This window comes from Bradyrhizobium sediminis, assembly GCF_018736105.1.
Classification (GTDB): domain Bacteria; phylum Pseudomonadota; class Alphaproteobacteria; order Rhizobiales; family Xanthobacteraceae; genus Bradyrhizobium.
Genome location: NZ_CP076135.1, coordinates 2523350 through 2634633, shown reverse-complemented (window position 1 = coordinate 2634633; position 111284 = coordinate 2523350). Strand labels below are relative to the sequence as shown.

General features: G+C 64.1%; 113 protein-coding genes (2 of these 113 running past the window's edge). 57 read left to right on the top strand and 56 right to left on the bottom strand.

Annotation, left to right across the window (positions count from 1 at the left end; genetic code table 11):
* Positions 1–904, top strand: the 3' portion of a protein-coding gene (locus KMZ68_RS12545) for an MFS transporter (protein WP_215616053.1). The gene continues 758 nt to the left of window position 1, outside the view; 904 of the gene's 1662 nt are visible here — the last part of the coding sequence; its start codon lies off the left edge, out of view; it ends in the stop codon at positions 902–904.
* Positions 905–959: 55 nt separating this feature from the next.
* Here the strand turns inward: KMZ68_RS12545 and KMZ68_RS12540 are convergent, their stop codons facing one another.
* Entirely contained in the window at positions 960–2147 is a 1188-nt protein-coding gene (locus tag KMZ68_RS12540) for a pyridoxal phosphate-dependent aminotransferase (protein ID WP_215616052.1), read from the bottom strand.
* Positions 2148–2263: 116 nt separating this feature from the next.
* Here KMZ68_RS12540 and KMZ68_RS12535 point away from each other — a divergent pair, with 116 nt between their 5' ends.
* The 7 genes from KMZ68_RS12535 (at position 2264) to aat (ending at position 8869) form a co-directional block, all read left to right on the top strand.
* Positions 2264–3667, top strand: a complete 1404-nt coding sequence (locus KMZ68_RS12535) for a M48 family metalloprotease (RefSeq protein WP_215616051.1) — start codon at positions 2264–2266, stop codon at positions 3665–3667.
* A gap of 81 nt (positions 3668–3748) precedes the next feature.
* Entirely contained in the window at positions 3749–4516 is a 768-nt protein-coding gene (locus tag KMZ68_RS12530) for a DsbA family protein (RefSeq protein WP_215616050.1), read from the top strand.
* 202 nt (positions 4517–4718) lie between these two features.
* Positions 4719–5435, top strand: coding sequence for a DUF1236 domain-containing protein (locus tag KMZ68_RS12525; protein WP_215616049.1), 717 nt, complete (start codon positions 4719–4721; stop codon positions 5433–5435).
* A gap of 256 nt (positions 5436–5691) precedes the next feature.
* Positions 5692–6159, top strand: coding sequence for a type II 3-dehydroquinate dehydratase (gene aroQ / locus KMZ68_RS12520; RefSeq protein ID WP_215616048.1), 468 nt, complete (start codon positions 5692–5694; stop codon positions 6157–6159).
* 56 nt (positions 6160–6215) lie between these two features.
* Positions 6216–6695 (top strand): acetyl-CoA carboxylase biotin carboxyl carrier protein, encoded by a 480-nt coding sequence (gene accB, locus KMZ68_RS12515; protein WP_215616047.1) that lies wholly within the window; start codon positions 6216–6218, stop codon positions 6693–6695.
* An 86-nt stretch (positions 6696–6781) separates the two neighbouring features.
* A complete protein-coding gene (gene accC, locus KMZ68_RS12510; protein WP_215616046.1) occupies positions 6782–8119 on the top strand; it encodes an acetyl-CoA carboxylase biotin carboxylase subunit in 1338 nt (445 codons plus the stop codon).
* A 69-nt stretch (positions 8120–8188) separates the two neighbouring features.
* Positions 8189–8869 (top strand): leucyl/phenylalanyl-tRNA--protein transferase, encoded by a 681-nt coding sequence (aat, locus tag KMZ68_RS12505; protein ID WP_215616045.1) that lies wholly within the window; start codon positions 8189–8191, stop codon positions 8867–8869.
* A 216-nt stretch (positions 8870–9085) separates the two neighbouring features.
* On the opposite strand, the gene KMZ68_RS12500 is transcribed toward aat, so the two are convergent.
* Entirely contained in the window at positions 9086–10048 is a 963-nt protein-coding gene (locus KMZ68_RS12500; RefSeq protein WP_215616044.1) for a DUF2155 domain-containing protein, read from the bottom strand.
* A gap of 237 nt (positions 10049–10285) precedes the next feature.
* Between KMZ68_RS12500 and KMZ68_RS12495 the strand changes: the two genes are divergently transcribed.
* The 3 genes from KMZ68_RS12495 (at position 10286) to KMZ68_RS12485 (ending at position 13365) form a co-directional block, all read left to right on the top strand.
* Entirely contained in the window at positions 10286–11065 is a 780-nt protein-coding gene (locus tag KMZ68_RS12495) for an SDR family NAD(P)-dependent oxidoreductase (RefSeq protein ID WP_215616043.1), read from the top strand.
* A 76-nt stretch (positions 11066–11141) separates the two neighbouring features.
* On the top strand, positions 11142–12089 hold the full coding sequence (locus KMZ68_RS12490) for an alpha/beta hydrolase (RefSeq protein ID WP_215616042.1): 948 nt from the start codon (positions 11142–11144) through the stop codon (positions 12087–12089).
* Positions 12090–12141: 52 nt separating this feature from the next.
* Positions 12142–13365 (top strand): SLC13 family permease, encoded by a 1224-nt coding sequence (locus KMZ68_RS12485; protein ID WP_215616041.1) that lies wholly within the window; start codon positions 12142–12144, stop codon positions 13363–13365.
* Between the two features lie 21 nt (positions 13366–13386).
* Here the strand turns inward: KMZ68_RS12485 and KMZ68_RS12480 are convergent, their stop codons facing one another.
* Positions 13387–14325, bottom strand: coding sequence for a GlxA family transcriptional regulator (locus tag KMZ68_RS12480; protein ID WP_215616040.1), 939 nt, complete (start codon positions 14323–14325; stop codon positions 13387–13389).
* Positions 14326–14561: 236 nt separating this feature from the next.
* Between KMZ68_RS12480 and KMZ68_RS12475 the strand changes: the two genes are divergently transcribed.
* A complete protein-coding gene (locus tag KMZ68_RS12475) occupies positions 14562–15248 on the top strand; it encodes a DJ-1/PfpI family protein (protein WP_215616039.1) in 687 nt (228 codons plus the stop codon).
* Positions 15249–15598: 350 nt separating this feature from the next.
* Here KMZ68_RS12475 and KMZ68_RS12470 read toward each other — a convergent pair whose 3' ends face one another.
* The 3 genes from KMZ68_RS12470 to KMZ68_RS12460 form a co-directional block, all read right to left on the bottom strand.
* On the bottom strand, positions 15599–16297 hold the full coding sequence (locus tag KMZ68_RS12470; RefSeq protein ID WP_215616038.1) for a hypothetical protein: 699 nt from the start codon (positions 16295–16297) through the stop codon (positions 15599–15601).
* A 75-nt stretch (positions 16298–16372) separates the two neighbouring features.
* Positions 16373–16816 (bottom strand): MarR family winged helix-turn-helix transcriptional regulator, encoded by a 444-nt coding sequence (locus tag KMZ68_RS12465; RefSeq protein ID WP_215616037.1) that lies wholly within the window; start codon positions 16814–16816, stop codon positions 16373–16375.
* Positions 16817–16890: 74 nt separating this feature from the next.
* Complete coding sequence (locus KMZ68_RS12460; RefSeq protein WP_215616036.1) at positions 16891–17301, bottom strand: NADH:ubiquinone oxidoreductase subunit NDUFA12; 411 nt, start codon at positions 17299–17301, stop codon at positions 16891–16893.
* Positions 17302–17562: 261 nt separating this feature from the next.
* Between KMZ68_RS12460 and KMZ68_RS12455 the strand changes: the two genes are divergently transcribed.
* Positions 17563–18120, top strand: a complete 558-nt coding sequence (locus tag KMZ68_RS12455; RefSeq protein WP_215616035.1) for a BA14K family protein — start codon at positions 17563–17565, stop codon at positions 18118–18120.
* Between the two features lie 60 nt (positions 18121–18180).
* On the opposite strand, the gene KMZ68_RS12450 is transcribed toward KMZ68_RS12455, so the two are convergent.
* On the bottom strand, positions 18181–19080 hold the full coding sequence (locus KMZ68_RS12450) for a DMT family transporter (RefSeq protein ID WP_215616034.1): 900 nt from the start codon (positions 19078–19080) through the stop codon (positions 18181–18183).
* Positions 19077–19976, bottom strand: coding sequence for a DMT family transporter (locus KMZ68_RS12445; RefSeq protein ID WP_215616033.1), 900 nt, complete (start codon positions 19974–19976; stop codon positions 19077–19079). Before KMZ68_RS12445 ends, KMZ68_RS12450 begins: the two co-directional genes overlap by 4 nt.
* Positions 19977–20687: 711 nt before the next feature.
* Between KMZ68_RS12445 and KMZ68_RS12440 the strand changes: the two genes are divergently transcribed.
* Both KMZ68_RS12440 and KMZ68_RS12435 read left to right on the top strand, forming a co-directional pair.
* Positions 20688–24434, top strand: a complete 3747-nt coding sequence (locus KMZ68_RS12440; RefSeq protein WP_215616032.1) for a vitamin B12-dependent ribonucleotide reductase — start codon at positions 20688–20690, stop codon at positions 24432–24434.
* Between the two features lie 70 nt (positions 24435–24504).
* Complete coding sequence (locus tag KMZ68_RS12435; protein ID WP_215616031.1) at positions 24505–25986, top strand: AAA family ATPase; 1482 nt, start codon at positions 24505–24507, stop codon at positions 25984–25986.
* 119 nt (positions 25987–26105) lie between these two features.
* Here KMZ68_RS12435 and KMZ68_RS12430 read toward each other — a convergent pair whose 3' ends face one another.
* Complete coding sequence (locus KMZ68_RS12430) at positions 26106–27305, bottom strand: hypothetical protein (RefSeq protein WP_249779604.1); 1200 nt, start codon at positions 27303–27305, stop codon at positions 26106–26108.
* A gap of 687 nt (positions 27306–27992) precedes the next feature.
* Between KMZ68_RS12430 and KMZ68_RS12425 the strand changes: the two genes are divergently transcribed.
* Positions 27993–28232: a hypothetical protein gene (locus tag KMZ68_RS12425; protein WP_215616030.1), complete on the top strand. Its 240-nt coding sequence runs from the start codon at positions 27993–27995 to the stop codon at positions 28230–28232.
* Positions 28233–28256: 24 nt separating this feature from the next.
* On the opposite strand, the gene KMZ68_RS12420 is transcribed toward KMZ68_RS12425, so the two are convergent.
* Positions 28257–29270, bottom strand: a complete 1014-nt coding sequence (locus KMZ68_RS12420) for a ribonuclease Z (RefSeq protein ID WP_215616029.1) — start codon at positions 29268–29270, stop codon at positions 28257–28259.
* Between the two features lie 207 nt (positions 29271–29477).
* Here KMZ68_RS12420 and KMZ68_RS12415 point away from each other — a divergent pair, with 207 nt between their 5' ends.
* On the top strand, positions 29478–29711 hold the full coding sequence (locus KMZ68_RS12415) for a DUF6894 family protein (RefSeq protein ID WP_215616028.1): 234 nt from the start codon (positions 29478–29480) through the stop codon (positions 29709–29711).
* A gap of 17 nt (positions 29712–29728) precedes the next feature.
* Here KMZ68_RS12415 and KMZ68_RS12410 read toward each other — a convergent pair whose 3' ends face one another.
* Entirely contained in the window at positions 29729–29914 is a 186-nt protein-coding gene (locus KMZ68_RS12410) for a hypothetical protein (protein ID WP_215616027.1), read from the bottom strand.
* Positions 29915–30197: 283 nt separating this feature from the next.
* Between KMZ68_RS12410 and KMZ68_RS12405 the strand changes: the two genes are divergently transcribed.
* Positions 30198–31094 (top strand): hypothetical protein, encoded by an 897-nt coding sequence (locus tag KMZ68_RS12405; protein ID WP_215616026.1) that lies wholly within the window; start codon positions 30198–30200, stop codon positions 31092–31094.
* Positions 31095–31252: 158 nt separating this feature from the next.
* On the opposite strand, the gene KMZ68_RS12400 is transcribed toward KMZ68_RS12405, so the two are convergent.
* The 6 genes from KMZ68_RS12400 to KMZ68_RS12375 form a co-directional block, all read right to left on the bottom strand.
* Positions 31253–31711: a septal ring lytic transglycosylase RlpA family protein gene (locus KMZ68_RS12400; RefSeq protein WP_249779603.1), complete on the bottom strand. Its 459-nt coding sequence runs from the start codon at positions 31709–31711 to the stop codon at positions 31253–31255.
* A 262-nt stretch (positions 31712–31973) separates the two neighbouring features.
* Positions 31974–32810 carry a metal-dependent phosphohydrolase gene (locus tag KMZ68_RS12395; RefSeq protein WP_215616024.1) on the bottom strand — a complete coding sequence of 279 codons (837 nt, stop codon included), beginning with the start codon at positions 32808–32810 and terminating at the stop codon, positions 31974–31976.
* Between the two features lie 165 nt (positions 32811–32975).
* Positions 32976–33764 carry an SDR family NAD(P)-dependent oxidoreductase gene (locus tag KMZ68_RS12390; RefSeq protein WP_215616023.1) on the bottom strand — a complete coding sequence of 263 codons (789 nt, stop codon included), beginning with the start codon at positions 33762–33764 and terminating at the stop codon, positions 32976–32978.
* Positions 33765–33855: 91 nt separating this feature from the next.
* Positions 33856–34053 (bottom strand): DUF2783 domain-containing protein, encoded by a 198-nt coding sequence (locus KMZ68_RS12385; protein ID WP_215616022.1) that lies wholly within the window; start codon positions 34051–34053, stop codon positions 33856–33858.
* 14 nt (positions 34054–34067) lie between these two features.
* Positions 34068–35678: an FAD-dependent oxidoreductase gene (locus KMZ68_RS12380; protein WP_371741453.1), complete on the bottom strand. Its 1611-nt coding sequence runs from the start codon at positions 35676–35678 to the stop codon at positions 34068–34070.
* Between the two features lie 83 nt (positions 35679–35761).
* Positions 35762–36301 (bottom strand): VOC family protein, encoded by a 540-nt coding sequence (locus tag KMZ68_RS12375; protein WP_215602195.1) that lies wholly within the window; start codon positions 36299–36301, stop codon positions 35762–35764.
* 236 nt (positions 36302–36537) lie between these two features.
* Here KMZ68_RS12375 and KMZ68_RS12370 point away from each other — a divergent pair, with 236 nt between their 5' ends.
* From KMZ68_RS12370 to KMZ68_RS12355, 4 genes are all read left to right on the top strand, one after another.
* Entirely contained in the window at positions 36538–37026 is a 489-nt protein-coding gene (locus KMZ68_RS12370; RefSeq protein ID WP_215616021.1) for a MarR family winged helix-turn-helix transcriptional regulator, read from the top strand.
* A gap of 54 nt (positions 37027–37080) precedes the next feature.
* Positions 37081–37449 carry a hypothetical protein gene (locus KMZ68_RS12365; protein ID WP_215616020.1) on the top strand — a complete coding sequence of 123 codons (369 nt, stop codon included), beginning with the start codon at positions 37081–37083 and terminating at the stop codon, positions 37447–37449.
* A gap of 135 nt (positions 37450–37584) precedes the next feature.
* Entirely contained in the window at positions 37585–37899 is a 315-nt protein-coding gene (locus KMZ68_RS12360) for a hypothetical protein (protein ID WP_215616019.1), read from the top strand.
* Between the two features lie 201 nt (positions 37900–38100).
* The gene (locus tag KMZ68_RS12355; protein WP_215616018.1) at positions 38101–40185 is read left to right on the top strand and encodes a methyl-accepting chemotaxis protein; all 2085 of its coding nucleotides are present in this window, start codon (positions 38101–38103) and stop codon (positions 40183–40185) included.
* A gap of 15 nt (positions 40186–40200) precedes the next feature.
* Here the strand turns inward: KMZ68_RS12355 and KMZ68_RS12350 are convergent, their stop codons facing one another.
* The 3 genes from KMZ68_RS12350 to KMZ68_RS12340 all read right to left on the bottom strand — a co-directional run bounded on the left by KMZ68_RS12350 (position 40201) and on the right by KMZ68_RS12340 (position 41696).
* Entirely contained in the window at positions 40201–40908 is a 708-nt protein-coding gene (locus KMZ68_RS12350) for a hypothetical protein (RefSeq protein WP_215616017.1), read from the bottom strand.
* A 103-nt stretch (positions 40909–41011) separates the two neighbouring features.
* The gene (locus KMZ68_RS12345) at positions 41012–41161 is read right to left on the bottom strand and encodes a hypothetical protein (protein ID WP_215602199.1); all 150 of its coding nucleotides are present in this window, start codon (positions 41159–41161) and stop codon (positions 41012–41014) included.
* Between the two features lie 61 nt (positions 41162–41222).
* On the bottom strand, positions 41223–41696 hold the full coding sequence (locus tag KMZ68_RS12340; protein WP_215616016.1) for a hypothetical protein: 474 nt from the start codon (positions 41694–41696) through the stop codon (positions 41223–41225).
* Between the two features lie 107 nt (positions 41697–41803).
* Here KMZ68_RS12340 and KMZ68_RS12335 point away from each other — a divergent pair, with 107 nt between their 5' ends.
* A complete protein-coding gene (locus tag KMZ68_RS12335) occupies positions 41804–42247 on the top strand; it encodes a DMT family transporter (protein WP_215616015.1) in 444 nt (147 codons plus the stop codon).
* Positions 42248–42249: 2 nt separating this feature from the next.
* Here the strand turns inward: KMZ68_RS12335 and KMZ68_RS12330 are convergent, their stop codons facing one another.
* The 4 genes from KMZ68_RS12330 to KMZ68_RS12315 form a co-directional block, all read right to left on the bottom strand.
* Positions 42250–43092: a tetratricopeptide repeat protein gene (locus tag KMZ68_RS12330; RefSeq protein WP_215616308.1), complete on the bottom strand. Its 843-nt coding sequence runs from the start codon at positions 43090–43092 to the stop codon at positions 42250–42252.
* Positions 43093–43126: 34 nt separating this feature from the next.
* Entirely contained in the window at positions 43127–43810 is a 684-nt protein-coding gene (locus tag KMZ68_RS12325) for a substrate-binding domain-containing protein (protein WP_215616014.1), read from the bottom strand.
* Between the two features lie 4 nt (positions 43811–43814).
* Complete coding sequence (locus KMZ68_RS12320; RefSeq protein WP_215616013.1) at positions 43815–44519, bottom strand: GrlR family regulatory protein; 705 nt, start codon at positions 44517–44519, stop codon at positions 43815–43817.
* Positions 44520–44692: 173 nt separating this feature from the next.
* Complete coding sequence (locus tag KMZ68_RS12315) at positions 44693–45730, bottom strand: glutamine synthetase beta-grasp domain-containing protein (RefSeq protein ID WP_215616012.1); 1038 nt, start codon at positions 45728–45730, stop codon at positions 44693–44695.
* Positions 45731–46287: 557 nt separating this feature from the next.
* On the opposite strand from KMZ68_RS12315, the gene KMZ68_RS12310 reads away from it, so the two are divergent.
* Complete coding sequence (locus tag KMZ68_RS12310) at positions 46288–46488, top strand: DUF2735 domain-containing protein (protein ID WP_215616011.1); 201 nt, start codon at positions 46288–46290, stop codon at positions 46486–46488.
* Positions 46489–46581: 93 nt separating this feature from the next.
* Here the strand turns inward: KMZ68_RS12310 and KMZ68_RS12305 are convergent, their stop codons facing one another.
* A complete protein-coding gene (locus KMZ68_RS12305; RefSeq protein WP_215616010.1) occupies positions 46582–46896 on the bottom strand; it encodes an MliC family protein in 315 nt (104 codons plus the stop codon).
* A gap of 99 nt (positions 46897–46995) precedes the next feature.
* Here KMZ68_RS12305 and KMZ68_RS12300 point away from each other — a divergent pair, with 99 nt between their 5' ends.
* Positions 46996–47742, top strand: coding sequence for a tyrosine-protein phosphatase (locus KMZ68_RS12300; protein WP_215616009.1), 747 nt, complete (start codon positions 46996–46998; stop codon positions 47740–47742).
* A 34-nt stretch (positions 47743–47776) separates the two neighbouring features.
* Here KMZ68_RS12300 and KMZ68_RS12295 read toward each other — a convergent pair whose 3' ends face one another.
* A complete protein-coding gene (locus tag KMZ68_RS12295) occupies positions 47777–47974 on the bottom strand; it encodes a hypothetical protein (protein ID WP_215602208.1) in 198 nt (65 codons plus the stop codon).
* Positions 47975–48197: 223 nt separating this feature from the next.
* On the opposite strand from KMZ68_RS12295, the gene fabG reads away from it, so the two are divergent.
* The gene (gene fabG, locus KMZ68_RS12290; protein WP_215616008.1) at positions 48198–48878 is read left to right on the top strand and encodes a 3-oxoacyl-ACP reductase FabG; all 681 of its coding nucleotides are present in this window, start codon (positions 48198–48200) and stop codon (positions 48876–48878) included.
* 4 nt (positions 48879–48882) lie between these two features.
* On the opposite strand, the gene KMZ68_RS12285 is transcribed toward fabG, so the two are convergent.
* Complete coding sequence (locus KMZ68_RS12285) at positions 48883–49590, bottom strand: hypothetical protein (RefSeq protein WP_215616007.1); 708 nt, start codon at positions 49588–49590, stop codon at positions 48883–48885.
* A 225-nt stretch (positions 49591–49815) separates the two neighbouring features.
* Here KMZ68_RS12285 and KMZ68_RS12280 point away from each other — a divergent pair, with 225 nt between their 5' ends.
* The 3 genes from KMZ68_RS12280 to KMZ68_RS12270 all read left to right on the top strand — a co-directional run bounded on the left by KMZ68_RS12280 (position 49816) and on the right by KMZ68_RS12270 (position 51221).
* A complete protein-coding gene (locus KMZ68_RS12280) occupies positions 49816–50502 on the top strand; it encodes a DUF2161 domain-containing phosphodiesterase (protein WP_215616006.1) in 687 nt (228 codons plus the stop codon).
* Positions 50503–50530: 28 nt separating this feature from the next.
* Positions 50531–50830: a putative quinol monooxygenase gene (locus tag KMZ68_RS12275; protein WP_215616005.1), complete on the top strand. Its 300-nt coding sequence runs from the start codon at positions 50531–50533 to the stop codon at positions 50828–50830.
* Between the two features lie 85 nt (positions 50831–50915).
* Positions 50916–51221, top strand: coding sequence for a hypothetical protein (locus KMZ68_RS12270; RefSeq protein WP_215616004.1), 306 nt, complete (start codon positions 50916–50918; stop codon positions 51219–51221).
* Positions 51222–51297: 76 nt separating this feature from the next.
* On the opposite strand, the gene KMZ68_RS12265 is transcribed toward KMZ68_RS12270, so the two are convergent.
* Positions 51298–51921: a GNAT family N-acetyltransferase gene (locus KMZ68_RS12265; RefSeq protein ID WP_215616003.1), complete on the bottom strand. Its 624-nt coding sequence runs from the start codon at positions 51919–51921 to the stop codon at positions 51298–51300.
* 156 nt (positions 51922–52077) lie between these two features.
* A complete protein-coding gene (locus KMZ68_RS12260; RefSeq protein ID WP_215602215.1) occupies positions 52078–52476 on the bottom strand; it encodes a PaaI family thioesterase in 399 nt (132 codons plus the stop codon).
* A gap of 208 nt (positions 52477–52684) precedes the next feature.
* Between KMZ68_RS12260 and KMZ68_RS12255 the strand changes: the two genes are divergently transcribed.
* Together KMZ68_RS12255 and KMZ68_RS12250 are read left to right on the top strand one after the other, a co-directional pair.
* Positions 52685–53479 carry a cobalamin-binding protein gene (locus KMZ68_RS12255; protein WP_215616002.1) on the top strand — a complete coding sequence of 265 codons (795 nt, stop codon included), beginning with the start codon at positions 52685–52687 and terminating at the stop codon, positions 53477–53479.
* 962 nt (positions 53480–54441) lie between these two features.
* On the top strand, positions 54442–55602 hold the full coding sequence (locus KMZ68_RS12250) for a mannosyltransferase family protein (RefSeq protein WP_215616001.1): 1161 nt from the start codon (positions 54442–54444) through the stop codon (positions 55600–55602).
* 87 nt (positions 55603–55689) lie between these two features.
* Here KMZ68_RS12250 and KMZ68_RS12245 read toward each other — a convergent pair whose 3' ends face one another.
* From KMZ68_RS12245 to KMZ68_RS12235, 3 genes are all read right to left on the bottom strand, one after another.
* Entirely contained in the window at positions 55690–56862 is a 1173-nt protein-coding gene (locus KMZ68_RS12245; RefSeq protein ID WP_215616000.1) for an acyltransferase family protein, read from the bottom strand.
* A gap of 243 nt (positions 56863–57105) precedes the next feature.
* Positions 57106–58107, bottom strand: a complete 1002-nt coding sequence (locus tag KMZ68_RS12240) for a PIG-L family deacetylase (protein WP_215615999.1) — start codon at positions 58105–58107, stop codon at positions 57106–57108.
* Between the two features lie 453 nt (positions 58108–58560).
* Entirely contained in the window at positions 58561–59841 is a 1281-nt protein-coding gene (locus KMZ68_RS12235; RefSeq protein WP_215615998.1) for an ArgE/DapE family deacylase, read from the bottom strand.
* Between the two features lie 87 nt (positions 59842–59928).
* On the opposite strand from KMZ68_RS12235, the gene KMZ68_RS12230 reads away from it, so the two are divergent.
* Together KMZ68_RS12230 and KMZ68_RS12225 are read left to right on the top strand one after the other, a co-directional pair.
* A complete protein-coding gene (locus KMZ68_RS12230) occupies positions 59929–60081 on the top strand; it encodes a hypothetical protein (RefSeq protein WP_215615997.1) in 153 nt (50 codons plus the stop codon).
* Between the two features lie 20 nt (positions 60082–60101).
* Positions 60102–60362, top strand: a complete 261-nt coding sequence (locus KMZ68_RS12225; protein WP_371741452.1) for a DUF6719 family protein — start codon at positions 60102–60104, stop codon at positions 60360–60362.
* A gap of 45 nt (positions 60363–60407) precedes the next feature.
* On the opposite strand, the gene KMZ68_RS12220 is transcribed toward KMZ68_RS12225, so the two are convergent.
* The 3 genes from KMZ68_RS12220 to KMZ68_RS12210 all read right to left on the bottom strand — a co-directional run bounded on the left by KMZ68_RS12220 (position 60408) and on the right by KMZ68_RS12210 (position 62384).
* Positions 60408–61634, bottom strand: a complete 1227-nt coding sequence (locus KMZ68_RS12220) for a serine hydrolase domain-containing protein (RefSeq protein ID WP_215615996.1) — start codon at positions 61632–61634, stop codon at positions 60408–60410.
* Positions 61635–61767: 133 nt separating this feature from the next.
* A complete protein-coding gene (locus tag KMZ68_RS12215) occupies positions 61768–62178 on the bottom strand; it encodes a hypothetical protein (RefSeq protein WP_249779602.1) in 411 nt (136 codons plus the stop codon).
* A 44-nt stretch (positions 62179–62222) separates the two neighbouring features.
* Entirely contained in the window at positions 62223–62384 is a 162-nt protein-coding gene (locus KMZ68_RS12210; RefSeq protein WP_215615995.1) for a hypothetical protein, read from the bottom strand.
* Between the two features lie 447 nt (positions 62385–62831).
* Here KMZ68_RS12210 and KMZ68_RS12205 point away from each other — a divergent pair, with 447 nt between their 5' ends.
* The gene (locus tag KMZ68_RS12205; RefSeq protein WP_249779601.1) at positions 62832–63053 is read left to right on the top strand and encodes a hypothetical protein; all 222 of its coding nucleotides are present in this window, start codon (positions 62832–62834) and stop codon (positions 63051–63053) included.
* 13 nt (positions 63054–63066) lie between these two features.
* Here the strand turns inward: KMZ68_RS12205 and KMZ68_RS12200 are convergent, their stop codons facing one another.
* Positions 63067–63615 carry a CreA family protein gene (locus KMZ68_RS12200; RefSeq protein WP_215615994.1) on the bottom strand — a complete coding sequence of 183 codons (549 nt, stop codon included), beginning with the start codon at positions 63613–63615 and terminating at the stop codon, positions 63067–63069.
* A 270-nt stretch (positions 63616–63885) separates the two neighbouring features.
* Here KMZ68_RS12200 and KMZ68_RS12195 point away from each other — a divergent pair, with 270 nt between their 5' ends.
* The 5 genes from KMZ68_RS12195 to KMZ68_RS12175 all read left to right on the top strand — a co-directional run bounded on the left by KMZ68_RS12195 (position 63886) and on the right by KMZ68_RS12175 (position 69647).
* Positions 63886–65595 carry a L,D-transpeptidase gene (locus tag KMZ68_RS12195; RefSeq protein ID WP_249779634.1) on the top strand — a complete coding sequence of 570 codons (1710 nt, stop codon included), beginning with the start codon at positions 63886–63888 and terminating at the stop codon, positions 65593–65595.
* A gap of 36 nt (positions 65596–65631) precedes the next feature.
* Complete coding sequence (locus KMZ68_RS12190) at positions 65632–67275, top strand: hypothetical protein (protein WP_215615992.1); 1644 nt, start codon at positions 65632–65634, stop codon at positions 67273–67275.
* Between the two features lie 76 nt (positions 67276–67351).
* The gene (locus KMZ68_RS12185; RefSeq protein WP_215616305.1) at positions 67352–67927 is read left to right on the top strand and encodes a glutathione peroxidase; all 576 of its coding nucleotides are present in this window, start codon (positions 67352–67354) and stop codon (positions 67925–67927) included.
* Positions 67928–68095: 168 nt separating this feature from the next.
* The gene (locus KMZ68_RS12180; RefSeq protein WP_215615991.1) at positions 68096–69055 is read left to right on the top strand and encodes a polysaccharide deacetylase family protein; all 960 of its coding nucleotides are present in this window, start codon (positions 68096–68098) and stop codon (positions 69053–69055) included.
* A gap of 22 nt (positions 69056–69077) precedes the next feature.
* A complete protein-coding gene (locus KMZ68_RS12175; protein WP_215615990.1) occupies positions 69078–69647 on the top strand; it encodes a dihydrofolate reductase in 570 nt (189 codons plus the stop codon).
* On the opposite strand, the gene KMZ68_RS12170 is transcribed toward KMZ68_RS12175, so the two are convergent.
* The 3 genes from KMZ68_RS12170 to aspS all read right to left on the bottom strand — a co-directional run bounded on the left by KMZ68_RS12170 (position 69632) and on the right by aspS (position 74352).
* Positions 69632–70084 (bottom strand): DoxX family protein, encoded by a 453-nt coding sequence (locus KMZ68_RS12170; RefSeq protein ID WP_215615989.1) that lies wholly within the window; start codon positions 70082–70084, stop codon positions 69632–69634. The two genes, KMZ68_RS12175 and KMZ68_RS12170, sit on opposite strands and share 16 nt — an antisense overlap.
* 132 nt (positions 70085–70216) lie before the next feature.
* The gene (locus KMZ68_RS12165) at positions 70217–72526 is read right to left on the bottom strand and encodes an NADP-dependent malic enzyme (protein ID WP_215615988.1); all 2310 of its coding nucleotides are present in this window, start codon (positions 72524–72526) and stop codon (positions 70217–70219) included.
* A gap of 53 nt (positions 72527–72579) precedes the next feature.
* The gene (gene aspS / locus KMZ68_RS12160; RefSeq protein WP_215615987.1) at positions 72580–74352 is read right to left on the bottom strand and encodes an aspartate--tRNA ligase; all 1773 of its coding nucleotides are present in this window, start codon (positions 74350–74352) and stop codon (positions 72580–72582) included.
* Positions 74353–74577: 225 nt separating this feature from the next.
* Between aspS and KMZ68_RS12155 the strand changes: the two genes are divergently transcribed.
* Together KMZ68_RS12155 and rnd are read left to right on the top strand one after the other, a co-directional pair.
* Positions 74578–76056: a protein adenylyltransferase SelO gene (locus KMZ68_RS12155; RefSeq protein WP_215615986.1), complete on the top strand. Its 1479-nt coding sequence runs from the start codon at positions 74578–74580 to the stop codon at positions 76054–76056.
* 411 nt (positions 76057–76467) lie between these two features.
* Positions 76468–77616 carry a ribonuclease D gene (gene rnd / locus KMZ68_RS12150; protein ID WP_215615985.1) on the top strand — a complete coding sequence of 383 codons (1149 nt, stop codon included), beginning with the start codon at positions 76468–76470 and terminating at the stop codon, positions 77614–77616.
* A gap of 43 nt (positions 77617–77659) precedes the next feature.
* Here rnd and KMZ68_RS12145 read toward each other — a convergent pair whose 3' ends face one another.
* The 3 genes from KMZ68_RS12145 to KMZ68_RS12135 are packed head-to-tail and all read right to left on the bottom strand — an operon-like array spanning position 77660 to position 79471.
* Complete coding sequence (locus KMZ68_RS12145) at positions 77660–78223, bottom strand: isochorismatase family protein (protein WP_215616304.1); 564 nt, start codon at positions 78221–78223, stop codon at positions 77660–77662.
* Positions 78224–78252: 29 nt separating this feature from the next.
* Complete coding sequence (locus KMZ68_RS12140) at positions 78253–78861, bottom strand: GNAT family N-acetyltransferase (RefSeq protein WP_215615984.1); 609 nt, start codon at positions 78859–78861, stop codon at positions 78253–78255.
* The gene (locus KMZ68_RS12135) at positions 78848–79471 is read right to left on the bottom strand and encodes a hypothetical protein (RefSeq protein ID WP_249779600.1); all 624 of its coding nucleotides are present in this window, start codon (positions 79469–79471) and stop codon (positions 78848–78850) included. The genes KMZ68_RS12140 and KMZ68_RS12135 overlap by 14 nt, the downstream gene beginning before the upstream one ends.
* A gap of 53 nt (positions 79472–79524) precedes the next feature.
* On the opposite strand from KMZ68_RS12135, the gene KMZ68_RS12130 reads away from it, so the two are divergent.
* On the top strand, positions 79525–80562 hold the full coding sequence (locus KMZ68_RS12130; protein WP_215615983.1) for a LysR family transcriptional regulator: 1038 nt from the start codon (positions 79525–79527) through the stop codon (positions 80560–80562).
* A 13-nt stretch (positions 80563–80575) separates the two neighbouring features.
* On the opposite strand, the gene KMZ68_RS12125 is transcribed toward KMZ68_RS12130, so the two are convergent.
* Entirely contained in the window at positions 80576–81724 is a 1149-nt protein-coding gene (locus KMZ68_RS12125; RefSeq protein WP_215615982.1) for an autotransporter outer membrane beta-barrel domain-containing protein, read from the bottom strand.
* Between the two features lie 368 nt (positions 81725–82092).
* On the opposite strand from KMZ68_RS12125, the gene KMZ68_RS12120 reads away from it, so the two are divergent.
* Positions 82093–82296 (top strand): cold-shock protein, encoded by a 204-nt coding sequence (locus KMZ68_RS12120; RefSeq protein WP_079569050.1) that lies wholly within the window; start codon positions 82093–82095, stop codon positions 82294–82296.
* An 82-nt stretch (positions 82297–82378) separates the two neighbouring features.
* Here the strand turns inward: KMZ68_RS12120 and KMZ68_RS12115 are convergent, their stop codons facing one another.
* The 4 genes from KMZ68_RS12115 to purM form a co-directional block, all read right to left on the bottom strand.
* Entirely contained in the window at positions 82379–83311 is a 933-nt protein-coding gene (locus KMZ68_RS12115; protein ID WP_215615981.1) for a ketopantoate reductase family protein, read from the bottom strand.
* Between the two features lie 81 nt (positions 83312–83392).
* The gene (locus KMZ68_RS12110) at positions 83393–84124 is read right to left on the bottom strand and encodes a glutathione S-transferase family protein (protein ID WP_215616302.1); all 732 of its coding nucleotides are present in this window, start codon (positions 84122–84124) and stop codon (positions 83393–83395) included.
* Positions 84125–84187: 63 nt separating this feature from the next.
* Positions 84188–84841, bottom strand: coding sequence for a phosphoribosylglycinamide formyltransferase (gene purN, locus KMZ68_RS12105; protein ID WP_215616301.1), 654 nt, complete (start codon positions 84839–84841; stop codon positions 84188–84190).
* Between the two features lie 24 nt (positions 84842–84865).
* On the bottom strand, positions 84866–85939 hold the full coding sequence (gene purM / locus KMZ68_RS12100; protein WP_215615980.1) for a phosphoribosylformylglycinamidine cyclo-ligase: 1074 nt from the start codon (positions 85937–85939) through the stop codon (positions 84866–84868).
* Positions 85940–86096: 157 nt separating this feature from the next.
* Here purM and KMZ68_RS12095 point away from each other — a divergent pair, with 157 nt between their 5' ends.
* The 4 genes from KMZ68_RS12095 (at position 86097) to ppx (ending at position 91275) form a co-directional block, all read left to right on the top strand.
* Positions 86097–86639, top strand: a complete 543-nt coding sequence (locus KMZ68_RS12095; RefSeq protein WP_215615979.1) for a CDP-alcohol phosphatidyltransferase family protein — start codon at positions 86097–86099, stop codon at positions 86637–86639.
* Positions 86640–86741: 102 nt separating this feature from the next.
* On the top strand, positions 86742–87419 hold the full coding sequence (locus KMZ68_RS12090) for a DnaA ATPase domain-containing protein (RefSeq protein WP_215616300.1): 678 nt from the start codon (positions 86742–86744) through the stop codon (positions 87417–87419).
* A gap of 142 nt (positions 87420–87561) precedes the next feature.
* Positions 87562–89760 (top strand): RNA degradosome polyphosphate kinase, encoded by a 2199-nt coding sequence (locus tag KMZ68_RS12085; RefSeq protein ID WP_215615978.1) that lies wholly within the window; start codon positions 87562–87564, stop codon positions 89758–89760.
* A gap of 12 nt (positions 89761–89772) precedes the next feature.
* Complete coding sequence (ppx, locus tag KMZ68_RS12080; RefSeq protein WP_215615977.1) at positions 89773–91275, top strand: exopolyphosphatase; 1503 nt, start codon at positions 89773–89775, stop codon at positions 91273–91275.
* Between the two features lie 22 nt (positions 91276–91297).
* Here the strand turns inward: ppx and KMZ68_RS12075 are convergent, their stop codons facing one another.
* On the bottom strand, positions 91298–92170 hold the full coding sequence (locus tag KMZ68_RS12075) for a TerC family protein (RefSeq protein WP_215615976.1): 873 nt from the start codon (positions 92168–92170) through the stop codon (positions 91298–91300).
* Positions 92171–92232: 62 nt separating this feature from the next.
* Entirely contained in the window at positions 92233–92655 is a 423-nt protein-coding gene (ndk, locus tag KMZ68_RS12070) for a nucleoside-diphosphate kinase (protein WP_215615975.1), read from the bottom strand.
* Positions 92656–92962: 307 nt separating this feature from the next.
* Between ndk and KMZ68_RS12065 the strand changes: the two genes are divergently transcribed.
* Together KMZ68_RS12065 and KMZ68_RS12060 are read left to right on the top strand one after the other, a co-directional pair.
* Positions 92963–93214: a sulfur globule protein precursor gene (locus KMZ68_RS12065; protein WP_215615974.1), complete on the top strand. Its 252-nt coding sequence runs from the start codon at positions 92963–92965 to the stop codon at positions 93212–93214.
* A 252-nt stretch (positions 93215–93466) separates the two neighbouring features.
* The gene (locus KMZ68_RS12060; protein WP_215615973.1) at positions 93467–95344 is read left to right on the top strand and encodes an ABC-F family ATP-binding cassette domain-containing protein; all 1878 of its coding nucleotides are present in this window, start codon (positions 93467–93469) and stop codon (positions 95342–95344) included.
* Positions 95345–95385: 41 nt separating this feature from the next.
* Here KMZ68_RS12060 and KMZ68_RS12055 read toward each other — a convergent pair whose 3' ends face one another.
* From KMZ68_RS12055 to KMZ68_RS12045, 3 genes are all read right to left on the bottom strand, one after another.
* The gene (locus KMZ68_RS12055) at positions 95386–95895 is read right to left on the bottom strand and encodes a hypothetical protein (protein ID WP_249779633.1); all 510 of its coding nucleotides are present in this window, start codon (positions 95893–95895) and stop codon (positions 95386–95388) included.
* A gap of 180 nt (positions 95896–96075) precedes the next feature.
* Positions 96076–96528, bottom strand: coding sequence for a DNA polymerase III subunit chi (locus KMZ68_RS12050; protein WP_215615972.1), 453 nt, complete (start codon positions 96526–96528; stop codon positions 96076–96078).
* A gap of 23 nt (positions 96529–96551) precedes the next feature.
* Positions 96552–98054: a leucyl aminopeptidase gene (locus KMZ68_RS12045; protein WP_215615971.1), complete on the bottom strand. Its 1503-nt coding sequence runs from the start codon at positions 98052–98054 to the stop codon at positions 96552–96554.
* Positions 98055–98403: 349 nt separating this feature from the next.
* Here KMZ68_RS12045 and lptF point away from each other — a divergent pair, with 349 nt between their 5' ends.
* The 8 genes from lptF (at position 98404) to KMZ68_RS12005 (ending at position 108214) form a co-directional block, all read left to right on the top strand.
* The gene (lptF, locus tag KMZ68_RS12040; RefSeq protein WP_215615970.1) at positions 98404–99570 is read left to right on the top strand and encodes an LPS export ABC transporter permease LptF; all 1167 of its coding nucleotides are present in this window, start codon (positions 98404–98406) and stop codon (positions 99568–99570) included.
* Entirely contained in the window at positions 99567–100664 is a 1098-nt protein-coding gene (gene lptG, locus KMZ68_RS12035) for an LPS export ABC transporter permease LptG (RefSeq protein WP_215616298.1), read from the top strand. Before lptF ends, lptG begins: the two co-directional genes overlap by 4 nt.
* Positions 100665–100735: 71 nt before the next feature.
* Positions 100736–103159 (top strand): LPS-assembly protein LptD, encoded by a 2424-nt coding sequence (locus KMZ68_RS12030; protein ID WP_371741472.1) that lies wholly within the window; start codon positions 100736–100738, stop codon positions 103157–103159.
* A gap of 79 nt (positions 103160–103238) precedes the next feature.
* On the top strand, positions 103239–104177 hold the full coding sequence (locus KMZ68_RS12025) for a SurA N-terminal domain-containing protein (protein ID WP_249779597.1): 939 nt from the start codon (positions 103239–103241) through the stop codon (positions 104175–104177).
* A 3-nt stretch (positions 104178–104180) separates the two neighbouring features.
* Positions 104181–105185, top strand: coding sequence for a 4-hydroxythreonine-4-phosphate dehydrogenase PdxA (gene pdxA, locus KMZ68_RS12020; RefSeq protein ID WP_215615967.1), 1005 nt, complete (start codon positions 104181–104183; stop codon positions 105183–105185).
* Positions 105182–106042, top strand: a complete 861-nt coding sequence (rsmA, locus tag KMZ68_RS12015; protein ID WP_215615966.1) for a 16S rRNA (adenine(1518)-N(6)/adenine(1519)-N(6))-dimethyltransferase RsmA — start codon at positions 105182–105184, stop codon at positions 106040–106042. The genes pdxA and rsmA overlap by 4 nt, the downstream gene beginning before the upstream one ends.
* A 14-nt stretch (positions 106043–106056) precedes the next feature.
* On the top strand, positions 106057–107115 hold the full coding sequence (locus KMZ68_RS12010) for an alcohol dehydrogenase (protein WP_215615965.1): 1059 nt from the start codon (positions 106057–106059) through the stop codon (positions 107113–107115).
* A gap of 163 nt (positions 107116–107278) precedes the next feature.
* Positions 107279–108214, top strand: a complete 936-nt coding sequence (locus tag KMZ68_RS12005; RefSeq protein WP_215615964.1) for a hypothetical protein — start codon at positions 107279–107281, stop codon at positions 108212–108214.
* 6 nt (positions 108215–108220) lie between these two features.
* Here KMZ68_RS12005 and gmk read toward each other — a convergent pair whose 3' ends face one another.
* The 4 genes from gmk to fabF all read right to left on the bottom strand — a co-directional run.
* Positions 108221–108880 carry a guanylate kinase gene (gene gmk, locus KMZ68_RS12000; RefSeq protein ID WP_215615963.1) on the bottom strand — a complete coding sequence of 220 codons (660 nt, stop codon included), beginning with the start codon at positions 108878–108880 and terminating at the stop codon, positions 108221–108223.
* 3 nt (positions 108881–108883) lie between these two features.
* Entirely contained in the window at positions 108884–109771 is an 888-nt protein-coding gene (locus tag KMZ68_RS11995) for a YicC/YloC family endoribonuclease (RefSeq protein WP_215615962.1), read from the bottom strand.
* Positions 109772–109874: 103 nt separating this feature from the next.
* Positions 109875–111149: an endolytic transglycosylase MltG gene (mltG, locus tag KMZ68_RS11990; protein ID WP_215615961.1), complete on the bottom strand. Its 1275-nt coding sequence runs from the start codon at positions 111147–111149 to the stop codon at positions 109875–109877.
* Between the two features lie 126 nt (positions 111150–111275).
* Positions 111276–111284, bottom strand: partial view of a beta-ketoacyl-ACP synthase II gene (gene fabF, locus KMZ68_RS11985; protein ID WP_215615960.1) — the end only. 1257 nt of this gene lie beyond the right edge of the window; 9 of the gene's 1266 nt are visible here — the last part of the coding sequence; its start codon lies off the right edge, out of view — the gene reads right to left on this strand; the stop codon is at positions 111276–111278.

The following is a 111284-nucleotide window of genomic DNA, read 5'->3' as shown; positions in this document are numbered from 1 at the left end:
CATCGGCGCCACCGCCGGTCAAGGCGTGGTCTGGTACACGGGTCAGTTCTATGCCTTGTTCTTCCTGCTCATCACGCTCAAGGTCGACTTCATCACGACCTACGCCCTGATTGCGCTTTCGCTCGTGATCGGTACGCCGTTCTTCATCGTGTTCGGCTGGCTGTCGGATCGCATCGGGCGGCTCAAGATCATCCTGGCGGGCTGTGCGATCGCGGCCATCACCTACTTCCCGCTGTTTGCCGGTCTGACGCACTACGCCAATCCGGACCTTGAGGCGTTCCAAGCGAAGAATCCGATCACGGTCACGGCCGATCAAAAGACCTGCAACTTCCACATCTTTGTGGGTCCGTGGTCGAACTTTACGCAATGCGACCGCGCTCAGGACTTCCTGACCAAATCGGGACTGTCGTTCAAGATCGTCAGTGCGCCCGATTCAAAGACGGTCGACCTGGACGTTGGCGGCGCCAAGGTGCAGGGCTGGGATAGCGCCAAGTGGACGGCGGCGCTGGCGTCAAAGGGTTATCCGAAGTCGGCCGACCCGGCGAAGATCAACTACTTCATGGTTGAGCTGCTGCTCGTCATCATGGTGATCTACGTCACGATGGTGTACGGACCGATCGCGGCGTTTCTGGTCGAGATGTTCCCGACCAATATCCGATACACATCGATGTCGCTGCCCTATCACATCGGCAATGGCTGGTTCGGCGGCATGCTGCCGCTGCTGGCGACCGCGGTGGTGGCAACGACCGGCGATATCTATGCCGGGCTCTGGTATCCGATCGGCGTGGCGGTGATGACTCTCGTGGTCGGGCTGTTGTTCCTGCGCGATACCAAGGGCGTCGATATCTCGACCGGATCGGGCGTCGCGATCCAGAGCGGATCGGCCGTCACGCGCCAGAGTTGAACGCATCGTGGCCGGCGGGCCGCAAACGCCCGCCGCCCACTGTCCCGGCCCGGCCCTACCGCAGCCATTGCGAGATGCGCGCGACGGCCTCGCGCATCTCGTCGGCCGAACGCGCGTAGGAAAAGCGGATGAACTGGCGGCCGTGGATCGGGTCGAAGTCGACCCCGGGGGTCGCCGCGACGCGGGCCTTTTCCAGCATTTCGCCGGCAAATTTGAAGCTGTCGGAGGTGAATTTGGAAACGTCGGCATAGAGGTAAAACGCGCCGTCGGCGGGGAGGAATTTATCGAGGCCGGCCTTGGGCAGGCCTTCGATCAGGATGCGGCGGTTCTCCTGATAACCGTGCTTGATCTCTTCCATCTCGGCGCGCCCCTCGAAGGCCGCCTCGGCGGCAATCTGCGACAGCGTCGGCACCGAGATCGCCAGGTTCTGCTGCAGCCGCTCGATCGGCCGCACCAGCGGCTCCGGCACCACCATCCAGCCGACCCGCCACCCGGTCATGCAGAAGTATTTCGAGAACGAATTGATCACCAGCGCATCCGGCGACAGCTCCGCCGCCGTCACCGCCGGAAAGGCATAGTCGAGGCCGTGATAGATTTCGTCGGAGATGAAACGGATGCCCGCGCTTTCCGCCGCCGCCATCAGGCCGGTGAGCGCCTCGCGCGACATCATCGTTCCCGTGGGATTGGCGGGGCTTCCGACCAGGACGCCCTTCAGCGGCGTCTTGCGATGGGCGGCGAGCAGCGCCTCGCCGGTCAGCGCGTGACGGGTTTCGCTCGATGTCTCGATCAAGACCGGCTCGCAGCCGAGCGCGGTGAGGATGTGGCGGTACGGCGGATAGCCGGGAACCGTGACCGCGACGCGGTCGCCGGGCTCGAACAAAGCGAGAAAGGCCAGGATGAACCCGCCCGACGACCCCGTGGATATCACGACCCGCTCGGCGTCCACCGCGCAGCCGTAGGTCTCGCGGTAATGCCGCGCGATCCGTTCGCGCAGCGAGGGAAGGCCGAGCGCGGAGGTGTAGTCGATCCGCCCGACGTCGAGGGCGGCGTGGGCGGCCAGAATCGCGGGCCTCGGCGCCGACGCCGCCGGCTGCCCCACTTCCATGTGAATGACATGGCCGCCGGCCGCCTCGATGCGCGCCGCCGCCGCCATCACGTCCATCACCATGAACGGCGGAACATTGCTTCGTCCGGACGCCGTCAGCAGGCTTTTGGCGCGGTCTCTCGGTGTCGCTTCAAGCATCGATATCTGCTATTTGAGCTCGGAAAACGGGGCCCTGGTGCCCCAGACAAGCCGCATTCGGCGGCTTGTTAGGGCATATATCGTATCCAGGCCGCCGCCAATCCCTGAAGACCGCCATGTTGCTTCGCCTCGCCCTGCGCCGGAAGATGTCGAGACTGACCGCCGCCACGACGGCGGTCGCGCTCGCCCTTGCGCCGGTGCCTGCGCTGGCGCAAGGCCGGGGTCCGCCGATCATCCGCGACACCGAGGCCGAGCAGTTGCTGCGCGAATATACTCGCCCGATCCTGCGCGCGGCGGGGCTGGAAAAGCAGAACATCCAGATGGTCATCATCAACGAGAGCGTTTTCAACGCCTTCGTCGCCGACGGCCGGCGGATCTTCGTGAACTACGGCGCCATGATGCAGTCCGATACCCCGAACCAGATCATCGGGGTGCTGGCGCACGAAACCGGCCACCTCGCCGGCGGCCATCTCTCCAAGCTGCGCGAACAGCTGGCGGCGGCGCAGACCCAGATGATCATCGCCATGCTGCTCGGCGCCGGCGCGCTGGTCGCCGGGGCACGCGGCGGCAATGCCAATAGCGGGCTCGCCAATGCCGGCGCCGCGGCGATGTCCGCGCCGCAGGAAGTGGTCCGCCGCTCCCTGCTCTCCTATGTGCGCCAGCAGGAGGAAAACGCCGACCGCGCCGGGGTGAAATTCCTCACCGCCACCGGCCAGTCCGCCCGGGGCATGTACGAGACCTTCAAGCGGTTCACCAATGAGAGCCTGTTCGCCGCGCGCGGGTCCGATCCCTACGCCATGTCGCACCCGATGCCCGCCGAGCGCGTCGCGGCGCTGCAGGAAATGGCGCGAACCAGTCCCTATTGGGACAAGAAGGACGATCCGGCGCTGCAACTGCGCCACGACATGGCGCGCGCCAAGATCTCGGCCTTCATGGAACGGGCGGACACCGTCCACCGGCGCTATCCGCTGTCGAACGACAGCCTGCCCGCGCGCTATGCCCGCGCCATCGCGACCTACCGGCACGGCGATCTGCGCAGCGCGATCGCCCAGATCGACGCCCTGATCCAGGTGCAGCCCAATAACCCCTATTTCTATGAATTGCGCGGCCAGGCGCTGCTGGAAGGCGGCAAGCCGGCGGAGGCCATCGCGCCCCTGCGCAAGGCGGTTCAACTATCGAATAACGCGCCGCTCATCGAGATGTTACTTGGGCAGGCGCTCGTGGCGACTAATAGTAATGCCCACACCGACGAAGCGATTGCGATTCTGCGCGCGGCGGTGGCACGAGAAACCGAGGCGCCGCTCGGCTATACCCAGCTCGCGATGGCCTATGGCCGAAAAGGAGATTACGCGCAGGCCGACCTTGCTTCCGCCCAGGCGGCCTTCTTGCGCGGCGACAACAAGACCGCGCGCGATCTGGCATCGCGGGCCAAGACCCGGTTCGCGATCGGCACGCCGGGCTGGGTCAAGGCCGACGATATCGTCTCCGCCAAGCCGATGCCCGGCCAGAAGAGCAACTAGAAACAGACGGAGCCGGCGTAAGAGGTTTCGCAACGCCGGCTTCCGCTGCAACCCAATCAATTGATCCAAGAGGATTTGCCAATGCCTTCGTTCCGCCTGCTCGCCGCCACCCTGTTCGCGCTCGCGCTCTGCGGGGCGCCGCCGGCAGCCACCGCGCAGAGCTTTTCCGACACCCAGCGCGGGGACATAGAAGTCATCGTCCGCAACTATCTGCTCACCCATCCCGAAGTGCTGGAAGAGGCGATGACGGAGCTCAGCAAGCGCCAGAGCGCGGCCGAGGCCGAGAAGCACCAGGCGGGCGTTACCAAGAACGCGGAGGCGATTTTCAATTCGCCGCGCGACGTCACCGTCGGCAACAAGGCCGGCGACGTCACCATGGTCGAATTCTTCGACTACAATTGCCCGTACTGCAAACGCGCCATGACCGACATGATGGAGCTGATAAAATCCGATCCCAAGCTGAAGGTGGTGCTGAAGGAATTCCCGGTGCTCGGCCCCTCTTCCGTCGAAGCCGCCCAGGTCGCGGTCGCCGTGCACATGCAGGATGCCAGCGGCAAGAAGTATCTCGATTTTCACCAGAAGCTGCTGAACGGCAGGGGCCAGGTTGACAAAGCGCGGGCGATGGCGGCCGCCAAGGAGGTGGGCGTCGACATGGCCAGGCTCGAAAAGGATCTCGCAAGTCCGGAAGTACGCGCCACGCTCGAGCAGAATTTCAAGCTCGCCGAGGCGATGGGCATGAACGGCACGCCGAGCTACGTGATCGGCAAGCAGGTGGTGATCGGCGCGGTCGGCGTCGAAAACCTGAAGGAGAAGATCGGCATCGCGCGTTGCGGCAAGGCGACCTGCTGAGGGCGTCTGCAACGATCCGATGCTGCATCGATGAATTGAAAGGCCGGCCATCGCGCCGGCCTTTTGTTTGCGCCGTCTTCGCGGCGATGCGGTTCATCGCGCGTTCACAAAACAAACCCGATGGAACCGGCGATCCCGCGGAACATCGCCCCTCATTTGTCGTTGTCGGCGCGGGCAATACAGACACGTGAGGAGATATTCGATGACTAATCGCTTCTTGATCTCGGTCGCGGCGGCAGCGCTGATCGCCGGAACCGGTTTCGCCAATGCGCAGGGAACCGGCATGAGCCGTGAGGGCGGCGTCACCACCCAGCAAAGCGCGCCTTCTTCCGAACGCGACTCGCCTTCGGCAGTTCCGATGAACCGCGATGCCGGGGAGTCCAAGCACATGAAAGGTGCGCAGTCGAACGAGAAGATGGCGCCGGGAGGCAACAAGAACCAGCGCGCCCAGGACAACATGCCGGGGCAGAAGCCGAAGGGCATGGCTTCGGAACAGGACCGCACCAAGGATGGCATCAAGGGCGGCAAGGACATGAAGGCCGAGAGCCGTGAAGGCCGCAGCGGCAGCATGAATGCGGACAGCAAGTCCCATACCACGACCCAGTCGCAGACCGCACCGAGCGGCCCGTCCACGACCACCACGGGCCAGGCCGGCGCCGGCGCCAAGCTCTCGACCGAGCAGCGCACCCAGATCACCAGCGTGATCAGGGAACAGCGCGTTGCGCCGGTCACCAAGGTCAACTTCTCGATCGTGGTCGGCACCAAGGTGCCGCGCAGCGGCGTGACCTTCCATCCGCTGCCGGCGCGAGTGGTGACGATCTATCCGCAATGGCGCGGATATGAGTTCATCCTCGTCAACGAGCAGATCGTGGTCATCAACCCGCGAACGCTCGAGATCGTAGCTATCCTCGAAGCCTGATAGCGCGCATTTCGCAGGGATCGGGGGCGGGCAGAAATGCCCGCCCCTTTTTGCGTGGCCCCGTGCCGGGGTCCGCGAATGGGCGACCGCGCCCTATTCCCTAACATTGGTTAACGAGTGATTTCAGTAGGTTCTGCGCGGCTTTTTATGAACAAGATGAGGCATTTGAAGGGGGACAGGACGGCCTAAAGGCTTCCCCTTGGGCCTGATGTTACCTATAACCCCGCCACCTACCGCAAGCATTGCCGGGAATTGGATGGCCGAAAGACCTGCCGAGACGATTTACGTGCTCAACGGCCCGAACCTCAATCTGTTGGGGACCCGCGAGCCCGAGACCTACGGTCATGCCAGGCTCGCCGATGTCGAGGCACTCTGCGCGCAGACCGCTGCGCAATTCGGCATGAAGGCCGATTGCCGGCAATCCAACCGCGAAGGCGAGCTGATCGATTTCATCCACGAGGCGCATGCGAAAAAGGCGGCGGGCATCGTCATCAATGCCGGCGGCTATTCGCACACCTCGATCGCGCTGCATGACGCCCTGATGGCGGTGAAGATTCCGACCGTCGAGGTGCACATCAGCAATATCTACGCCCGCGAGAGTTTTCGTCACCACTCCTTCACCGCCAGGGCCGCATTCGCAACGCTGTGCGGCTTCGGCATCGACGGTTACCGATTGGCGATCAACGGCCTTGCCGCCAGGATCGGCGCGAAGCCCAAAGCCTGAAGCAAAAGCCTGACGCCCTCCGCCCGTCACCATTCAGAAAGTTCCGGATCAAGATCATGGCGCGCCAGCCTGACGATAAGAAGACCGCAAAAATCACCAGCGACGACAGCGGGCTGATCCGCGAACTCGCGCTGCTGCTCGACGAGACCAGTCTCACCGAGATCGAGATCGAACGCGCCGGCCTGCGGGTGCGGGTCGCGCGCAACATCAGCATCGCCGCATCGATGCCGTCGCATTTCCAGGCCCCCGCTGCCGCCCCGGGCGCGGCGGCCCCGGCGGCCGTCGCCGACATCGCCAAACACCCGGGCGTCGTGCCCTCGCCGATGGTCGGCACCGCCTATTGGGCGTCCGAGCCCGGCGCCAAGCCGTTCATCGAAGTCGGCACCAAGGTATCGGTCGGGCAGACGCTCCTGATCATCGAGGCGATGAAGACGATGAACCAGATTCCGTCGCCGCGCGCCGGCACGGTGACGCAGATCCTCGTCGAGGACGGCCAGCCGGTCGAATTCGGCGAACCGCTGGTGATTATTGAGTAGAGGCGAGTAGCGAAAGGCGAATAGCGAATGGTTTTCCGATCGACCATTCGCCACTCGCTATTCGCCGTTCGCCCCTTAGGAACCCCATGTTCGACAAAATTCTCATAGCCAACCGCGGCGAGATCGCACTGCGCATCCTGCGCGCGTGCAAGGAACTCGGCATCTCCACCGTCGCGGTGCATTCGACCGCCGACGCCGACGCCATGCATGTGCGGCTCGCCGACGAGAGCGTCTGCATCGGCCCGCCGCCGTCAAAGGACAGCTACCTCAACGTACCGGCGCTGCTGGCCGCCTGCGAAATCACCGGCGCGGACGCGGTGCATCCCGGTTACGGCTTTCTGTCGGAAAACGCCCGCTTCGCCGAAATCCTCGCCGAACACAATCTGCATTTCATCGGACCGAAGGCCGAGCACATCCGCCTGATGGGCGACAAGATCGAGGCCAAGAAGACCGCCAAGCGGCTCGGCATCCCCGTGGTGCCGGGCTCCGACGGCGGCGTCGGCCCCGACGACGACGCCATGGCGATCGCGCAACAGATCGGCTTTCCGGTGCTGGTCAAGGCGGCAGCCGGCGGCGGCGGCCGCGGCATGAAGGTCGCGCACTCGGCCGAAGACCTGATGCTGGCGCTGTCGACCGCTTCCAACGAGGCCAAGTCGGCGTTCGGCGATGCCTCGGTCTATCTCGAAAAATACCTGCAGAAGCCGCGCCACATCGAAATCCAGATTCTCGGCGACGGCCGCGGCGGCGCCATCCATCTCGGCGAGCGCGACTGCTCGCTGCAGCGGCGCCACCAGAAGGTCTGGGAGGAAGGTCCCTCGCCGGTGCTGGCGGCGGCGGCGCGCGCCAAGATCGGCGCCACCTGCGCCAAGGCGATGCAGGATATGAAATATCTCGGCGTCGGCACCATCGAATTCCTGTACGAGGACGGCGAGTTCTATTTCATCGAAATGAACACCCGCATCCAGGTCGAACATCCCGTCACCGAGATGATCACCGACATCGACCTCGTGCTGGAGCAGATCCGCATCGCCGCCGGCGGCGAACTGCCGGCGACGCAGGACGAAATCCAGATCATCGGCCATGCCATCGAGTGCCGGATCAACGCGGAAAATCCGCAGACCTTCCGGCCCTCGCCGGGCAAGATCATGCAATATCATCCGCCCGGCGGCCTCGGGGTGAGAATCGATTCCGCGGTCTATCAGGGCTACGTCATCCCGCCCTATTACGACTCGCTGGTCGGCAAGCTGATCGTCCATGGCAAGACCCGCGGCGAATGCCTGATGCGGCTGCGCCGCGCGCTGGACGAAATGGTGGTGGAAGGCATCGAGACCACGCTGCCGCTGTTCCGCGCCCTGGTGCGGGAACCCGACATCATCGACGGCGATTACCATATCCACTGGCTCGAACAGTATCTGGCCGGCTAGCCGGGCGGCTGCCCCCGGCGGAGGCTGCAAGCTAGCCTCGCCCGCCTTCGCCCTGCTATCCTGCAGCGCATGACGTCACGCGACTCCGCCTCTTCCGACATCACGCCCGAAGTGCTGCTGCGCGCCTATGCCTGCGGCATCTTCCCGATGGCCGAGAGCGCCGACGATCCGACCCTGTTCTGGGTCGAGCCGGAAATGCGCGGCGTGATCCCGCTCGACGGCTTTCGCGTCTCTTCGCGACTCAAGCGCACCGTGCGCTCCGACGCCTTCACCGTCACCGTCAACACCGCCTTCAAGGCGGTGATCTCAGGCTGCGCCGCGCCGCAAGCAGGCCGCGACGACACCTGGATCAACAAGCGCATCCGCGATCTCTATGTCGGCCTGCACGCAATCGGGCATGCCCACAGCGTGGAGGCCTGGCAGGACGGCGACCTGGTCGGCGGACTGTACGGCGTCAGCCTCGGCCGCGCCTTCTTCGGCGAGAGCATGTTTCATACCGCCCGCGACGCCTCCAAGGTGGCGCTGGTGCATCTGGTAGCGCGGCTGATCGAAGGCGGCTTCGAACTGCTCGACACCCAATATGTCACCGAGCACTTGCGCAGTTTCGGCGCGGTCGAGATCTCGCGGCGGCGCTATACCACGCTGCTCGACAAGGCGATCAAGGGCGGCAACGCCGATTTCCTGAAGCTGAGGGTTGATCGTCCGGTCAGCGGCGCAGAAGCGCTGGAGATCATAGCCGCGCGCAGTTAGCGCATTTTCCCGTTCGGTGGCTTCATGCTTCGAGACGCGGCCAACTGGCCGCTCCTCCAGCGATGAGCGCACTTGCGCTCACGCGGGGATGAGGTTCTTAGACCCTCACGGTGAGGAGCGCGGCAACGCCGCGCGTCTCGAACCGCGAGGCCACGGCATACGAAGTGACTATCCCCGCAACTGGCACAAGCGCCAGCGGTCTCGCGCCGGGATTTGCTAATTCCCGAACAGTCCGCCGAACAGTCCGCCGGGCCGCTGCTGCGGAGGGGGCGGCGGCGGGGGCTGCTGCTGGAATTGCGGCTGCGGCGGCGGCGATGAACGCTGGACCTGCTGCTTCGGCGGGGCACGCTTCTGCGGCGGCGGCGGTGGCGGCGGTTTCACCACCTCGGGCGCCGCGGTCACGATGGTGGTTTCCGGACCTTTGCAGTCGGTCAGCCAGATATCGTAGATCGGATGCTCGACGCCGTGCAGGCCGGGGCTCGCGGCATACATCCAACCGGAGAAAATCCGCTTCACCTCGCCCTGCAGCGTGATCTCGTCGACCTCGACGAAGGCGTCGGTGTTGGCGGCCTCGGTGGCGGGGCGCGTGTAGCAGGCGTCGGTTTTGACCCGCAGCGCGCCGAACTGGACGGTCTCGCCGATATCCTCGTCGAAATTGATGATGCGCCCGGTGATCTTGTCGAGCCCGGAGAAGCTCGCCTTCTTGTTGACGATCTTCTGCGCCGGCGGCTCGGTGACCACCTCGTCGCCGGGCTGTAGCGAGGCCGGAGACTGCGGCACGCCCTTCGGCTGGCGCTGTCCCGGCGGCAATCCCGGCAGCGGAGCGGCGCCGGGCTGCGGCGGCGCCACCGCAATGCCGGGCTGGGTGTTCTGGGGGATGACGGTGGTGCCGGGCGGCGGCGCCAGCGGCTGCGACTGCACCGATCCGGGAGGCGGCGCGCCCTGCCCCGGCGGCGGCCGGTTGGGGGTCGGCAGCAGCCGGCCCCGCGGTAGCTCCGGCACTTCCTCGTCGTCGTCGGGCTGCTGTTGCGGCTGACCGCCCCGCGGAATGGCGCCGGGCGGCCGCGGCGCGGGATCGGAAAAGATATTGCCGATCTGCGCGCGCGCCGGCGGCGCAAGCGAGATCGTCGTGGCGGCCACCAGGGCCGCAAGACCGGTCAGGGCAATGGTTCGAAACATCTCGCAGCTTTAACAGGCGAATCGGGCCAGCGACACCCTACAGGACCTATCGCCGCTCGCAGGGGCTCCGGTTAACACGGCGAATACGGCGGGGAAAGGGCGGTTTGCCTTTCCTCCGCCCCACTGGTCAGCCCCTGCCACAAATGAAATAGTCGCGCCCGGCGATCGTTTGCGCGGGCCACCGCGCCGAACCAGCAGAAATCCGGGACAACCGGAGCAGAAGGGGAAACACCAGACATGACCGATCGAATTCGCCTGGACGGCAGGGTCGCCGTTGTCACGGGGGCGGCCGGCGTCATTGGAACCGCGACCATGCGGCTCCTGGCCGAACGCGGCGCCCGCCTGGTCGCGGTCGACCGCAGGGAGCAGGACCTCAAGGCCGCGGTCAAGGACCTGCCCGCCTCGGCGCAGACGCTGACTGTCACCGCCGACGTCACCGATGAGGATGAGGTTGCAGGCTATGTCCGCGCCGCGATCGAAAAATTCGGCGCCATCGACGCCTTCTACAACAACGCCGGCATCGAGGGCGACATCAAGCCGATCACCGAATATTCGCTGGAGAGCTTTCGCCGCGTGCTCGACGTCAACGTGGTCGGGGTGTTCTTGGGCATGAAGCACGTACTGCCTGTGATGCTGAAGCAGAACAAGGGCAGCATCATCAACACCGCCTCGATCGCCGGCCTGATGGGATCGCCCCACATCGCGGTCTACAGCGCCAGCAAGCATGCGGTGATCGGGCTCACCAAGACCGCTTCGTGGGAATGCACCGGCACCGGCGTGCGCGTCAATTGCGTCTGCCCGGGCCTGATCGACAGCCGGATGCTGAGCACCATCCTGCAGGGCCGCAGCCCCGGCAATGCGCCTCCCCCCAACGACAAGATCGTCGAACGGATTCCGGCTCGGAGACTGGGACAGGCCTCCGAGGTCGCTTCCATCGTGGCCTTCCTGGCGTCCGACGAAGCAAGCTATGTTTCCGGCTCGGCCTATACCGTCGATGGCGGACGCACCGCCGCGTAAAGCGTCATTCCGGGGCCCGCTGAAAGCGCGAACCCGGAATGACAACAATGCAATTCGCAACTGAGGTCTTCCCGCCATGCCCGCCATTCTCGATCCCGATGCCGCCGCCGTGTTCAAGGCTTTCCAGGAAGCCGACCGCCCGCCTTACGAAACGCTGTCGCCGGCGGAAGCCCGCGAGTTCTATCTGGCCGGCCGCGTCGTCTCCAACCCGGAGCCGCCCGAGCTTGAATCGGTCGAGCCGCTTTCGATCCCCGCCCCGCACGGCTCGATCCCCGCCCGCGTCTACACGCCGAAGCATCCGCGCAAGGCCGACGGCCTGGCGCCGGTGCTGGTGTTCTTTCACGGCGGCGGCTGGGTGATCGGCGATCTCGATTCCCACGACGTGGTGTGCCGCAAGCTCGCCGACGAAGGCCGGATGATCGTGATCTCGGTCGACTACCGGCTCGCGCCCGAACATAAATTCCCCGCCGCGGTCGATGACTCCATCGCCGCGACCAAGTGGATTGCCGAAAACGCAAAGCAGCTCGGCATCGATGCATCGCGGCTGAGCGTCGGCGGCGACAGCGCCGGCGGCAACCTCGCCGCGGTGGTGGCAATCGCCGCCCGCGACGGCAACGGGCCCGCCATCGCAGGCCAGGTGCTGATCTATCCGGCCACCGATTTTGCCATGACGCATCCCTCGCACCGCGAGCCGGAGACCAGCATCCTGCTGACGCATTCGGTGATCCGCTGGTTCAGCGATCATTATCTGAACGGCGCCGCCGACGTGCACGACTGGCGGGCCTCGCCGGCGCGCGCCAAGACCCTGATCGGCCTGCCGCCGGCCTATGTGCTGACCGCCGGCGCCGATCCCTTGCGCGACGAAGGCGACGACTATGCGCGGCAACTGAAGGAAGCCGGCGTGCCGGTGACCTACCGGCACTTTCCCGGCCAGTTCCACGGCTTCTTCACCATGGGCAAATTGCTGCAGCAGGCCAACGTCGCGGCGACCGAGATCGGCGTCTGGCTGAAGGCGCTCAACTAGGGCTTGGACAGCGTTTCCTGAATTTCCTTCCTGCAACCATATCGAGGCCGTCGTGATCGAACCGATCCTGGTGTTTGGAATACCCGTCGATTTCATCCTGTTCGCGCTGACTCTGCTCGGCGTCGCGCTGTTCCATCACCACACCCTGCCGGTCGCGTTGACGGGGCTCGGCGCCGTCATCGTCTACAAGCTGATCTTCACCGGCTTCAAATATGGCGTCGGCCTCGGCGGTCTCGGCCACCATATGGCGCATGAATGGGTCACGCTGGCCAACCTGTTCCTGCTGCTGATGGGATTTGCGCTATTGTCCCGGCATTTCGAGGAGAGCCGGATTCCAGATGAAATGCCGGCGCTGCTGCCTGACGACTGGAAGGGCGGCGTGGTGTTGCTGGTGCTGGTGTTCGTATTGTCGAGCTTTCTCGACAATATCGCAGCCGCCCTGATCGGCGGCACGGTGGCGCGGCACGTCTTCCAGGGCAAGGTTCATATCGGCTATCTCGCCGCCATCGTCGCAGCCTCGAACGCCGGCGGCTCCGGTAGCGTGGTCGGCGACACCACCACCACCATGATGTGGATCGCGGGCGTCAGCCCGCTCAGCGTGGTCGAAGCCTATGTCGCGGCCATCGTCGCGATGCTGGTGTTCGCCGTGCCGGCGTCGATCCAGCAGCATCGGTACTCTCCGATTCAAAAGGATCCGCCGAAGGGATTGAAGATCGACCCGGCACGGGTGTTCATCGTCGCGGCCATCCTGGTCGCGGCGCTGGCGGCCAACATCACGGCGAACCTGAAATTCCCTGCGCTTCTGGATACACTCCCCGTCCTCGGGCTTGCGGTCTGGGCCGTCATCCTGCTGACCGCAGGCTTGCGCTCTCCGGACTGGAAGGTCATGCCGGAGACTTTCAAGGGCACCATCTTCCTGCTGGCGCTGGTCACCTCGGCCTCGATGATGCCGGTCGAAAAACTCCCCACCGCATCGTGGCAGACGGCGCTGGGTCTCGGCTTCGTCTCGGCGGTATTCGACAACATCCCGCTCACCGCGCTGGCGCTGAAGCAAGGCGGCTACGACTGGGGCTACCTCGCCTACGCCGTCGGATTCGGCGGCTCGATGATCTGGTTCGGCTCTTCCGCCGGCGTGGCGCTGTCCAACATGTATCCGGAAGCGAAGTCGGTCGGGCGCTGGATCACCCAGGGCTGGTTCGTCACCGTCGCCTATGTGATCGGTTTCTTCGTGATGCTTGCGGTGCTCGGCTGGCACGCCGACGTGCCGCTGAAGTAATGGTTTAGCTCGACGCGATGGCTACCCCGCACGCGCTGCGCGGCGCAGCGATTGCGGCGGCTGGCCGAAGGCGCGGATGAAGGCGCGGCGCATCCGCTCGGGATCGCGAAAGCCGGTGGTTTCAGCGACGCGCTCGATCGCCTCAGAGGAAGACTGCACGCGCTGCCGCGCTACCTCGATGCGCAGCCGCTCCACCGCCTTTGATGGCGTGGTGCCGGTCTCGGCAATGAAGGCACGCGCAAAGTGCCGCGAACTCATGCCGGCCTGCTCGGCCATGTCCTCGACCGTCAGCGGCGCGTCGAGATGCTCGCGCGCCCAGGCCAATAGCGGCCCGAACCGCCCCGACGGCGCCTTCAATTCCAGCAGCGAGGAGAATTGCGACTGGCCGCCGCTGCGGCGGTGGTAGAGCACGAGCTGGCGCGCTGCCTGCTGCGCGATCTCTTCGCCGTAATCTTCCGCGACCATCGCCAGCGCCAGATCGATGCCGGCGCTGATCCCGGCCGAACTCCAGATATTGCCGTCGCGGACGAAGATCCGGTCGGGCTCCAGCTTCACCCGCGGATAGGCCTTGAGGAAGTGCCGGGTGCGCTGCCAGTGCGTGGTGGCGCGGCGGCCGTCGAGCACGCCGGCCTCGGCCAGGATGTAGGCGCCGGAGCAGACGCTGGCGACGCGGATACCGCGCTTGGCCAATCTCCGCACGAAGCCGAGCGTCTTCGCGCAGGTCGCAGCTTCCCGCACCCCCTCCCCGCCGGCCACGATCAGGGTCGTGATCGCGGCTGACGGCTGCAGACCGCGCGCCAGCATCTCGACGCCCGAGGAACTGCGAACCGGGCCCGGCTTCACCGCCAGCACCTTGATCGACGGCGGCTGGCGCGCGAAGCGGGCTCCGACCTCGAACGCCGAAATCGGCCCGGCGGCATCCAGCAATTGGAAATCGGGAAATATCAGCACGCCGATCATGACGTTGGCTATGTCCTTAAATGAGGGAAATATGGCATTTCGGACATGAGACGACCATGGCATCATCCACATGTCAAGCGTTGACGCGCCGCATTCCACGTCATCGCCGGGCTTGACCCGGCAATCCATCCGCTTCGCGAGAACTCTTTCGAAGTGGATGGATGCCCGGATCAAGTCCGGGCATGACGACTGAATTTGCGGCGGCGATTCCTGAAAAACTTCGAAAGGATCTCATCATGTCGGCGCCGCTTCAGATCGGTATCGTGTTGTTTCCACGGGTGACGCAACTCGACTTCACCGGGCCGCTGCAGGTGTTCTCCAGCGTGCCCGGCGCGCAGGTGCATCTGATCTGGAAGCGGATCGAACCGGTCACCAGCGACTCGGTGCTGACGATCACGCCGACCGTCAGCTTCGCCGATTGCCCGCAGCTCGACGTGATCTGCGTGCCGGGCGGGCTCGGCACCGATGACATGGTCAATGACGAGGAGATGCTGGCTTTCCTGCGCAAGCAGGCCAGCGGCGCCAAATACATCACCTCGGTGTGCACGGGATCGCTGGTGCTGGGCGCGGCCGGCCTGCTGAAAGGTTATCGCGCGACCACGCACTGGACCGCGATCGATTATCTCGGCGAGTTCGGCGCGACGCCAACCAGGACAAGGGTCTGCGTCGATCGCAACCGCATCACCGGCGGCGGCGTTACTGCAGGGATCGATTTCGCGCTGACGCTGGTGTCGATCCTGGTCGACCGGCGCACCGCGGAGGCGATTCAGCTCAGGCTCGAATACAACCCGGCGCCGCCGTTCAATGCCGGTTCGCCGGACACCGCGCCGCCGGAAATCCTCGCCTTCATGAAAGACCGGATCGCAGCCTCGCAGGCGCGCCGCGGCGAGATGATCCATCGCGCCGCGGCAAGGCTGGCCTAGCCGTTCGATCCGCCGATCAGAATCGGCTTTGAAGAAAAAGGCCGCCTGGTTTCCCAGACGGCCTTTCCTGTCCTACGGCAGCTGCACATTGACGGGCGATTTCAGAACCTCAGCGCCAGGGGCCTATCTCCCAGCCACATCCTGATCGGCAGCCGCTGCATTCCGGGGCAGTCGCGAACTGTTGCCCGAACCGTCGCGATGGTCTCCCATCTCCGTAAGATGACCCATTGAGCCACCAATGCGTCCGGCGCTCAATAACGCCGTCGCAGATGTCCCCGTTGTTCCCGCTGTTCACAGGCCGCTCCAATCGCGGCACGGCCTCAGCGCAACTGCAGCATCGGCGGAACCGGCTAGACCGCAGCCACCTGGCTGGCCCGCCGCAGTTTGGCGAAGATGATGCCGTGGGTCAGCAGGTAGAACGGCACCAGCAGGGTAGGAATGTTCGACCATGGCAGCATCACGACGGCGGAGGACCCGATGGTTTCGCCGAAGATCTGCAGCGGCGAGCCCGGCGCGGACATGATCCCAAGCGTCACCGCGGCAATCAGGTCGAGCGCGCCGAACAGGTTCCATGCGAACAATGCGCCGCGGTTGCCCTGGGGATGGCGGACGATCGCCATCGTCAGCGGGATCGCGGTCAGGCCGACGATGATGTCGCCCCACCCTGCCGACTGCGGGAACGGTCCGCTCAACCTGTCCTGCGCGGCCAGCAGCAGGAAGAAACCGCCGAACACCCGCATCGCGTTGAGCCCCACCAGCAGGGGCAGCGGCAGCGCCAGCAGGGTCTCGCGCACGCTCGCCAGCGACAGCGCCGCGATGGTGGCCGCCACCAGCGGCAATCCGGCCATCACGCCGATCGCCGGCACCGGCGTCGAGGTGACGGCGTAAACCCCGGCACTCGCCAGCGCGACGGCGAGCCCGATCCACAGCCCGGCGATCGCGACCGTGGTCAGCTTTTGCGCCGACGACAGCGGCATCATGGTGATGGCGGCATTCAGGTTCACCGCAATCGCAGCGGTGAGGACGGTGGTACCAATCAGATCGAGCATGTCAGCCTCCTCGTTATATATATGTAATTACACCTATCGAACCGAATGAATGCCCGGCGCCACGCCGGCTGCGTTTCACCCCAGGCTGCGGGAAGCCAGAATTTTCAGCGCGGCCTCGCCGTCGGCGCCCAGCAATCTGGCGACGTGGGCCTGCGCTTCGGACCAGAACGGAAAGCCGCGGCGGACGGCGCCCCGCCCCTGCGCGGTGATGGCAATCATGCGCGCGCGCGGATCGTCGCCGGCCTTGATCGAAATCCATTTCCTGGCTTCGAGCGGCGTCAGATTCCGCGTCAGCGTGGTGCGCTCCATCCCCAGCAGCCCCGCGAGCTTGCCGATCGGCATTTCGCCGCGCAGCATCAGCTGCGACAGGATCGTGAACTGGGTGATGCGGATCCCCGATTTCTGCATGTAGCCGTCATAGAGACGGGTGATCTTGCGCGCCGCCTGCCGCGACGCCAGGCAGAAGCAGCCGGCGCAGGCCATGTATTCCGCAAGATCGGGGTCGTTCGGTCGTTTCATGACATGAGTGTAAATACACTTATGTCAATCCGCAAGAGGCCGGAGCCGTCGCCCCTGGCTGATTTATCGGAAGCTCAGTTGCCGGGGGTCCAGGGCTGGTAGTCGCCGGTGGCCTTGGGACGGCGGCCGCTCGCCAGCGTCGAGCCGGACGGGCGGTAGGCCGAAGGCGTCCCGGTCATGTTGGGGACGTGCGGCTTTTCCCATTCGCGCGGGGTGTAGCTCTCTTCGGTCGGGGCTGTGTCGACGGTGTGATGCAGCCAGCCGTGCCAGGACGGCGGCACGCGGGTGGCCTCGGCATAGCCGTTATAGACCACCCAGCGCCGCTCGAAGCCGAGCGTGGGATCGATCTTGCGCCCCTTGGTGCGGTAATAGCGGTTGCCCTGCTCGTCGGTGCCGACCAGCTCGCCGAACCGCCAGGTCCACAATTGCGTGCCGAAAGTCTGGCCATTCCACCATGTGAAGAGCTTGAGCAGAAACAGTTTCATAAGCGCGGCCGGTTCGAGAACAGTTGGGGGTCCTGATGCCATCGGCAGGCCCGATTGTCCAGTTTCGTCCGGCCTCGCCCGGACCGGCCGGGGCCGCAGCCAACACCTTTAAGTGACCGGATGTCGCGGAAAGGGCTTAATTTGTTCATTCAGGATACAGTTCCCATTGGGCAGTCTGGAGGCCGCGCACGATGGGTGCCGGGCCCGGGAACGTCCGCCCTCCCCGAGGGTTTAAACGAAGTCCGGTGGATGGAGCCGAGAATGATCGATCTGAAGGTTTTGAGTATCGCCGCAGCGATGGCCCTGGTGTTGCCGCTGGCAGCACCTGGCGAGAGCTTCGCGCAAGATAAGGGCGGTGGCGGCGTTGCCGTTGGCGGCGGTGGCGGTGGCGGTGGCGGTGGTTTTCGCGGCGGCGGCCCGGCCATCGGCGGTGGCGGCGGCATGAAATTCGGTGGCGGCGGCGGCGGATACGTCGGCGGCGCTCCGGGACCGCGCTTTAGCGGCGGCGGCGGAAACTGGCACGGCGGCGGTTACGCCGGCGGCTATCGGCGCCACCACTACCATGGTGGCGGCGGCTTCATCCCCGGCGCGGTGATCGGCGGCGTCATCGGCGGCGCGCTGGCGTCGCAGAGCTACGGCTATTATGGCGCAGCACCGTACGGCTATTACGACGACGGATACTATGACGACGGCGCGGTCGCGGTGGCGCCTCCGGTCGGCGACGACGCGGTGGCCTACTGCATGCAGACCTATCGCTCCTACGATCCGCGATCGGGCACCTATCTCGGCTATGACGGCTTGCGGCACCCCTGCCCGTAAACAGCATCCGGGCGTTCCGGACTTCAAGGACGGTGCATCGCCGATGCGCCGTCCTTTTTCTCAGGACCGCAGCGCCATGGTGACGCCGCCGAGCGTCACCACCAATGCCGTGATTTCGCGAAATCCCAGCGGCTCGTGCAGCATGGCGCCGGCCGACAGCACGCCGATCACAGGCACCAGCAGGGTGCCGATCGATGCGGTCGCCGCCGGCAATCGCTCCAGTGCGGCGAACCAGCAGACGTAACACAGGCAGAACTGGATCAGCGTCATATAGGCCATCGACGCCCAGCCGACGCTGGACAGCGCCGCCAGATGCGGCTGCTCGACGATCAGCCCGACGATCGCGATCGGCAGGCAGCCGATGCCGATCTGCCAGGCCGCCAGCGACAGCGGCGGCATCGCCAGCGGGAAATGCTTGGTCAGGACGGTCCCGAGCGCGACGCTGATCGCGCCCGCCAGCACGCACAGGAATCCCGGCAGCTTTTCCAGGCTGGCGTCGATACCGTTGCCGCCGATCAGCACGGCGATGCCGGCGAGCGCGACGGCGAGCGAAATCGCCCGCAGCAGCGACAGCCGCTCGCCCAGCACCGGCCACGCCAATAGCGCCACCCACACCGGTATCGAAATCGCGAGCACCGCCGCCTCGCTGGCATTGAGCCACAACAGCGCCAGCCCCATGAAGGCGACCCAGCCGCCGATCGTCAGCACCGATACCAGGACCAGCCGCGACCACATCGGCCGCGGCGCGGCCAGGCTCTCCCGCCGCGCCACCGCGAACAGCGCCAGCGCCGCAGCGCCGATCAGGCCGCTCAGCCCGCGCGACGACAGCGGCGGCCACTCCGAGAGCAGGTTCTTCATGATCGGGAAATTCAGCCCCCAGCCGACCGAGGTGACGGCGAGGAACAGAAGACCGAGCGGCGAGATCCGGTGCGCCGCGCGCGTGCTGGGCGAAGCCGTCATGACCGCGTCGCCAGTACCACGCCCGCGAGCGTGAAGATCAATGCCGCGATCTGGCCGGGGCCGAGCGGCTCGTGCAGCGCCACCGCCGAGGCCACCACGCCGATCACAGGCACCGCCATGGTGCCGATCGCCGCCACCGACGCCGGCAGCCGCGCCAGCGCCGCGAACCACGCCACATAGGCGATGCAGAACTGGATCACGGTGGAATAGAACAACAGCCACCAGCCGAGCGGCGTGATCGCGGCGACATGGCTGGTCTCGATCAGGAGGCCGACGATCGCGATCGGAAAACAGCCCAGCCCGATCTGCCAGGCTGCCGCCGGGATCGGCGCCATCTGCAGCGGATACTTCTTGGCGAGCACGGTGCCGAGCGCGAATCCGATCGCGCCGCCGAGCGCCATGACGATACCCGGCAGCTTCGCAGCGCTCGCGGTGATGCCGTTGCCGCCCATGATGGCGGCGAGCCCCGCAAACGCCATCACCAGCGCGATGGTGCGCAGCACCGTCGGCCGCTCGCCGAGCACCGGCCAGGCCAGCATGGAGGCCCACACCGGCATGGTGTAGGCGATCAGCGCCGCCTCGCTGGCGGGCAGCCAGAGCAGCGCCAGCCCCATCAGCACCATCCAGCCGGTGACATTGAGCAGCGCCGCCAGCATCAGCCGCGGCCACAGCGCGCGATCCACCGTCAGGCTCTGCCGGCGCAACAGCGCCAGCGCCGCCAGCAGGCAGGCGCCGATCACGCCGGTGACCCCGCGCAGCGTCAGCGGCGGCAGTTCGCTCAACAGGTATTTGGTGACCGGCCAGTTGAAGCCCCAGCCCACCGAGGTGATGGCGAGGAACAGGAGGCCCGCGGGCGTGATGGGTGCACGCGCCGCCGTCGGATTTTGCAGCTTCATGGGGTGAGTCGACCGGTGGAATCGGAGGCACCATGCCGCTTATCCGGGCTCCCGACCATCGGCCGGCGGACATGCCTGCCCGGACATCTCCGTAGCGTCACGTGAGTCTCGAAGGAGCAACCCCCGAGGGGCCCTCGAGGCGCAAAATATAGTTGCCCTGTGAACAGCGGGGTGAAGCCGGAACCGGTTCACCAAAACAGATTTTTTTAACTTGGGAATCCCTGAGGACTCACTGATACTTGCAGGCATCAGCGGGCCTCGGCGCCCCCTGTTTTCCCCCGCTTTGCACCATATTTAGTATTTGATTCAGAAACTCGTACTAATCCTTGACGGGCGCGAGCGAGTTGTCCTAGCTTTCATCCTGTTCGGCGCGAGTGTGTTTGGGTCCCGCCGGTCGCTCCCAGATGGGTTCCTGAATTGACCACTTCGCCGGCCGGTTGAGGCAGCGGGGCTGGGCTTTTTTGTCCCGGAATTTGGAGACCTTGGGGCGCCAAGAACGGGCCGGAATTCGGCCCAGGTAGACGAGTTGGATTGACGAGTTGGGGCGTTGAAAGCGTGACCTGAACCGGAGCCGGCGCTCCCGCCAGGACGTGCGTAGAGAAACAGGGCCGGATCCACCGGTAGAGCTTGCGGGTCCCTCGGACAAAGTTGCCTGCAACTTTGGTCCGGGAGGTTCGCTCAAGGAAAACACAAGAACGGGGCACGACCAATATGCGAATCGAGCGGCGCAACACCACGGCAGGCCAGTCACCCTACGCTGGCATTGATTTCAGAATGACGACATCGGAGATCCGCAACCCCGATGGCTCGGTGGTGTTCCGGCTGGAGAACGTCGAGGTTCCGGAATTCTGGTCGCAGGTCGCCTCCGACGTGCTGGCGCAGAAGTATTTCCGCAAGGCCGGCGTCGCCGCACGCCTGAAGAAGGTCGAGGAAGAGACCGTGCCGTCCTTTCTGTGGCGCTCGGTGCCCGACAGCGACGCGCTCGCCACCCTGCCCGAGAACGAGCGCTATGTCAGCGAGCTCTCGGCCAAGCAGGTGTTCGATCGGCTGGCCGGCTGCTGGACCTATTGGGGCTGGAAGGGCGGCTACTTCGGCGCTTCCGAACAAGACGCGCAGGCCTTCTATGACGAGCTGCGCTTCATGCTGGCCAAGCAGATGGTCGCGCCGAACTCGCCGCAATGGTTCAACACCGGGCTGCACTGGGCCTACGGCGTCGACGGCCCCGGCCAGGGCCATTATTACGTCGATCCCTTCACCGGCAAATTGACCAAATCGAAATCGTCCTACGAGCACCCGCAGCCGCACGCCTGCTTCATCCAGGGCGTCAATGACGACCTCGTCAACGAGGGTGGCATCATGGACCTCTGGGTGCGCGAGGCGCGCCTGTTCAAATACGGCTCCGGCACCGGCTCCAACTTCTCCCGGCTGCGCGGCGAAGGCGAACGCCTGTCCGGCGGCGGCCGCTCGAGCGGCCTGATGAGCTTCCTCAAGATCGGCGACCGCGCCGCGGGCGCGATCAAGTCCGGCGGCACCACCCGCCGCGCCGCCAAGATGGTGGTGGTCGACGCCGACCACCCCGACATCGAGACCTATATCGACTGGAAGGTGAAGGAGGAGCAGAAGGTCGCCGCCCTCGTCACCGGCTCCAAGCTGAACCAGAAGCACCTCAAGGCGGTGCTGAAGGCCTGCGTCAACTGCGAAGGCTCGGGCGACGACTGCTTCGATCCCGAAAAGAACCCGGCGCTGCGCCGCGAGATCAAGCTCGCCCGCCGCGCCATGGTCACCGACCCCATGATCAAGCGCGTCATCCAGTTTGCGAAGCAAGGCTACAAGGAGATCGATTTCCCGGTCTACGACACCGACTGGGATTCGGAGGCCTACCTCACCGTCTCCGGCCAGAACTCCAACAACTCGGTCTCGCTGAAGGACGACTTCCTGCGCGCGGTGGAGACCGACGGCGACTGGAACCTGATCGGCCGCACCAGCAAGAAGGTGACGAAGACGCTGAAGGCGCGCGACCTCTGGGAAAAAATCGGCCACGCCGCCTGGGCGAGCGCCGATCCCGGCCTGCACTTCAACACCACCATGAACGACTGGCACACCTGCAAGGCGTCCGGCGAGATCCGCGCCTCCAATCCGTGCTCGGAATACATGTTCCTGGACGACACCGCCTGCAACCTGGCGTCGGCCAACCTCATCACCTTCTACAACACCTCGACCAAGCACTTCGACGTCGACTCCTACGAGCACCTCTGCCGCTTGTGGACCATCGTGCTCGAAATCTCCGTGATGATGGCCCAGTTCCCGTCGAAGGCGATCGCGGAGCTGTCCTACGAGTTCCGCACCCTCGGCCTCGGCTTCGCCAATATCGGCGGGTTGTTGATGACCATGGGCCTGTCCTACGACTCGAAGGAAGGCCGCGCGCTGTGCGGCGCGCTCAGTGCGATCATGACCGGCGTGGCCTATGCGACCTCGGCCGAGATGGCCAAGGAGCTCGGCCCCTTCCCCGGCTACAAGAAGAACGCCGCGCACATGCTGCGGGTGATCCGCAACCACCGCCGCGCCGCGCACGGTGAAAGCCGGGGCTACGAGGCGCTGGCGGTCTCGCCGGTGCCGCTCGATCACGCCTCCTGCAGGCAGGCCGACCTCGTCGAGCACGCCAGGGCCGCCTGGGACAAGGCGCTCGAACTGGGCGAAATCAACGGCTACCGCAACGCCCAAACCACCGTGGTGGCGCCGACCGGCACCATCGGCCTCGTGATGGATTGCGACACCACCGGCATCGAGCCCGACTTCGCGCTGGTGAAATTCAAGAAGCTCGCCGGCGGCGGCTACTGGAAGATCATCAACCGCGCCGTGCCGGAAGCGCTGCGCGCGCTCGGCTATCGCGAGAGCGACATCGCCGAGATCGAGGCCTACGCGGTCGGCCACGGCTCGCTCTCCAACGCGCCTGCCATCAACGTTTCCACCTTGAAAGCCAAGGGCTTCACCGACGAAGCTCTCGCAAAGGTGGAAGCCGCCCTGCCCACCGCCTTCGACATCAAGTTCGCCTTCAACAAGTGGACCTTCGGCGAGGATTTCCTGCGCGACACGCTGAAGCTCGAGCCGGAAGCCATCGCCGCGCCGAATTTCGACCTGCTCGGCGCGATCGGGTTCACCAGGCGCGAGATCGAGGCCGCCAACGTGCACATCTGCGGCGCGATGACGGTGGAAGGCGCGCCGCACCTGAAGGCCGAGCACTACAGCGTGTTCGACTGCGCCAATCCCTGCGGCAAGATCGGCAAGCGCTATCTGTCGGTCGAGAGCCACATCCGCATGATGGCCGCGTCGCAGCCGTTCATCTCGGGCGCGATCTCGAAAACCATCAACATGCCGAACGACGCCACGGTGGAGGACTGCAAGGAAGCCTATCTCCTGTCCTGGAAGCTGGCGCTGAAGGCCAACGCGCTCTACCGCGACGGCTCGAAGCTGTCGCAACCCCTCAACTCGCAGCTGATCAGCGACGACGACGAGGAAGACGACGCGATCGATAGCTTCATGGAGAAGCCGATGGCCGCGCGCACCGCCGCGTTTTCGGAAAAGGTGGTGGAGCGGCTGGTCGAGCGCATCGTCGTGATGCGCGAACGCGAGCGCATGCCGGATCGCCGCAAGGGCTACACCCAGAAGGCCGTGGTCGGCGGGCACAAGGTCTATTTGCGCACCGGCGAATATGACGACGGCAGGTTAGGTGAGATCTTCATCGACATGCACAAGGAAGGCGCGGCGCTTCGCTCCATCATCAACAACTTCGCGATCGCGGTCTCGCTCGGCCTGCAATACGGCGTGCCGCTCGAGGAGTATGTCGACGCCTTCACCTTCACCCGCTTCGAGCCGAACGGCCCGGTGCAGGGCAACGACTCGATCAAATACGCGACCTCGATCATCGACTACGTGTTCCGCGAACTCGCGGTCAGCTACATGAGCCGGTTCGACCTCGCCCATGTCGACCCCACCGAGTCCAACTTCGACGCCATCGGCAAGGGCGTCGACGAAGGTCGGCAGCCGGAGCAGCCCAACAACAAGTACCTGTCGAAGGGCCTGACCCGCTCGCGCACCGACAATCTCGTCGTCATGCGCAGCGGCAGCGAGCCCGCGGCCGATGCGCGGACTTCCGGCAACGTGACTTCGATCGGGTCCGCCGGCCCGACCGCCCGCGCCGCCGACGCGGTCGAAGGCGCCGTCGCGCTGAAGCAGGAAGCCCAGCACGAGCTGTCGCCGACCGAGAAGCTGGAAGCGCTGCAGTGGAGCAAGTCGGGTGCTGCGCAACAGGCGGCCCCGTCCAAGGCCGAACGCCGGGCGGAAGCGAAGGCCAAAGGCTACGAAGGCGAGATGTGCGGCGAGTGCGGGAATTTCACGCTGGTGCGGAATGGGACCTGCATGAAGTGCGATACGTGTGGAAGTACGACGGGGTGTAGCTGAGGTCGAACACACCGGCTATGATGATAAGCAAGAGCGGCCCTTGGGCCGCTCTTGCTGTATGGAGATCGCTATGGACCTCGAAATAGCAGGAAGACAATTTACCAACCTGGCAAAGATCAATGTTCTTCTTGGAAAGAACGGAAGCGGCAAAAGCACTATCCTTCGACTGCTTGAACAGAACAAGGAAAGCTTACCACGGATTGGAAGCGCCAATTACATCACGCCAGAGCGCGGCGGAGAGCTAACTTACTCTGGCGGCATTGAAACGAACATCGCAAGCAATCCTGATTGGGGACCCACCGTTCGTCGCAGCAACCGGTACGATAATTTTCGTCAAATGAGCGTGACGGAGTTTCGCAAACTAGAAACACTGGTGCTCAGAAAAATTGAGAAAGATACAGCCACTCGCCAAGACTTGGACTTCTCATTTGATACTACGTTGAACTTGATCAATGGGCTTCTAGACAACGTCAAAATCACACGCGGGGAAGCCTCAGGATTTGAGATCAGAGATAAGATTTCGAACGAAAAACGCGCGCCATCGACACTGAGCAGCGGGGAGTCCGAGCTAATCAGCCTCGCCATTGAAATTCTTGCCTTCTCATACAGCTCCGAGAATTACCCAGAGAAAACATCATATTTACTCCTCGACGAACCAGATGTTCACCTCCATCCAGATTTGCAGGAACGCTTGATTGCACTTTTGGTGGAAGCCATCCGCGGCAAAGGAATAATCGTCATTATAGCAACTCACAGTACAGCGATTCTGGGCGCCTTGAGTGACAACATTGACGCACATATTGGCTTTGCTTCTCCCGCTAAACAGGATGTCGCCTTCGTTGCGATAAGAGATTCCCTACGCAACATATTGCCCATCTTTGGCGCTCATCCTCTTTCGAACGTGTTCAATAAGCGGCCCATCCTACTCGTCGAAGGCGACGATGACGAACGCATTTGGCAGCAAGCGGCGCGATCCTCAGCGGGGCGTTTGAAAATCTGGCCTTGCCCGGCCGGCGATATTCAAAGTCTCGACGAATATGAAAATGAAGTGGAGGCCATAGCTGGGGCGATCTATGAAAATGCGCAAGCATTCTCTCTACGAGATCGCGACGACAATCCCTACGAAATAGACGACAAGCCGATCGTTAAGCGAATGCGGTTGAATTGCGGAACCGCCGAAAATCTCATCGTTTCGGATGATGTGTTGGCTTCTCTCAATACGAATTGGAATACGCTGTTAAATCAAATTGAGGCTTGGCTGCGCAACTATCCCAACCATCCGCAAAGTCTAAGTATGCAAGCGTTCAAGACTTCGGAGTATGATCGTCAAAACGCGCACCTCAAATCCGTTAGAAACGTTCTCATGATGCTCGCGGGGTCGCAAAAGCCCTGGGAGGTTGCTGTGGGGCAAGCAATTGCTAGTCTCATCACAGGGACGCCAATGACCGGCGACCACAGCTTAACGACTTATCTTGGGCCTAAGCTCGTTGACGCACTAGGCCTAAGACCGCGTCGGAGACGTTTTTCCTCTGGACGCAGTAGGTACACGTAGCTCGTCAGGGCAGATTGGCCCGGGCGGATTAGCGCCAGCGTGATCCAGATCTACGATGGCGACTTTCGTTCCGCCGGCCTATTCCGCAATTCACCCCTGCCCGTTACGCCCCGCCCTTGTCAGGCAACATTGGCCTCGGCGTTCTCTTTGCCCTCCGCGGCAAGGAGATCGAGATCGACGAGCTGCGGATCGTCGGGATCGGGTTCGCCCTGGAACCGGCCGCTGCCGTGAACGTGCATCAGGGTCTGCACACGCCGGGCATTCAGATAGTCCACATGCTGATGCCGCAGCGCGACCGGCAGCAATCCTTTCGGCAGCCCGACCAGCGCGAACGCCGCGGCCCGGCGCACCTCGCCGCCCTCCCGCCACAGCAGCGGATTGAGCGTGTAGATCAATTGCCGCTCGATCTCCGGGAGCGGCGGTTGCTCTGCCTCGGCCGGCGCCGGGAATGCGGCGTTGGCGTTGCCCGCGCGCGTGCGCACCGCGGCGGACCGCAGCTCCCAGCAAATCAGGTCCGCGGCCGCGAGAACCTCGCGGCGCAGCGCTTCCACACTGGTCGAGAACCTGGTCGCTTCCGGCATCGACGCCGTGCTTTTCGTGACAGCCTCCACCAGTGCCATGGCGCCGGCGCCAAACCCCGGGGCGGCCCGCTCGATTGCCGCAGCCATCGCCTCGATCCCCTCCGCCACCATGTCGCGGTCGCGCTGCGCTATGGCGTCGGCCAATGCGCGCTCGGTCGAGGCGATCTGCTCGTCGAATTCCGCCAGTGCGGCGCGCAGTGTCTTGGCGTGGTCCTCGACGGCGCGCATGTTGGCCTCCGCGCGATCGAGCTTGGCATTGGCGGCTCCGGCCACGGCCAGCCGCTCGGCGGCGGCGCGCTTTTCTGCAACCACCGTTTCGGCCAAGCTGAGCCGATCGGCCAGCTTCTGCCGCGCCACCTGCTTTTCCTTCAGCGTATTCCCGAAACGCTCGACCGGGCTGAGCTCACGCTTGAAAAATGCCATGGCCTTGCCCCCGCGAAAGCGATCCTCCACCGAATCAGCCGGTAGACCCAATGCGCGAAAATTAGCCGGGAACTTGGATAACATTGCGGCCTGGGCCGGCGCACGCCGCCACGGAATTCGCCGGGCGTTCGCGCGACTTGTGAGGTATTTCGCTTTCACCGCTATTTGCAGACTGCGAACTGCGTCGCCGCGCGCGCAAGCGAAATCCCGCGACCCCACCGCGACAAAACAACCCGACGGGCAAATCACTTCTGATTTTCCGAAACGCGGGTCAAGCCCCGGAAGTGAAAATAAATCGCTTAACACGTCGCGCAAATCACTCTTACAAATTCGCCCGTCTCACCCGATGAGAGGGGCGGGTCGCGATCGTCACGAACGCGCGGTGGGATGCGGTGGACGCGGAAGTTGCGACTGACGAGCGTGACTCGAGCGGACGGCAAAGACGTGTGGTCCTGACGCCCCGACGCTGGCGTCAAGTTCGCGGGAAGCAAAACTTCCCGCGGATGATGGTGGCAAGAAAGCCCGGTCACCAGGGAGAGCTCGGAATAAGCCGTAGAACCATTGCGCAGGGAAGGCCGGATTGCCTCCGCTGAACCTGTATGCTCGTGTGCGTTTTCCTCAATAACAATTGCACACGGGACCGCGGGTGCAGCGCGCACCCGGTCTTCCCTGCGCCCTCTTCTTTTTCGAGGGCGAAGATCGAAGCAAAGCTCGGACGTATCGCGCCGCGAGAATGCGGACGCACATCTTCTCGCTGTTTGACAGTTGAATCAGCGGACATTTGTCGCGCACGCGGAGCGCCACATCCCCCACGCTGTCATCGCCCGGCTTGACCGGGCGACCCAGTATTCCAGAGGCGGTCGCGATGGAAACGAGAGGCCGCGGCGTACTGGATCCTCCGCTTTCGCGGAGGATGACGAGTTGTCGTAAATCCGGAACCGCAACTGCCGCAATCGCGGTTTCCCGGATTGCGCTTTGCGCCATCCGGGCTACAATTGATTGATGCTGATCATCTCGATCATTCTCGAAGCCACTGTCATGGCGATCGCGATTCTCGCGGCGCGCGACGGCAGGCCGTACATTTATGGGCTGGCGTTCACGTTCGGCGCCTACGTGTTCTACGACCTCGCCCGCTTCCTGCGCTGGGATGTCGAGGGCCCGCTGTTGTCCGGCCTGTTCCTGGTCGCAACCGCCAGCGCCCTGGTCTCGGTGTGGATGCTGTACAGGGACCGGCCGCGGTAGCGGGGCCTCCCGGCCGCCCGTGTCTCATTCCGGTGATTGCCCGGCGAAGGCCGCCATCACCTCGTTCAGCATTCGCTCCTCCTGCCCGGGATAACGGGAGGAAAAGTGGAACGGCTCGATGCGGCGCACGCCGGCCTGGCGGGCGATTTGTCCGGCCGCCTCGGTGGTCAGATGGGCGCGATCGGCGGCCAGATCAGCATCCGCCCGCGCGAACGCCGCCTCGATGAACAGCAAGTCGGCGTTGCCGACGAGAGCCGTGATCGCCTTGCGATTATCCGCGGTATCGGCAACGTCGGTGACGTAACCGATCTTCTGGCCAGGCGTGATCGTCAATACATCCCGAAGCTTGCCGAGCGGCATCTCATGCCCGCCCGAACCCGTCGTCGAGGCGCCGATCCGGACCGGAAAATCATCCGGCCGGTTCTCGATCACCGCGCGCTTGAGGTCGCGCAGCCAGTGCCCGACCGGAAGCCCCAGCCTTGCGAGCCGCGTCTTCCAGATATTGACGTGAGCGGGCTCCTGGACGGCGAATCCCAGGCACGGGGTGCGATGCGCAAGCACCGCGGTCGAGACCCGGAAAGCCGGATCCCGGACGACAACGCCTTCGTCGATCCGGCCCGTCCCCATCGCCTCGGCGGCGAAGCCCGCCTTGAAACGAAACCGTGTCATCCGGGTGCCAAGAGAGGCGTCGATCTCGGTGACCACGAACACCAGATCATGCTGGCCGCGATCGACGAGATTCCAGAGATAGGCCTGCAGCTTGTGGTGGACGCGATCGGCAAAACCGTTCGGGCCATAGAGATGGATCTGCTTGTCGCGGCCGACCAGCACCCGCAACAGCCGATCGAAGCCGATGAAGTGATCGACATGCGCATGCGACACCAACACGTGCTCGAGGCGCAGAATCTTTCGTGGCGGCAATAGCGCGATGTCGCCGAGATCGAACAGGATCGCCCGCTTCTCGAACAGCGTCTCGAGATAGAGCGCCGGATCGCCGGTTCGCCCGTTGATCAACGTTGCATGCAGTAGCGGACGCATGCGTTCTTCTATAGCGGTTTCGAGCGACGTAGGGGCCGGTTCGCGTCAGGAAAACGTGTCGATCGGAACCGAAAAAGGCGCCTTTGGGCGCCGGTCCGGCGATAAACGCCCGCTCCTCCGTAACTCCCCTTAGGGAATCCATCCGAATTTTCCGCCGGCCCTGGCGCTGCTATTCGTGCAACCTGCACTTGTCGCAGGAGGCGGAACATGGCCCAGGTCTATTTCCATTGCTCCAACACCGAACGCGCATTGATCGATCAATGCGGCGCGTCGATCGATGACCTGGCCGAGGCGCGTGAGCGTGCCGCCCTGATCGTGCGGTCGCTGATCACGACGCCGACCACGGAAGACTGGCGCGGCTGGGTGCTGCATGTCAGCGACGATCTCGGCGACGAGATTTTTTCCGTGCCCTTCGCCTCCGTGCTCGGCAAGCCGCATTGAGGGGGCGCCGGATCCCCTCAGCTTTGATGCGGTCCCCGCATCATCTTCATGGCGTCCTCGATATGACGCCACTCCCTGGCTTCCTCCGCCTCGCCCTTGCTCTCGCAAGCCTGGGCCATGCGGGCGGCTTCGGCGATAGCATCGAAGCCATGCCGCTCGAACATCTGCCGCGCGATGGTGTGGATCTGCATCTCGGATATCATCTCGCTCTCCCCTGATTTCCCGGCCGGAGCCGCGGCAACGGGTCCGCAGGTCCGGCTCGCGGCTCTACCTGAAACCGCCGAACCGGGGGCTGGTTCCATCGATCGCCGGCCATCCCGCTCAAGTTCCCGCGACGCCGCCGCGGGCTGCGGCCCCAACCTCACCTTCCCGGCGCCTTGCTTTGGTCAAACCGGGCCGGACTCTGGAGCCGGGCTGAGGACCGTCGACGTAGCCTGAATCCGCCGGACACCCCACGGGGGACACCGGACCGAGCACGGAGCGCCCATGCAAACCACGCTGAAGCCGAGAGAATCCGATCCGCACGACGACTTTGCGATCGCGCCGGACGTCGTCCCCGCCGCATGGGCCGACAAGGTGCTCGCCGACATCACCGGCGACACCGTCAGCCCGCTTCTGGATCGGCAGCCCCAGAGCGAATCCGGCGCCGCCGCCGCCACGCCGGCGCCAACGGTCGATACCACGTTTCGCGCCACCGACACCGCCGGGCGGCCGTCGACCAGGAGGTGGGCGGCAACCGCGGCCTGGACCTTCATGTTTGCCCTCTGCAGCGGGCTCGCGGTCGCCGCCTGGCAGCACTACGGCGATGCGGCGGGGCAAATGATCTCGAACTGGACGCCGCCGTTCGCCGCCAGTTCATCGCCGCCGCCGGAACAGACGGCGCTCGCCGAGCCGGCCGATACACCTGCCGTTCAGGCACCCGCGGCAGATCAGACAGCTCCGCAAGCGTTGGCTCCGGCCCAGCCCGCGGAAAGCGCCGCGCCGGCCGCCGCCGCGCTCGCTGCCGATACGGCGCAGTTGCAGGCGATGGCGCGCGACGTTGCGGCGATGGGCCAGGAGATCGAGCAGCTCAAGGCCAGCATCGACCAGCTCAAGGCCAGCCAGCGAGCCTCCGACGTCGCCAAAACTTCCGCGACACAAACTCCCGCAACACGAACTTCCGCAACAAGAACGCCCGAGCGCAACGTCCGGCCGAAGACGCCGCCGCCTCCGCCTCCACTGCGATCGGCCGCGGCGCCGTCGCGGCCGCCGATGCCGGCTTATCCATCAGCGCCGGCCGCAGCAGCGCCGTTGCCGCAAGCAGCCGCGCCTGTCGCGCCGCCGCCACCAGCCGCGGCCTCGACCGACGAACCGGTACTGCGGCCGCCGATGCCGCTGCGCTAAAGCGTTTTCCAGCTTGGCCAAACCAGTACACTTCTCGCGGGGCCTCATGGTTCGAGACGCGCGAAGACGCGCTCCTCACCACGAGGGACTGAGACCTCATCCTGAGGAGCATCGCGAAAGCGATGCGTCTCGAAGGATGGAGCAGCAGCTTTCGTCAGCTACTGGACGACGTCGAGCTTGACCCTGGCAAGACCGCCATCGACCATGCCGAGCGTTTCGGCGGCGGAATAGGAGACGTCGACGATTCGTCCGGGAACGTAGGGACCGCGATCGTTGACCCGGACCGTCACGGCTTGCCCGGTAGCGACGTTGGTCACGCGCAGCTTGGTGCCGAACGGCAATGTCGGATGAGCGGCGGTCAACTGGCTGGCATCGAACTTCTCGCCGCTCGCGGTTCGCGTTCCCTCCGAGTAGAAGCTGGCGATCCCGTGCGAGGCGCTCGGGGTGGCGGCATCGTTGCGCGCAACGAACGGGGAAGGCTTCCTGATGGACGCGACGCGTCTCGTCGTCGCCGATCGATCGTGCGGCAGCGACGCCTGCCGGCTGGTGGAAAGGCCTTCGGAATTTCTGCTGACGACCGAGGACTGCGCGCAGGCCGCCAGCAGAACGCCTCCCATAGCGACCACCAACAACCGGGCAACGTTACGGCCTGTTCTGGCGTCGACCCACAAACCTCTGGCACAGCCGATGGACAACATGTCGTATCCCCAACTCGCGCCCCCAAGCCCAAGCAGAATCCAACACGCCCATGGCGCGATCCAATCGGGGCGGATCCGTGACCGGCCGGTGCGGGCATGGCATCCCCCTGCACGATTTCATTCAGGTGTGATGTTCCGGTCACAGCTTGCGGTTGCGCAGCGCCGGCCGCCGGGGCGACGCCTACCGCTGCGGGCCGGAAAGCGAGATATCCCGTTCGGCGCGGAAGACATTACTGTACAGGCTAGCGATCCACTGCCGTCCGCTCGACGTCATGTTGAGATAGCGTATCTCGGTCTGAATATGCGGCGCGACGCTGTCCCAATAGAACTGGGGATAGCGATTGACGATGTCGGCGGGCGAATCATAACCGAGCTGGCGATTGATGCCCACCTCCTCGAACTCGTGGTAGAGCGCGTTTGCCTTCCTGATGTAGTTGGGATCGCCGAGCTGCCCGATGAAGTCCGCCGCCCGCACGATCGAGGCCTCCTCATCCCATTGCTGGTCTGTCCGGGGTGGAAACCGGGTGCCTTCAATCGCGTCGACAATGCGTTGCTTGTTGAGCGGAGCAATGCCATCGATCCTCCGCATCACGTAGAGCTTCGATCGGTCGACATGGTGCGGCATCAGGCCGGCGTCCGATGCACCGCGCGGCAAGGTCACCTTCCTGCCGGCCGCATCGATCACGAATCCGTCGGCGTCGTCGTCCCTGAACAGGCCGCGCACATAACCGATGTCATGGGTCAGGCAGGCGATGATGACATGCGCATAGTCGTCCGCGGTCATTTGGCTGTGCAACGCACGGCCGCGCAGGATGTCGTGTCCCGCCAGCGTGACGAGCAGCGTATGCTCGACATTGTGGTAAAGCGCGTCGCTGTTGCCGATGCATTCGAGCGCGATGCGCGCCGCCGCCGGCACGATCTCGATGAGGCGGGTTTGCGATGACCCGAACCGGCGGCGCATATAGGAACCGAGAAACTCTTCCAGGGAGTCTGCCGCCAGTTCCGGTAAAGTCATCATGGATGCTACCCCGCCTCGGAAACCCTCTCGCGAACTCCTCGCATCCCGGTCACCGCCAGCGACAGCGAGCATAGCGCATCTGTGGTCCGGTGACCAAACGCCCGCTGCCGCGCCCGGGAGAAAAGCGGAATTATATTGCGGTGCCCCTGCACCGCGTGGTCTCTCTCAGAACTCACCCAGCTCCGGCGGCTCGAACCAGTTGGTCAGCGACAGTCCGCCGTCGACCACGATCGCGGCTCCCGTGACGTAGGCCGACACCCGGTTCGACAGCACCGCCAGCGCCAACGGTGCGAGGTCTTCAGCCTGGCCGAGGCGGCCGAGCGGGATGTGTTTTGCCAGCGCCGGATCGGCCTTGAAGCCGCCGGCGGCGATCGCGCCGGGCACCAGCGCGTTGACGCGGATTCCAAAGCGGCCCCACGTCTTGGCCAATTCCTTGACCAGCATGGCCATGCCGGCCTTGGCCGTCGAATAATGCGGCAGGTTGCGCGGCGTGCCTGAATGCAGCGAGGTGAGAAACAGGAACGAGCCGGGCTGTTTGGCCGCGATCAGCGCGCGCGCCAGTTCGCGCGCGAGGTGAAAACCGGCCTCGAGATTCACCGCGTGCATCTGCTGCCAGGTCTCGCTGCTCACAGCCATGGCGTGATCGGCTTCGCGCCGCGGCGGCGAGGCGCTGTGCACGAAGTGGGTCATCCGCCCGATCGCGGACTGCGCCTGCGTCAGCAGCGCATCGCAGGCCGCGCGATTGGCGAGGTCGCCGACCCAAGGCACCGCCAGCTCGGGCCGCGGCGAAGCCTTTACCGCAGCCGCGACCGTATCGGCGTTGACGTCGGCGAACACGGTTCGCACGCCCTCGCCCACCAGGGCTTGCGCGATGGCGCGGCCGATGCCGTTGCCCGCGCCCGTCACCAGAGCGGCCTCGCGCGCGGGGTCGAATGGATTGTTCAAGAGGCTCATGTTGTCGGCTGCTCCCTGCGACCGGATCCGCGCCTGCCTTGCGCGGGCAATTCACGGGAACAGCGAGCATACACACGATTGTTTGCAGGCCTCAACAGCCCGGCTTCCCGGCCGCGCGCTTCAGCGCCTCGCGCAGCACCTCGCGGTCGCCGATATGGTTGGCTAGTATCAGCACGAGCTTGCAGTTCATCAACTCGGCCTGGCCCTCGTCCAGATCGCGCTGGGAATCGATCAGTTCCTGATAGAAGCCGTCGGGATCGGCGATGTTGGCCCTGGTTTCAAGCGGCATGATCGTTCACTCCTTCAGGCTGCCACCGCGCGGGCCAGCGCCTTCTCAATTTTTCCCGGATCGAAGTCGCGCCAGCGCGCCGCGACGTGCTGGTCGGGCCGGATCAGATAGGTCGTTCCCGGCCGGCCGTCGTAGCGGCCGGCAAGCACGCCCTTGTCATCGATCAGATCGGCGCCGACCACGGCGACGCGCGCCCTGATCTTGCCGAACGATATCTCGCGCACTTCGGGCCCGCCGCCGAACGTCAGCACCACGAAGCCGCCGCCGATGCCATTGAGGAACCAGCCGCTGCGGCCATCCTTCGAGACCGGCGCGTCGTCGCAATTGGTGCCCGGCGCCATCCTGCCCTTGAACGGGGCAGTGTCCGGCGTATTCAGCGACGAGTGCAGATATGGCGTCGGCGTCGATAGCCGCCCGCTGTTGACCAGCGGCCGCGCAAACGCATTGTCCTCGGCGAGTTCGAGCACGGCGTCACGGAAACGCCGGCTGGCCGGGCTCTTCGGCGTGATGAAATCGGTCGAGCGCGTCGAATTGAGGAGATTGTCGTCGGCGGCAAACGCACGTTCCTCGTTGTAGCTGTCGATCAGCGAAAGCGGCGCATCGCCGTCAATGACGAGCTTCAGCTTCCACGCGAGATTGTCGATGTCGGCCACCCCGGTATTGGCTCCGCGCGCGCCAAACGGCGAAACCTGGTGCGCGGCGTCGCCCGCAAACAGCACGCGGCCATAGCGGAAATTGTCGACGCGACGGCAGGCGAACTGGTAGATCGACGCCCATTCGAGTTCGAATTCCCTGTCGTCGCCGAGCATGGCGCGCACCCGCGGGATGATCTTCTCCGGCTTCTTCTCCTCGTTCGGATCGGCGTCCCAGCCGAGCTGGAAGTCGAGCCGCCACACGTCGTCGGCCTGCTTGTGCAGCAAGGCGGACTGGTTGCGATGGAACGGCGGATCGAACCAGAACCAGCGTTCGGTCGGAAAGCTCGCCTTCATGACGACGTCGGCGATCAGGAACCGATCCTGGAAGAACTGGCCGGTGAATTTGGCGTCCACCATCCTGCGCGTGTCGCTGTTGGCGCCGTCGCAGGCGATCACCCAGTCGGCCTCCATGGCGAACACGCCATCCGGCGTTTCGACCGTGAGGACGACGTGATCGTCGGCCTGTTTCAGGCTGAGCAGCTTGTGCTTCCAGCGCAGCTCGACGCCATCGCGTTTGGCGAGCTCGGCGATCAGGTATTCCTCCAGGTAATATTGCTGGAGGTTGATCATGGCCGGCATCTTGTGATCGGCCTCGGGCAGCAGGTCGAACTGGTAGGACAGTCTGTCCCTGAAGAACACCTTTCCCACCTTCCAGCTCACACCTTTCGCGACCAGGCGGTCACCGCAGCCCAGACGATCCCATACTTCCAGCGGCCGCTTGGCGTAACAGACCGCGCGCGAACCGATCGAAACGGTGTCGCTGTCGTCGATCACTACCGTCTCGATGCCGCGGTAGGCGAAGTCGAGTGCGGCGGTGAGGCCGATCGGCCCGGCGCCGATCACCACCGCCTGGTGACGCCTCGGCTTGCCGCTGATCTGTTCATCCGAACGGACATAGGCGAATTTCGGATATCGATAGGTGTTCAGCATTTGCCGCTCCCCACGCGCCCGCCGCCGCCGGCGAACGGGCCGGACGAGGCAGCATCCCTCACAAATGGAATTTGCGTCCGGCCTCAGTTCAGGCCGAACTCCTTTTCGTGCAGCCAGGCGGTGTGACGCGGCGGCTTCTTGGTGCGGGACCATTCCTCGATCATGTCTTGCGCGCTGTCGGCCATGCGCTTCATCTTTTCGGGCGTCGTCGTCCAGGTGGCGATTTCGAGGCGGTGTCCGCTGGGATCGCGGAAATAGATCGACTGGAAGATGTTGTGGTCGGTCGGACCGACGACTTCGAGCCCGGCAGCCTCGGCGCGCGCCTTGGCTTCCATGACGACGTCCATGTCCTTGACCTGGAAGGCGATGTGCTGCGTCCAGTCCGGCGTGTTTTGATCGCGGCCCATCGGCGGCGAGTTCGGCAGTTCGAAGAAGGCCAGGATATTGCCCTGCCCGGCGTCGAGGAAGATGTGCATGTAGGGATCGGGCTCTTTCGTCGAGGGAACGCGATCCTCGGCAATGGCGCCGATCAGATCCATATTGAGGACCTTCTTGTAGAACTCAACCGTCTGCTTGGCGTCCTTGCAGCGGTAGGCGACGTGATGAATCTGGTCGATCTTCATGAATTCCTCCCTCGTTGCGTTCGGCTTCGTATCCGCGCGTTGATTATTTAGTAACATTAGTTACTATTTTCGTCAAGCGATACCGCCCTCCTGAAATCGAGCTGTTGGAGTGTGGATTTGTCAATATATTCGAGTAGAATATTGAACGATATGGACGGAGATAACGTAAACGATCTTGCCTCCATTAGATACGATTGTTACTATTATCATTCTCGCTCAAAGAGAGGATCTGAACAGTGGCACAGGTGCAAACGGCGACGGAACGGGAAGCGAGCGACGGCGTGATCGATCTCCAGCGCTTTTTCCCTTACCGGCTGGCGGTACTCGCCGAGGAAGTGTCGCGCACCGTCGCGCAGCTCTACAGCGACCGCTTCGACCTGACGCGGCACGAATGGCGCGTGCTCGCGGCGCTCGCGGCCAATCGCCAGATGGCGGCAAAGGACGTGGCCGGCTACACTACGCTTGACAAGATGTCGGTCAGCCGCGCGGTGGCCGCGCTGGAGACCAAGGCCTATCTGACCCGCGAGGAAGATCCGGCCGATCGCCGCAACAAGATCCTCAGGCTGACGCCGGCCGGCCGCGCGCTCTATCAGAAGATCGTGCCGCTGGCGCGCGCCCGCGAGCGCCACATCCTCGACGCCCTCACGTCAGCCGAACGCAACGCTCTCGACGTCATCATGAAGAAGCTGCTAGGGCGCGCGCGCGACCTGCGCGAGCGCGGCTGATCTTACGAAAGATGGACAAAACCTCGGGCGCATCGCGCCGCGGGATCGTGGGGGGTGTTTGCCAAATTCACTGAACGCGGACGCACCACACTCTTGTCATCGCCCGCGCAGCTGTTCCCGGCAAAAAATCGCCACAATTTCTTTCTGCAAATTACACGTCGGACAAGGAGAGGCCACATGCGGAAATCAGGCGCCATCCTGCTCGGGCCGATTGCCGTGCTGGCTGTCCTGTCGGCCCCTGTGCTGGCGAAGTCTGCCGGCGCGCAGAAGGCGGAAGCCAAATCGGCTTTGTCGGGGTGCAGCGCTTACGAACAGGCGCCGGATGGATCTTGGAAGCAACTGCCTTGCCAGGAGATCAGTTCCGGCGGCGCGACGCATCAGCGATCCGCGCCCAGCAGCAGCGGCGGCGACGACAACCGCTGAATGGACCTTGCCCACAAAAACCTCGCTGCTTCGTTTGAACGCAGTTCCGCCTGGACGCGACTAGAAGGGCAGTCCGCCCCCTTCCCCGCCGAGCTGCGGGAGGCGGACGCCATCTGGCCAAACGGGGGTAAAGCCATGACTGTACCGCAGACCACCGCCACCGCGGCCCGCGGCGGGGTGATCGCAATCCTGCTGCCCTGTTTCCTGATCGGCAATTTTCTCTGGAAAGTGCTGATCCCGGCGCGGGATTTTCCGATGCGCACTGAGCAGGTCATGACCATGACCCTCGATCTCCTGATGGTCATGGGCCTGTTCGGACTGAGGAAGTCGATGCCCGCAGCGCTGTTCTGGATCGCGCTTTTCGCCGGCGTCGGACTGCTTGCGCTGCGGCTCTCCCATGACGGTTGGTGGACCGGCCATCTCACCTATTCGATTCCCGCGATGAGGTGACAGCGCGCCTATGACCATCGACAAACTGATTGCCGAGGCAGCTTACCTGCCGCTGCGCGACGCGGCCTATCCACGACGCCCGCAACTGGATCGCCTGCAACATGAAGTAAGGGACCGGGAAACGTAAACCCGGGATTAAGCCGGATTACTTAGGGTTCAAGGGCCCCGCTCCTCTCCTCCGTCGCAATTGGTCCAAATCCCATGAAAATCGGTACCCTGCTGACTGCCGCGATCGTCTCGCTCTCCGCCGTCGGCGGCGGGCTCGCAGTCTACGTTGCCGCCACCAAATACCAGACGATGGACAAGGTTTCGGTGGCCCAGCGCCGGCTGGAGATCGTTCGCGCCGTCGGCGACATTCCGCGCTATCTCAACCCCGAACGAGGCTTCGCCACCAACATCCTGTTCGGGCCCCCCACCGTGGACCCGACGTTGCGATCGGAGCTCAACGACAAATACCGTAAGAATACCGACGGCGCGCGCGACAAGATGAACGCGATCCGCAAGAACCTGCCCGGCGACCTCGAGGACGGCGCCGCGGTCGCCGGCGCCATGGATGTCCTGAATGCCAAGTTCGCCGCGCTGCGCGAGGCCATCGACAAGGCGATCGACGGTCCGGCCGAGGCGCGCCGCGACGCCGCCAAGAAGATCGTCGCCGACAACGCCGTGTTCAACAACGGCGTCACGGCGCTGCTCGGCGAGCAGGTCCGCAAGATCGCCCTGCTCGACGGCGACGCCTACCGGCAGGCGAGCTATGCCAACATCGCCTGGAATTTGCGTGACGTCGGCGGCTACAATGCCAGCCTGCACAAGAACGTCCTCGGCGCCAAGCGCGTGGCCACTGACGCCGAAAAGATGGATCTGAGCCGCGCCCAGGGCCGGGCCGACCAGATCCTGATGTCGCTGCAGGAGTTGCGCGGCAATCCCACGACGCCCGCCAACGTCGCAGCCGCGCTCGACCGCATGAACGCAGCCTATGTCGAGGGATTCGGCAAGGAGCTGAAGATGATCAAGGAAGGCGCCATCAGCGGCAAATTCGAGCACGACGCCGCCGCCTTTTTCGCGGAGTCGCAACGCGGCCTCGGGGCGGTCATCGAGGTGCGCGATGCCTTCTATGAAAACGCCGAACATATCCTCGGCTCGGCCTGGTCTTCTGCGCGCTTCAGCTTCCTGATCGCGCTTGCAGGCCTCGCCGCTGTCGCGATCGCCAGCGTCGGCCTCGTACTGATGGTCCGCCGCCGCGTCTGCAAGCCGATCGTCGACCTCACCGCGACGATGTCGCAGCTCGCCGGCGGCGACGTCTCCTGTGAAATTCCGGGTGCCGACCGCAACGACGAGATCGGCGCGATGGCGTGCGCCGTGCAGGTCTTCAAGGACAACATGATCAAGGCCGATCGTCTGGCCGCGGAGAAGGAAGCGGAGAACGACGTCAAGATGCGGCGCGCCCGCGTGCTCGACGATCTCACCCACGCCTTCGAGGCCAAGGTGACCGAACTGGTCGGCGGACTGTCGTCGGCTTCCGCCACGATGGAAGATACCGCGCAGTCGATGTCCTCGACCGCGGCTGACACCAACCGCCAGGCCGCCATCGTCGCTGCGGCTTCCGAACAGACCTCGACCAACGTGCAGACGGTCGCCAGCGCTACCGAACAGCTGACGTCCTCGATCTCGGAGATCAGCCGTCAGGTCGCCCAGTCGACCGCGATCGCGGCACGCGCCGTCGAGAACGCCCGCCGCACCGGCGATACCGCACGCTCACTGGCCGAGGGCGCGCAGAAGATCGGCGACGTCGTGACCCTGATCCAGAGCATCGCCGAGCAGACCAACCTCCTGGCGCTCAATGCGACCATCGAGGCGGCGCGTGCCGGGGACGCCGGACGGGGTTTTGCGGTCGTTGCTTCCGAAGTCAAGTCGCTGGCCGGCCAGACCGCAAAGGCCACCACCGAAATCTCGGAACAGATCGCCTCGATCCAGACTGCCAGCGACGAAACGGTCACGGCGATCAGGAACGTCGCCGACGTGATCGCCGAGATCGATCAGATCGGGATCGCCATCGCTTCCGCCATCGAGGAGCAGGGATCGGCGACCAAGGAAATCTCCCGCAGCGTTCAGGAGGCCGCGCGCGGTACCCAGGAAGTCAATTCGAACATCTCCGGCGTCCAGCAGGCTGCCGACCACACCGGCTCAGCCGCCAATCAGGTGCTGGGTGCAGCAGAACAACTGTCGACGCAATCGCGGGATCTAGCCGGGCAGTTCAACCGCTTCCTGTCCGAGGTCAGGGCGGCGTAGCAGAACGCCAGCTGATTACGCCGGGCGCATCAGTTTGAGGGTTGCCGTCAGGCGAAGGCTGCGCTTGCCGGCGAGCGCGATCGCTTCGAGTTCGGCGCCCTGTTCGCTGCAGGTGCCGGAGAAGCCGATGCCGACCTCGTAGCCGCCGAACACCGGGTTCTCGCCCTTTGCCGGCGTGTGCTCCTGATTGACGATTTCGCCCTTCCAGCGGCCATCGGACGAGGTGTAGGAGCCGAGATAATAGAAGAAGGCGTCGCCACCGAGAATGCGGCCGTCGATCAGCAGCATGACGCCGGTCAGGCCGCCGTCGATGCCGTCGAGGGTGCGGATATGGATGGAATAGAGCCCGTTGACGACGCCGCCCGGCCCCACCGCGCCAACCGGCGGAACGGCCGCATCGTCGAGCCGCGTGAGGTCGGCCCAGAACACGGCACCGGGCACCGGCGCAGCGCTGCCCTCGAAGCGAAGCTTGCCGCCTTCGACCCTGCCCCGCACCTTGATCGCGGCGACGTCGGCGCCCATCAGCGGCTTGAAATAGGGGTCATCATTGTGGCGCTGGGTGATGATCTCGGCTGAGATCTCACCGTCATCCTGTTCGTGATAGGTGCCGAGATGGGCGAAGGCTGAATTGCCGCCCAGAAGTTTGCCGGCATGCATGCACATCACGCTGCGGCCGAACGCGTCGTTTACGCCGTACTCGACCTTGTAAAGTCCGTCCAACAACGGGGGTACCCGGCAGCACTGTCGAATCTGTCGCTACCAGATAGCACCGCCGGACCGACGGGTACATGACGCGTTTGCTTCAGCCGCACGGCGGCCGAAGCCGCTAGTGCCGCTTGAAATACTGCACGGCGCGCTCGTGCTTTTCCGCCGCCGCGCGCGACTTGAAGGTCCCGAGATTGCGGCGCTTGCCGGTCTTCGGGTTCACTTTTCGCGAATAAAGCCGATATTCGCCCGACGGCAGTTTGCGGATCATGGCAGAACCTCCTTCGGTAAAGCATTTTCCTCAACCGCGGTTCCCCGCTGGCGTTCCGCCCCTACGGCTTGCCCTGCGGCGGAAACACCTGGTTGCTGAACGGCTGCTCCGTCGGCACCCGCATCACGATATAGCCGCGGTCCATCGACTGATGACAGCCGTTGCATCCCGCCGTCAGCTCGCCGAACAGCTTTGCAAACCGCTTGCCGTCCTTGGCGGCAATCGCCTCGTCGATCGACTGAATCGGCGCCGTCATCGTCGTGACGTTGCTCACGGGAATGCCCTCATACATCACGGCGGCTTCCACCAAGCCGGCCTTGAGCTGGCCAAGTTCATAAGCCGCCAATCCCCAGTTCTGGGCCCTGCCGGCGAACAACAGCTTGATGTGCCGCGTCTGGATCGAGTTCATGAGGTCGCCGAGTTGTGGAACATATTTTGCGCTGCCCGTCGCCCGCATGGTGCCGGATTGGGCGACGGCCAGCGACGTCAATGAGCACGCCATCAGCAATGCCGCTATGTATCCGCGTAATTTCATTCGATGCTCCAACCGTCAGTTCCTATTAGGAAATCATATAGCGTTTCGCGATTCCCGACCTATTGATATCCATCAAGGCGGTCATGCGGAACTGACTGGGGGACAATGTGCAAGGCATTTTCCTGTACGTGCTCGCGCTCGGCGCCGGCGTCAGCGTGGCCATTCAACAGGTGCTGAACGGCGGCCTCCGGGCGGCGCTGGGGTCCCCCGCCTGGGCAGGCTTCGTCAGCTATGTCGGCGGCCTCCTGACGATGATCGTCGTGCTGCTCGCGCTCGGTGAGAACCTGCCGTCATGGAAGGCTGTCGCCAATACGCCGTTGTGGGCCTGGTCCGGCGGCGTGCTGGGCGGCGTGTTCATCCTGCTCATGATCCTGCTGCTGCCCTCGCTCGGCGCGGCCACGCTGATTGCGCTTGTCGTCGCGGGCCAGATGGCTGCCGCGATCGCGCTGGACCATTTCGGCGCATTCGGACGGGCGGCGCATCCGGTCAGCATTTCACGCCTCGCCGGCGCGGCGTTCTTGATCGCCGGCGTGATCCTGATCAGGGACTAAGGCTAAAAACAGAGGTTGGTGACGACGTTGCCGCGCTTGTCCTTGATCACGTAGGGGCAACGCAGGCGCTCCAGCGCCGTCTTGGCGCCGGCATCGCCGAGCGCGGCGGCTCGCTCATAATAGGCCTTGGCGGCGTCGGAATCCTTAGGGCCGCCGCGCCCGCTCTGCGCGAAAGCGCCCATCCGCTCCAGCGCGCCCGGATGATTTTGCGCCGCGGCCTTTTCGAACAGCACGCGCGCAGCGGCGTCGTCCCTGGCTCCGCCGGTCCCCTCCGCCATCATCATCCCGAGCTGGTATTGCGCCTCGGCATTGGTCTCGGCGGCCTTCGCCAGCAAATCCCTTGCCCGCGCGGGATCCGACGAGGTGGCACCGCCGCCGCCGAGCGCTGCGAGATTGGTGACGCCGCGCGGATTGCCGGCTTCGGCCGCACGCTCGAACAGCTTGCGCGCCTTGGCTTCGTCACTCGCGACGCCCGCGCCGGTCCCATAGAGCACGCCGAGTTCGACCATCGCCGAGCTGGAGCCTTTGTCGGCCGCCTTGCGCCAAGCGGCGATGGCTTCCGGCATTTGCCGGTTGGCGGCATAGGCGCGGCCGAGCTGGTACAGCGCCCGCCTCGACACGCCGGATGCGGTTTTGCAGAATTTGATCGCGGTGGCGATATCGGACGGGGCAACATCGGACACACCCTTGACGTCGGTGGGCCTGTCCGGGTCGGAAGGATCGGCTGCAAGCCGATCGCATAGAACGAGATCGGCGGATTGCGCGGGCGCCAAGGTCGGAGCCGCCGCGATCGAGACCGCGACGGAGAACGAAAGCGCGTGAAGCGATCTGGTCAGAGCGCACATCTTGCCGGAAGTTTGCTTCGAAGGGCCGGCCAATTCAAGGCTCCAGCCCGGACTCCCGCAGCGCCGGCGCCGCCTCCGGCGAGGCGAGAAACTTCAACAGCCGGTCGGATTGATCCACGTTGTCCGATGCCGCCAGGCGGCCGGCGGAGAACACGGCCGGAGCTTGCAGTTCACGCGGGATCGGTCCGACGATATCGACGCCTGGGACCAGCTTCAATTCGCTGATCTGCTGCACCGCAAGGTCGGCCTCGCCGGTGATGAGCCGTTCAGCGGTGAAGCCCGACGGAATGATCGTTGCGCGGGCGTTGATCTCATTCGCGATCCCCAGCCGCTCGATCAGTTGCACGAAAAGGATGCCGCTGGCGCCGATCCGCGAATAGGCCACGCGACCGCCCAGCAGCGCGGTGCGCAACGCTTCCGGTGTTGCGATATCAGGATGCGCAGCGCCGGCCTTCACGGCGATGCCGACAAAGGAGCGCGCCAGATCGGCGCGGCTGTCCGCCGCCACAATCCCTTTCGCGGCGAGATCGTCGAGCGCCTCCTTGGTCAGGATGACGACATCGGCGCCCTCGCCGCCGCGCATGCGTTCGAGCAGCGCCAGCGTCGGCGCGAAACCGGCGTCGATGCGCGCGCCAGCTCCCGCTTCAAATTGCGCCGCAAGATTGCCGATCGCGCCTTTCAAGGCGAGCGTCGACAGGACCCGAACCAAGTTTGCCATCGGGTTACGCCGGCCGCATCAGCTTAAGCACCGCGGTCAACCGCAGACTGCGCCTTCCCGCCAGCGCGGTTGCTTCCAGCAGCGCGCCGCGACCGTCGCAGCTGCCGGCAAAGCCGATGCCGACCTCATGCCCGCCGAAGATCGGGTGCTCGCTCCTGGCAGGAGTGTGCTCCTGGTTGAGGATTTCGCCCTTCCAGCGGCCGTTCGCCGAGGTGTAAGTGCCGAGATAGTAGAAGAAGGCGTCGCCGCCGAGAATGCGGCCGTCGTTGAGCAGCATCACGCCGGTCAGGCCGCCATCGACTCCGTCGAGCATCCTGATGTGAATGGAATAGAGGCCGTTGACGATACCGCCCTCGCCGACCGCATCCATGGGAGCCACAATCCGATCGGAGATCGGCGTCATCACCGAGCGGAACACCGCGCCCGGCATCTGCGGCGAGCCGCCTTCGAACCGGTAGATGTCGCCATCCGCGCAGCCGCGAACATCGATGGTGGCAATGTCGAAGCCCAGCAGCGACTGGTAGTTGGGGTCGTCGTTATGGCGATGGCTGGTGATTTCGGAGGTGACTACGCCGTCGACCTCGCTATAGGTGCCGTAATGCGCGAATGCCGAATTGCCGCCGAGCATGCTGCCGCCATGGGCGTACATCACGCTTCGGCCGACCGCGTCATCGACCTGGAACCTGACCTTGTAGAAACCCTCGAGCAAGAATTCACGTCCCCGGCCGTCGCGATGCAATTAGATTGTCTAACGCGGTTCGGGCAGCGGGGAAACGGATTTGAAGGGCCGGCTCAAAACGCAATGATCCGCCAAAGCGATTGGTGCTTTGGCGGATCAGATTGCGGCCCGGATGCCCCCCGCTCCGGGCCGTGCGTGAGCGCTTAGGCTGCGGCCGACTTGGCGGCGGCCGGGACCGAGGCGATCGTCTTCAGGATCTGCGAAGCGATCTGGTAGGGGTCGCCTTGCGAGTTCGGACGACGGTCTTCGAGATAGCCCTTGTAGCCGTTATTGACGAAGCTGTGCGGGACGCGGATCGAAGCGCCGCGGTCCGCAATGCCGTAGCTGAACTGATGGATTGACGCGGTCTCGTGCTTGCCGGTCAGCCGCAGATGGTTGTCCGGGCCATAGACTGCGATGTGATCTTCCCGGGCCAGTTCGAACGCCTTCATCAGCTTCTCGAAATAGTCCTTGCCGCCAACTTCACGCATGTAGGTGGTGGAGAAGTTGGCGTGCATGCCGGAGCCGTTCCAGTCGGTGTCGCCGAGCGGCTTGCAGTGATATTCGATGTCGATGCCGTACTTCTCGGTCAATCGCTGCATCAGATAGCGGGCCATCCACATTTCGTCAGCAGCCTTCTTGGAGCCTTTGCCGAAGATCTGGAATTCCCACTGGCCCTTCGCAACTTCGGCGTTGATGCCCTCGTGGTTGATCCCGGCGGCGAGGCAGAGATCGAGATGCTTCTCGACGATCTCGCGGGCGACATCGCCGACGTTCGAGTAGCCGACGCCGGTGTAATACGGGCCCTGCGGCGCGGGGTACCCGTCATTGGGAAAGCCGAGCGGACGGCCGTTCTTGTAGAAGAAATATTCCTGCTCGAAGCCGAACCAAGCGCCCTCGTCATCGAGGATGGTGGCGCGCTTGTTGGTGACATGCGGGGTCTTGCCGTCGGGCATCATGACTTCGCACATCACCAGCGCACCGTTGGTACGCGCGGCGTCGGGATAGATGGCGACCGGCTTGAGCACGCAATCCGAACTATGGCCTTCGGCCTGCAGGGTCGAGCTTCCGTCGAAGCCCCACAGCGGAAGCTGTTCCAGCGTCGGGAACGAATCAAATTCCTTGATCTGCGTTTTGCCGCGCAGATTCGGCGTCGGCGAGTATCCGTCGAGCCAGATATACTCGAGCTTATACTTTGTCATTGAGCTCTCTCATGTTGATGATGCGAAAGGTGGGGCAACCGAGACCCTATTGGCCGCCACACACGTACCCGGCCGCCATCGGCCACACCTTACCAAGCAATTAAAATGCCAATAGCTGCGGTGCGGCATGCCTCCCCTGGGAGGCGGTCGCGCCGGCGGCCCGACTGCTATGCAAGTTCGTGGTGCGGCAAAGCCGCGCGGGTCGCACGGCCGGTTGCGCTCCGGAGAGCCATGATTCGGGCTGGAATTGCGCCCGATAACGCGGCAGTCGGCGGGCCGCCCTTCGGTCCGATTAAATCCGCGCCATTCCAAGGCGGCATTGGCCGCAAACCCCGGCCGACCTCTGCAGCCCTGGCGACGGCTTAAGCGTTAGCAAGCCATCGGCTGCTTCCCGGGAAGCCAAGGGCAGGAATGCTCAAAATATATACAGTTAGTGGCCTTGTTTTCATCAGGTTGCACTAACCGGGGGCACCAACGATATCCGGATCAGTAACGACTCGCGAACGAGTCGGGCGCACCATCAATCAACCGCGCGCCGCGCATCAGGAGATACGGAGATGAATACGAGTTTGAATCATGGGTCTGCCAAGATCTACCAATTCCCCGCCGGGGGCCGCTCGGCTCTCGGGGGACGCCGCTACCAGGAGACCAAGGCCGCCACCGATCTGGCTTCATCGCGCGTCAGCGAGGTCGCCGTTGGCGGCGCCTGGTACCACGACGCTGCCATCCAGGAGTCCAAGCCGGTGCGCGAGAGCTGATGCGGACGGCGCCCAAGATGCCGACGCACCGACGGCGGTCGGTGCGATCCCAGGAACGGAAAAAGGGTCGAAACGAAAGCGTTTCGGCCCTTTTCATATCATCTCGCACGCCGTCGCCCGCCGCTTGGCGCGCTTGAGGGTGGTGCCGGCCTTGGTGATCGTCAGCGTAACACCGCCGCCGGAATATCGCGAGCCCGACAGCGCCAGGCGCTTGCCGAGCGTCACTGATTTTCCATCGATCTGCAGATGGGCGCGCTTGTCGTATTCGAAAAATCCGACAATGAACTGGGAACCGTCGGCGCAGCTGTAGTTCTGGAACGTCGTCTGCGCGAATCCGGGCGATGGACCGGCTGCGGCCCCCGCAACGCACAGCGCCGCGCCGAAAATGACGATGTTTTGCCGATTCATGGTTCCCTCTCAAAGGGGACTATAGACCAGAGACGTCCGACCAGGCGATATGCCCCTCCGTGGTTTCTTCGCCCCTGCTGGATGGCTTAAGGTAGTCCGATGTCAGATTCCCCGGCCCGCCATCTCAATCTCGAAGGCGCCAGCAATTTCCGCGATCTCGGCGGCTACCCCGGCAGAGGCGGCCGCGCCGTCCGCTGGCGGCAGATCTTCCGCTCCAACCATCTCGGCCACCTCACGGAGGCCGATATCGAGGTGCTGCGCGGCCTCGGCGTCAGGAGCGCATTCGATTTTCGCGGCACCGAGGAACGGGTTGCCGCCCTGTGCGGCGTCGCCGGGATCGCGGTGCATTCGCTGCCGGTCGAGCCGACCGTGGTTGCGGCGCTGCGAGCAAAGCGTGACAGCGGCACGACGCTGTCAACGGCCGATGCGCTGGAGGTGATGCGCGATTCCTACCGCAATTATGTCCGTCAGAGCACGCCGAGCTTTCGCGCGCTGTTCGGCCATTTGCTCGAGGACCGCGCCCCGCTGGTGATCCACTGCACCGCCGGCAAGGATCGCACCGGTTTCGCCTGCGCGCTCATCCTGCACGCGCTGGGCGTGTCGGACGATCTGATATCAGAGGATTATCTGCTGACCAACCGGTTCTACCGTCGCGACCCCTCCGCCAGCAACGACCTGCCCGAGGAAGTCAAGCAGGTGCTGGCGTCGGTGCAGGCCTCCTTCCTCGCCGCCGCCTTCGAGACCATCAACGCCGACTACGGCAATCTCGAAAGCTATTTCAGCGAAGGCTTGCGCATCGGCGCCAGTGAACGCACCGAACTGCAGGCACGCTACCTGGAATCCTGATTGCTCCCCCCACAAGAGGAACGGGAAAACCGCGTTACGCAGCCGCTTCCAATTCGGCGTCGAGATCGGCGATGACGTCCTCGAATGCCGAGATGGCCTGCTGAACCGCGGCGATCTGCATCAACTCCCAGCCGCTGACCGGGCCGTTGCGGTTTTGCAGCGCTACAATCAGATCCCGCCGCTGCTCCTTGAGCTGAACAAGCGGTAAACCGTGATCGGGTAGATTTCTCATCGTGATGCGCCCCTGCCCAGTGATTGGACCACCCGGAGCCTAGCCCGATATTTCTGCAGTCCGCTTACAGAACTCCGGCAAATTTTATCGATCGGCCACCGTAGCAATACGGAGTGTTGCGCCGTCGCGCAGGGTACGGCCGCAGATGTCGGGGCGAGTGTTGCAAGGCCACGGCGCTTCAGGCATGTGAATTGTCCGTTGCGGCCCTCACCGGAGACCAATCATGGACGGAAAAGTCATTGTCGTCACCGGAGCCTCGGGCGCACTCGGCGAGGTGGTCGTGGAAACAGCCCTCAAGCGCGGCGCGAAGGTGGCGGGCCTCGATCACGCGACGACGCAGCTGCCGCCAACGGCGAGCCGGATCGAACTCGGCGGCGTCGATCTCTCCGATGCGGCGGCAGCCAAACAGGCCATCGACGCCGCTGCGTCGCATTTCGGCAAGCTCGACGCGCTGATCAATATCGCCGGCGGGTTTGCGTTCGAGGCGGTCGCCGAGGGCGATCCGAAAACCTGGCAGCGCATGTACGCGCTCAATGTGCTGACCGCGCTGAACGCATCGCGCTCGGCGATCCCCTATCTCGCCGCTTCGGCCTCGGCGCGGATCGTCAATGTCGGCGCGATGGGCGCGCTGCAGGCCGGCGCCGGCATGGGCGCCTACGCCGCCTCCAAGGCGGGCGTGCATCGCCTCACCGAGGCGCTCGCCGCCGAGTGGAAAGGCAAGATCACCGTCAACGCCGTACTGCCGTCGATCATCGACACGTCAGCCAATCGCGCCAGCATGCCGAAGGCGGATTTCGCTAAATGGGTGACGCCGCAGGAACTGGCAGATGTGATCCTGTTTCTCACAAGCGACGCCGCCAGCGCCGTCACCGGCGCGCTGCTCCCGGTCAGCGGGCGGGTCTGATCGCTTACGCCTCCGCCATCCTCTTCAGCACCGCGCTGAAACGAATGCTGCGCTTGCCGGCGAGTGCGGTTGCCTCCGCGACCGCGCCCTCATCGGTGTAGGTGCCGGAGAAGCCGATGCCGACCTCGTAGCCGCCGAACACCGGCCGCTCGCCCTGGCTCGGCGTATGCTCGTGATTGATCAGTTCGCCTTTCCATCTGCCGTTGGCGCTGGTGTAGGCGCCGACATAGTCGAAGAAGGCATCGCCGCCGCGGATCCGCCCGTCGTGCAGCACCATGACGCCGGTATTGCCGCCGTCGACGCCGTCGAGCATCCGGATATGTATCGAATAGAGACCGTTGCGAATGCCGCCCTCGCCGGCCGCGACGACCGGCGGCGCGGCCTCCTCGCTGATCGGGGTCATCACCGAATTGAAGGCTATGCCGGGCAGTTGCGCGGTGCCGCCTTCGAAAAAATACTGCTCGCCCTGCTGCCTGCCCCTGAGCGACAGGGTGATCTTGTCGGTCTTGAACAGCGGCTGGAAATTCGGATCGTCATTGTGGCGCATGGTCGAGATCTCGACCGAGACCTCACCGCTTTCGGATTCCTGGTAGGTGCCGACGAAGGCGAAGGCCGAATTGCCGCCCATCATCTTGCCGTCATAGACATAGAGGACGCCACGGCGCGAACCGTGCACGGTATGCATCTCGACCTTGTAGAGTCCCTTCAGCATTGGCGCTCCGGCCTCGACGAAATGCCACGCGACCCGCCAATCCCCTTTGGAATTGCAAGCCATCCGTCCGACGCTATCCGCCTTGTCCCGCAGTCATGCTAGCCGCTCCCCGGCCCTTTGATCAAATCCCCAGAACGCAAATCAGGCTAAACTGGCGCCGCTGAGTCGCGCGGGCGGCGTCGGGCCCATGCCGGAGCCCGCCTCGGCGCCCGCATCGGAGCCCCCTTGGAAACCGCGCTGTATCTGCCCGTGAAACGCTTCCTCGAGAACCTCGGCTTCACGGTCAAGGGCGAAGTCGGCGGCTGCGACCTGGTGGCCTTGAGCGGCGACGAGCCTCCGATCGTGGTGATCGGTGAACTAAAGCTTTCCTTCAATCTCGAGCTGGTCCTGCAAGCTGTCGACCGCGCCGGCGCCGCCGATGAGGTCTGGCTGGCCGCCAGGATGTCGGCGCGCGGCAAGGGCCGCGAGAGCGATGCGCGCTATCGCAATCTGTGCCGCCGGCTCGGCTTCGGCATGCTCGCGGTCACCAACACCGGTGACGTCGAGGTGCTGGTCAAGCCACCGACCACCGCTCCGCGCCGCAATCCCAAAAAGCGCTCGCGCCTCGTCGCCGAGCACCGGCGCCGCAAGGGCGATCCGGCGCTGGGCGGCAGCACGCGCGCGCCGATCATGACCGCCTATCGCCAGCAAGCGCTGGCCTGCGCCTCGGCGCTGTCGCACGGCCCGCGGCGGGTACGCGATCTCAAGCCCGAGATACCGGACGCGCCGAAGATTCTGCTCAATAACGTCTACGGCTGGTTCGACCGCGCCGAGCGCGGCATCTATGTCCTGACCGATGCCGGCCGCGCGGCGCTGAAGCGGTGGCCGCAGCAGCCGGTGGATTTTGCCGGCGCCGGCGATGCAGTCCCATGACCTTGGCAGGCAACCGCGGAGCAAAGCGATGATCGTCGTCACTGGCAGCGTCACGGCCCGGGCGGATTCCCTGGACGAGGTCCGCAAGCTGAGCCTCGAGCACGTCCGCCGTTCGCGGCTGGAGCCCGGCTGCATCTCCCACGCCGTGCATGTCGATTGCGAGAACCCGTTGCGGCTGGTGTTTTTCGAGCAATGGGCCGATCGGGCGGCGCTATTGGCGCATTTCGCGGTGCCGGCCTCGCGCGATTTCGTCCGCGCCCTGCAGCCGCTGGCGGCAGCCGCCACCACCATCGAGCTCTACGACGCGACCAGGCTGGAGAAGTTGTAGTGCATGGCTGCCTTGCCATGCCAATTTCATATTGCAATGCAACATAAGGGCACCTAGGTATCTGCCGAAGAGATGCGAGGCCCCAATGAGTGAAGACTGGAACACCAAGTACGGAACCCGGCGCGTGCGGCGCGACCCGCCGACCCTGGAAGAGGCGATTTTTGCCGCCGTCGGCATTACCGACGATCTGGAGGCGCAGGCGGAGATCGCAGCATCCCTGATGGGGCTGCCGATCGAAGCGGTTCAGGCCGAAGTGAAGAAGGCCGCGCGTCCGGTTTTGGGGCGTTCGACGACCCGCGTCATCGCCGGCGAGCAGGGCGCGCAGCGCTCGATCGTGGTCGAGCGCCGCGTGGTCAGGAAGTTCGGCAACGACAAGCGTACCGGCACCTGACGTTGCTCTTTCCGGCACCACTACAGCCCTTCGCAGATCCGGGATCGGCGAAGGGCTTTTTGCGACCGGTTACCGGTCAGGCCGTCCGGCCCCAGCCGTACATTCGCAGCCACATCTGCCAGTAGGCGCGGTTGATGTTGATCATCGCGCGCGCCGCTTCGGCCGGGGTCGCAATCGCCGCCCTTGCCGGCCCGGGCTGCGGCCGCTGCTTCAGATCGATGCTGCCGGTGGATTCGCCGTGGCGGAACGTCAGATGCGCGCCGAACTTGTGGGCGAGCGCCCGCATCGCCTGGTTCTGCGCGCCGGTGGTGATCCGCAAGGACTGGTAGCCCTTCGCGCGCGCTTCCGCGATCAGCTTCCTGAACAGGATGCTGCCGACGCCCTGCCGCCGCACCCGCGCTTCCACGCTGAAGGCGATCTCGGGCAGTGAATCCGGGGATTGATCCGGCGGATGCAGTTCCGCCGCGCCCCGCACCACGCCGTCCTCGATATAGGCGATGATGACGGTGCCGTCGTCGGCGCATTTTTTGGCATAGCGTTCGATGAAGCTGTCATCCATGAAGCCATGGAAGCGGTCGTGCCGGCTCTCCGGGTCGAGCCTCAGCAGGTGATCGCGCAGCAGCGGCAATTCCTCCTGCTGGCGCAGGATCCGAACGGTGCCGCTGGCACGGGTCGAACCGGTAATAGCTTCGTGTCGCATCTGGTAACTCCTCTTGGATATCCCTCGAGGAGGCGTCGAATCCCTAGACAACGAATATTGTGCATCGCACCATCAATTTCAACCCCTTGTCCTGCCTCAATAAACGTCAGATTTTTGGTCACAATTTCTTAACCATTAGGGCGCTGGCGCCGCTTATCAGAGCACCATTTGGGTCTGGGTCACGACCGCCACGAGCTTGCCGTCCTCGGTCTCCAGCCGGGTCTGCCAGACCTGGGTGCGGCGGCCGCGATGCACCGGCGTGGCGGTCGCAATCACCGTCGTCCCTTCCCTGGCGCCGCCGATGAAATTGGTCTTGCTCTCGATCGTGGTGGTGCCCTTGGCATCCGGAGGCAGATTGATCACGGTCGCGGCAGCGCCGACCGAATCCGCGAACGCCATCACCGCGCCGCCGTGAATCGTATGATGCAACGTGCAGAGATCGGGCCGCACCAGCATCCGCGCCACCACACGGTCCTTGTCGGCTTCGGTGAATTTCACGCCCTTCAATTCGGCAAACGGCATCTTCATCGAATTGAGTTTTTCCAGCGGCGTCATCCCGGTCGTCTCCCTTTGCTTTCAAATCGTCATACGCGGGCTTGACCCGCGTATCCATCAATCTTCATTGAGAACATTCTTGATATGATGGATTGCCGGGAGCGCAGACAAGTGTACGTAGTCTGCGTAAGGCAGACTACTTTGCCCGGCAATGACGTTCAACGTAATTGCAGTGACAAGCGATTTGTCATTCGCCATACCCTCTTCCATGCGCCAGTTCCCTCCCCGCCGGATCGTCTGTCTCACCGAAGAGACCGTGGAGACGCTGTATCTGCTCGGCGAAGAGGACCGCATCGTCGGCGTTTCCGGCTATGCGGTACGGCCGCCGCGGGTGCGGCGCGAGAAACCGCGGGTGTCGGCCTTCATCTCGGCGGACATTCCGAAAATCCTCGCGCTGGAGCCGGACCTCGTGCTGGCGTTTTCGGACTTGCAGGCGGATATCGTCGCCGACCTGGTCCGATCCGGCGTCGCCATCCATGTCTTCAACCAGCGCGACGTCGCCGGGATTCTGGCGATGATCCGCACCCTCGGCGCGCTGGTCGGTGCAGCCGGGCGCGCCGATCGGCTCGCAACCGGCTTTGAAGCGCGCCTCGCAACGATCGCATCCACGCCGCGGCCATCGGCACGGCCAAAGGTCTATTTCGAGGAATGGGACGAGCCCCTGATCAGCGGCATCGGCTGGGTTTCCGAACTGATCGAGATCGCCGGCGGCGAGGACGCGCTGCCTCACTTGAGATTTCAACAGGCCGCGAAACACCGCATCATTTCGTCCGACGTTGTGCGCGCCGCAGCACCCGATGTGATCCTCGCTTCCTGGTGCGGCAAGAAGGTGGTTCCCGACAGAATCAGACAACGGCCGGGCTGGAGCGAGATTCCGGCCGTCCGCAACGACCGCATCGTCGAGATCAAGTCGCCGCTGATCCTGCAGCCCGGCCCCGCGGCGTTGACCGACGGGCTGGATGCGATCGTGAAGGCGTTGTGGCCCGCATTGCCAGGCTCCTGACCATCAACCGTCATTGCGAGGAGCGCAGCGACGAAGCAATCCAGCTTCAAGACAAGCCGCACGATGGATTGCTTCGCTGCGCTCGCAGTGACGGCCCGGAAATTCGATTCGAATTTCAAACAGCAGATGCACGTTCGCATTCTCGCGGCAGGATATGCCCGAGGTTCGCATGTCGTTGTCCCTCGAAAGAGAGGGAGCAGGAAATGCCGGATGCGCGCTGCACCCGCGGTCTCGTGTGCAAAATGCACGAGTAAAAAAACGCACACGAGCATACAGGGCAGCGGAGGCGATCCGGCATTCCCTGCGCAATGGCTTTACGGCTTATATCGCGCTCACCCCGGGGTATCGGGCTTTCTTGCCCCCGTCGCCTGACGGAAGCCGGCACCTCGGCCCGGTCGGGCTTTCAGCACCTCCGCAAGACTTGACGCCAACCACTGAGGCGTCAGATCCACACGACTTCGCCGTACGCTTCAGCATCGTACGTCCTGCGCGCCGCTGTCCGCTCACGGAAAACCGCCCTGCGAACAAACCTCACGCCCGACGCCGCCGCGTCCACCGCATCCCATCCCAACGTTCGGTGACGATGGCCAACGCCCCTTCCTAAGGGGACAGGATGGCGCAAGTCCTAAAAGTGATTTGCCCGACGGTGAAAGCGAAAATTTGCCCGTCGGGTTAATTTGCCGCAGGCTGCGTCGCAGCTGTGTGGTAAGGGCACGAAGCGCCCGCAAGATGGGTTGAGCCCTTCGAAACCCATCATGGGCGACTGCGATGAGGCAGTGCGGGTTGGTGAGGAAGTGAACTCATAAACGAGAGGCGTTGGCGGACGTCCGCTTTGCTGCACATAGCGGACTCAGGTCAGACATCGCACCATGTCCGAAAAGTGCCCCAGAACCGGAAATCGAACGGTTTTCAGTACACTCAGAGCGATTGATCTTGTGCCCATACCACGCGACACTATGGACATGGAGATGCAGAGTCCGAACAGCAAAACTCATTCTTGGCTACCCTATTTTTGCGCGATCCTGATATTTTTATGTTCGCGGACGGTGGTCGCGCTCGGACTGGTGTTCTCGCAAAAATATCTGCCCATCTCGCCCGAAGTCTGGTCTGCGGGACCATTCTGGTACCACCAATTGCTGCAATGGGATTCAGAATGGTATTTCAAGATCGTAACACAAGGATATCAGTATAACGGCGATCCGACCATTCAACAGAATGTCGTGTTTTATCCGTTGTATCCAATGCTCGCACGGGGCCTCGCAGCGATTAGCGGCCTCACGCCTGCGGATGCATTGCTGCTGGTATCGAACGTCGCTGGATTGCTGGCTATCGTCGTTCTTTTCAAGCTGGTTCGCGAGGAATTTGGCGATCAACTCGCTCTCGCCGCCGCTGCATTGCTCAGTTTCTTTCCGGCCTCGGTCTTCCTGTCAGCCGGGTATACCGAACCATTGGAACTGCTCCTGATCGTTTCGTTTTTTCTCGCTCTGAAGCGAGAAAGCTATTTGTCGGCAGCACTGTTTGCAGGTCTGGCAGTTGCGGACCGATCTACGGGCATCATCCTGTTGCCCGTGCTTGTCCGGGAGATGTGGCTCAATCGAGATCACAAGCCGTTATTCCCTGCCCTGATACCGTGCGTTCTTCTCGCCACATCGGGTATCTCGATGTTCATGATCTACCTTTGGTACGCTTTCGGAGACCCGCTTGTATTCTGGAAAGGGCAAACGGCTTTCCATCTGGGAACGCCACAGGCAACAAGACTGGTTGCAGCACTCAAATTTGAACCCTTCACCCAGGCAATCCTCAACGATTGGAATCCCTGGGGGCAAGCCAGCTGGTTCACCTTGCTGTTCATCGTGCTGATTGTTGTCGGCTGGTATCGCCTGCGCTTCTCATGGACCCTGTTCGCAATAGGTACGTTGTTGTTGCCTTATCTCACGCTCAGCGGTGGACCAGCGGGATTCACGTCGATGGGCAGATTCAATCTCGTTTCGTTTCCTCTGTTTGTCGTGTGTGCCGATTTGGGAATGCGAGCGAAGTGGCTTTTTGTTGGGGCGATTGGACTTCTCGGCGCGCTCCTATTCATGAACGCGGCACTGTTTGCCCGGAGAATTTGGATTGGATGATCGCTGCGACAAAGCTCACAGCTGGCGCTTCAGCGCGCGTGTAAGCGCGGCCTCATCGTGACTTACTGTGGCTCTATCGACACACGATCAGAGGCGCAGGAAAATCTTGCGACGATAGAAAAAGCCAGCGAGCGCGATGGCGAATACCAGACCCAGCGTACACACAACGAAATGCCCAGCACCCGGTATCGCCACGCGATCGAGTAAGGCAGCAAAATCTCCACCGACGAAACGCATCGCAAACCGCTCGAAACCCAACACATCGTCGAGGCCCAACACATTGTTGATGAAGTAGAGCGTGATGGCATTCGCGCCGAGCCAAACGAATGGCACCGCCCAGCGCTTGAAGCCCCACACATCGATGATCTGATGGGACGCGCCCAGCAGCATCAGGCTGTATCCGCCGGCGACAAGCACGAACGACGAGGTCCAGATCACCTTGATGATCGGGAACTGCAATCCCCAAAGATATCCGGCGGCGACCAGCGGGATGCCGGCGCCGATCAGTGTCAGCGATTTTTGTTGCGGCTGCAGCCGCTCATCGACCAGCAGCAGGCCCGCAAGCACGCCGAGCAAGCATGTGCCGATTGCCGGCAGCGTACTCAACAGCCCTTCCGGATCGCGCCCGACCTCCCACATCCGTCCAGGCAGATAATGTGCGTCGATCCAGGTGGCTAAATTGGCGTCCGGTACGAACGAGCCAGCGCCGATGCCGGGCACCGGCACGAACGTCATCAACGCCCAATAGCCGACCAGCAGCGTGACCAGCGCCACGACGATGCCTTGCAAATGGAAATTCAGGAACACGAGCGACGCGAATAGATAGCAGACTGCGATACGCTGCAGCACGCCGACAAAGCGGATATCGTCCCAATGCAGACTGATGCCACCATAGTAGATCAATCCCAGACCGTACAAAAGCAACGCGCGGCGGAGCACCCGGACGTGCGCCCGTACCTTGCCCTCTCGCTCGACCAGCCGCGGCAACGACAGCACGATCGCCACACCTGTGACGAATATGAACAGCGGGAAAATAAAATCGTAGAAGCGGAAGCCTTCCCATGCGACGTGGGTCATCTGGGTATCGAGAAAGTGTCCGATCGCGCCCAGCACTGGCCCCATGCTGTGCGACATCTCCTCGAACGACCAGATCATGCCGTCGGCACCGAGTATCCAGAAGATATTGAAACCGCGCAGGGCGTCCACCGAGGCAACGCGATGTGTTTCCGACGCAGCGACTGGCGCTTCGAAATGGCGCATCGAACTTTCCCGGCAACTGTCGGCCGATTTTGACGGCCAGTCTTCAAGACAAAGGCGCAGGGCGTGTTGACTTGCGTCAAGTGATTGCGGCTGACTGAGCCGTCTCGAAATGCGCCATGCGCGGAACGAAAGGCGCAGCGAAGCTGCTGCGCCGTCGAACCGGGGTCAAATCAAATGCGCAAGTCTAGGGGAGGATCGGCTGCGTATTGTCGGTGTCCGGTACATATAAGCCCGGACCACCGGCTAATTCTGTGCGGCACCGCGCGTCGCGATCTCGGTCGCTGGTGCAGCGCAGCTGCCCGTCGGTTCCTGCACGCGGAAATAGTTCCGGCCAACGTAGGACTTGTCGTAGTGATGCCAGGAGGTGCCGTGACCCAGCGCCTGTACGCCGGCAAGCGTCACCGCGAATACCGAGCTTTCCATGTCGCGCTGCTGCAGGTCGAGATTCTCCGGCAGTCGTGAACTGGCATAGTCCACATAGGACACCCGGCGGACGCAGGGCAAATGGCGCGCGGCGTCGATGGCCGCTTTCGCGGTCATCAGATGATCGGAATGGTCTTCCGGATTGATGCGCGGATCGAGCTCGGGAATATTAATCTGCACCAGCCCTGCCTGCTCGCTCTCATAATCGATGATCGCGCGCAGCGTTTCTACCAGATCGCTCCAGCCGTGATAGGCGGCAGTGCCATCGACCGCCGCCAGCGTGTCGTTGACACCATCAGCGAGGCGCTTGAGCGACTGGAAGCCAGTGCGAGAATAGCCCGAGCCGGCCGGGTTGCCGTCTGGGACGCGCAGGAAATAGCTCTCGGTGTTGCGGTAGCTGACGCGGAAGATCAGATGCCCATTGAATGACATGCTCGACGCCGCGCGGCTGACCGGTACATGATTGGCGTCGGCCATGAAGCGTACCGCCTGCTCGGCGCCGTTTTCCCGCGCGAGATAGTATGGATGTTTGCGGTCGCCCGAGCCGATGCCGAGGCCGGCGTCGCCGGCGGTGACGTGGATGAAGATGGTCTTGGCAGCGCCATCGATCACGTCATGGAAGGCGGACGGGTTCATGAACAGCTGCCAGTCGTCCTCGTGCGCTGCGAAATAGAACGAGACCTTGTTCGGCCGCGCAGCCTCCGCCGCGAGCGCCGGCGCACCTGCGAGCATCGCTCCGGCAAGGCACGCATTTACGATCAATCGCAAGATCACCATTTCCAGTTCCCTCGCTGCGACGGGTAAACATCCGATATCTGGCATATGATGGCCAATGCAGCCAAATTCAACAAAAACATCGACGATAGGACGGAAATTTCTTCACCGGCTGCCGTTTGATTTGGTCGATCAGCAAGGCTGCCGTTATCGGAACAAGTGGAAGCCGCCCTGCTTTTGTCCTTTTCGTGCGGGGCTTCTTGTATGCCCGAGACCGATCGGCAATGTCGTGCGGCCAATGTCCGCTGATGGGATGTTCCGGCCGTGCTCCCGCCTCGCCAGCAATAGAAGCTGGCAAGGGGCGCCAAAGACAACGAGCACGCCATGGCAGAAGCTCCAGGACTTCACCTATGGCGTGTAACCGGTCCTGACGGTTCCTAAACGCCGATTCCGGTCTATCCCGATTAACGGACATCATCGGACCGGCAAGGCAAGTGCCGAAAGCCGAAACTTTTCAGTACAAATTCCGATACGGGTCATTTGCACCCGCGTCAGCCTTCTCTAAATCGCCTCCACCCCGCACCACTCCGCGATGAACAGCGCGGTCGCCTTGGTCGACTTCCGCAGCGAGTCGAGATCGACATATTCGTTGAAGCCGTGCATCGCCGCACCGCTGGCGCCGAAGCACAGGCTCGGGATGTTGTAGTTCAGCCCGTAGAACCGCGTGTCGGTCAGCGCGGTGAAGACGAGGTCTTCCACGCCGCCGCCATAGACCGCGTTGAAGGCCTTGCCGAAGGCCGCCTCGGGCGCCGCGGAATCCTTCAATTCATAGCCTTCCGACAGGAAGCCGGACCATTCCACTTCGGGCGGATTGTTGGAGAGGAAGCGATGATCGCGCGCCGCCGCCGAGACGCAGGCGAGAAGCTCGTTCTGGCAATCGGAAACCGACCAGCCCGGCAGGATCGCGATCCGGCAATCGACGTCGCACCACGCCGGCACGCTGGAAGCCCAGTCGCCGCCCTTGATGATGCCGGGATTGAAATTGATCGGATGCGTCACCGCCTTGAAATGATGGTCGGCCTTGGCGCGCTCGTTCCATTCGGCCTCGAGCTTTCCCAGCGCATGGATGAGGTGATAGGCCGCCATGATCGCGTTGGAGCCTGAGCCGGCCTCGAACACGTGCACCGGAAAGCCGCGCACTTTCAGCCGGAACCAGATCACGCCGACCTGCGAGCGCACCAGCTTGCCGCCGGTCGGCTCGGGAATGAAGCAGGCGTCGGCGCGGTAGCCGCGCTGCAGGGTCGAGAGCGCACCGACGCCGGTCGACTCCTCCTCGATCACGCTTTGAAAGTGAATCCGCCCCGTCGGCTTCAGGCCGGCGGCCTTGATCGCATCGAGCGCATAGAGCGCGCCAATGGTGCCGGATTTCATGTCGCAGGCGCCGCGGCCATACATCCTGCCGTCCTTCACGACCGGAGAGAACGGCGGCGTCTCCCACATCTCCAGCGGTCCGGTCGGCACCACGTCGCAGTGTCCCTGCAGGATCAGCGACTTGCCGGCATTGTTGGACGGCCGGTAAGTGCCGACCACGGTGCGCGCCCTGGAGAAATCATGCTCGATCGGCCCGAAGCCGCGCAGATCCTTCAGCTCCTCGACATCGATATGCCAGTCGTCGACCTCGTAGCCTCGCTGGCGCAGCAGATCGGCGATCATGTCCTGGCAAGGCCCCTCCGCGCCGCGGGTCGAGGGTATAGCGACGAAGTCGCGGGTGGTGGCAAGTTGCGCATCGAATCCGGCATCGACGGCGTCGAGGATTTTCTTCTTGGTATTGAGAGCGTTCATTTCCGTCACTTTTCCTGTTGGCGCTTTCAGAATCGCACCCGCGCCAATACACTCCGGGGCGAGATTTCGGCGCCCATGGAGACACGGATGCCCGGCAACCGCAATATCCTCTATCTCATCATTGGCATGCTGGTCGTTGCGGTGGGTGTGCTCGGCTACAACCTCTACCAGGCGAAGAAGCAACCGGAAGGCCTGCAGATCAATGTCGGCCCGGGTGGCGTGACGATCCAGAACAAGTGAGACGGGATGCGCGGCCAGATATGAAGACTGCACCGATCAGGCGATTGTCGATGCTGCTGCTTGCAGCTTTCGCGCTGTGCGCGCTCGCGCCATCGGCGATGGCCGAACAGGTGTCGCGCGAGCGGGACATCGTCAATCTGCGATTAGGCCAGCGCGTCCTGGTCGATGACGGCTCCTGCCCCGCCGGCCAGATCAAGGAAGTATCCGGCGCCCAGTTGACCACGACGGGTGTCATCCCCGCGCGAAAATGCATTCCACGCCTGGGATCCAAGAAACGCTAGACGCAGCGAGGCCCTCGCCGGCTGGCTTGGCGCCGCCAGCGATCCCTACCGGCTCCCGAATTTACGGATCACTCCGCGCCAGACTGCGTCGCGCTCCGCTGCGAAGGACTCTTTTTCGACGCTGGCATTCCTTGCCGCGGCTGTAACGACCATCACGAGCTTGAGTTCGGGGTCAACGAAGATCGACTGGCCATAGACGCCCAGCAAGGCGAACCTCCGCCGCTCGCCCGGAAAGGTCCAGAACTGGTAGCCATAGCCGAAAAACGGCGTGGCGCGCCCCGGCGCGAACGCTTCGGGTTGCCGGCGCCAGTCGGTCGCTTCGAGCAGATAATCTTTCGGCACGACCTGCCGCGCGCCGACCGCGCCGTCATTGGCGAGCAGCACGCCCAGCCGTCCGTAGTCGCGCAGGGTTGCATTGAAGCTTCCCGACGCGCTTTCAATGCCGTCCGGCGTCTTGACCCATGTCGCATCGGCTTCCGCGCCCATCGGCTGCCACAGCCGTGCGGTCAGGTATTCGCTGAGCGACGTTCCGGTCACCGCATGCAGCAGCACCGCCAGGACGACGGTTTCGCTGGAGGCATAGTGAAAGCGGGCGCCCTGCTCCGCCTCGCGAACCCTGAATTCACGCAATGCTTCGATCGATCCATGCCAGTTTCGAAGCACCGAGAACCGCGTCAGATCGTCCTTGCCGTCATAGACTTCGCTGAATGCGACGCCTGACGACATTCTCAGCAAGTTGCGGATCGACGTCTCGCCATAGCGACTGCCGGCAAGCTTCGGCACGTATCTGGAGACCGGATCGTCCAGCGAAGCGATCCTGCCTTCGGCCAGCGCCATCCCGACTGCGATGCTGACGATGGATTTCGCCATCGAGTGGGAAACGAAGCGCTGCGACGGCTTGCGATCATATTGATAGCGCTCGAACAGCACTTCGCCGTCCTTGATCAGCAGCAGGCCGGTGACGCGCTGGCGTGCGAGAAAATCATCGAGCGTATGGCTACGGTTTTCGAACCGGTACTCGAACTTCGGCGGGCTGGCGGCGCCGGGAAGCGGCAGCGGTGAGGCTGCCTTCTCGAGCGTGTAGTGGGGTAACAGCGTGTCGAGGTTGCTGAACGAACCAACCCGCACGCTTTCGTCGTAGAACCAGCTGGCGCGGCTGCCGATCGGATAGCCGGCCCTCTTGCCCAGCAATTCTTCGTCGGGAGCGGCGGCGGCCGGGAACGCCAGCGCGACAAGCGCCGCGCACGGCATCAGGATTCGCCGCAGCTGCATTTGCCCCCTCATGCCGGCGGATCGTTGGACCGGCCCCTCAGGCTGCCACGGTTACATCAGGGGTTGTAGCCGTGTCGAGCCCGCAGGCTGCGGGCCATTGCAGGAACAGGCGTCGCCCAAAGGATTGCGGCAGTCAGTTCAGCGGCTCGAACATGCATTGCAGCGTCGGCTTCGCGATCTTGGTGAAGGTCGGGCCGATCTGGGATTGCTTGGCCGGCGGCACCCATTCGGTCTCGATGGTCGGCACGCCGGTCTCGCTGATACCACGCAGCAGCGCTTCGCGAAGGTCGGCGTCTTCGACGGTGGCTGCGGCGTAATCGTGCAGGCAGCCGCACACGGATTCCGGATGCGCCCAGCGGCCGAGCATATGGGGCGAGCACAGGCGCACGAACTCGCCGCGGGGATCGGGCATCTTGAACAGCGAACGAAATTGAATCTGCTGAAGCTTGGTCTGCGGGATCGGGATTTGCGAGACCTCAGCCTGTGCCGCACCGGCCAGAGCCAGGGAGGCGACGATCACGGCGCAACGGATGCTTGAAATCATGATGGCCTTACCGGCAACTTTCTTTGATTGGCTCGGCTGCCGCCTCAGCGGGCGGCAACGACGATAGCCTGAGGAGCAGAGGCAGCGATCGGCGACCCGTTATAGGCGAAGGTACCGATGCCCGGCAAAGCGCTATCCGACGAACCGGCCATCGAAGGTCCGGTCAGCGCAAACGCCAGGGCAAGGATGAAACTGAAGGTCCGCATTCGACTATCTCCGGTTGGGCTTGCCAAGCGTTGCCCGCCGTTTTGGTGGAGAACCTGATAACCATCTGTTGTTTCCGGATGTCTGCGCCAGAAACGGGAAATGGTTTCGTCGCCGGGAGAATTGTTTCGTCGGCGGCTGCCGGACGAAACAATTGCCCGAAAACTCCAGTGATTTCAGCTGGCCCAATGGGAGACTGGTCCGCTGGGCCAGCCGCAGTCGTTCACTGGCCGATTTCGGCCATCCGTTCCGGCGCCGGGGTCGGCGGGCCGAACCGCAAAACCCGCCGGTTCAAAGCTCCATCCGACTTTTTAACGTTTCTGTGGTGGAGAGGGCCCCTCGGCAACGCGACGACCTTGAACCGAAGTCCCGCCGGAGCCGACTCACCCGAATGACGTGCAACCTTTCGGAGCGTTGGCGCGTTTTTATCAAAGCAAAGGATCGCAGTCGTGGGCAATGGCAACATCGATGTTGGCAATGACACCCCGACTCGCAAGCCGGGCGAGCCGCGGATCGAAGCTCCCAATACCGTGAGGATGAAACGGCCGGGAAATTGTGGCGCGATGTCGCAGCAATGCGGCGACAACGGCAACTACTCGACGCCGCAAAAATTCGTCCAGCTGGTTGGCTGCCGCGAGCCCAAGGCCCGCCCCGGCCCGGCCAAGCGGTAGGCTCAGGCTTCGGTCACTGGATGAACTCGCCGCATTTCTGAACCGTGCCGTCGGCGGCTCCCCACGGCATGATCGGCACCGTGGAGGTCGAATTCTTCGGCGACCCTTCAATCAGCTTGTCCGAGTACACCATATAGACCAGCACGTTGCGCTTGGCGTCGCAGCCGCGGACGATCTGCATTTTCTTGAAGAACAGCGAGCGGCGCCTCCGGAACATGTCGTCGCCCTGCTCCAGTTTGCCCTTGAAGCGGATTGGCGCGATCTGGCGGCAAGCCAGTGAAATATCTGACACTTCCTCGGCAAGCCCGAGCCAGCCTTTGAAGCCGCCTCTCTCCGGCACCGTGAAGTGACAAGCCACGCCCTCGACCTCGGGATCGTCGACGGCATAGGTCGCCAGCTTGTCGTTGGGGCTGATCCACTTGAAGACGGTCGAGCGGCGAAAGATCAGGTCCGGCTCGTCGGCTGCGAATGCCGGCGCGGCCGGCGCCAGCGCCAATACCAGCGCCAGCAAGGCCCAAAGCGTCCATTTGGTGTCATACGGGCTCAGGGCTTTGCATGTCATGGATGTCTCCGTTGGCGAGGTTTCCACCCATGTAGGTGCGCGTGAGCCCCGCAGGAAGGTTGGCGGTAGCCAATAACCGCGGCCGTTTAACCGAATGTGAGGCTTTTTTGCTACTCTTGAGCGAAAGTCGTAGGTCTCGCGCGGCCAATGCTGGTGAACGTGTTGCGCGTCTGCGACAACTAAACATTCACAGTTTGGGATTCGAGGATATTGCGCGTGGGCGGGCATCGGATTTCTGTTGCGACGATTGCGACCGGATGGCTCTGGCGAATCGCGGCCTTGACGGCGGCCGGAGCGATCGGCTCCGCCTCGCAGGCTGAAGCCGCGCTCTATTACTGGGGATATTCCGAACCCGGATATTATCGGCCGGGCCCGACGGTTCAGCCGCGCCGGCAACGGCCGCGCCGGCAAACGACCGCCAAGCCCGCGGCGGAAAAGGAAACCGTCGCCAAGCCGGTCGGACCGCTGATCATTGCGATCTCGATCGAGAAGCAGAAGGTAAGGGTTTACGACGCCAACGGTTTCTTTGCCGAAAGCCCGGTCTCGACGGGGATGAAGGGTCATCCGACGCCGATGGGCGTGTTCAGCATCATTCAGAAACACAAGCTGCACCACTCCAACATCTACAGCGGCGCGCCGATGCCGTTCATGCAACGCATCACCTGGTCCGGCGTCGCCATGCACGCCGGCGTGCTGCCGGGCTATCCGGCGTCGCACGGCTGCATCCGCATGCCGATGGCGTTTGCCCAGAAGATGTGGAACTGGACCCGGATGGGCGCGCGGGTGGTCGTCACCCCCGGCGAGATGACGCCCGCCAGTTTCTCGCATCCGCTGCTGGTGACCCAAAAGGTGGTGCCGGTTGCCAACGACGCCCCGCAGGTGGATGCGCCGCTCGGCGTGAAATCCGACAAGGGCGCCGACGCCAGGCCGGCGACCCAACCGGTCGATACCGCCGAGACGAAACTTGAATTGCGATCGACCGTCGGCCACCGCCAGTTGACCCAGACCGCCGACGCCAGCAGCGCCATGCCGGCGAATGCCGCGGTCACCATGTCCGACGCTTCATCCGCCGGCGAGGCCGCTCCGGCCAAGGCCGCGGAAGGCTCCGAAGCGAAGCCGGACGCCGCGAAATCCGACGAGGCCAAACCGGAAACCGCCGAATCCGAGGCTGCACCGGGGAGTGCAAAGAGCGCAGATGCGGCGGCGTCCGGGGACAAGCCGGCCGATGCCAAACCGGCCGACATCGTCACCGGCGAGGTCAAGGCGGCTGAGCCCGCTGCAGCCGACAATTCGGCGGCAAAGGCCGAAGCCCAGCCGGAAACGACCGCGGGTGTTGCGAAGACCGAACCGCCCAAGGCCGAGACCGTCAAGGCCGAGGAACCGAAGGCGGCCGAGCAGCCGGCCGAGCCCGCCAAATCGGTCGCGGATGCGCCCGCCACCGCGCCCGACGTGAAAACGGATGAAGTAAAAAAGGATCCCGCGCGCCTGCCGGCGGTCGAAAAGGCCGCAAAGGCGGAGCCGAAGCGCGAAGGCCAGATCGCGGTGTTCATCAGCCACAAGGACGGCAGACTGTATGTCCGGCAGAACTTCAAGCCGGTGTTCGACGTCCCCGTGACGATCTCGCCGAGCGACCGCCTGCTGGGCACCCATGTATTCACGGCGGAGGCCGACAAGAGCGATCCCAACACGCTGCGCTGGTCGGTGGTGTCGCTGCCGGTTTCGGCGCGCAACGCGCAGAAGAACGACGACGAACGCATCTCGCGGCGGCGCAAGGTCGCGGGTGCTGTGCCCGCCGAAGTGAAGCCGTTGCCGGCGCCGAACAGCCCGGCCGAGGCGCTGGACCGCATCACGATTCCGCCGGATGCGATGGCGCGCATCGCCGAGGCGCTTACCACCGGTGGCTCGATCGTGGTGTCCGACCAGAGCATCAGGCAGGGTGAAACCGGCGAAGGCACGGATTTCATCGTTCCGCTGCGCTAGGCTTTGGCCCGGCGGCTCAGCTAAAAGACCGCCGGCATGAATGAGCTTCCCACCACGGCCCCTGCACCGCCGACGACGGCGACCAGGGACGCATTCGACCGGCTGACCTTTCTCGGCCGGCGCCGGGGGCTGGCGGCGATCGTCGCCGGGCTCGCCTTTTCATTCTTCCTGTACGGCTACGCCCTGATCTACTGGCGCAACGCCGACATGGATTTCATGGTGATCTACAACGCGCTTGCCCTCAACGACGGCAAGCCGCAACGCTTCTTCGATCACACCGCCTACATCACCATCCTGTCCACAAAACTGTGGTTTCAGCTGCTGCACGCGCTCGGCCTGCTCGACGCCTGGTCGCTGTCGGCCATTCCGCCGGCATCCGACGTGGCCGCCTTCGACGCCGCCATGACCAGCGCCGTGCGCGCCGGACGCTTGCTGGCCTTCCTGATCGCGACCGGCTGCGTGCTGATTTTCGCGGGCTTGACCCGCCGCGTGGTGCGCGACTGGCGCGTCGCCATGCTGGCGACGCTGGCCTTCGCCTTCTCCGGCGGCATCGCGGTGCATTCGCGCATCCTGCGCAGCGAACTGGTGGCGGCGTGCCCGGTGATCTTTGCGCTTCTGATCCTGATCGCGATCGGGCGTAGCGCCGGCATCGCGCGTCCGCTCTGGATGGCGCTGGCCGCCGGATTATGCGTGCTCGGTCTCGAGAACAAGGTGCAGGTCATCCTGCTGATCGGTGCGCTGCCGCTATTGGTGCTGCCGTTCGGAAGCCGCGACAGCGCGAGCGTCGCGTTCTGGAACGACACGCCATCGGCCTGGCTGGCGGCGGTTGTCGCGGCGATCGCTGCGCTTGCGGCGGCATGGGTGGCGTGGCCGCTGATCGCGACCGGCTTCGACCGCGCCTTGCTCGAGGCCGCGCAATTCCGGCCGCTGTTGCTGGGCCGCTATGGCATCTATCAGGCGGCGCTGTCGATGCTGATCGCCGGCTGCATGATCGCCTATGCCGCGATCTGGCGGATCAGCGCGGCCGAAACGCTGGCGTCGATGTCTGCAATGGCAGCCAGCGCCCTGGTCACGCTGCTCGCGCTCGATCTCCAGTACAACGCCGGCAATGTGATTGCGGTGATCAATCCGCTGGAGAAGATGCTGACCTTTGCCGACGCGGCCACGTCGGATGCCGCCAGCGGCTCCAGCCTTGCCGGAATTCTGCGGTTGCTGCTCGAGGGGATCGCGTCGGTACTGGCGCGCTACACTTTCGTGCTGCACTCCTCGCCGCGTCCGACGGTGTTTCTCACCTGGCTGATCGTGCCCGGCATTGTCTACGCATGGCGCCGCGGCGAGAGGCTGGTTGCGATCCAGGCGCTGGCGTTGTTGCTGGCGGCGACCGGGATCGACGCGCTCGGCGTGCGGCGCGGTTTAAAATCCGAATATTTCATCTTCACCGATCCGCTGATCATCCTCTCCGGCGCGATCCTGCTGGATTCCTTGGCCGATCTGCGCTTTCGCAAATGGACTTATGCGATCGGCGCGGTCCTGTTCGGACTGCATATCGCCGTCGGCCAGGCCGAACCGATCAAATACGCCTTCATGCGCAGAGGGCCGGAGCCGATCTGTCAGTGGCGGCCGTATTACACCCCGCTGCTGCAGCTGCCGTGGTGCCCCGCTCCGCCGGCCCGGCCATAACGCCTTGTTGAAAGGCATCGGCTTGCCGGTTGCGCTATCGTGGCTCGAACCGGATCGCGGATGAAGAGAGATGACGATGCTCGACCGCAGGACCATTCTGATGGCGGCGCTGGCCGTGGTCGCGAGTCCGGCCTCGACACGGCACGCGCTCGCACAGGCCCCGATCAGCCGGGTCACCGCCTACGCGTTCTCGTTTCCCGCGCTGGCGGGCGGCGATATCCGGCTCGCCGACTACGCCGGCCGGCCGATCCTGGTCGTCAACACGGCCTCGCTCTGCGGCTTCACCCCGCAATATGCCGGCCTGCAGGAGCTGTGGACCGAGTTTCAGGGCCGCGGCCTGATGATTCTGGGCGTTCCCTCCAACGATTTCGGCGGACAGGAGCCCGGCGGCGCCACGGAGATCGCGAACACCGCACAGCAGCACTATGGGGTTACCTTTCCGATCACGGCAAAAGCCGTCGTCAAGGGCCCGACTGCGCATCCCTTCTACAAATGGGCCGCCGACGCGCGCCCGAAGGATGTCCCGCGCTGGAACTTCCACAAATATCTGATCGGCCGCGACGGCTATATCGCCGAGGTCTTTCCGGAGCGCGTCGAACCGACCGACACGCGAATAAGAACCGCCATTGCGCGGGCGCTCGCGGCCTCCTGAGCTCAGCCTCTCCCCGGAATTAACCGGACTGGCCGACAAATCGGCCACAGGGGATAAAAGCCGTTGCCGTGGCGGCGCGGGTCCAACTAGGCTACCATGATCAGGGGCGGGAAACGGCTCGGGCGAGCGTCACAAGCCCGGGCTTGGGATCAATTCGAGGGATAGCCAATGCGTATTGCGGCAGGTTTGATCTTTGCAGGCGCGGTTTCGCTGTGTGCAACGGGCGCAGCATGGTCGCAAGCCACCACCGGCGCCAAGAGCGCGGCCGCGCCCCAGGCCGCCCCGGCCGCTGCACCGGCCCCTGCTCCCGCGCCGGCCCCGGCGCCCGCTTCCGCGAAAGCCGCATGCGCCAACCCTGACGCGCTGGGCGTCGCCCGCGTGGTGGAGATCGACACCACCGGCGGACCCGGTTTCGGCTTCGAGCATTTCAAGCAGCTCGATTTCCTGCGCGACAAGGAAGTGGTGCTGACGTTCGACGACGGCCCATGGCCGGTCAATACGCCCTCGGTGCTGAAGACGCTGGCCCAGGAATGCACCAAGGCCATCTTCTTCCCGATCGGCAAGCACGCCAGCTATTATCCGGAGATCCTGAAGCAGGTGGCCGCCGCCGGGCACACCGTCGGATCGCATACCTGGTCGCACGCCAACCTCAACAACAAGAAGATGACCGAGGCGCAGGCCAAGGAAGAAATCGAAAAGGGCTTCAGCGCGGTGAAATGGGCGCTCGGCGCCGCGCCGTCGCCGTTCTTCCGCTTCCCGGCGCTGCAACATCCGCCGGTCATGGTGACCTATCTCGGCGAGCGCAACATCGGGATCTTCTCCTGCGATCTCGACTCGTTCGACTTCAAGGCGAGGACGGCCCAGACCATCATCGACAGCGTGATGAAGAAGGTCGACAAGCTCGGCAAGGGCATCATCCTGATGCACGACTTCCAGAAGCACACCGGCGAAGCCCTGCCCGAACTGCTGCACAGGCTGAAGGCCGGCGGCTACAAGGTCGTGCAGATGAGGGCCAAGGCGCCGGTGCAGACCATCGCCGAGTTTGACGAGAGCGTCGTCAAGGACATGAAGCTGCCGACCGTGAGCAGCCGCCCGCTCAACAGCGTGGTGCAGACGATCTCGGAATAGCGCAAGCCGCGCGACAACGCAGATGCCGCGGCTGCGCATCGACGGCTATGTCATCGTGTCCGCCGACGGCATGCTGGCAAACGCCGCCCGCATGATGCCGGACGAACTGAAGTTCGACGGCGACAAGCGGTTCTTCACCGCGGCGCTCGATGATGCCGACCTGATCGTGCATGGGCGCAATTCCTTCGAGGATCAGCCGAACTCGCCGCAGCGAAAGCGGATCATCCTGACCCGGTCGGTCGCTTCGCTCGCGCCCGATCCATCCAATCCCAGGGCCATCCTGTGGAATCCAGCCGGGGCTTCCTTCGAGGCCGCCTGCGAGCGCGCCGGCGTGCACGCCGGCACGATAGCCGTGATCGGCGGGCCGGACGTATTCGGAATGTTCATGGACCGCTACGACACGTTCTGGCTGTCGCAGGCGCCGCGAGTGAAGCTACCGGGCGGCGAGCCCTGCTTTCCCGGCGTGCCGGCACGCTCGCCCGAGGAGATCCTGGCCGCCCATGGCCTTGCGGCCGGCGAGGCCCGGATGCTCGATCCCGCCTGCGGCGTCAGCGTCACGCCGTGGCGTCGGATCGCTCAGACGTCGCTATAGGCGGGCTCCGGCGTCTCCGAGGACCGGCCATAGCCGGCGATGATGAACAGCGCGCCGATGATCGAGAGATTCTTCAGCGCATCCACCAGGCTCTTGGCGCTTTCCGGCGGCGACTGATTCCAGAAATCGTGGAAGTAGAAGGTTGCCCCGGCCACGAAGAAGATCAGCAGAATGGCGAAGAACCGCGCGCCGAAATTGAGCGCGATCATCAATCCGGCAATCACCTCGAAGGCGCCGACGGCAATGGCAAGCATCTGCGGCGTGGTCATCCCGGTCATCGTTTCCAGCTGCGCGGTATAGGGCGCGAGCAGAGCGGGAATGGCGACCTTGGCTGCGATGAATTCCGAGGTGGCCTGGATGCCGAAAAGCTTGGTCGCTCCCGTATAAATAAATAGCACGGCGAACAGAATTCGCCCGAAAGTAACAAACGCTGGCATGGTTGGCCTCGTTGAATGCTGCAAATGCCGATGTCGCGGCGGCGGAGCGATTATGGGCGCTCCGCCTCGGCTTTTCAAACAGTCAAATCAATCCGAAACAACGACGGCTGCAGCTGGCCGGTTTCCGCCGCCCTAGCCAAACAGGGTCGGTTGCTGGCGGCCGGCGCGCTCCTGGGCTTCGACCGCGGCAACCGCCGTCATATTGAGAATGCCGCGCGCGGTCACCGAGGGGGTGAGGATATGGGCCGGGCGCGACGGCCCGATCAGGATCGGCCCCACCGGAAGCGCGTCGGCCAGTACCTTGATCATCTGATAGGCCACGTTGGCGGTATCGAGGTTCGGCATGATCAGGATATTGGCGACGCCTTCCAGCTTCGAATGCGGCAGGATCAGTTTGCGCGCGGCTTCGGAGAGCGCGGTATCGCCCTGCATCTCGCCGTCGGCTTCGATCTCCGGATGGTTCTCCTTCAACAGCGCGGTGGCGCGGCGCATCTTGCGCGAGGAGTCGGTGTCGTAGCTGCCGAAATCGGAATGCGAGACGAAGGCGACCTTGGGCTTGATGTTGAAGCGCTGGACATGGATCGCCGCCAGCGCCGCCACTTCCGCAAGCTCCTCGGCGCTCGGATTCGGCCGCACCTGCGTATCGGTGATGAAATAGGCACCCTTGCTGGTGATCATCAGCGCCAGCGCCGCAAAATCGCTGACGCCGGGCAGGAAGCCGACGATTTCGCGGACATGGCGCAAATGGCTCATGTAGCGGCCCTCGACGCCGCAGATCATGGCGTCGGCCTCGCCGCGCACCACCGCGAGCGCGGCGATCACCGTGGCATTGGTACGCACCACCGTGCGCGCGGCGTCCGGGGTCACGCCGTGCCGGCCGGCGACATCGATGTAGGACTGGACATAGGACCGGTAGCGCGGATCGTCTTCGGGGTTGACCAGGTCGAAATCCCGTCCGGCCTTGATGGCGAGGCCGAAGCGCTTGATGCGCGCCTCGACCACCGAGGGACGTCCGACCAGGATCGGCCGCGCCAGATTTTCCTCGAGCACGACCTGGGTCGCGTGCAGCACGCGCTCGTCCTCGCCTTCCGCATAGATCACGCGGACCGGCTGGGTCCTGGCCTTGGCGAACATCGGCTTCATGACGAGGCCGGAGCGGAACGCGAAGCGCTCGAGCTGGGCGGCGTAGTCCTCGATGTTCGCAATCGGGCGGGAGGCGACGCCGGACTCCATCGCCGCCTTGGCGACCGCCGGCGCAATGCGCAGGATCAGCCGCGGATCGAATGGACTGGGGATCAGCGAGCCCGGACCGAACCCTTGCGCTTCGCCGCTGTCGAAACCCTGCGCGGAGGCATCCGACGGCGGATCGCGCGCCAGCTGCGCGATCGCATCGACCGCGGCCTTCTTCATTTCCTCGTTGATCGCGGTGGCGCCGCAATCGAGCGCGCCGCGAAAGATGAAGGGAAAGCACAGGACATTGTTGACCTGGTTGGGAAAGTCGGAGCGGCCGGTGCAGATCATCGCGTCGGGGCGCGCCTTGCGGGCTTCGTCCGGCATGATTTCCGGCGTCGGATTGGCGAGCGCCATCACCAGCGGCTTGTCCGCCATCGCCTTCACCATTTCGGGCTTCAGCACATTGGGCGCCGAAAGGCCGAGAAAGATGTCGGCGCCGCCGATCACGTCCGCCAGCACGCGCTTGTCGGTCTTCTGCGCATAGACCGACTTCCAGCGGTCCATCAGCGTGTTGCGGCCTTCATGCACCACGCCGTCGATGTCGCAGACCCAGATGTTCTTGCGCTGCGCCCCCATCGACACCAGCAGATTGAGGCAGGCGATCGCCGCCGCGCCGGCGCCGGAGGTGACGATCTTGACGTCGGAAAGTTTCTTGCCGTTCAGCAGCAGCCCGTTGGTGATCGCGGCGGCGACGATGATCGCGGTGCCGTGCTGGTCGTCGTGGAATACCGGGATCTTCATCCGCGCCTTGAGCTGCGCCTCGATCTCGAAACATTCCGGACCCTTGATGTCCTCGAGATTGATGCCGCCGAAGGTCGGCTCCAGCGCCGCCACGGTCTCGACCACGCGCTCGATGGTATCGGCGGCGATCTCGATGTCGAACACATCGATGCCGGCGAATTTCTTGAACAGAACCGCCTTGCCTTCCATCACCGGCTTCGACGCCAGCGGGCCGATATTGCCGAGGCCGAGCACGGCGGTGCCGTTGGAGACAACGGCCACAAGGTTGGCGCGGATGGTCAGCGATGCCGCTTCCGCGGGATTTTCGGCGATCGCCGTGCAGGCGGCGGCGACGCCCGGCGAATAGGCCAGCGCCAGGTCGCGCTGATTGGCGAGCGGCTTGGTCGCCTGAATCTCGAGCTTGCCCGGACGAGGCAGCCGGTGATAGGCGAGCGCCGCCGATTGCAGATCTTCAGAATGGGACGACATACATTTCCCTCGCGGCTTGCTCGGCCCCGAATTGAGACTTCAGTGACCAGTTTTCAGGTTTGCGGCAGATTGAGCCGGATGTGTAGTTCACGCAACTGCTTCGGCGTGACCTCCGAAGGCGCTCCCATCAACAGGTCAACGGCCTGCTGATTCATCGGGAACAGCGAGATTTCGCGCAGGTTGGTGGTGCCGCAGAGAAGCATCACGATGCGATCGACGCCGGCCGCCATGCCGCCATGCGGCGGCGCGCCGTACTGGAACGCGCGGTACATGCCGCCGAACCGCTCGACCACGTCCTTCTCGCCGTAGCCGGCGATCTCGAACGCCTTCACCATCGCCTCGGGCCGATGATTGCGGATGCCGCCGGAGGCGATCTCGTAGCCGTTGCAGGTGATGTCGTACTGGAACGCCTTGATGGTCAGCGGATCCTGGGTCTGCAACGCCTCGAGCCCGCCCTGCGGCATCGAGAACGGATTGTGCGAGAAGTCGACCTTCTTGTCTTCCTCATTGTACTCGTACATCGGGAAGTCGACGATCCAGGCGAGCTCGAACCGCTCCTTGTCGATCAGGTTCAACTCCTCGCCGAGCCTGGTGCGCGCAAGGCCGGAGAACTTCCAGAATTTTTCCGGATCGCCGGCGACGAAGAACGCGGCGTCGCCTTCCTTCAAGCCGAGCTGCGCGCGGATCGCGGCGGTGCGCTCCGCTCCGATGTTGTTGGCCAGGGGACCCGCGCCCTCGCCGCCCTCGCGCCACATGATGTAGCCGAGCCCGGGCTGGCCCTCGCCCTGCGCCCAGGAATTCATCCGGTCGCAGAACGCGCGGCTGCCGCCGCCGGCGCCGGGAATGGCCCAGACCTGGTTCTTCGGGTCTTCCAGCATCCGCGCGAACACCTTGAAGCCGGAGCCGCGGAAATGTTCCGACACGTCCTGCATGACGATGGGATTACGCAAATCGGGCTTGTCGCTGCCGTATTTGCGCAAGGCTTCGGCGAAGGGAATCCGCGGCCAGCCTTTGGTCACCGGCTTGCCCTTGGCGAAATCCTCGAACACGCCGGTAACGACCGGCTCCATCGCCTCGAATACGTCGTCCTGGGTGACAAAGCTCATCTCGACGTCGAGCTGGTAGAACTCGCCGGGCAAGCGGTCGGCGCGCGGGTCCTCGTCGCGGAAGCACGGCGCGATCTGGAAGTAGCGGTCGAAGCCCGACATCATCAAGAGCTGCTTGTACTGCTGCGGCGCCTGCGGCAGCGCGTAGAACTGTCCGGGGTGAATCCGCGACGGCACCAGGAAGTCGCGCGCGCCCTCCGGCGACGACGCCGTCAGGATCGGGGTCTGGAATTCGAAGAAGCCCTGCTCCTTCATCCGCTTGCGCATGGAATCGACGATCGCGCCGCGGGTCATGATGTTCTGGTGCAGCTTCTCGCGGCGCAGGTCGAGGAACCGGTACTTAAGCCTTATGTCTTCAGGATATTCCTGCTCGCCGAACACCGGCAGCGGCAGTTCGGCGGCCGGGCCGAGCACCTCGATCTCGCTGACGTAGATCTCGACCATGCCGGTCGCCAGTTCCGGATTGTCGGTGCCGGCGGGACGGCGGCGGACCCTGCCGTCGATCCGCACCACCCATTCCGAACGCAGCTTTTCGGCATCCTTGAAGGCCGGAGAATCCGGGTCGGCCACGCACTGGGTCAGGCCGTAATGGTCGCGCAAATCGATGAACAGCACACCGCCATGGTCGCGGATACGATGGCACCAGCCCGACAGCCGAACCGTCTGGTCGATATGGCTCTCGCGGAGCGCGCCGCAGGTGTGGGACCGGTAACGATGCATGGAATTCCCAAAAACTGATGTCGGAGAGGTCGAATCGAGGCCAAAAGCCCGTCCGAGGAGGGTCAGGGTTTACCCGACGCGGTCAGGCGCGGCAACCGAATGCAGGACCGATTTTGGGCCGCAAAACCGGTGACGGAGCCGGAAAAGCGGGCGAAAAAACCGGCCCTCCCGCCGCCGACGGCGCAAGGAGATTGTCTATTCCCCGGACGCGCCTATCTTGACCTCATGACGGTCCATTTCCCCTTCCAGAACACCTATGCGGCGCTGCCGGCGAACTTTTTCGCCCGCGTGGCGCCCACGCCGGTCGCCTCCCCGCGCCTGATCAAGCTGAACCGGCCGCTCGCGGTCCATCTCGGCCTCGATCCCGACCTGCTCGACAGCCCCGAGGGAGCCGAAATCCTCGCCGGCAAACGTGTCCCCGATGGCGCCGATCCGATCGCGATGGCCTATGCCGGCCACCAGTTTGGCCATTTCGTTCCGCAGCTCGGTGACGGCCGCGCCATCCTGCTCGGCGAGGTGATCGACGCCGACGGCGTCCGCCGCGACATCCAGCTCAAGGGAAGCGGCCCGACGCCGTTTTCGCGCCGCGGCGACGGCCGCGCGGCGCTCGGTCCGGTGCTGCGCGAATATATCGTCAGCGAGGCGATGGCCACGCTCGGCATTCCGACCACGAGATCGCTCGCCGCCGTGACGTCAGGCGAGAACGTCATGCGCGAGACGCCGCTGCCCGGCGCCGTGCTCACCCGCGTCGCCGCCAGCCACATCCGCGTCGGCACGTTTCAATACTTCGCGGCGCGCAGCGATACCGAGGGCGTGCGGCAACTCGCCGATCACGTCATTGCCCGGCACTATCCGCAAGCCGCCGGCGCCGAGCGCCCCTATCACGCGCTGCTCGAAGCCGTGATCGCGCGGCAGGCCGAACTGGTGGCGCGCTGGTTGCTGGTCGGCTTCATCCACGGCGTCATGAACACCGACAATACCTCGATCTCGGGCGAGACCATCGACTACGGCCCCTGCGCTTTCATGGATCATTACGACCCCGCTACCGTGTTCAGCTCGATCGACGAGATGGGCCGCTACGCCTACGCCAACCAGCCGCGGATCGCGCAGTGGAACCTGACCCGGCTGGCCGAATGCCTGCTGCCGCTGCTTTCCGACGACCGGGACAAGGCCATCGCGGAGGCGCAATCGGCGATCAACGGATTCGTGGCGGTGTTCGGCAGTGCCTATCAGGCCGGCCTGCGCAAGAAGATCGGCCTGTTCACGGCGCGCGACGGCGACGAGGCGCTGGTGCAGGATCTGCTCGACGCCATGGCCAGGAACCAGGCTGACTTCACCCTGACCTTCCGGCGGCTGAGCGACGCCGCGCTCGAACCCGATGGCGAAGGCGAAGTCCGGCAACTGTTCGCGGACCCCGCCGCCTATGACGAATGGGCCGCGCGCTGGCGGCAGCGGATCTCCTGGGAGCCGCAGGCCCCGGCCGAGCGGCAAGCCGCGATGCGCGCGGTCAATCCCGCCTTCATTCCGCGGAACCACAGGGTCGAGGCGGTGATCGAAGCCGCCGTCAACCGCGACGATTTTGCGCCGTTCGAGGAGCTGCTAACGGTGCTGGCAAATCCTTATGAGGACCAGCCGGCGTTTGCGGGCTACGCCGAACCGCCCGAGCCGCACCAGCGCGTGCTGCAGACCTTTTGCGGGACATGACGCGCTAACCCGCCGTTAAACATCCGGCGCGGCACAGGCCTCCCGCGCCGCAGGAATTAAGAAACGGTCAATGCGTTGCCGACAAGTCTAACGGCCTGGCTGGGGGGAACGCTCGTGTTTGACGCATTGGTATTTGAGTTCATGGGATTGGCGATGCTCGCGCTCTGCATCGTCGTGCTAGCCGTGCCGTCGCAGCGGCGGCCCTCCCGGCGTGTCAGCGATACCTGACGGGTCTGGTTCCTGTGCCGGTTGACGAAACCGGCGTTGGCCTGAATTCGAGGCCCAGGCGGCCCTCGAGTCCTGCGGCAGATACTGAGGTTGCGGAAATGCAAGGCTCGAATTCGCCGCAAGACCCTTGACATATCAGCACTTTCGGCAGAACGCGGTCCTCAGAAGCGTTATGGACCGTTCATGGATCTGATTACCACCACCTCGGAACTGGCCGCGGTTTGCGACCGGCTCGCGAAACACCCCGTCATCACCGTCGATACCGAATTCCTGCGGGAAACCACCTATTACCCCCTGCTCTGCGTGGTGCAGATGGCGAGCGCCGAGGAGGCGGTCGTGATCGACACGCTGGCCCCGGGGATCGACCTCAAGCCGTTCTTCGCCCTGATGGCCGACGAGAAGGTGCTGAAGGTGTTCCACGCCGCCCGCCAGGACATCGAAATCGTCTGGCATCAGGCCGGCATCCTCCCCCACCCGATCTTCGACACCCAGGTCGCAGCCATGGTGCTCGGCTATGGGGATTCCATCGCCTATGACCAGCTGGTCGAGCGCATTTGCGGCCACCGGCCGGACAAGACCCACCGTTTCACCGACTGGTCGCGCCGGCCGCTTTCGGCGGAGCAGATGCACTACGCGGTCTCCGACGTCACCCATTTGCGCGAGGTGTTCGCGGCGCTGGACGCCGATCTCAAGAAGCGCGGCCGCAGCGACTGGGTCAGCGAGGAAATGAACGTTCTGACCTCGCCGAAGACCTACGACTTCCACCCCGAACGGGCCTGGGAGCGGCTGAAGACGCGGGTGCGCAAGCCGAAGGAGCTGGCGGTGCTGATGGAGGTCGCGGCTTGGCGCGAACAGGAGGCGCAAAGCCGCGACGTGCCGCGCAGCCGCGTCTTGAAGGACGATGCGGTCGGCGACATCGCCACCCATGCGCCGACCAGCCTCGAGCGCCTCGCCAATCTGCGCTCGCTGCCGAAGGGTTTCGACCGGTCGAAATGGGGCGCCGATATCGTGGCCGCGGTGCAGCGCGGCCTCGCCCGCGACCTCGCCTCCTTGCCGAAAATCGAGAAGCCACGCAGCAATTCGAACGGCGCTGCGATCGTCGAGCTTCTGAAAGTGCTGCTGCGGATGACCTCGGAGCGTCACGCCGTCGCCAGCAAGATCATCGCCACGGTCGGCGATCTCGAGGAGATCGCCGCTGACGACAACGCCGACGTCGGCGCGCTGCATGGCTGGCGCCGCGAACTGTTCGGCGAGGCGGCGCTGGCGCTGAAACATGGCCAGCTCGCGCTCGCCATCGAAAAAGGCCGCGTGGTCCGGGTCGATCGAAACTAGAGCGTTTCGGTTCTGATTGAATCAGAACCGGGCCCTGATCGGGTCACACCGAAATCACGGCATTGGCTTCGATCAGGTCGGCGCTCCCCACGATGCCGGCAAAGTTGCCGATCACATTGACCACCGCCAGCTTGTAGGAGGCGGCATCGCCGATGCCCGGACGCCGGCAGGCCACCGCATCGCTGACCACCTGGTAGCGATGGCTGCGATGAAATCCGTCGACCACGGTCGACAGGATGGTCTCGTCGAGCGAAAATCCCGACAGCACGCAGCGGATGTTCCTCATGTTCGCCATGTATTCGGCGAACCGCGACGAACTGTAGGCCGATGGCAGCGGATGCTCGAACGCCAGTTCTCCCGGCCGCGGCTTGAGCTCGGCGATCCAGTCCGTCAGGTTCGATGCCGGATTGAACCACGCGGCCTGGGCGATCCGCTTCAGGTGAACGATCGGCCAGAGATTGTCGCGCCACAGCGTCATCAGTTCGAGACAGCGCGACCCGATCGCGTCGGCGTCCGCGATGACGTGACGGCGGCCTTCGGTGAGATATTCGGTCTGCAGATCCGCGCAGACGAGGATCGGCGGATCGTCGTGAATCGAGACCGCCAGCTTTGGATGGGTCATCATGCCACCGAAGGTCACGCCGTGCGCAGCGGTGATGTCACCGGACGGCCGGCCGACATGTCGAGAACCCCGGGCCTGTCCCAATCGCCCTCCGGCCGGATGATCACATAGGGATCGCTGTCGAGCGTGATGGCGTCGGCGGCGGGTTCGAGGTCGAGAACCATTTCGGTATAGGAAAAATCCGAAAAGGTGATCTTGCGGTTGTGGCCGAGCGGCTTGGCGCCGAAATGCGCCCAGAAATCCACCAGTCGGTCCTGCGCCTGGCCGTAGATCTTTCGGAATCCCTTGCGCTTGATGTAGTCGACGCTGGCCTGCACCAGCTTGAACGACACGCGCGTGCGCCGGAACTGGTGACGCACGGCAAGCCGCTCGACCTTGGCGAACTCGCCGAAAAATCGTACCCGCAGGCAGCCGGCCGGTTCGGCTCCGACAAATCCGAGGAAGTGGGCCGCGACCAGATCGTTGCCGTCGAACTCCTCTTCGATCGGGCAATCCTGCTCGGCGAGATAAACCGCCGACCGGATCGCCGTCATCAGCATCAGGTCGTTGGGGTCGCGCGCGATGCGGACCGTGATCGCACGCGATTGGGTTTTGATCGCCGTCGATGAATTAATGCCGTGCATCTGCAAAGCTCCCCGCCGGTTGGACTGCTGGCGTGTTGATCGGAATCCGGTTCCATGGACGCTGGTAGCGCCACAGTTCGTGCTGATAGCTCGGGATCGGTTCGAAGCCGATCGCGATCATCAGGTTGCGTCCGTCCGCGCTCGACGGCTGGGCATAGAGATCGGCCGGCGCCAGCCGCGGCTGCGAAAGATGCGCCGACACGTTGCCCAGTCCCGCCATCGCCCTGCCCTGGCCTGCGATCGCCCAGACATAGATGGCGGACACCTCCTCCGATGCACCGGCAAGCAGTCCAAGATCGGGATGCGTCAAATTGATGTCGTCGAGAATGAGAGCATCATGACCCCTGTCGTTGAGATAGAGAAACGCCACTGCACCGAGCAATTTCCTCTTTCGGCTGAATGTCAGAATGCTGCCGGGATCAAATGCGTAATACCGCGCGAGATCCGGTTCCGTCATTTGGACTCCCGGCACCAGCCGGTTGGCCATGTCGGCCAACGCACCAAGCTCGGAACGCTGCGCGGGCTGCACCTCGATTTCTGCGCTTCGGGGCAGCAGATCGAAATCGCGTTTTGCGGCCAAAGAGGGCCTTTCCATATCCGGGTCACGCATCTATCGTCGCTCCTGCCTGTCGGCCAGCACCATATCGGGCGGGGAATTGGGGTATGCAGCAACTATTGCACCGGGGTGCTGCGATGACGCAGCACCGGACCGACGAAGTTCTGGATGCATCCTGGGATGACCTGCGATCGTTTCTGGCCTGTGCGCGATACAAGAGCTTTCGCAATGCGGCAGAAGAACTCGGTGTAACCAGCACCACGCTGATGCGCCGGATCGACCGGCTCGAAGAATCCATCGGCTGCAAGCTGTTCCTGCGCGACCAGAGCGGATTGACGCTGAGCGACGCAGGTTCGGCGATGATCGGCGACGTGATGGAAATGGAACGTCACGCCTTCAACATTTTCCGGCGCGCGGCCCGGTCAGACGATGCCGCCGGCACGGTCCGCGTCGCGGTCACCGAGGGTCCCGGCAATTTCTGGATTCTTCCGCGGCTGATCGACTTCCAGAAAACCTACCGCAAGATCACGGTCGATCTTCGCTGCGCGATGGAGCAGGCCGACGTCGCCCGGCTGGAAGCCGATATCGCGATCCAGCTCGAGCGGCCGACCAATCCCGACCTCATCGTCACCAAGCTCGGCCGGCTGCATATTTATGCATTCGTTTCGGAAGACTATCGCAAGCTGCATGGCGTTCCCACGCTGTCCGAAATCAGAAAACACCGGCTGGTGATCCAGCATGCGCCGCAGATCGACGATTCCGCCTATGCCCGGGTGCTGGGACTGACGTCGCTGGAGGGCATCGTCGGGATCAAGACCAATTCCAGCATCGGCGTGCTGTATGCGGTGGAGCGCGGCGCAGGAATGGGATTCCTGCCGACGTCTTCGGTGGCGCTCGGAGCGGCGCTGGTTGCCGTCGACCTCGGCGTCCATCATCACGCCGACCTGTGGCTCACCTATCACAAGGAGTTTCGAAACTCCGACCGGCACAAGATCGTCATCGACTGGCTGAAGAAGATCTTCGACCCGAAAACCTATCCTTGCTTCAAGGACGAGTTCATCCATCCCAACGACCTCGTGCCGATGATGGCGGCATCCAGGACGAATTTCGGCCTGCAGGGATATGTGGCTGCGGGGCCGGCCTGATCGGGCAGCGGCACTACCACCTGAACTCGACGCCGAGCGTGCCCTGATGCGACTGCATCGAGGCGCGGTACTTGCCATCGTAGTTGATATAGAGCCGCGCGGTGTTGCTCAGGCTGAGCGAAGCCGACGCCCCGGCATCCGCACCGTACCGGCTTTCGCCGATGCCCTGCACCAGGATGCTCTGGGTGCCGAGGCTGACCGTGACCGCGCCGAAATTCTGCATGACATTGTCGACGAACTTGCCGTAGGCGGACAAGTCGAGAATCTTCCGGTCGAAAATCCAGTAATGCCCGATCTCGGCGCCGACCAGGACGCGCGCGCGCGCCGCCGTTGCGCCTGATGCCGCGACCGGATCGAGCCCGCCGTACTCCTGCAGCGATCCGGTCGAGGCGCGCACATATTCGAACGCGGCCTTCGGCACGATGCGGCTCTGGTCCTGGCTCCAGTAATAGCTGAGTTCCGTCAGCGCGCCGTCGAGCCTGGCGTTGTAACCAGCGGTCGCCACGCCGAACCCGGTGTCGCGGCTTGAATTCACTTTCCCGAATCCGTGGACCAGGGCGATGGCCCAGGTCCAGGGCCCCTTGTCGACCGAGGCACTGAATCCGAGCTGGGTGAGATCGAGCGTCGCCGACTGCAGCGCCAGCGGGATGTCGATGGCGGTGCGGCTTTGATCGACCGAGAAACCGACGTTGACGCCGGGCGCGACGCGCGCGCCCAATCCCGCGACGCCGCCCCAGGTGCGGCGTCGATCGCCAACGAAATAGCCGAGCGGACCGGCGGTGGCCGAAAGCCCGTAGAGCTCGCCCCAGGTGCGGAACTGCGGGGCCTCGGTACTCTCGGATGCGCCGCCGCCCCCCGGATTGCTGCCCAACGCCTTGCCGAGGCCGGATGTCGCCTGATTGCCAAGGCGCTCCAGGAAATTGCTGCCGAGGTTCGTCACCGTCGAACCCGCCGAGAAACTGGAATTGATCACCGTCGGTGTTGGACTGGGGGTCGGCGACGGTGTTGGAGTCGGGGTCGGTGTCGGGGTTGGGGATTGGGCCTGAGCCGGCGACGACGCGACGGCGGCAGCAGCAAGAAGAAGCGCCGACGCAAAGACCATGAACAGCCTGCGGCCCAGTCCAGCCCAATTTGCTCGCGAAGGCCGCGATGAGCAGCGCATGAATTTCAGTCCCAAACAGGAGCGCCGGCTCGAAAAATGCCAATTCCTCATCGGCCGAGCCGATTTGCGCCCAGTTCGCGGGGAGCGTCAATCGGTCAGGGTGCTTCGCAGCATAGGATAGCGCGGCGTTGTTGTTCCGCTGCCACAGTCAGTAACGAGCGATTGAATCGCTCTCGATTTCCTGAGCCACGCCAGAGGCTTGCTAACGCAGGGATTTCGTGTTGCAATATTCGGTACAATCGGATTTAGGCCGTTCGACTGTGCGTTTCGCGACTAGGAAATCCAGCAGACTTCCGGAATCCCGCTTGTGGCGTGGCACGCGAAATGCGTGGCCGCGTCTTTTTTATGTCTAGACCAGGAGACAGGCGATGCAAAAAGGCACCGTCAAGTGGTTCAACCCGACCAAGGGTTATGGGTTCATCAAGCCGATGGTCGGCGATAAGGACGTGTTCGTCCATATCTCGGCGGTCGAGCGCGCTGGACTCTCGACCCTCAACGAAAATCAGGTGATTGAATACGACCTTGTGGAAAATCGCGGCAAGACATCCGCGGAAAATCTGAAGGTCTCCTAAGCTACGTCACGATCCGCGCAAGCAATCCTGATGCACCCCCCGGCCCTTGCCGGGGGATCTTGTTTCGCAAATATCGGCGGGACTAGCTCGTTGCGAGCATCCGGCGTTCGCGCGCCCTGATGATGCCGACCACCGTCTCGTTGACGGGCGTCGCGACCCCGAGCGGCTTGCCGAGACGGGGAATCGCGCCATTGATGGCATCGACCTCACATCGGCGGCCGGCATTGTAATCCAGCAGCATCGACGGCCGGGCGTCCGGTATCTTGCCGCCGAGTTTGCGGATGTGCTCCAGGGGATCGCCGACGTTGAGCCGGATATTGCAGGCCTTCGCCACCGCGATCGCTTCCTCGGCGCAGCCCCGCGCCACGCTCCAGGCGTCGGCATCGCCGAGGATTTCGCCGATCGTCAGCCCGGTGGTGCAGGACGTCCCCGAGAAGGCGACGTTCATGATCAGCTTTTCCCAGACCATCTGCCTGATGTCGTCGAACAGCGCGACCTTGAAGCCTGCGGACTCCCAGATCTTCGCCGAGGCTTGCAGAAGCTGCTTCGGCAGCCCGGCAAACGCGCCGAACCGGATCATCTCCATGCCGTTGTGATGGGCGTGGCCGGGCGCCCGTATCGAGGCGCCGAACCCGCCGACGACGCCGACCGCAATACGATCGGCGCCGAGGATCGGTGCGGCGATTTCCGGCGATCCCAATCCGTTCTGGATGGTCTGCACGATGGTTTCCGGACCGAGCAGGGAAATGCAGGACTGCGCCGCCGCCTCCACATCGAATGCCTTGGTGGCGATGATGACGAGATCGCACGGCCCGATGCCATCCGTCGTCGTGGATGCATGGATCGGCACCGTGCGATCGCCGCTGGCGCCTTCGCAGCGCAGGCCCCTCGACGCCATCGCCTCGGCGTGATCGGGCCACAGCGTTACCGCGTGAACCTCGTGACCGGCATCGACCATGAGCGCGGCATAGACCGATCCCATGGCGCCGCAGCCGACAATCGCGACCTTTGCCATTGCTGTTCTCCCTTTACCGGTCCCGCTCGATGCTCGCCGGGCAAGCCGTCGGGGAATCCTGTTTTTTGACTCTCGGATATTTCAGGCCGCCGCCTTGCATCCGGCGAGTTCGCCAAGTTCCGGATAGAACCGCGCGACCATGCGGCCGACGTAATGACGCAGATTGTCGTGGCTCGCGGCCGCCTCCTGCAGCGGCGACTTGAAGACGGGACACATCGCACTGACGACAAACGCAAAGATGGTGGCGTCGGCGCCGGTCGGCTCAGTGCCCATGAAGAATGGTTTGCTGCCGAGGTGGTCTGCAATTGCCTGGAGCGAACGCGTTCCCAGCTCGACGATCTCCTTCGGGCTGTGTCGTCCCATGCCATGGCCGTGCAAGGAATTGCGGACCCGGCGCCGGACCATCGCGACGACCAGCGGGCGGATGACGGCGGGCGCAGCTTTGAAGAATTCCCGGGGACCTCGATTGAAGTTCACTTCATCCATCCAGCGCATGTGGACAGTGGCCCAGTAGAGATGGTCCTCGGCCATTTTCTCGAATGCCCACGCCGTCGCACGTTGTTCGCTCGTCAGGCCCTTGTCGAAATCGACCCCGTACTTCTTTTCGAGGTGCCAGCGGATAAAGGTGGAATCGCCGAGCAGCTCACCATCGTCGTCGATATAGGGGATCTTGCCCTTGGGGGCCTTCGAGAAGCTCATCAGCGCTTTCTCAAATGGCAGCATCGACATCCGCAGTAAGGTTTCGGCCTTGGTGACGAAAGGGCTTGCGTCGGGAAGACCGAAATTGGGACCGGAACCGAACAATGTAATCATGGGGCTCCCTCTGTTTTGCGAGACCAAGAAGTGACGCGAGTTGATGACGCCAGAGGCGCTGCATCATTCGGTGGCAGGCGAAATCAGCGTGTTGTCGGGATTCGCTTTGGCCAAGGTTTTGCAGACATCGCCCTCCAGCCGGACCTGGCCGCTGGCAAGCAGCCGCAGCGCCTCGGGATAGATGCGGTGTTCGATGCCGAGGATACGCTCGGCCAGCGTATCCGGCGTATCGGCATCGGCAACCGCGACCGCGCCCTGCATCAGAATCGGACCGGCGTCGGTTTCCGGAATGACGAAATGCACGGTCGCGCCGGAGATTTTCACCCCGGCACGCAACGCCTGGGCCTGCGGTTCGAGGCCCGGAAACGACGGCAGCAGGGAGGGATGGATGTTGAGCATCCGGCCGAACCAGCGCTGCACGAATTCGGCCGTGAACAGCCGCATGAAGCCGCCGAGGCAGATCAGCTCGACCCTGTGCTGGTCCAGCGCCGTCTGCAGCACCGCCTCGAACGCCGCCCGATCCTTGCCGAACGGCTTGCTTTCGATGGTGACGGTCGGGATGCCGCTGGCTCTGGCGCGATCGAGCCCGCCGGCATCGGCGCGGTTGGAAATCACGACCACGATCTCGGCCGGGAAATCCCTGGGCCGTGCCGCCTCGATCAGGGCAGCCATGTTCGATCCGCGCCCGGAAATCAGGATTGCAACACGGCGCTTCACGGCTTCACCCATGCGAGATCGATCTCACCATTTGAGATCGAGATGACCGTTATAGACCACGCGATGATCGTTCTCGGCCGGGATCACCTCGCCCAGCAACGCCACGTTCTCGCCGGCTTCGGTGAGAATGGCGGTGACTTGCTCGATGGCGTCCGGCTTGACGATAGCGATCATGCCGATGCCGCAGTTGAAGGTGCGCAACAGCTCGAGCTCGGCGATGCCGCCCTGCGCGGCCAGCCACTTGAACACCGGCAGCACCGGCAGGCGCGCGAGGTCGATGCCGACGCCGAGATGCTTCGGCAGCACGCGCGGGATATTGTCGGTGAAACCGCCGCCGGTGATGTGGGCGAGCCCCTTGACCGCGCCGGTCTCGCGGATCGCGCGCAGGCATGACCGGACATAGAGCCGGGTCGGCGCCAGCAGCGCGCCGCCGAGCGTCATGACCGGCGAAAATGGCGCCTTGGCCTCAAATCCGAGGCCCGACACCTCGACGATCTTGCGGACCAGTGAAAACCCGTTGGAATGCACGCCCGACGAGGCAAGCCCGATCACCGCGTCGCCGGCGGCGATGTCGGGCCGCGGCAGCAAGGTGCCGCGCTCGGCGGCGCCGACCGCAAAACCGGCGAGGTCGTAATCGCCATCCTTGTAGAGCCCGGGCATTTCCGCGGTCTCGCCGCCGATCAGGGCGCAGCCGGATTCCCGGCAGCCCTCGGCGATGCCGGCGACGATCACGGCGGTGGCCTCCGGATCGAGCTTGCCGCAGGCGAAATAGTCCAGGAAGAACAGCGGTTCGGCGCCCTGCACCACGAGGTCGTTGACCGACATCGCCACCAGGTCGATGCCGATGCCGCCATGCAGGCCGGTCTCGATGGCGATCTTGACCTTGGTGCCGACGCCGTCGGTGGCCGCCACCAGCACCGGGTCCTTGAAGCCGGCGGCCTTGAGGTCGAACAACCCGCCGAACCCGCCGATTTCGGCGTCGGCGCCGGCGCGCGCGGTGGCGCGAACCATCGGCTTGATGAGATCGACCAGACGATTGCCCGCATCGATATCGACGCCCGAATCCGCGTAAGTGAGCCCGTTTTTGCGGTCGATCATGCCCTAATCCAGATGACGGCGGCTGGTTACGTCGGATTCCGCTGATGTGCAATGGCTCGCAAGCGGCATCAGCATATACTATGTAGACAAGAACCGGTCTGGGCTGCAAAGGGCCGGATCATACGCGAAATCAGGCCGGTAGCCGGGAAGCGCCGAGTTGAGTATTCCGAACATCATTACGCTGGGCCGCATCCTGCTGGTGCCGGTCATCGTCTGGGCGATCGCCTCCAACCAGATGGAAATCGCCTTTGCGATCTTCATCATCGCCGGCGTCAGCGACGCGGTCGATGGCTTCCTCGCCAAGCGCTTCAATATGGCGAGCGAACTGGGCGCCCTGCTCGACCCGCTCGCCGACAAGGCCCTCCTGGTCTCGATCTACGTCGCGCTCGGAATCTGGGGCGCGGTGCCGCGCTGGCTGGTCATCCTCGTGGTCTCGCGCGACATCATGATCGTCGCCGCCGTGATTGTGTCATGGTTGTTCGGCAAGCCGATCCCGATGAAGCCGTTGATGGTATCGAAGCTCAATACGGTGGCGCAGGTGGCGTTCGCGGCACTGGTGCTCGCGGCGCTGGGCTTCGGCTTCAATCCGACGCCCTATGATCTGATCCTGATGGGTTTCGTCACGGTGTTTACGCTGGTTTCCGTATCCCTCTATCTGGTGGAGTGGGTGCGGCATATGAGTACGATCGACGTAAAATAGAGGCCTTGTTTCGAAGCGCTTTTCTCGCGGCGAACCGGTGTCCACTTCGCCTGAAAGCGCTATAGGTATGCGCCGGCCGGTGCCGGCATGGAGAACTTTCTCGTGGCGGCCCGCGTTCAACCTCGTCAGCTTGCATTCGCGCTGCCGCACGCAGAGAGCCTGACCCGCGACAATTTTCTCGAAGGCCCCGCCAACGAGGCGGCCCTGGCGCTGGTCGACAGTTGGCCGGAATGGCCGAACCGCATCATGCTGCTGGTCGGCCCGGAGGGCTCCGGCAAGAGCCATCTCGCCGCGATCTGGGCCGAGCAAGCCGGCGCCCGCTCGATTTCGGCGCATGCGCTGACCGCGGCCGCCGTGCCCGGCGCGCTGGCGACGGGGGCGCTGGTGGTCGAGGACCTCAGACCGTCTGATGTCGATGAACGGGCGCTGTTCCACCTGATGAATCTGGCGCGCGAGGACGAGGCGTTCGTCCTGATCACCGCGCGCGAACCGCCATCGGCGTTTGCCGTCGAGTTGCGCGATCTGCGGTCACGCCTGCGCGCGGTACCGGCGGTGTCGCTGTTGCCGCCTGACGATCAACTGTTTCGTGCCCTGATCGTCAAATTTTGCGCCGACCGGCAGCTCAGCGTCGACGAAACCGTGGTTGGCTATCTCGCCACCCGGATCGAACGTTCCTATGCGGCCGTACGCCAGGCTGTCGAAATGCTCGACGCCGAAGCCCTGCGGCTAGGCCGTCCGGTGACCCGGGCGCTGGCTGCCGAATTGCTGCGCAACGCCTAGATCCCCCGGGGCGTTGCGCCATCTTGACGGCGCAACGGGCGAGAACATCAATGTCATTGAAACGTCATCGCGATAACACATGCTCTGCTGCCGCATTCGAACGGAATCGCGCAAGCCGGGCGCCGGGATGGACTTAAACTTTATGGAATCCTCACAACCCATTGTAATCAAAGAGAAAGAGACAGAAGCCGAGACGGCTCCGGCGATCGCTTCCAGCCCCGAACGCTTCATCAATCGCGAGCTTTCCTGGCTGCATTTCAATCGCCGGGTGCTCGAGGAATCCGTCAATCCCGGCCATCCCGCGCTGGAGCGGGTCCGGTTCCTGTCGATTTCCGCCAATAACCTTGACGAATTCTTCATGGTCCGGGTCGCCGGCATCAAGGCCCAGGTGCGCGAGGGCATTGCCGAGCGCAGCCCCGACGGCCTGACCCCGGCCGAGCAGCTGGTGCTGATCAACGAGGCGGTATCAAAGCTCGCCAGCGACCAGCAGGCCATCTGGCGCGATCTGCGCGGCATCCTGGCCGACGTCGGCATCGTTCTGGTCGACGGCCGCGATGTCACCAAGACCGAGCGAGCCTGGATCGAGGACCATTTCCTCCACAATATTTTCCCGTTGCTGACGCCGCTGGCGATCGATCCGGCGCATCCGTTTCCGTTCATCCCGAGCCTCGGCTTCACCGTGGCACTGCAGCTGGCGCGGACTGCCGACGGCAAGCCGATGAACGCGCTGATCCGCATGCCCGGCAAGATCGACCGCTTCATCCGCTTGCCCGCGACCAAGGACGGCGCGGTGCGGTTGATTACGCTCGAACAGGCCACCGGCCTGTTCATCGGCCGGCTGTTCCCCGGCTATACCGTCAAGGGCCAGGGCGCCTTCCGCATCATCCGCGACAGCGAACTGGAGATCGAGGAAGAGGCGGAAGACCTGGTCCGGCTGTTCGAAACCGCTCTGAAGCGGCGTCGGCGGGGATCGGTGATCCGGCTCGAGATCGAGGCCAATATGCCGGAAGAGCTGCGGGCGTTCGTGCAGCGGGCGCTTTCCGCCTCCGACGACGAGGTGTTGCTGGTCGACGGCGTGCTGGCGATGAACGAGCTGTCGCAACTGACCCGGCTCGACCGGCCCGATCTCGAATTCCCTCCTTATGTGCCGCGCCACCCCGAACGCGTGCGCGATCATGGCGGCGATATCTTCGCGGCGATCCGGCAGAAGGACCTGATCGTTCATCATCCTTACGAATCGTTCGACGTCGTCGTGCAGTTCCTGCAGCAGGCCGCCCGCGATCCCGACGTCGTCGCGATCAAGCAGACGCTGTATCGCACCTCGAACAACTCGCCGATCGTGCGCGCACTCGCGGAGGCCGCGGAAGCCGGAAAGTCGGTGACCGCGCTGGTCGAACTCAAGGCGCGGTTCGACGAGGAGGCCAACATCCGCTGGGCGCGCGACCTCGAACGCGCCGGTGTCCAGGTGGTGTACGGCTTCATCGAATTGAAGACCCACGCCAAGCTGTCGCTGATCGTGCGCCGCGAGGGCGGCAGCCTCACCACCTACGTCCATACCGGCACCGGCAACTATCATCCGGTGACTGCGCGCATCTACACCGACCTGTCCTACTTCACGTCGGATCCGATCATCGGGCGCGACGCAGCACGGGTGTTCAACTACATCACCGGCTATGCCGAACCGAGCGACATCGAGAAGATGGCGGTGTCGCCGCTGACATTGCGCAAGCGGATGCTCGAACATATCCGCGGCGAGACCAACTTTGCCCGTCACGGCAAGCCGGCGGGAATCTGGCTGAAGATGAACTCGCTGGTCGATCCCGACATCATCGACGCGCTCTATGAGGCGTCACAGGCCGGCGTGCCAATCGAGCTGATCGTGCGCGGAATTTGCTGCCTGCGGCCCGGCATCCCCGGACTTTCGGAAAACATCCGGGTCAAGTCGATCATCGGCCGCTTTCTCGAACACGGCCGAATCTACTGCTTCGGGATGGGACAGGGCCTGCCCAGCGCAAAAGCTGCTGTGTATATCTCCTCCGCCGACATGATGCCGCGCAACCTCGACCGGCGCGTCGAAGTCCTCTGTCCGCTGCAAAATCCCACGGTGCATCAGCAGGTTCTCGAGCAAATCATGGTCGCGAATCTCAAGGACAACGAGCAGAGCTGGCAGTTGTTGCCGGATGGGTCGTCAACGCGTATGAAGGCCGCGAAGGGCGAAGAGCCGTTCAATCTGCACAATTACTTCATGACGCATCCGAGTCTGTCAGGCCGTGGAAAGTCGCTCAAGGAATCTTCACCGCGCCGCCTCACGCGCCGTACCGAGCGCCATCAGTCCTCATAAGGGGTCCACGCGGTGAAGCGGCCGCGCAAGCGCGCGTCCAGCGTCGCGGTCATCGACATCGGCTCGAATTCGGTGCGTCTCGTCGTCTACGAATCGATGGCGCGCAGCCTGACCACGATCTTCAACGAGAAGGCTTTGTGCGGCCTCGGCCGCGAGGTTCAGACCACCGGGCTGCTGGCGCCGGACGCCGTCGCCAAGGCCCTCACCTCGTTGCGGCGTTTTCGCGCGCTGTGCCGGGTGATGAAGGTCGGCCGCGTCCACGCCATCGCCACCGCCGCCTGTCGCGACGCCAGCAACGGCCCCGATTTCATCGCCAGGGCCGAGCGCATTTGCGGCTGTCCGATCGAGATCCTGTCGGGTCCGCGCGAGGCGCAGCTGTCCGCGCTGGGCGTCGTTTCCGGCGTCCATAACCCGGATGGCATCGTCGGCGATCTCGGCGGCGGTTCGCTGGAGCTGATCGACGTGCACGGCAACCGCGTTCGCCGTGGCGTGACGCTCCGGCTCGGAAGCCTGGCGCTGCAGGATATCTCGCACAAGTCGTTGAAGCGCGCCGAACGCATCGTCAGGAACGACCTTGCCGACGTTGCGCAGCTCAAGGCCGGCCGCGGCCGCACCTTCTATGCGGTCGGAGGAACGTGGCGGGCGCTGGCGCGCATTCACATCGTCCAGAGCGGTTATCCGCTGGGGGTGATGCATGGCTATTCGCTTCCGGCGGCGGATGCGCTGGATTTCGCGCAGCGCCTGCGCCGTCTCGCTTCAGCCAACATGCTGGCCAATATCGAGGTTGTCGCCGACGCCAGACGGCCGCTGCTGACCTATGCAGCCCTCGTGCTCGAATACATCATTCGCGTCGCCAAGCCGAAGACCATCGTGTTCTCGACCTTCGGCGTGCGCGAGGGCCTGCTTTACGCGATGCTGCCGCAGGCCGAGCGCTCCAAGGATGGATTGATCTGCGCCGCGCAGACCCTGAACGAGTTGCTGTCGCGATCCGCACGCCATGCGGAGGAATTGATCGAATGGACCGATCGCCTGGTCCGGGTCGTCAGGCTGAAGGAAACCGACGAGGATCGCCGCCTGCGGCACGCCGCCTGCCTGCTGTCGGACATCGGATGGCGGGTGCATCCCGACCATCGGGGCGAGCAGACCCTCAATCTCATCACCAACGGAAATTTCGGTTCGATCAGCCATCAGGGCCGGGCGTTCGTCGCGCTGTCGGTGTTCTACCGCTATGCGGGCCTGAGCGAACAGAATGAACCGCCGACGGTGATCCGGGAACTGGTGCCGCCGGCCATGATCGAGCGCGCCCGCCTGCTCGGCGCGGTATTTCGCGTCGCCCATCTGATCTCGGCGGCACGGCCGGGCGTCTTGCCGCTGACCCATTTCCGAAGCCGGGGCCGCAAGCTGATGCTGGTGTTCGAGCACCGAATGGTCGATCTCGTCGCCGATCGCGTCGGCAGCCGGTTCAAGCAGCTGGCGCGGCTGGTCGGCCGCTCCGGATCGATCGTGCGGAGCTGATAAGGAGCCCGATCGCCCCGACTTACGGCCGATCGATCGTCTGCGCCGCCTCATCCGCGGCATGCGACGCTGCATGCTCGCCGCCCTGCAGCTTGCGCTTCCGCCAGATCGATCCGGCGGCCAGCACGATGACAATGCCGATCAGGCCGCAAACCACCTCGGCGCCGTGACCGCCGCCGGTAAAGCGCGGCGACACGCCGAACAGCGCCAGCAAGGCGTCGAGCTTGACGCCGACCGGGCCGTCGAAGATGACGTGCAACACCGGTTGGACAGCCGGATCGCTCGCGATCACCTCGCCGGCGATCCAGCCCAGCAAGGCGGCGCCGGCCCATACCAGGATCGGCAACCGGGTGAGCAGCGCCATGATCAGCGCCGCCCCGGCGACGATCAGGGGAATACTGATGGCAAGGCCGAGCACGAGCAACGGGACGCTGCCCTTCGCCGCGGCGGCGACCGCGATCACGTTGTCGAGGCTCATGACGATGTCGGCGACCACGACGATCTGAACTGCGGCCCAGAGATGCGAGGCCGACTGTACGCCTTCCTCGTCCTCGTCTTCAGGCACCAATAGCTTGGCGGCAATCACGATCAGCGCCAGTCCGCCGACCAGCTTCAGGAACGGCAGCGCCATCAAGGTCGCGACGATGAAAGTGAAGATGATGCGCAACACCACGGCCGCGGCGGCGCCGAAGATCATGCCCCAAAGCCGCTGGCGCGGCTCCAGCGCACGGCACGCCAGCGCGATCACCAGCGCGTTGTCGCCCGACAGCAGCACGTTGATCCAGATGATCTTGCCGACCGCCACCCAGAAGGCCGGCTGCTGCATCTCGCTCTGGAACTGAGTAAAGAACGCTCCGATGGTCGCCGGATCGAAAATTTGCAACAGCCAGTTCACAGCGCGTCCCTCTCGGCCGGATGGCCGTCTCTGCGGCTATTATCTGCCGCTGCCGGGTTCAATCAGCCTACGATTTCGTTGCCCGCGAAGAATTGAGCGATTTCGATCGCCGCCGTCTCGGGGGCATCGGAGCCATGCACGGAATTTTCGCCGATCGAATTCGCGTACAGCTTGCGGATGGTTCCTTCGGCCGCCTTGGATGGATCGGTTGCACCCATGACGTCGCGATGCCGAAGCACGGCGCCCTCGCCTTCGAGCACCTGGACCACGACCGGTCCGGAAATCATGAAGTCCACCAGTTCGCCGAAAAACGGACGCGCCTTGTGGACCGCGTAGAAGGTTTCGGCCTGCTCGCGAGTCATGCGGATGCGCTTCTGGGCCACGATCCGTAGTCCCGCCTTCTCGATCACCGCGTTGATCGCGCCCGTCAGATTGCGCGCGGTCGCGTCGGGCTTGATAATCGAAAAGGTGCGTTCAATCGCCATGATCTCGTCCTTGAATAGCGGTGGAGGGAGTTGCGGCGCTTATATCGGCGCCATCCGGGAACGGCAAGCGGCCGTCCGGGAACGGCAAGCGATCAGGCGATATGTCGCGGGGCCGCGCCCTGCGATCCGGCGGCGCCGAAATGACAGCAATTTCACGAATATGAACCCTCTCTGACACCGGCGTCCCGGTTTCGTTCACGTTCCCAGGGGTAGGCTTCGATCGACCGGGCGCCTTTGCGAATGCGGGGGCGTTACGGGGCAGCAACTCCACCGCGCGCTGACAGCGCCGAACCCTGAGGAGACGACCATGTTACGCAAACTCTCGCTTGTTGCCGTTGCCGCGGCTTCGCTGGGTGCGGCCGCGCTGGCGCCGACCTCCGCCTCCGCCTGGGGCGGTCATGGCTGGCATGGTGGCTGGCACCGCGGCTGGGGCTGGGGCGGTCCGCGCATCGTCGTCGGCGGCCCGGCCTACGGTTACGGCTATGGCGGCTGCTATGTGCGGCGATTGGTACCGACTCCGTGGGGACCCCGCTGGCGCCTGGTGAATCGCTGCTATTGAGCCCCTTCCGACGAATGCAGCCTCGGCCGCGCCCCGCGGCCGGGGCCGTTCTCGAACATCACCTCGATGCAACCACCGCCAGGCGGAACTTCGTCACGAACTGCCGAGCGCGAAACCAGCCGATCGATTTGACAGAGCCGGCCGGCGAATGCGGCCGAACCAGGCTATAATTGCAGCATCGGGAGCCCGCGCAGAGGCTATTCGGCTCAATTAACAGGTTGCGTTTTTGGACGGCAGCGGTGACAACGCCGCATGCTTTCAATATCAGACATTTCGGTCCGGATTGCCGGACGGCTGTTGATCGACAACAGCTCGGTTCAGATCGTGCCCGGCGCACGCGTGGGTTTTGTCGGCCGCAACGGCGTCGGCAAATCGACGCTGTTTCACGCGATCCGCGGCGAGTTGCCGACCGAAAGCGGGACTATCACCATCCCGCCGCGCTGGCGCATCGGCAGCCTCGCGCAGGAAGCGCCCGACGGTCCGGAGAGCCTGATCGAGGTCGTGCTGAAGGCCGACCTGGAGCGCGATGCGCTGCTGGCCGAAGCCGAGACCGCGCACGATCCTTCGCGCATCGCCGACATTCAAACCCGTCTCGTCGATATCGATGCGCATTCGGCGCCGGCCCGCGCCGCGGCGATCCTCAGCGGCCTCGGATTCTCCACCGCCGACCAGGCGCGGTCCTGTTCGGAATTTTCCGGCGGCTGGCGGATGCGCGTCGCGCTGGCGGCGACGTTGTTTTCGGCGCCCGATCTGCTGCTGCTGGACGAGCCCACCAACTACCTCGATCTCGAAGGCACGCTGTGGCTCGAGGATCATCTGGCCAACTATCCGCGAACCGTGATCGTCATCAGCCATGACCGCGATCTGCTCGACACCTCGGTCGACCAGATCCTGCACCTCGATCGCGGCAAGCTGACGCTGTACAAGGGCACCTACTCCTCGTTCGAGGAACAACGCGCCACGCGCGAGATGCTCGACGCCAAGCACGCCAAGCGGCAGGCCGACGAACGCAAGCGGCTGCAGGCCTTTGTCGATCGCTTCAAGGCCAAGGCATCGAAAGCCCGCCAGGCGCAGTCCCGCGTCAAGATGCTGGAGCGGATGAAACCGGTCACCGCGCTGGTGACGCAGGATGTGCGCGAGATTTCATTTCCGGCGCCGGAGAAGATGCTGTCGCCGCCGATCATCGCGGTCGACAACGTCTCGGTCGGTTACGATCCGACAAGGCCGGTGCTCAATCGCGTCACCCTGCGCATCGATACCGACGATCGCATCGCCCTGCTCGGCTCCAACGGCAACGGCAAGTCGACGCTGGTCAAGCTGCTGGCCAACAAGCTGGCGCCGTTCTCCGGTCATGTCACCCGCGCGGAAAAGCTGTCGGTCGGATATTTCGCGCAGCATCAGGTCGACGAGCTCAATCTCGACGGCTCGGCCTACGATCACGTCCGCAAGCTGATGCCGGACGCGCCGGAGAGCAAGGTGCGCGCGCGTGTGGGCGCGATCGGCTTTTCCGGCAAGGCCGGCGACACCCTGGTGAAGAGCCTGTCGGGCGGCGAGAAAGCCCGGCTGCTGCTGGGCCTTGCGACCTTTTCCGCCCCCAACATGATCATTCTCGACGAGCCGACCAACCATCTGGATATCGACAGCCGCGCGGCGCTCGCGGAAGCGATCAACGATTTTCCCGGTGCCGTCATCATGGTCTCCCATGACCGCTATCTGATCGAGGCCTGCGCCGACCAATTGTGGGTGGTGGCCGATCATGCGGTCACGACCTATGACGGCGACCTCGACGATTACCGGCGCATGGTGTTGTCGGCGCGCGGCATGCGCACCAATTCGCGCGACCGCGCCGACAACGACCGCGGCGGCGGCCGCGACAAGCCGCAGCGTGCCAGGACCGAGAAGCGCGTACCGCTGAAGCAGAAGATTTCCGACGCCGAGGCCGAGATCGCGCGCATCAACGGCATCATTGCCAAGATCGACACCGCGCTGGCGCTGCCGGATCTGTTCAGGCGCGACCCGAAACAGGCCGCCCAGCTCAGCAAGGCGCGGGCCGGCGCCGAGAGCGCGCTGCAGCGTGCCGAGGAAGAATGGCTGGCGGCGAGTTCGCAATATGACGAAGCGGCGGGCTGAGCCCATTCACCGCCGATCGGGAGGAAGCGCGCCGGCGACGATCAGGTCGCGGCCGGTTTCTTCTTCGCTTTCGGCTTTGCCGTCTTCGGCATCACCGGCTCCGGTCCGCGTTCGATCGAGGTCAGCCGCCCCGCGGTGAAGGTATAGATGCCGGCGCGTTGTCCCTGCGTGTAGGTGACGACCGCCTCCCGGTCGCCACGCGCGTTGTTGGAGAGACTGACGCTGGCGGGTGCACCGATGCCGCGCACGACGTCGCATTCGGTATGGCCGAGCGCCACCGTTCCCCGCGTCGAGGGCACCACCGGCGCGCCGGCCGCGCCGTCGGTCAGGGCGTTGGCGTCCGCCGGTCCACCGGGAGGCGCCATTCCCGGGCACGCCCCATCGGCGCTCACCAGATCCTCGGCCGTCACCGGCTTCTCCGGGCTCAACGGCGCCGTTTCAATCGAAATGTTTCGGGTGAAGATCCGGCCGGAGCGCGAAAACCATTCCGCGTCTTTCGACAGCAGATCGGAGGAAAACATGTTGGACGCGCCCGAGCAGCCCGCCATCATGGGGGCCAGCAGGAGCAACGCCAGCAGGCGTTTCCGATGAAGGTCTTGATCGCGCACGATTACCTAAGTTCCCAACCCTGTCGTCTAAGCGATTGTCCCACCATCACTTTGCGGCACGACCATGGCTTTGTCCAAACGCCCGGGCCGAAACTGCAGATTATCATTAATTGCCTGAGATCGCTATTCCCGCCGCTGCCACCGGCCGCGCTCGTCGGCCTGCCAATAGGTGACCTCGAACCCCCGCGACCTGCAATCGGTCCAGGCGCCCCGCGCCGCCGTCAGCGCGTTGTCGTCGTCGCCGTTGAAGACCAGGACCACCCGATCGTAGATGTGGGAGTCCGCGGGCAAAGCGGCGCTGTCGATCAGAAACCTCACATTGGCCCGGTTCGGATTGCCCTCCTCGACCGCCAGCACGATCGGCTGATCCTGCGCATCGGCGGCGCGCCAGGTGGTGTGCGGCAGGAATGAATCGTCGCGATAGGTCCACAAATGGGCGTCGAGCGCGTCGGCGCGCTCTTCCGACGTCGACTGCACCACCACCCGCCAGCCGCGCTCGAGCGATTTCTCGAGCAACGGCGGCAACACGTTCTCCAGCAACATGTCCTGCAGATGGTAGAACAAGACTTCGGTCATCGGTTTTCTGCTATTTACTTCAGCTATTTCCTGGCTTCGTAATACTCGGCGACCAGCCGATCCAGCAGGCGAACGCCGTAGCCCGAGCCCCAGCTTTGATTGATCTCGGATTTCGGCGCGCCCATCGCCGTTCCCGCGACGTCGAGGTGCGCCCACGGCGTGTCGTCGACGAAACGCTGCAGGAACTGCGCGGCGGTGATCGAGCCGCCGTGGCGGGTGCCGGTGTTCTTCATGTCGGCGAACTGCGAGTCGATCTGTTTGTCATATTCCGGACCGAGCGGCATGCGCCAGACCCGCTCCCCCGTGGTCAACCCGGCCTTGGTCAGCCGTTCGGCCAGTTCGTCGTTGTTGGAGAATAGGCCGGCATATTCGGTACCGAGCGCCACCATGATGGCGCCGGTCAGCGTTGCCAGATCGACCATGAATTTCGGCTTGAACTTCTTCGCCACGTACCAGAGCACGTCGGCCAGCACCAGACGGCCCTCGGCGTCGGTGTTGATGATCTCGATGGTCTGGCCGGACATCGAGGTCACGATATCGCCGGGGCGCTGCGCATTGCCGTCGGGCATGTTCTCGACCAGGCCGATGGCGCCGACCACATTGAGCTTGGCCTTCCGCGCCGCCAGCGCATGCATCAGTCCGACCACGCAAGCCGCACCGCCCATGTCGCCCTTCATGTCCTCCATGCTGCCCGCGGGCTTGATCGAAATGCCGCCGGTGTCGAAGCAGACCCCCTTGCCGACGAAGGCGACCGGCTGCTCACCTTTCTTGCCGCCGTTCCAACGCATCACCACCATCCGGCCGGGCTGGGTCGAGCCCTGGGCGACACCCAGCAACGCGCCCATGCCGAGTTTGGTCATTGCCTTGACGTCGAGGACCTCGACATCGACGCCGAGCTTCTTGAGCTGGCTGGCGCGGCGCGCGAATTCCACCGGATAAAGCACGTTCGGCGGCTCATTGACGAGCTCGCGCGCCATGATGACGCCGTCGACGACGTGCGCACGCGGCGCAAAGGCCTTCCGCGCAGCGGCCACATCGCCGACCGCGAGCGAAACTTCGGCGCGCACGGCGGCGTCCTCGCCGTCCTTCTTTTTGGTCTTGTAGCGATCGAATTTATAGGCGCGCAGCCGCAGCCCCGAAGCCACCGCAGCCGCCTGCTCCGGATTCATCACCCCATCGGGCAATTCCGCCACGATCATCACGGCGGCATTGCCGCCGAGCAGCTTGCCGGCGGCCGCGCCGCCGAACTTGAGAAAATCGTTGTCCTTGAGGGCTGAGAGCTTGCCGGCGCCGACGACGATCAGGCGGGAGGCCTTGAGCGCCTCCGGCGCCAGAATATCGAGCGTGGAGCCGCTCTTGCCCTTGAATCGGTTGGCATCCGCCGCCCGCTTGACGGTATCGGCCGCCGCCCCCAGCACCTTGCGCGTTTCCGCGCCGAATTTCAGCGTGTCGTCGCAAAACACCACGAGAATGCCGCGCGGGGCGGTGGAAAACGGAACGAAGCCGACCTTGACGGCGTCGGACATGGGCAAATCCTCCAAGAATCAGGGCTGTCGCTGGGTCGGGAATCCGCCAGGCGGTGTTTCAAATGGCTCCTTCGGCTGTGCTGCACATCCGTCAAGAGCGTGGTCCGCAGCACTATGGCCTGTCCGCCGCCGCGCTGCCAAGCGCCGCAGTGGCTCCAGAGCCACATAACGCGAATTATTAACCATATCTGGAACGTGCCTTGGCTCAGCCATTTTGTTGACGGATCAAAGGGATGGTAGTGAGACTGTGAGCCGGCAGGACGACTGCGGCGCGGCCAAAGGGGATCCCGGTCTCGGGAGTGGTCGCGAACCGCGGTTTTGGCTCGCAAGGTGGGATCGTGCGGTAGCGATGGGGTCGATCGACAAGTACATTTTTCGCACGACGCTGGCGTCGTTTGCGCTGATTCTGGTCAGCCTGACAGGGGTGATCTGGATTACGCAGGCGTTGCGCGGCATCGACCTGATGACCAGCCAGGGCCAGACCATCGTCACCTTTCTCGGCATCACCGGTCTGGTGATTCCCGCGCTGGTGCTGATCATTGCGCCGATCGCCCTGATGATCGCGATCTCGCATACCCTGAACAAGCTCGCGACCGACTCCGAGATCATCGTGATGAATGCGGCGGGCTTCTCGCCATTCCGGCTGTTCCGCCCGTTCTTCTACGCCACCTGCGTGGTGGCGCTCCTGGTCGCCTTCATCGCCTCCTACATGGCGCCCGACGGCATGCGCCGGATCAAGCAGTGGGACGCCGAGATCACCGCCGACGTGCTCACCAACATTCTGCAGCCCGGCCGCTTCGCCCAGCTCGACCAGAACCTCACGATCCGCATCCGCGAGCGCCAGCCGGGCGGCATCCTCGCCGGCATCTTTGTCGACGACCGCCGCGACCCGAAGGAACGCATCACCATCATTGCCGATCATGGAACGATCCTGAAGAACGAGAGCGGCTCGTACCTGGTGCTCGAGGACGGCAATCTCGAACGTTTCGAGGCCGGCAAGCGCGATCCAGCGCTGGTGGCGTTCGGCCGTTACGCCTTCGACATGTCGAAATTCCAGAAGGGCCGCGACTTCACGCTCGGAATCCGCGAACGCTACATCTGGGAATTGCTGTCGCCCTCCCCTGACGATCCGGTTTACCAGCAATTGCCCGGACAGTTCCGCGCCGAATTGCACGACCGCTTCCTCGCGCCGCTCTACCCCTTCGCATTCGCGGCTTTGACTTTCGCGTTCCTCGGCACGCCGCGCACGACGCGCCAGAGCCGGAATTTTTCGATCGGCGGTTCGATCTTCGCCGTGTTCGGGTTGCGCATGGCGGGATTCGCCTGCTCCGTCATGACGGTGAAACAGCCGCTCGCCGCCCTCGTTCAGTACCTGATGCTGTTCGCGGCGATCGGCGGCGGGATGTGGATGATCCTGGCCGGCGTGGTGGTGGAACCGCCCGCGGCCCTGATGGAAGCCATCAACAGGTCGAACGAGCGTATCCTTCGGCTGTTCGGGCGGCCCGCCACAGCATGAGCATGATGACCAACACGCTCGGGCGATATTTTGCCGGCCGCTTCGTGATCTCGGCGGTCGGCGTGTTCTTGAGCATTTTCCTGCTGCTCGTGCTGGTCGATTACATCGAAATGGTCAGAAAGACGTCGGGGCTGGCTTCGGCCTCCGCCATCACGGTCGCGCAAACGTCGCTGTACCGCGTCCCGCAACTGCTCGAAAAGATGATGCCGTTCTGCGTCCTGATCGGGGCGATGACCTGCTATCTCGCGCTGTCGCGGCGGCTCGAACTCGTGGTCGCCCGCGCCGCCGGCGTTTCGGCATGGCAGTTCATTGCCCCGGCGCTGGCAAGCTCGATCGTGCTCGGGGCCCTGGCGACCGTCGCCTACAATCCGATGTCCGCCAACTTGCGCGAACTCTCCAAGCGGATGGAGGCGGAACTGTTCGGCTCCGCTCCCGGCGGCGGGATCCAGGATGCTTCCGGCTTCTGGCTCAACCAGGTCAGCAACGACGGCCAATGGATCATCAATGCCGCCCGCAGCGAGCAGCAGGGCGTCCGGCTGACCGGGTTGACGGTGTTCAGGTTCGATAACGACTTCCAGTTCAAGGAACGAATCGAGGCGCGCGAGGCATCCCTCGAGGAAGGCCGCTGGGCATTCAAATCAGCGCGCCGATTCTCCCTCGACGCCCCCCCGGTCGACCAGGAAGCCTTCTTCATCCCCACCACCCTGACCCCCGCCCAGGTCCGCAACAGTTTTTCGACCCCCGAAACTGTGTCTTTTTGGCAACTACCGGGCTATATCCGATCATCCGAAAGTTCCGGATTTGCGACCGCCGGGTACCGGTTGCAGTACCACAAGCTCATTGCGCAGCCGTTTTTGCTGGCCGCAATGGTGATGCTGGCGGCCTCGGTGAGCCTGCGCTTCTTCCGCTTCGGCGGCGTGCAAAAGATGGTTTTGAGTGGCGTGGGCGCGGGCTTTCTGCTCTACGTTCTGTCGAAAGTAACTGAGGATTTGAGCAAGGCTGAGTTGATGCATCCGATCGCTTCGGCGTGGCTGCCCGTGTGTGTGGGCGGCCTCACCGGCTTTTTGGCCTTGCTGTACCAGGAGGACGGGTAGTGGCCGTTGTCGCCGCCCGCCAGGAAAGGCTGTCCGCGTTCCGGCGGCGCACGCTCGTGCGCCGCCACTGGATGCGCTCGACCGTGACCGCCGGACCCGTTTTGGCCGTGGTTTGCGGGCTGGTTCTGGCTGCCGTAATCGGCGTTGCCGGCACCGCGCCGGCGTCCGCCCAGAGCTTTACCTACAATCCGAGGCCTCCCAAGCCCGCGCCGGTGCGTCCAGCCAATGACGGGCAGATGCTGGTCCAGGCCGTCGAGGTCGATTACGACTACAACAATCAGCGGGTTGCGGCGGTCGGCAACGTGCAGATGTTCTACAACGGCACCAGCGTCGAGGCCGACAAGGTGGTCTACGACCAGAAGACCAAGCGGCTCCACGCCGAGGGCAACATCCGCATGACCGATGCGGAAGGCAAGGTCACCTACGCCAACATCATGGATCTGAGCGACGATTACCGTGACGGTTTCGTCGATTCGCTGCGCGTCGACACCGCCGACGCGACGCGCATGGCGGCAACCCGCATGGACCGCTCCAGCGGCAACTACACCGTGTTCGAGAACGGCGTTTATACCGCCTGCGCGCCTTGCAAGGACGATCCGAAGAAGCCGCCGCTGTGGCAGGTCAAGGGCGCGCGCATCATTCACGACCAGACCGAGAAGATGCTCTACTTCGAGAATGCGCAGCTCGAATTCTTCGGCGTTCCGATGGCCTATCTGCCGTATTTTTCGACGCCCGATCCGACCGTGAAGCGCAAGACCGGATTCCTGATGCCCGGCTATTCCACGGTTACGGCCTACGGATATGGCGTCGAAACCCCGTTCTACTGGGCGATCGCGCCGGACTACGACGCAACCTTCAACCCGCGTTTCACGACCCGGCAAGGCGTGTTGTTCCAGGGCGAGTTCCGCCAGCGGCTGATCAACGGATCGTATCAAATACGCGGCTACGGCATCGACCAGCTCGACCCCGGCGCCTTTGCAGGCCAGCCCGGCGATCGCCAATTCCGCGGCGGCGTCGACACCAAGGGCCAGTTCGCGCTCAACGACAAATGGGTGTGGGGCTGGGATGGCGTCCTGCTCTCGGACTACGCCTTCTTCACGGATTACAGGCTGTCCCAGTACCGGGATCCGCTGGGCTCGTTCCTGAGCCTGCCGACCGAGGCGATTTCGCAGCTCTATCTGACCGGCGTCGGTAACCGCAGCTTCTTCGACGCGCGCACGATCTACTATCTCAGTTTTTCGGGCCTCCAGGACAAGGTTCCCGTCATTCATCCGGTCATCGACTATTCGAACGTGATCAACAGCCCGATTTTCGGCGGCGAGGTCAGCTACAAGACCAACTTCACCAGCCTGTCGCGGAGCACCGCGGCGTTCGACCCGATCACGACGCTCGCAAACACCAGCAGCCTGTGCACGACCGCCTCTGCCGACCCGCTGGCGCGGCTGCCCAGCCAGTGCCTGCTTCGCGGCGTACCCGGCACTTACACGCGCCTGACTGCCGAGGCGCAATGGCGGCGCTCGTTCACCGATTCCATCGGCCAGATCTGGACGCCGTTTGCCATCATCCGCGCCGACGCGATCAGTGCCTCGATTTCGAACCAGCCCGGCGTCTCGAATTTCCTCCCGGTCGGCGACACTGAGGCGCTGCGCCTGATGCCGACCGTCGGCATGGAATATCGCTATCCCTTCATCAACGTTCAGCCGTGGGGCTCCACGACGATCGAGCCGATCGCACAGATCATCATTCGTCCCAACGAAACCTATGCCGGCCGGTTCCCCAACGAGGACGCGCAGAGCATGGTGTTCGATGCCAGCAACCTGTTCGCCGTCGACAAGTTCTCGGGCTACGACCGCGTCGAAGGCGGCGGCCGCGCCAATGTCGGCGTGCAGGCCACCACGCAATTCGACCGTGGCGGCTCCATCAATGTGTTGTTCGGCCAGTCCTACCAGCTGTTCGGCCTGAACTCGTACGCGGTGGCGGACGTGACCAACACCGGCCTCGCCTCCGGCCTGCAGACTTCCCGCTCCGACTATGTCGGCCGCGTCAATTATTCGCCGAACCGGACTTACACGTTCAGCGTTCGCTCGCGCATGGACGAGGCCACGCTGAATATCAATCGTTTCGAGGCTGAAGGCCGCGCCAGCTTCGACCGCTGGTCGGTCAGCCTGCTGTACGGCAATTACGCCGCGCAACCCGAACTCGGCTACCTGACGCGTCGCGAAGGATTGCTCGGCACCGGCTCGATCAAGGTCGCCGCAAACTGGGTAGTGACGGGTGCGGCCCGCTGGGATCTTGAAGCCAACAAGGTCAATCAGTACATCGTCGGCGCCGGCTACGTGGACGACTGCTTCGTGCTCGCCGCCAACTACGTGACGTCCTACAGCTACTCTGCGGGCACCACGCCGCCGGTACTCAGTCACTCGTTCATGTTGCAGATCGGCCTGCGGACGCTTGCCAACTCGTCCTCATCGGGCGGCGCCAGCGGCTTACAATAAGGCCGGCTTCGATGTCGCCGGAGGATCATTCCCGCATCGCGGATCCACTTCGAATCGGGTTGATATAGCGAATATGACCATGACGAGCCCTACGCTGTTTCACCGCTTTTGGTCTCTCATCCTGGGTTGCGCCACGGCCCTGATCCTGATGGGCGCCGGTTCGCCGCTGCAGGCGCAGACCGTCGCCGTCATGGTCAACGGCGAGCCCATCACCAACTACGACATCGAACAGCGGGGCAAGCTGAACTTCCTGACGACGCGCAAGCCCGCCGTCCGCCAGGACGTGATCAATGAACTGATCGACGAAAAGGTGAAGATCAAGGAAGGCAAGAAATTCGGCGTCGACCCGTCCGTCTCCGATATCGATCAGTCCTATGCGTCGATGGGCGCGCGGATGCGCCTGGCGCCCGACCAGCTCACCAAGTCTCTCGAAAGCCAGGGCATCCGTCCGGAGACGTTGAAGGCACGCCTGAGGGCCGAGATGGTTTGGAGCAGCCTGATCCGCGGGCGCTACAGGCAGAGCCTCCAGGTCGGCGAAAAGGACGTCGCCGCCGCCGTGCAGGCCGGCGGCAACGAGAAACTGGAGATAGAGGCCTTCGAATACCGGCTGCAGCCGGTCGTGTTGATCGTCCCGAAAGGATCGTCCCCTGCCACCCTCGAGGCACGGCGCAAGGAGGCCGAAGTGCTGCGCGGCCGCGTGCAGACCTGCGAAGAGGCCAACTCCTATTTCAAGTCGATGCAGAACGCCGCGATACGCGAGGTCGTGACCAAGACTTCGGCCGACATACCGGCTGTGCTTCGTGAAGTGCTCGACAAGACCCCTATCGGCCACCTGACCGCGCCCGAGGTGACCAAACAGGGCGTCGAGATGGTTGCGCTGTGCGGGCGGAAGACGACCACCATCGACACGCCGAAGAAAAAGGAAATCCGGGACAAGATGTTTGTCGAGAAGTACGAGGCGAAGTCGAAGTCGTACCTGCAGGAAGTCCGCAGAGCCGCGATGATCGAATATCGTTGATGCATGGCAAAGCCGCTCGCGCTGACCTCAGGCGAACCTGCGGGAATCGGGCCCGACATCACGATCAAGGCGTGGCTGCGCCGCGATGAACTGAAGCTTCCCGCATTCTATCTGCTCGGCGATCGCGACTATCTCGGTCTCCGCGCCAAGGCGCTGGGACTCGCCGTGCCGTTCGCCGACGTCCGGCCCGAGGATGCGCCCGCTGCATTCGCCGAAGCATTGCCCGTCGTCGCTACCGGCCATGCCGCAACGGCGCGGCCGGGCCATCCCGATGACAGCAGTGCGGAGGCGGCGCTGGCCTCCATTCGTCAGGCGGTGGCCGACGTCGCCGGCGGGCGGGCTGCTGCGGTCGTCACCAATCCGATCGCGAAAAGCGTGCTCTACCGCGCCGGGTTCCGGCATCCCGGCCATACCGAATTCCTCGCCGAGCTCGCGGCATCAGGCGGGCATACGCCGCAGCCGGTGATGATGCTGTGGTCGCCCGCCCTCGCCGTCGTGCCGGTGACGATCCATCTTTCGCTGCGCGAGGCGATTGCGCAGCTGTCGAGCGAGCTGATCGTCACCACGGCCCGCATCGTGGTCGCTGATCTGAAAGCCCGCTTCGGCCTCGCTCGTCCGCGTCTTGCGATATCCGGCCTCAATCCCCACGCCGGCGAAGACGGCTCGCTCGGCGTCGAGGACCAGACCATCGTGGCGCCGGCCGTCGAAATCCTGCGCGGCGAAGGCATCGAGGCCAGGGGCCCGTTGCCGGCCGACACCATGTTCCACGCCGCCGCGCGCAAGACCTATGACTGCGCGATCTGCATGTATCACGACCAGGCGCTGATCCCGATCAAGACGCTTGCCTTCGAGGACGCGGTCAACGTCACCCTGGGATTGCCGTTCATTCGCACCTCGCCGGACCACGGCACCGCCTTCGACATCGCCGGCACCGGCCGCGCCAATCCGTCGAGCCTGATCGCGGCGCTGCGGCTGGCCGCCCGCATGGCGGCGGCGCAGCCGGCATGAGCGCGATCGACGACCTGCCGCCGCTTCGCGAGGTCATTCGCCAGCATTCCCTGTCGGCCCGCAAGTCGCTCGGCCAGAATTTCCTGCTCGACCTCAACCTCACTGCGCGGATCGCACGCGCGGCAGGACCGCTGGAGGACGCGACGGTGATCGAGATCGGTCCCGGTCCCGGCGGCCTGACGCGCGCGCTGCTGGCGCTGGGCGCGCGGCGCGTCATCGCAGTGGAGCGCGACGAGCGCGCGCTTGGGCCGCTCGAACAGATCGGACGGCGGTATCCGGGACGGCTGGAGATCATCTGCGCCGACGCGCAGACCTTCGATCCACGGCCGTTGCTCGGCGGTCAACCGGCGAAGATCGTCGCCAACCTGCCCTACAACATCGCGACCGCGCTCCTGATCGACTGGCTATCGATCGAGCCGTGGCCGCCCTGGTACGACATGATGGTGCTGATGTTTCAGCGCGAAGTGGCCGAGCGCATCGTCGCGCGCGAGAACGACGAGGCCTATGGGCGGCTGGCGGTGCTGGCGAACTGGCGCACGGAGACGAAGATCCTGTTTGACATCTCTCCCGCGGCCTTCGTGCCGCAGCCCAAGGTCACCTCGTCGGTGGTGCGGCTGGTGCCGCGCAAGGCGCCTGAGCCGTGCGACCGCCGGGCGCTCGAGCAGGTGGCGGCGGCGGCGTTCGGCCAGCGGCGAAAAATGCTGCGGCAAAGCCTCAAATCGCTTTCCGTCGATCCGGCCCGGCTGGCCGCCGCCGCGCAGGTCGACGTCACGAGGCGCGCCGAAACCGTCCCGGTTTCCGGCTTTGTTGCCATGGCCCGTGAATTGATAAATATACGCGCGACAAAAACGTCCTGAAGGAGAGAAACGTCATGGCGCTGATGCGACGCCAATCACTGGTCAAATTCGATGCGCCTCTGTGCGAAACCATCGTCGAGACGCCGAAGCCGCAAGGCAGGGAAGTCCTCGTCCGCATCGAGCGCTGCGGGTTGTGCCATTCCGACCTGCACATCCAGGACGGCTATGCCGATCTCGGCGGCGGCAAGAAGCTCGACACCACGCGCGGCATGACGCTGCCGTTCACGCTGGGACACGAGATCGCGGGGATTGTCGAGGAGGTCGGCGCCGATGTTTCGAAGGATCTGGTCGGAACGAAGAAGGCGGTATTCCCCTGGATCGGCTGCGGCCAGTGCCGCGACTGTCTCAACGGCGACGAAAATCTCTGCGTCAAGCAACGCTTCCTCGGCGTCTCGATCGACGGCGGTTTCGCCAGCCACGTACTGGTGCCCGACGCAAAATATCTGCTCGACTACGATCCGCTGCCGGTCAATCAGGCGGCGACCCTGATGTGCTCGGGCGTCACCGCCTATGGCGCGCTGAAGCGCCTGGTCGACCGGCCGCGCCAGCGCAATCTGTTGCTGATCGGCCTCGGCGGCGTCGGCATGATGGGACTGTCGTTCGCGCAGGCGATGTTCAAGCAGAAGATCTCGGTGGCCGATCTCAGTCCGGCGGCGCGGGACACGGCATTGAAGAATGGCGCCGCCGTCGCCTACGATCCTTCCGAAGCGGATGTGGTCAAGCGCATCGTCAAGGAAACCGAAGGCGGCTTCGACGGCGTCGTCGATTTCGCCGGCAACGAGAAGTCGATGGCCTTTGCGGTCGCCGCGGTGGCGCGTGGCGGCAAGATCGTGGTCTCCGGGCTGATGGGCGGCAATTTCAGCCTGCCGATGGTGCAGTGGGTCTACAAGCGCATGACCATCGAGGGCTTCATGGTCGGGACGCTGGCCGAAGGCCAGGAACTGATGGCGCTGGCGCGTGCCGGCAAGATCAAGCCGACGCCGATGAAGGAAGAGCCGATGGGCGACGTCCAGAAGTGGATCGACGAATTGCGCGCCGGCAAGGTCGTCGGACGCATCGTGCTGACAAACTGACCGGTTCCGGGCGGCGGTTTTTTCAAGCTGCCGCCCAGGCTCGCGGGAACCCTTTGCGGGCCTAAATTAAGCCCTACCCCCTCCGGAATTGCGGCTCATTGCCACCCAAGTCTTTGGCAAGATTTGGAGCATGAAGCGTCGCGTATCATCACCGGAGAAGCACATGTCCAAACGAGCCGCGAAAATCGTCTCGGCCGTCTTCGCCAGCCTTCTCGCCGGCATCCCTTTCGCAACAATTTCGCACGGCGCGCCGGAAGTGGCCGATAGCTGTCTCGCCGGGCCGAAGGGCGCGCCGCCGCAGGGCGGCCATTGGTATTACCGCATCGACCGCGTCACCAAGCGCCAGTGCTGGTACCTCGGCGACGAAAAGGAAAAAGTTTCGCGCGCCGCGCCCGAAACATCACCGCCGGACCATTCGGTTTCTCCGCCCAAGGATGCCGGCACGCAGCGCTCGATCGCGAATGCACGCGCCGAGTTGCCGTTGCCGCAGACCCGCGTCGAGCAGGGCACCAGCGTGTTCGCCGGCCAGCGGGCGCCGGCTGCAACCGCGGATGCGGCGTCCCCCCGGAATAATCAGCGGGTGAACGCGGTCGATGCCGACGGCCAGCGATCGGTTGTCGCGTCGCGCTGGCCTGAGCTGGCGGCCGCGAATTCATCGCCTTCTCCTGCACCGTCGGCGGTCGATACGGCAGCCAGACCGCAACAAACCGCGGAGGCCGCGCCACCGCCCGCCATTGCCGCGGCCACACTCGCCACTGCGGACGCGTCAGCTGCGAAACCATACGGCTCGGTACAGATGCTGCTGATCGCCCTGATCGGCGCGTTGTCGGTGGCGAGCCTGATCGCAAGCGCGATCTTCAGGTTCGGCGGCAGGCGGCGAGCCGGCCGGCGCAACGTCAGGGGCAACCGCCGCGTCAACTGGGATATCCCGAGAGCCCATCGCCCATCGCTGTCGGAGGAAGCCCGCGCCACCAAATCGATGCGCGAAATCGACCGGCTGCCGGAGGGCAGCCTTCCCCGCGAGGCGTTCAAGGCGGATGATCCGAATGAAAGAACCGTGCGAATGCTGGCGCGGCTGGCGCGAAGCGCGGCGAACTGACGGCGTCTATTTCTCGAGCTGCCGCTGCAGCTCGCGCACGAACGTCGTCAGGCCGGTGCGGCGTTCGCGCTTCAGCCGCTCGGCCTTCAGGATCGACTGCACCTCGGCGAACGCGTCATCGATCGCGTGGTTGATGACGATATAATCGTATTCCGCCCAGTGGCTCATTTCGTGGCTGGCCCGGCTCATCCGTCCCCGGATCACCTCGTCGGAGTCCTGCGCGCGGGAGTGCAGCCGCTTTTCGAGTTCGGCTGCCGACGGCGGCAGGATGAACACGCTGACGACGTCGTCGCGGGCTTTTTCCCGCAATTGCTGGGTGCCCTGCCAGTCGATGTCGAACAGCACGTCCTGCCCCGCCGCCAGGGCGGCCTCGACCGGCGCCCGCGGCGTGCCGTAGCGGTTGTCGAACACCGTGGCCCATTCCAGGAGTTCGTCGCGTTCCGCCATCGATTCAAATTTTGCCTTGTCGATGAAATGATAGTCGCGGCCGTCGACTTCGCCCGGCCGCATCGGCCGCGTGGTCGCGGACACCGACATCTTCAGGCCGGGCGTCTGCTTGATCAGCAGCCGCGACAGCGTGGTCTTTCCGGCGCCCGATGGCGACGACAGCACGAACATCAGTCCGCGCCGTTCAACCCCGTCGAAGCCGTGGCCGCCAGCCATCATCTGTCACTCCAGGTTCTGGACCTGTTCGCGGAACTGCTCGACCACGTTCTTCATCGCAAGGCCGGTATTGGTCAACTCGATATCGTTCGACTTGGAGCAACAGGTATTGACCTCGCGGTTGAATTCCTGCGCCAGGAAGTCGAGCCGCCGTCCGACCGCCCCGCCCTTGCCGATCATCTCGCGGGCCTGCGCGACGTGCGAGGCGATGCGGTCGAGCTCTTCGCGGATATCGGCTTTGGTCGCGATCATGATCGCTTCCTGATTGAGCCGGTCGGCGTCGAAGCGGTCGGAGGTCTCGAGCAAGGCCTCGATCTGCTCGGCGAGCCGCGCCCTGATCGCCTCGGGCTTGCGCCCCGGCGCGGCCTCGGCCTTCCTGGCCAGTCGCTCGATCTCGTCCATTCGCTGCGACAAGACCTGCCCGAGCGTCACGCCCTCGCGGCGCCGCATCTCGACGAGATCGGCCAGCGCCTGCTCGAAGGCCGCAAAGGCTGCGGTCCTCGCGGCCTTGTCCTCTTCCTCGTTGCTTTCGGGCTCGACCACCTCGATGACGCCCTTGATCGCCAGCAGGCCGTCGATGCTCGGCGCCACCGCGTCGATCTTGCCGGCGAGCGCATGGGCCACCTTGATCACCGAGGCGAGCACATCTTCATTGATGCGGATGGTCGAGACCGCGTTGGCGCGCTTGACGTTCAGATTGGCGTAGACCGTGCCGCGCGACAGCACCTCGCCGGCGCGCTTCTTGGCCAGGGCCTCGAGATCGTCCCATCCGGGCGGCAGCCGCAGGCGCAGGTCGAAGCCCTTGGCATTGACCGACTTCAATTCCCATTCGAACGTGTAGGGTCCGCTGGCGCCGTGGCTTCGGGCAAAGCCGGTCATGCTCGACAACGCCATTGCTGGAATTTCTCCTGAGGTACGGGAGTGAGACTCGCCAGAAACTGCTTAAGCCTAAAGCGTTTCCGGCCAAAGTGGAATTCGGTTGCAGCGACCGCCGGCGCTAGCGCTGCACCACCGGCGGGGACGCCGTCGACTGCGCCGCGCCCTGCCGGGCCGGAGCGGCCGGCGGGGCCGCGCGGACGGGCTTCTTCGGCGCAACCGGCCTGGGCGTCGCGGCGGTCGGGTTGGTATCGGCCGGCGCGCCGGCCGCGGCCGGCTGGGCCTCTTCTGCCGGAGGTTCGACGGTGTCGTTCTGGATCTGCTTTTCGATCGCACGCAGCTTGGCGACGTTCTTCTGATGCTGGTCGTAGGTTTCGGTGAAGGTGTGGCCGCCGGTGCCGTCGGCAACGAAGAACAGGTCGCGCGTGCGCGCCGGATTGGCCGCAGCCTCCAGCGAGGCGCGTCCAGGATTGGCGATCGGTCCGGGCGGGAGCCCATCGACCACGTAGGTGTTGTACGGCGACGGCTGCTGGATTTCGGAGCGCTTGATCGGCCGGCCCAGCGTGCCCTTGCCGCCGACCAGGCCGTAGATGATGGTCGGATCCGACTGCAGCTTGATCTTCTGCCGCAACCGGTTGACGAACACCGCGGCGACACGGCTGCGTTCGTCCGGCTTGCCGGTTTCCTTCTCGATGATCGAGGCCAACGTCACCAGCTGCTCCGGTGTCCTGACCGGAATATCGGGATTGCGGCGATCCCAGATTTCCGCCAGCACGCGTTTCTGGGTCTGCTGCATGCGCTGGATCACCTGCTCGCGCGTGGTGCCGCGCGGAAACTTGTAGGTCTCCGGCAACAAGGTGCCTTCGCGCGGCATTTCCCTGACCGAGCCGGCAAAGATGTCGTTCTCAGAAAGGCGGGCCACGATCTGCTCGGAAGTCAACCCTTCCGGAATCGTCACGGCGTGCTGGACCACCTTGCCTTCAACGATGGTGCCGATGACGTCGCGCAGGCTGGCGTTCTTCTGGAACGAATATTCACCGGGCTTCAGTTCGGAGCTCGCCTTCAGTGCGAACACGCCGCCAATGAACGCCCAGGGATTGACGTCGATCACGCCTTCGCGCTGCAGGACGTCGGCGATGTCCCGCTTGCCGGCCCGCGCCGGAATGTTGACGATCTTGTCTTCCTTCAACGGACCAGGCGCCTCGAGCAGCTGCTTGCCGTAGACATAGGCGCCGCCGGCACCGATCATGGCGACCAGCAGGATGGTGATGATCGCGTTGCCGACCACCACGAACGGGTTGCGGGCACGGTCGGACCGCTTCGGCGGCGGCGGAACCTGCTCCGGCTCCAGCGCAGCGCGCGGGCTACGTGGCGAAATGGGCGGCCTCTCACTCATCGATGCAACCTGAATCCTGTCGGTTTGATCGCGGCCCGGCAAATCCCTGCCATGCCAATAGCATACGCCCGTGTCTAGGAATTATCGCCGAATACGGCAAAACGGTGGAGTCGTTCTAATCACACGCTAGTTGGT

Excerpts from the sequence above, each read along its gene's own strand:
- accB (WP_215616047.1), top strand. The coding sequence starts at position 6,216 with ATGGCGCGCCAGCCTGACGATAAGAAGACCGCAAAAATCACCAGCGAC.
- ndk (WP_215615975.1), bottom strand. The coding sequence starts at position 92,655 with ATGGCGATTGAACGCACCTTTTCGATTATCAAGCCCGACGCGACCGCG.
- KMZ68_RS12010 (WP_215615965.1), top strand. The coding sequence starts at position 106,057 with ATGGCGCTGATGCGACGCCAATCACTGGTCAAATTCGATGCGCCTCTG.
- KMZ68_RS12110 (WP_215616302.1), bottom strand. The coding sequence starts at position 84,124 with ATGATTACATTGTTCGGTTCCGGTCCCAATTTCGGTCTTCCCGACGCA.
- lptF (WP_215615970.1), top strand. The coding sequence starts at position 98,404 with ATGGGGTCGATCGACAAGTACATTTTTCGCACGACGCTGGCGTCGTTT.
- KMZ68_RS12255 (WP_215616002.1), top strand. The coding sequence starts at position 52,685 with ATGCGCCAGTTCCCTCCCCGCCGGATCGTCTGTCTCACCGAAGAGACC.
- KMZ68_RS12525 (WP_215616049.1), top strand. The coding sequence starts at position 4,719 with ATGACTAATCGCTTCTTGATCTCGGTCGCGGCGGCAGCGCTGATCGCC.
- KMZ68_RS12265 (WP_215616003.1), bottom strand. The coding sequence starts at position 51,921 with ATGCGACACGAAGCTATTACCGGTTCGACCCGTGCCAGCGGCACCGTT.
- KMZ68_RS12455 (WP_215616035.1), top strand. The coding sequence starts at position 17,563 with ATGATCGATCTGAAGGTTTTGAGTATCGCCGCAGCGATGGCCCTGGTG.
- KMZ68_RS12230 (WP_215615997.1), top strand. The coding sequence starts at position 59,929 with ATGCCCGGCAACCGCAATATCCTCTATCTCATCATTGGCATGCTGGTC.
- KMZ68_RS12315 (WP_215616012.1), bottom strand. The coding sequence starts at position 45,730 with ATGACAAAGTATAAGCTCGAGTATATCTGGCTCGACGGATACTCGCCG.
- KMZ68_RS12235 (WP_215615998.1), bottom strand. The coding sequence starts at position 59,841 with ATGAACGCTCTCAATACCAAGAAGAAAATCCTCGACGCCGTCGATGCC.
- KMZ68_RS12400 (WP_249779603.1), bottom strand. The coding sequence starts at position 31,711 with ATGGGAGGCGTTCTGCTGGCGGCCTGCGCGCAGTCCTCGGTCGTCAGC.
- KMZ68_RS12060 (WP_215615973.1), top strand. The coding sequence starts at position 93,467 with ATGCTTTCAATATCAGACATTTCGGTCCGGATTGCCGGACGGCTGTTG.
- rsmA (WP_215615966.1), top strand. The coding sequence starts at position 105,182 with ATGAGCGCGATCGACGACCTGCCGCCGCTTCGCGAGGTCATTCGCCAG.
- rnd (WP_215615985.1), top strand. The coding sequence starts at position 76,468 with ATGGATCTGATTACCACCACCTCGGAACTGGCCGCGGTTTGCGACCGG.
- KMZ68_RS12375 (WP_215602195.1), bottom strand. The coding sequence starts at position 36,301 with ATGAAGATCGACCAGATTCATCACGTCGCCTACCGCTGCAAGGACGCC.
- gmk (WP_215615963.1), bottom strand. The coding sequence starts at position 108,880 with ATGATGGCTGGCGGCCACGGCTTCGACGGGGTTGAACGGCGCGGACTG.
- KMZ68_RS12380 (WP_371741453.1), bottom strand. The coding sequence starts at position 35,678 with ATGCTGAACACCTATCGATATCCGAAATTCGCCTATGTCCGTTCGGAT.
- KMZ68_RS12305 (WP_215616010.1), bottom strand. The coding sequence starts at position 46,896 with ATGAATCGGCAAAACATCGTCATTTTCGGCGCGGCGCTGTGCGTTGCG.
- KMZ68_RS12125 (WP_215615982.1), bottom strand. The coding sequence starts at position 81,724 with ATGCGCTGCTCATCGCGGCCTTCGCGAGCAAATTGGGCTGGACTGGGC.
- KMZ68_RS12470 (WP_215616038.1), bottom strand. The coding sequence starts at position 16,297 with ATGCTCGATCTGATTGGTACCACCGTCCTCACCGCTGCGATTGCGGTG.
- KMZ68_RS12200 (WP_215615994.1), bottom strand. The coding sequence starts at position 63,615 with ATGACATGCAAAGCCCTGAGCCCGTATGACACCAAATGGACGCTTTGG.
- KMZ68_RS12215 (WP_249779602.1), bottom strand. The coding sequence starts at position 62,178 with ATGATTTCAAGCATCCGTTGCGCCGTGATCGTCGCCTCCCTGGCTCTG.
- aroQ (WP_215616048.1), top strand. The coding sequence starts at position 5,692 with ATGGCCGAAAGACCTGCCGAGACGATTTACGTGCTCAACGGCCCGAAC.
- KMZ68_RS12345 (WP_215602199.1), bottom strand. The coding sequence starts at position 41,161 with ATGATCCGCAAACTGCCGTCGGGCGAATATCGGCTTTATTCGCGAAAA.
- KMZ68_RS12405 (WP_215616026.1), top strand. The coding sequence starts at position 30,198 with ATGCAAACCACGCTGAAGCCGAGAGAATCCGATCCGCACGACGACTTT.
- KMZ68_RS12415 (WP_215616028.1), top strand. The coding sequence starts at position 29,478 with ATGGCCCAGGTCTATTTCCATTGCTCCAACACCGAACGCGCATTGATC.
- KMZ68_RS12140 (WP_215615984.1), bottom strand. The coding sequence starts at position 78,861 with ATGCACGGCATTAATTCATCGACGGCGATCAAAACCCAATCGCGTGCG.
- KMZ68_RS12240 (WP_215615999.1), bottom strand. The coding sequence starts at position 58,107 with ATGCCAGATATCGGATGTTTACCCGTCGCAGCGAGGGAACTGGAAATG.
- KMZ68_RS12245 (WP_215616000.1), bottom strand. The coding sequence starts at position 56,862 with ATGCGCCATTTCGAAGCGCCAGTCGCTGCGTCGGAAACACATCGCGTT.
- KMZ68_RS12475 (WP_215616039.1), top strand. The coding sequence starts at position 14,562 with ATGTCGGCGCCGCTTCAGATCGGTATCGTGTTGTTTCCACGGGTGACG.
- KMZ68_RS12085 (WP_215615978.1), top strand. The coding sequence starts at position 87,562 with ATGGAATCCTCACAACCCATTGTAATCAAAGAGAAAGAGACAGAAGCC.
- KMZ68_RS12435 (WP_215616031.1), top strand. The coding sequence starts at position 24,505 with ATGGACCTCGAAATAGCAGGAAGACAATTTACCAACCTGGCAAAGATC.
- lptG (WP_215616298.1), top strand. The coding sequence starts at position 99,567 with ATGAGCATGATGACCAACACGCTCGGGCGATATTTTGCCGGCCGCTTC.
- KMZ68_RS12330 (WP_215616308.1), bottom strand. The coding sequence starts at position 43,092 with ATGTGCGCTCTGACCAGATCGCTTCACGCGCTTTCGTTCTCCGTCGCG.
- KMZ68_RS12410 (WP_215616027.1), bottom strand. The coding sequence starts at position 29,914 with ATGATATCCGAGATGCAGATCCACACCATCGCGCGGCAGATGTTCGAG.
- KMZ68_RS12115 (WP_215615981.1), bottom strand. The coding sequence starts at position 83,311 with ATGGCAAAGGTCGCGATTGTCGGCTGCGGCGCCATGGGATCGGTCTAT.
- KMZ68_RS12325 (WP_215616014.1), bottom strand. The coding sequence starts at position 43,810 with ATGGCAAACTTGGTTCGGGTCCTGTCGACGCTCGCCTTGAAAGGCGCG.
- KMZ68_RS12340 (WP_215616016.1), bottom strand. The coding sequence starts at position 41,696 with ATGAAATTACGCGGATACATAGCGGCATTGCTGATGGCGTGCTCATTG.
- aat (WP_215616045.1), top strand. The coding sequence starts at position 8,189 with ATGACGTCACGCGACTCCGCCTCTTCCGACATCACGCCCGAAGTGCTG.
- KMZ68_RS12300 (WP_215616009.1), top strand. The coding sequence starts at position 46,996 with ATGTCAGATTCCCCGGCCCGCCATCTCAATCTCGAAGGCGCCAGCAAT.
- accC (WP_215616046.1), top strand. The coding sequence starts at position 6,782 with ATGTTCGACAAAATTCTCATAGCCAACCGCGGCGAGATCGCACTGCGC.
- KMZ68_RS12385 (WP_215616022.1), bottom strand. The coding sequence starts at position 34,053 with ATGCCGCTTGAAACCAGGGCCAACATCGCCGATCCCGACGGCTTCTAT.
- KMZ68_RS12025 (WP_249779597.1), top strand. The coding sequence starts at position 103,239 with ATGACGAGCCCTACGCTGTTTCACCGCTTTTGGTCTCTCATCCTGGGT.
- KMZ68_RS12065 (WP_215615974.1), top strand. The coding sequence starts at position 92,963 with ATGTTACGCAAACTCTCGCTTGTTGCCGTTGCCGCGGCTTCGCTGGGT.
- KMZ68_RS12050 (WP_215615972.1), bottom strand. The coding sequence starts at position 96,528 with ATGACCGAAGTCTTGTTCTACCATCTGCAGGACATGTTGCTGGAGAAC.
- KMZ68_RS12250 (WP_215616001.1), top strand. The coding sequence starts at position 54,442 with ATGGAGATGCAGAGTCCGAACAGCAAAACTCATTCTTGGCTACCCTAT.
- KMZ68_RS12355 (WP_215616018.1), top strand. The coding sequence starts at position 38,101 with ATGAAAATCGGTACCCTGCTGACTGCCGCGATCGTCTCGCTCTCCGCC.
- KMZ68_RS12535 (WP_215616051.1), top strand. The coding sequence starts at position 2,264 with ATGTTGCTTCGCCTCGCCCTGCGCCGGAAGATGTCGAGACTGACCGCC.
- KMZ68_RS12135 (WP_249779600.1), bottom strand. The coding sequence starts at position 79,471 with ATGCGTGACCCGGATATGGAAAGGCCCTCTTTGGCCGCAAAACGCGAT.
- KMZ68_RS12395 (WP_215616024.1), bottom strand. The coding sequence starts at position 32,810 with ATGATGACTTTACCGGAACTGGCGGCAGACTCCCTGGAAGAGTTTCTC.
- KMZ68_RS12285 (WP_215616007.1), bottom strand. The coding sequence starts at position 49,590 with ATGCTGAAGGGACTCTACAAGGTCGAGATGCATACCGTGCACGGTTCG.
- KMZ68_RS12540 (WP_215616052.1), bottom strand. The coding sequence starts at position 2,147 with ATGCTTGAAGCGACACCGAGAGACCGCGCCAAAAGCCTGCTGACGGCG.
- KMZ68_RS12275 (WP_215616005.1), top strand. The coding sequence starts at position 50,531 with ATGATCGTCGTCACTGGCAGCGTCACGGCCCGGGCGGATTCCCTGGAC.
- aspS (WP_215615987.1), bottom strand. The coding sequence starts at position 74,352 with ATGCATCGTTACCGGTCCCACACCTGCGGCGCGCTCCGCGAGAGCCAT.
- KMZ68_RS12220 (WP_215615996.1), bottom strand. The coding sequence starts at position 61,634 with ATGCAGCTGCGGCGAATCCTGATGCCGTGCGCGGCGCTTGTCGCGCTG.
- KMZ68_RS11995 (WP_215615962.1), bottom strand. The coding sequence starts at position 109,771 with ATGGCGTTGTCGAGCATGACCGGCTTTGCCCGAAGCCACGGCGCCAGC.
- KMZ68_RS12360 (WP_215616019.1), top strand. The coding sequence starts at position 37,585 with ATGACTGTACCGCAGACCACCGCCACCGCGGCCCGCGGCGGGGTGATC.
- KMZ68_RS12130 (WP_215615983.1), top strand. The coding sequence starts at position 79,525 with ATGCAGCAACTATTGCACCGGGGTGCTGCGATGACGCAGCACCGGACC.
- KMZ68_RS12295 (WP_215602208.1), bottom strand. The coding sequence starts at position 47,974 with ATGAGAAATCTACCCGATCACGGTTTACCGCTTGTTCAGCTCAAGGAG.
- KMZ68_RS12260 (WP_215602215.1), bottom strand. The coding sequence starts at position 52,476 with ATGACGCCGCTGGAAAAACTCAATTCGATGAAGATGCCGTTTGCCGAA.
- KMZ68_RS12495 (WP_215616043.1), top strand. The coding sequence starts at position 10,286 with ATGACCGATCGAATTCGCCTGGACGGCAGGGTCGCCGTTGTCACGGGG.
- KMZ68_RS12180 (WP_215615991.1), top strand. The coding sequence starts at position 68,096 with ATGCGTATTGCGGCAGGTTTGATCTTTGCAGGCGCGGTTTCGCTGTGT.
- KMZ68_RS12490 (WP_215616042.1), top strand. The coding sequence starts at position 11,142 with ATGCCCGCCATTCTCGATCCCGATGCCGCCGCCGTGTTCAAGGCTTTC.
- KMZ68_RS12030 (WP_371741472.1), top strand. The coding sequence starts at position 100,736 with ATGCGCTCGACCGTGACCGCCGGACCCGTTTTGGCCGTGGTTTGCGGG.
- mltG (WP_215615961.1), bottom strand. The coding sequence starts at position 111,149 with ATGAGTGAGAGGCCGCCCATTTCGCCACGTAGCCCGCGCGCTGCGCTG.
- pdxA (WP_215615967.1), top strand. The coding sequence starts at position 104,181 with ATGGCAAAGCCGCTCGCGCTGACCTCAGGCGAACCTGCGGGAATCGGG.
- KMZ68_RS12055 (WP_249779633.1), bottom strand. The coding sequence starts at position 95,895 with ATGATGGCGGGCTGCTCGGGCGCGTCCAACATGTTTTCCTCCGATCTG.
- KMZ68_RS12175 (WP_215615990.1), top strand. The coding sequence starts at position 69,078 with ATGCCGCGGCTGCGCATCGACGGCTATGTCATCGTGTCCGCCGACGGC.
- KMZ68_RS12045 (WP_215615971.1), bottom strand. The coding sequence starts at position 98,054 with ATGTCCGACGCCGTCAAGGTCGGCTTCGTTCCGTTTTCCACCGCCCCG.
- KMZ68_RS12465 (WP_215616037.1), bottom strand. The coding sequence starts at position 16,816 with ATGAAACGACCGAACGACCCCGATCTTGCGGAATACATGGCCTGCGCC.
- KMZ68_RS12480 (WP_215616040.1), bottom strand. The coding sequence starts at position 14,325 with ATGATCGGCGTGCTGATATTTCCCGATTTCCAATTGCTGGATGCCGCC.
- KMZ68_RS12460 (WP_215616036.1), bottom strand. The coding sequence starts at position 17,301 with ATGAAACTGTTTCTGCTCAAGCTCTTCACATGGTGGAATGGCCAGACT.
- KMZ68_RS12120 (WP_079569050.1), top strand. The coding sequence starts at position 82,093 with ATGCAAAAAGGCACCGTCAAGTGGTTCAACCCGACCAAGGGTTATGGG.
- KMZ68_RS12450 (WP_215616034.1), bottom strand. The coding sequence starts at position 19,080 with ATGACGGCTTCGCCCAGCACGCGCGCGGCGCACCGGATCTCGCCGCTC.
- KMZ68_RS12440 (WP_215616032.1), top strand. The coding sequence starts at position 20,688 with ATGCGAATCGAGCGGCGCAACACCACGGCAGGCCAGTCACCCTACGCT.
- KMZ68_RS12425 (WP_215616030.1), top strand. The coding sequence starts at position 27,993 with ATGCTGATCATCTCGATCATTCTCGAAGCCACTGTCATGGCGATCGCG.
- KMZ68_RS12420 (WP_215616029.1), bottom strand. The coding sequence starts at position 29,270 with ATGCGTCCGCTACTGCATGCAACGTTGATCAACGGGCGAACCGGCGAT.
- KMZ68_RS12390 (WP_215616023.1), bottom strand. The coding sequence starts at position 33,764 with ATGAGCCTCTTGAACAATCCATTCGACCCCGCGCGCGAGGCCGCTCTG.
- KMZ68_RS12155 (WP_215615986.1), top strand. The coding sequence starts at position 74,578 with ATGACGGTCCATTTCCCCTTCCAGAACACCTATGCGGCGCTGCCGGCG.
- KMZ68_RS12005 (WP_215615964.1), top strand. The coding sequence starts at position 107,279 with ATGTCCAAACGAGCCGCGAAAATCGTCTCGGCCGTCTTCGCCAGCCTT.
- KMZ68_RS12310 (WP_215616011.1), top strand. The coding sequence starts at position 46,288 with ATGAATACGAGTTTGAATCATGGGTCTGCCAAGATCTACCAATTCCCC.
- KMZ68_RS12270 (WP_215616004.1), top strand. The coding sequence starts at position 50,916 with ATGAGTGAAGACTGGAACACCAAGTACGGAACCCGGCGCGTGCGGCGC.
- KMZ68_RS12225 (WP_371741452.1), top strand. The coding sequence starts at position 60,102 with ATGAAGACTGCACCGATCAGGCGATTGTCGATGCTGCTGCTTGCAGCT.
- KMZ68_RS12210 (WP_215615995.1), bottom strand. The coding sequence starts at position 62,384 with ATGCGGACCTTCAGTTTCATCCTTGCCCTGGCGTTTGCGCTGACCGGA.
- KMZ68_RS12500 (WP_215616044.1), bottom strand. The coding sequence starts at position 10,048 with ATGTTTCGAACCATTGCCCTGACCGGTCTTGCGGCCCTGGTGGCCGCC.
- KMZ68_RS12165 (WP_215615988.1), bottom strand. The coding sequence starts at position 72,526 with ATGTCGTCCCATTCTGAAGATCTGCAATCGGCGGCGCTCGCCTATCAC.
- fabG (WP_215616008.1), top strand. The coding sequence starts at position 48,198 with ATGGACGGAAAAGTCATTGTCGTCACCGGAGCCTCGGGCGCACTCGGC.
- purM (WP_215615980.1), bottom strand. The coding sequence starts at position 85,939 with ATGATCGACCGCAAAAACGGGCTCACTTACGCGGATTCGGGCGTCGAT.
- KMZ68_RS12530 (WP_215616050.1), top strand. The coding sequence starts at position 3,749 with ATGCCTTCGTTCCGCCTGCTCGCCGCCACCCTGTTCGCGCTCGCGCTC.
- KMZ68_RS12170 (WP_215615989.1), bottom strand. The coding sequence starts at position 70,084 with ATGCCAGCGTTTGTTACTTTCGGGCGAATTCTGTTCGCCGTGCTATTT.
- KMZ68_RS12190 (WP_215615992.1), top strand. The coding sequence starts at position 65,632 with ATGAATGAGCTTCCCACCACGGCCCCTGCACCGCCGACGACGGCGACC.
- KMZ68_RS12445 (WP_215616033.1), bottom strand. The coding sequence starts at position 19,976 with ATGAAGCTGCAAAATCCGACGGCGGCGCGTGCACCCATCACGCCCGCG.
- KMZ68_RS12185 (WP_215616305.1), top strand. The coding sequence starts at position 67,352 with ATGCTCGACCGCAGGACCATTCTGATGGCGGCGCTGGCCGTGGTCGCG.